The sequence below is a fragment of the Methanosarcina baltica genome (assembly GCF_055394095.1).
On sequence record NZ_AP042463.1, the window covers coordinates 3169683 to 3285025 of the forward strand.

Consider the following 115343-nt stretch of genomic DNA (forward strand, 5'->3'; position numbering starts at 1 on the left):
CCGCATTTACGGGTTTCAGGTATTCCGGAGGGCCTCTTGCAATTTGCATCTGGAGACAGAGTTCTTTGAAGGGAATGTGGTCTGCGGTTTCGTAGAGTTCACTCTTGACTTCTTTTAAAAAAGCCTTGATCAGGGTTATGCTCATATCTTCGATTTCGGCCCTGTGGAAAATCCTGTCATCAAAGGGGACCTTGGCTGCAAGCTGGAAAAGCTGCTGTTCTTCGGCTGAGCCTGCCCTGACAGTTGTAGAAAAATGCCGGACGTAATAAAGCGATTCGGACTTTTTGCCAAGGGTTTTCGGGGCCTTGTAGGGCCGTGTATCCCCTCCGGGACACCATAAAATCAGGATGTGCTTTTCCTGAAAAACGGTCGGGACTGCAATAGGAAAGTAATTTGGAGTAATCAGGTGGCAGAGTTCCAGAAATTTTTTCTGATACGCATCGATCTGGGAAGGTTCAAGGCCGGAGGGAGGAAGAATTGGCCTGCCGTCTTTTTCCTCGATTCCTACAATTATATAGCCACCACCCCAGTTGTTTATATCGTTTGCAAAAGCACAGATGGTGTGTAAAATGGCCTCAGGGTTCCAGGACTTCTTGAATTCTATCCTTTCCCATTCGACCGTAAGCCCATTGATAAGTTCGTTAATGTTGATTGGCAGCGGCATTTTTAGGTAACCTTCCTGAGTGGCTCTTTGAGCTTTAACAAGGATTTCATCGCATAAATACCTTGAATTACAGTCCGAGTCGGATCTTCAAAAAAACGTAAAGGTCTTTCAAGCTTTCCTTTATCCAGGAGTGTTCACTTCCATAAAATGAGGGCCGCCGGTTTTTACCGGAGTAGTTTGCCTCTGCGACTCCTGGATTTCTTATGATCCATCTCCTCTCAGGGTCTTGTATTCTGTGGAGCTGGAAGACCTGCATCTGGGAAATTTTCTGCGAAATCCTGGGGGCTCAGAAGGAACTCGTCAGACAGGCAGCCGCTCTGGTGGGAAGAAGTCCCCCCCATTATTCAAATAAAATAATCGCAGATTAAGCCTAAGTTCCGGATTTTTAGGCACATAAAAGACTTTTGATGCTGAATTATGTGCTTAAACTTAAGCACACTATATTTGAGTCCTAATTCCAAAAACGCAATCAATGGACATAACAAATTTGTGGAAACATGGATCTGCGCGTAAAATTTGGGAACTAAGGATTCAGTGAAATAGACCAAATATTCGCACAACCCCTTTTGCACAATCCTTTAACACTCATAACAACCTTTATACCTGCGATGAATAACAGACAATTGGATTTACAATGAATTTAACTCACTGCAATAGTGATACTGGAGTCATAACTACAGCATTACTATTGGCAGCTGGTAAGGGTAGTCGTTTGTATCCTCTGACTTTACTTTCAAAGATGCATGTTTTTCCGTTATCAAGCGGCTTTGTTTGTGTGGGCCTAAGGAATGAATAATCCTACTGATGACGTTTTTATTGGGGTGGCAGGTAATTACCCAGGTTCAAGAAAGAAAATAATGATGCTTGCTTTGTACTCATCTCTTCCAGAATAATATTACACTTATTTGATTCTTTATCCTGGATAACTGCCAGCCTAATTTCGGACAAATTTTCAATTAGTCTTCTCATAGAAAGACCATATCTCTTTGTCTCCCAGGCTAAATATCTGTAGAAAAGTAAGCCAATTATAGACAGAAATACGTGAACTTTGATATTTTCATCTTTGTGGTGGTACACCGGTCCCACAGGGACAAGCAGGTGATCATTCAATAGCTTAAAATCATCCTCTATAGCGCCTTTATTGTTGTATGTTTGCACAATTTTTTTAGTGTGCCAACGGTGCTTATCTGTAAATAGTATATTTTTTCCTAATGAATTTTCGCGCTTATTTTTATTCTCTTCGTCAATCCAGAACTTTAACTGAGGTTTTTTCTTACCTTCAGGAGCATCAGTAATTTCATATTTCACCATACTTCTGTATTTTTTGATAATAATGTCTGCAACCTCTTTTTCTACACTGCTCCTGTTTCTTGCTTTTCCTCTGTTGCTTTCCAGTCTCCTCTGTAGGTCTTCCAGATTCTCAGTTATTTTTGACATATTTGACTCACAAGTTCTTTTTTGAAGTTTGTGAGTTCCTTCATTGAAAGTAATTACTGTTGTAAATTCTGTCCCGTAAAACTGATGCTTTGTCCGATAGCCATAAATTTTGTGGCCTTCTGAGCTTTCATATAAAAATTGATATTTAGATAATGGCACTTCAAGAAGATCATCTGCCTGATTTGCTTTTACAGCCCCTACAAAATTCATCTTTGAAGTTGCTTTTTCAATGTTGTCCTTTGAATTGTTTCCCTTATCAAAAACAAGAACAAGGTCTTCCGAACAAATATTCAATTCGGTTAGACGGTTTACTATTTTGTCAACCAGACCTGAAAATTCCTCTGAATCATGCACATTTCCTGGATATGTCTCGTGAATAAAAGGTAAGTTGTAATCATTAGCAGCCAGCGCTACAGATACCTGATTTTTGTCTTTACGATGCTTTTTGTTATACCCTTTATGAAGCAATTCACTTTTTTCATCATAATTGGTAGCATAAGTGAACCAGTTTGATTCATCCACAAACAGTACTGAAGGGGTTAGTCCTTTTTCGATGAGAACTCGGCACAAATCGTCTTCAATATTTTTCATTGTGTCGGAATCAATGTAATTCATATGATTCAAAAAATTCTGACAATTTAATTTATGAGGGAATTTCCACTTAAAAGATAAGGCCGATTTTTTGAACCATTCCCCAATACCGTTTTCACTTAAAACTCCATGAGATTTCCCCACTATATCAAGTAAAAGATACTCTCCGACACTTAAACCATCGATTGATTTTTTCATAGTGTGCTTGTTCACTATGTCAACGAATCCAAGCTCTTCATTCACATGAAGAAGTGCGGCAAGTTTGCCGTACTCAAAAGATTTCAGTTTCATGTAGGGCAATGATTCACTCTGTTTTTTCATTTCAAATATTTTTTCGGCATTGCCTAAATATATCTGAAATATAGTTTTCACTTTTCCATCAATTCTGCCAGTTTTAATAATATACCAGTATTTTTTACCGTTGATTATTTTCTGTTTTAAAAAAACCATGATATAAATTTAGGTTCTACGTATATAAAGATATTTCTTCAAAAAACAGATACAATAGGCTTTTTAAATGTAATTTAGAACTTAGGCCTTACAAATATTTTTTTTAACGGATCTTCCTTGCCACTGATTTTTGTGGCAAATCAAGGCAAAAATAGCTCTTCTTTGAAAGCTGAGTCTGACACGCGATACACCGAAATGCCTTACAATGGTTCATAAAGCATCTATGCTCGAACGACTTGTCATCAATTTGAGTAAACAAGGCTTCAAACGTCTTGTTGTAGTCACAGGGTTCCAGGAAAAATGTATTCGCGATTTTTTAGGAACGCGGGCTTGCGGAATGAAAATCGAATATATTTTCAGCCCCCGTTATGGAACCACCAATAACATATATTCACTCTGGATGGCCCGTAAAATTATTAATGAGCCTTTTCTCCTGGTTGAAAGTGATCTTGTTTTTGACGTATCTCTTCTGGATGACATGTGTTTTCCTGACAGAATTGCCGTTGCACACATGCAACCCTGGATGAATGGTTCCACTGTCACAATCGATCAATCCCAGGATGTTCAGAAATTCCAGTGCGGTACTCTCAAGCCTTCTGATGAGATCAGATACAAGACTGTTAACATTTACAGTTTTTCGCTCTCTTCATGGCATAGGATTACAAAAAGACTGGACCAGTACATTTCAGCCGGCAGAGTAAACGATTATTATGAAACCGTATTTGCGGAAATGGTGGCTGATGATAGTCTCTCTCTTAAAACAGTCTCTTTTGACAGCAAGCGATGGTATGAAATAGACACCATTAAGGATCTGGCAGAGGCTGAGAAACTATTTTCGGCAGACAAATCCGAAACAATAATTCCTTACAACATCACGCGGCAAACCCCTGGAATATCAAGGTCGTTTTTTCAACAAACAAAAGGAAGGGAGAAGGAAAAGGTTACTCGTTCTATTTCTGGTTTAAGATCATTCCCTTCGTCCAAGTCTTTAAGTTTAAAGCCAATTCTTAAGGCTAAGGCTCTAAAAATAGAAATGCTACCTAAGGAATGAGTCAAACCTTAGTTCCCTAATTTTAAGCGCATATAAGCATTATATGGTCTCAATTGATACCGATTTTGAAATTCAGTCAAAAAAATCATGTGCTTATATTTTAAGCACATGATTCAATATCTGGAGGCCTTTATGCGCCTAAAAATACGGAATGCAGGGTCAAATGTAATATCAAGTATTTGTGTAATAAAAATGATAATTATGGGAAATGGAACATAATCATTCAGGCTAAAATATGGAATTTTTACATCAAAATGCAAGGCAATAACCCAATATAATTCTGAAAACCAAACTTGTATGAGTATATCAGCATCGTTTGAAGTTCTCGATCCAGAATCACTGGCAAGAGAATTTTTAACCACGGAACACACGAAAGGACATGGAGACCCCCGTTTCGTTCCGCTCAAGCGGACTGAAAAACGCCAGACCAACCTTAATTGGTGTCTTCCGGTATTCTTTTTCCGTGTATTCCATGCCCGAGTTCCGCTTCGGCACCCGAGTTTCGCTTCGGGATCACAGGAAATCGAAGATTTCCTGGGAGTTGCACTGCAAGTGCAACAGCACGAGGTCTGTTTCACTCGTTTCACTCGCTCAAGCAGACTAAAATATTTTCCGTGTGTTCCGTGTGTTCCGTGGTTTGAATGCACACACCAAACACCTTTTCACACAAAAACACAATATGTATGAGTAAGCAATTCCCAAAATAAAATCTGAAGTTATATTTTTACCATTCCTAAAAACAAATAATGAAGGAAAATTCATGATGCAGTATAATTATAAGACTCAAACTGAAAAATACGAATTCGTTTCCGGACAGCATGGTGGTTACTATCATCATCATTTCATAGACCATGCTTATCTTTACAATCTATATTTCCCTCCAGAGGCAGTTTTTACAAGCTTTAAAGATCAAATTCACGACATTGTCCTTAACTACCCGATTGCACAGGATGCTCTTGCCGGTCTTGTAGGAAATCTGATCCATCAACCTGCTGAAAGAATCGTTGTAGGAAACGGCGCTGCCGAACTTATAAAAATTATATCCGGCCATATATCCAGCAAGTTAATCGTTCCAGTGCCCTCTTTTAATGAATATGCGAATGCAGCGCCTGCAGGCCAGGTAGTTGAATTTCCTCTTGAATATCCATCTTTTAAATTGGATGTCGATAAGTTTGCTGCGGAAGCGATCAGGGTTAAAGCAGATGTTGCTGTTGTGGTAACACCTAATAATCCAACATCTATGCTGGTTCCCAAATCCGATTTAATAGCTCTTGCACAAAAACTTGCAAATCATGACTGTATGCTGATCGTCGATGAATCCTTCATGGATTTTGCACATAACCCGGATCAGACAACCCTTGAACATGAAATAGAACATTACCCGAATGTGGCAATCCTTAAAAGCATGAGCAAAGCCTATGGTATCTGCGGTCTCAGGATCGGTTATATGCTAACTGCAAATTCAGCATTTGCCGAAGCTGTAAGAAAAGGCGTACATATCTGGAATATTAATGGATTTGCCGAAGAGTTTCTGCGGATTTTGCCCGATTACAGACAGGAGTTTGTCGAAAGCTGTAAACAGGTACGGACCGACAGGGACAATCTGTATAAAAACCTGTGTGCTATCCAGGGAATGACTGTTTACAAACCTGATGCAAACTTTATTTTCTGCCGCCTCCCGGATTATGCACAAAGTGGCCCTGAAGTTACGAAGAGGTTGTTTATTGAGCATAACATGTACATAAAACACTGTCAGGACAAAACTTTGCCTGATTCTGATCGTTATGTTCGTATTGCCAGCCGTACTGAAACAGAAAATTGCAAATTAGTTGAAGCATTGGCAGATATCATTGGCTTAAAGAAAACGGAAGAATCCTGATGAACGATTTGCAAGGTCAACAATCACATAAGACAGGAATGCTTGCTTTCGCTCGAGATCTTCCAAATATCTGCTCGCTTGCAGGGTTGTTATGTGCGGTTCTTAGTATATACTATGCTATATTAGGCAATTTTCCGGTTGCGATAATTGGAATGATTTGGGCTGTTTTTTTTGACTGGGGAGACGGAATCATTGCCCGCCGGATGAAGGGGCGAACTGATGAATATCGAGCTTTCGGGGGACAGCTTGACTCATTGATAGATATTGTAAGTTTTGGAATTTGCCCCGCTGTTTTTCTTTTGAGCTATGGAGAATTCAGTCCATGGTTCTTACCAGGTGCATTCGTAATTGTCGCTACCGGTGCAATACGCTTGAGTTATTTCAATGTTTTCGGCCTGGTCGATAATTCGACATACATGGGATTGGCACTTGACAACAATGTCATTATTCTTGCTTTTGTCTTTCTGTTTGACGGTTTCTTTGGCCATACAATTTTTTCAGTCATTATATATACAATGTTTATGTTTATGGCTGTCTTTAATTTAGCACCGGTCCGAACGCCCAAGTTTAACGGAAGGTGGTTTTATGCTCTCGGGGTTTATGTCACGGGATTAACAGCCATCTATGGCTGGATACTGTTAACTACCCACTACTGAAGGCGAAGGTTCCAGGGAGGGGTAATTGACTCTCTCCCTACTTATTTCATGATGCCCTCACTATTAACCCCGCTGGAAATGCCTGTAATAGACGGCCTAAATGCCGCGAAATCTCTACGTCGTGCTCAGGGAGCCGTCGCTTCTTGCCGGGATGTTCTATCCGGGAGTGTTCACTCCCTGGGAAAAAATGAAGGCCGCCGGTTTTACTGGGTTTGTCTGTCTCTGCGATTCCTGGGTATCTTATGATCCCTCTCCTCTCAGGGTTCTGTATTCTGTGGAGATGGAAGACCTGCATCTGGAAAATTCTCCGCGAAACCCTGAGGCTCAGGAAGAACTCGTCAGACAGGCGGCTGCTTTTGTGGGAAAAAAGTCAGAGGTAAGGATTAGATACATGTGCCACTTGTAACACTTGTAACACTTGTAACTTTGTGCATTCATGTTATTCAATTGATTTCAAAAAAGAGCTGCCCTTTCCGGTAATTACATATTTTTGGAACTGGCTTCGGGGTTTTTCGGGGATAGTGTAAGTTACAAACCCTTCTTGCATGAGGGGAAGGATATAATTCTTAAAGTTATGGTAAGTATTCTCCAGGCCAACTTCAGCCATAATTTCTGTTCTTGATTGAGCTTCCATGCAGATGCGAAGGATTTCCAGTTTCTTACCTTCTAAAATGATTTGTTCACTCACCTTTTTACTGGCTTCCGGATGAACTTTGAAAATAGTCGGGAAGTAATTCCGGGCCTCATCGGTTTCGAAGATGGGTTCGGGGGAGCCGTTATTTTTCATCGCATAAAAACCTTGAATTACGGGCCGTGCCTGAGAGAAGCCTGAGGCTCTAAGGGCTTGATAGTCCGGGTTTAAGATTTTGGACCGGAGGTTGTTTCAGGCAGGCTAAGGGCCCGGGGGTTAGAGGCTTGCTTGAAAAAAAAACGTCCTCAGATCAGAATTTCGTTAATTTTTTTATAAAAATCAACTATTTGTTTTGTTGCTTCGCTGTCCATGTTTAAGTGAAAGGTGCGGATCTGCTTTCCGAGGGGTTTTTCAATCGCTATTCCAGCTTCGACAAGAGGGGTTATGACTCTTGAGACACTTGAATGGGAAAGGCCCGTATCCTCGGCAATTCCGGATAGGTAGGTGGAATCGTCCTGGTGTTCGATCAGGTTTTTAAGGACCGTCATCTGAGCGGTTTTTCCGAATATTTTTTCCAGTGCATCCATTTCTTTCATCTTACCTCAGCAGGTGGGGGAGGAATGCGTTCAAACATTCACCGCCTGGATTAAAGTTGTAGTTCTCGCACAGAGGCGAGTACAGTTTTTCTTTACATTAACACTGTTTGATATTACATTACCAAATATATCTTGAATGGCAAAGAAGCCGGTGGCTCTTTTTCCTTTCACAAACCCTTCCCCTTTAACTGTTTTTACACGGTCAAATTTTCTAATTCCGTATATTTTACCGGTTGGAATCTTCTTTTCTGATCTAGCACCTGTTGTCTGCTTGTAGTCCCCGGCTGAAACGTGTTTTTTATGGTAAACCGTATTATCCAGCTTTACCGTTTGCCCGTCTTCGCAGCAGATAGCAACAGCATCATTATAGTGGGTTTTAGGGAGCTTTAAAAATTGTTCTCTCTTAAACTTGGTCTCAAAACCAAAATTTTTTTCAAACTCCCAGTCTGACTTTTTAAGCTGGCTTTTGATAATGCCCATCTCGGTTGCATGTTTGGTTTTCGATCTTCTTTTCTTTAGCTCAAACTCTCCTGCGTGGAGGGCCTGATGGCAGGGTTTGCATAAAACAATCAGGTTTTCCGGAGTGTCGGGACCTCTATTTGTCCTGAAAATGATGTGGTGACACTGTAAATGTTTGTCCTTCGATTTGCCTTTACAGTGCTGGCATGTGTACCCGTCCCGATCCAGCACGAAAGCTTTAACATTATAGAAATCCTTTTGTGGACCTTCCTGATACTCAATTCCGGAAACTTCCGGATTCGTTATTTTGTGAATATCAAAGGAAGCCGTTTCGACCTTCCACTTCGTAACCGGTAAGATGGATTCCACAAAGTTCTTTTCTCTGATATGGGACTCCAGCTTACTCCTGATTGAAGGGGCCAGCCTTCCTTCTTTCCTCGAAGCTGCCCTATTATTGAACCTTGCGGGCCTGTGGGTTTTCCGGCCTCTACGGTTTCTTCGGTACATTCTCCTTTGATCCATCTTTTTAGAAACATCCTGCCTTAATTGAATTTCTGACTGATAAACTACCTTTCCGTTAGCAATAGCCGCACAGCCAACAACTTTCGAGCCTGAGTCTATGCCTGCTATCACGGGCTGAGTGTACCCACTACTTCCGAAAAGCATTTTAATTGTAAATGGTATAGTTCTCAAAACCTTTGCCTTACCTTCCCTCAAAAGTTTTCTGGCCTTTGAAGGTTTACAGGGCATTAGTGGTTTTCCGTTCTGGTTTTTTATGTAAACTAACATAGAGTTCACCTCCATTTTTTGGAGTTCTGCGTATTGGGAGTTGTAGAGTCAACCCACCAAATCCGGCTTCCTCTCGATCTGATACTGAAAGGTTTGTATGATGCAAGCACTGTCCCTACCTTTCAGGACTGTTTAACCGGCATCCTTAGAGCCTGAAACTGAGGCGGCATTCCAGGGTAACTATAATATTCTTTCGTATCGGCTGCCAGTATTACAAAGCTCCTTACTGGCGATCTGGTCAACCAGGGACTTGCCAAAACAAGCCCCTTACTCTAAAACCTGAGCCGTTAGGCGAAGGTTTTAGGTGGGGGTAATTGACAATATTTAAAAATGATTAGCCCGTAGATTATAGTGGGTAACTGTAGATGAGGCTCTTATCTCTGTTAAGTAGATAAGGTACAAAATGAATTTAAGACTCTGAGAGCATATTATATTGCTATTAAGAGATTCGGGTATTAAAAAACGGAAGACGAAGGTTGAAACAGTGTAAAACGGCTAAAATTGAAAAAACTTTGGACAATTATTATGACCTCCAATGAATGGTATAGCAAAGGTGTTGCATTTCTCGAACTTAAAATGTACGGTGAAGCTCTGGAGGCTTTTAACAGAGCCCTGGAAGTAAGCCCCGATAATTCAAAAATCTGGTATAATAGGGGTGTGACTCTCAAAGCCCTGTTTAAGTGTGACGAAGCCCTTAATGATTTCAATAAAGCTATCGAGATCAGCCCGGATGATGCAAAACTCTGGTACAGCAAGGGCAGTGTCCTTTTTGACCTGATGCAATATGAAGATGCCCTGAATGCCTTTAACAGGGCCACGGAAATCGATCCGAACGACCCCGAGGTCTGGCATTACCGTGGGGTCGCTTTACGGGAGATGAGGGCCTACGAAGAAGCCATGGATGACTTTGAAAAAGCCATCAGGCTCTTCGAGAGTAACCGTGAACTCAATTCCTTAAATGCAAGTGAATGGTGTAAAAAAGGTATAAATCTCTGCAAGGTCAGAAGCTATAATGAAGCCCTTGAGGCCTTTAACAGAGCGATTGAGCTGAATCCCATGAACGGAAAGGCCCTCTACAACAAAGGGGTAGCTCTCCGCTGGCTCGAAAAACAGGAAGAAGCAAAACAGCACTTTGAACAGGCCGTGCTGGTCTTTGACAAAAAGATTGAATCCAGCCCCGAAAACGCCAGGTTCTGGTATAACAAGGGAGTAGCGCTCCGGGACCTTGAACGATACCCTGATGCCCTGAAAGCTTTTGAAAAAGCGATTGAGATAAACCCGAGCTTCACGAAAGCCTGGATCGGGAAAGGAATCATATATGACAGGGTAAATAAGCACCAGAAAGCCATAGAAGCCTACGAAAAAGCCGTGGAGCTAAATCCGGTATATTCGGACCTGATCTGAAGAATTTGTCGAAACATAGCGAAAAACCGCTGTATAGCGGGGAAATTCATAAGAACGCAGCAGGAAACCCCTGAGTCTTTAGCTCAGGGGAGGGCGTAAACTTCCCGAATTTCCATCATTTGAATTAATGTACTTGACCTAGCCCTCAATCGTTTACAGTTTTTCTTTACATTAACGCTATCTGTAATTTTGTTCCCAAATATATCCATGATTGCAAAAAATCCGCTTGGTCGCTTCCCTTTTACGAATCCACTGCCTTTTGAAGTCTCTATGAAATCAAATTTTCGAATTCCGAATATTTTACCTCTCCCTCCGCAGTTGGTAAGTATTTTGCCTTATTTCTTTAAAGACAAAAAAACCACCGGGTCGGGACGGCTGGAATAATAATATTAAACGGTGGGCTAAAAAAGCCGGGTTTGACCCTCGGGTTTCTCTGCAAAAACTACCGGAAAACTATAGAGTCCTGGATGCTGGCGGCGGGAGTCTCTGAAATACAAATCTGCCTTAGACAAGGGTACACGCAAGCAACCTCGTTACAACAATATTCAAATATAGGATTTACAAGGGAAGAAAAAGAGGAGATAAGAAGACGGCTTAAAGGCTGGATGATTGAGTAAAAATTTTTAAATGATATCTTTTTTTTTCAGAGGGATAGAGGGATCCCAATATTCCAAATTTTTTTCACTATTTTCTTTACTTCGTAAAATTCCCCTTGCTTCCAATTTAGATAGATTACTTGATACATTACCTGGCAACGTATTTTTTAAATAATCCTCGCTTTTTTCATCCTTATATTTCCAGGCCATAGCTTTGAATACATAATTATAAATTAATTTTTCACCATATATTTTCTGTAGGAATCTCACACAATCACAGCATTCTTGTATTTGACTTTTTACCATTTTATCCTTTATATAAGTTCAATAATCATAAATCTGATCTGGAGGTGGGGTTCCATAATACATTACCTTAAACCATTGTTTAGGTGATGTTATAATGAGCTCAAATGCAAATTTCAAAATCAGGTGATTTTTTTAATGAGCCACCAATTACTGGATTTTGGAACCATCTGCAAAAAAAGACTGTAAGAATATATTTTTACGCTGAGGAGGAGATTCGAACTCCTGTAGCGCGTCAGCACTACCGGTTTTCAAGACCGGCGCCGTAGTCCACTTGGCTACCTCAGCATATATGAAGAACCGTATTCAGGAATCTATAGAAACAGATTATAGTATATAAAATTTGTGAAAGGAAAAGGGGGAAAAGCCCCTTTTTCACTTCCACTGTATTAATTTTCTGCGTCTTCAGCTTTTTCTGCGTCTTCAGCTTTTTCTGCTTCTGCTTCAGGAGCTACTGCTTCTGCAAGAGCTGCTTCGATGTCTTCGGGGGTGATTTCGGGTTCAACCTCGACTTTTTCGATGAACTGGACTTCCTTGAGTTCCACGAACTTCATGATCTCGGTTGCGATCTTGTTCTTGGCCATGAGCCAGCGCTGGTTGAAGGTCAGGCCGGTAGGGATGTAGATGTTTGCGGTGCCGTTCTCGATCTCGACTACCAGGTCCCTGATGCCGGTGTAGAGGGAAAGCAGACCCTGGATCTTGTTAAGGTCGCCTTCGATGAGCTCCTCGATGGTGAACTCGTAGGTGACGGTCTTGCCTGCCATGGGGCTGTTGAAGTCAACTGAGACCTTGCGCCCGATAACTCTGGTGACCATACCTCTCTTGCCGTCGATTTCCACACTCATGCCGGGGTAAGCTTTTTTGTCCTTGAACCTGGTGATGGAAAGGGTCTTGATAAGTTTGGTGTTGCTCAGGCCAAAGCCTTTTTCAGGGGGGATCTCAACGCTGCCGGTGGAACCGAGTTCATTGCCTTCAAGAGCCTCATCCAGGCCTGTAATGGTGTGCCCTGCGCCTACAATGACCACGTCTCCGCCATAAAGGCCCTGAGCGTTGTAGATGCCCTCTTCCTTTGCAAGTTCCTCGCTGGTTGTGTCAAAGATCCTGCCGTCGTCAAATCTACCTGTGTAGCTTAATCTTATGAAATCGCCTTTTTGGATTGCCATAATGTTCAACTCTCTTATTATATTTGATGAATATGATAATTACTGAAATTTGATATGAATTCTAATAACTCTGAGCAAATATATCTCTGCCGTGTCCCAGCTTATATATCTCAGCCTTTAATAAGCTTTTTGGGTTTTCCGGCCGGAATCCTCTTCCCCTGGCCAACAGTGTAATTATTATTTTAGAATTATGGGATGGGGCCGGGGACCCTCCGGGTTTTCCCGGAATTTCTTAGAGGGACCGGGGAAGAGATCAATGATATAATAATATAGTTATTTTACAGATAAATTAACATTTAATATTACTTTAGTGGACATATTTGCTTACAAAATATTAAATATCAACCCATTTTATTATAGTATGGGGGCAAAGAGTTCGATTGTAATTATATGTGTAGCTTCCACTGCACTCAGTATTTTGAAAAGTAGTACATTCTTTCCGGCACTTTAAATGAAGCCGGAAGAGCCGGGAAACAAAACCGGGCCTTAAAAACCCATATTTATTTTTTGGAGGAGCCATAATGGAAAAGCAACTTATGAGAATAGGAATATCTCTTCCGAAATCTCTTTTAGACAAATTTGACAACATAATCTTCAACCGGGGGTATTCCTCCCGCTCGGAAGGGATAAGGGACGCTATCAGGGGCTATAACCAGCATTATGAATGGATGCAGGGCATAGAGAAAAAACGGACCGCAACAATTTCGATTGTTTATGACTGTTCAAAAAAAGGAGTCAATAACGCCCTTGAAAACATCCAGCACCAGTACACCGACATGATACACTCAACTGTCCGCATCCACCTCGAACCCCCTTTCTGCTTCGAGGTAATCATCCTGGAAGGAGACGGGAAGCGCATCGTGGAACTTGCGGAAAAGATCCTTAGCCAGAAAGGGGTGCAGTACTCCAAACTCATGACCGTGCCTCCGGACAGAAATGCGGGGCAGGAAACAACAGAGGCACCAATGACCCATCATCACTAAATTAAAAAAAGCAAAAAATGTGAAGGGATGTAAAAAAATAAAAAATGTTGGAGAAAGAGATGTTATTCTTCTCCAATCCATTCCTGTACTTTTTCGGGGTTGTTTTCAACCCACTTTGCAGCGGCCTCTTCAGGAGCTGTTCCGTTTTCGATATCCATCATAACGCTCTGGATATCCTCATGGGTCCACTCGAATCTCTCAAGAATCATATAAAGTCCAGGCATGTCTTCCTGCAGGCCCTTCCTTGCGAGAGTTTCCACATGGTCGGCTTCTCCGAAGATGCCCTTCGGATCTTCCAGATATTTAATGTCCCAGCGGTTGAAGGCCCAGTGGGGAGACCAGAGGGTAACCACAATTGGCTCTCCGGAATTTATGGCTTTTGTCAGAGCTGTGGCCATTCCCGCACCGCTGCTCGATACCAGTTCCAGGTCCAGATCATAGTCTTCAATCGCGGTTTCGGTGATACCCATCATCCCGGCTCCGGGTTCTATCCCTATGATTTCGCCATCGAACAGATCCCTGTTGGCATTGAGCTCCTCAATGGAGGAAATATTCACGTATGAAGGGACAACAAGTCCTATGCTGCAGTTTTCAAGGTTTACCCCAACAACATCAATCCGGTCCCCGTAGGTGTCCCAATAGTTCCTCTGGGTCTGGGGAAGCCACGCCGAGGTCGTGAAGTCAAAATCGCCGTCAGCCACGCTCTTATAGAGGGGACCTGCGTCAACTGCGGTAATCTTCACATTTTCATATCCGGCTTTCTGAAGCACCTGCTGGATAACATTGGTGCTTGCGATTTCGCCGTCCCAGAGGACGTAGCCGATTGTTATCTTTTCAGTAAATTCGGAAGCAGGACCTGCTTCGGAAGTTTCCGCGTCACCATCTGTTTTCTCGGCACAGCCTGCCCCGAAAAGGCAGAGGCCAAGCACCAGACTTACTATTAATATCGATCCAATTTTTTTTGTAATTGATCTTTTCAAAATATCTACAACCTTTCATATTACAAATTTAATATTCATTTACAGTGTTAATCGGGATATGGATAATGCGGAGCTTTAGAGGACATAAGCCCAGGCCCTTTGCTCACACTTCTTCCGGAAAGGGGAGAAGTGACCCCCCTTCTCCTATCTGCCTTTACTCCGGGCTCCAGGCTCAGGCTTTCGGACTCAGGCTCTGGGTGACCCTGTCCAGGACCACGGCGATAATGACAATTCCGAGCCCCGCTTCAAAACCGAGCCCTATGTCAACCCTCTGGATTCCGAAAAGAACCTGGTAGCCAAGCCCGCGGGCTCCTATCATGGAGGCGATTACAACCATTGAAAGGGAAAGCATTATGCACTGGTTAACACCCGCCATGATGGTCGGGAGAGCGACTGGAAGTTCCACTTTCAAAAGCTTCTGCCAGCTGGTTGAGCCAAAGGCCTCCGCAACTTCGTTCAGTTCCTTTGGGACCTGCCGGACCCCCAGGTTTGTCAGGCGGATGGCAGGAGGCATTGCAAAAACAACCGTTGCGATCATACCGGGAACATTTCCGAGCCCGAAAAAGATCAGAGCCGGGATGAGGTAGACAAAGGAGGGCATGGTCTGCATCAGGTCGAGCATGGGCCTTACAAGCCTGTTCAGGAGATCGTTTTTTGCACAGAGGATTCCCACCGGGATGCCGATAAACAGGGTGAGAAACGCCGAAGAAAGAACAAGGGCAAGCGTCTGCATGGACAGTTCCCATAGCTCCATATTAAGGATGAGCAGGAAACCGACCCCTGCCCCAAGCGCCATTTTGATGTTTCGTTTTCCCGCAAAGTAGACAAAAATCGAAAGGGCCAGGATAAAGATTTCCGGAGGCAGGAAAAGCAATAAGTCCTTCAGGGCAGTGATAAGGAAGTCAAGTTTATCACTCAGCAGGTCAAGGCCCGTCCCAAAGTGGGCCTCAATCCATTTTACCAGAAACTCCACAAAGTCCCCTAGGGGGATTTTGGGAATTATTGAGCTTAACATGATTTCAGCTCCGGTTTTTCAAGCTGATTTCCTTCAGGAGAAGCATTTTCTCCCGTTTTTGCTTCGGCATCAATTCCCAGCTCACTTTCAGGAGGCACAGCCAGAACCACTTCAGGGCCTGAACCAGAATCCGGGGGCTGAAAATTTTCTTCCTGGCTTTTTGATTCGGTTTCGGATTCAGCTGCCTCTTTGGTTACCTCCCCGACTTCCTCAGTTTCCCCGGACATTGCAAGGGCGCCCAGCACGCTCCCCTGGGCAATTATTCCCAGAAATTTCTTATTTTCGTTGATAACGGCAAGGGGATACTCGCTGTCCACTATGACATTGATTACCTCGTTCAGAGGCATATCCGGGGCCACTGTGGAGACTTCCCGGTTTATATATTCCTCAAGGCTTTTTTTGGTTTTCAGGGCCTCAAGGGCTGATTTTATTGTCAGGATTCCCATTAAACGCCTGTTTTTCCCTTCCACGACGTAGATAGAGGAAATCCCGTATTCCTTCATCAGCTGGATGGCAACCCCGGGCCCTGAGTTTACAGCAACCATGGGGTTAGGACGTTTCATAACGGCCTCTGCGGTAAGGACTTTGGACCTGTCAACCCCAGCAACAAACTTCGAGACGTAGGCGTCGGCAGGCTCGGTAAGGATTTCTTCCGGCGTCCCGATCTGGACGACTTCTCCGTCTTTCATGAGAGCTATCCGGTCTCCCAGTTTCAGGGCCTCGTCAAGGTCGTGGGAAACGAAGATGATGGTCTTTTGCATCTCGTCTTCAAGAGATAGCAGTTCGTCCTGCATCTCACAGCGGATAAGAGGATCGAGGGCACTGAAAGCCTCGTCCATAAGGAGAATATCGGGGTCATTGGCAAGAGCCCGGGAAAGCCCCACCCTCTGTTTCATCCCCCCGCTGAGCTGGGTGATTTTACTTTGCTCGTAGCCTTTGAGCCCGACGGTATCGATGGCTTTTTCAGCCTTTAAATAACGTTCTTCTTTAGAAACACCCTGGATTTCCAGACCGTAGGCCACGTTGTCGAGCACGTTCCTGTGAGGAAGCAGCGCGAAGTTCTGAAAAACCATTCCGAGTTTGGCCCTGCGGACTTCCCGCAGTTTTTCCCGGTCCAGTTTCGCTATGTCCTGCCCGTCAATCAAAATAGCCCCGCCGGTTGGTTCTATCAGGCGGTTCATACAGCGCAAAAGAGTGGACTTTCCGGAACCTGAAAGCCCCATTATAACAAAAGTTTCCCCCTCATACACTTTGAAACTGACGTCCCTGAGCCCGACGGTCTGTTTCGTTTTTTCATGTATTTCCTCTTTTGAAAATCCTTTTTCAAGAAGAGAAAGTACTTTATGAGGGTTTTTTCCAAAAATCTTAGTAATATTTTTTACTTCTAGTTTTACCTTTCTATCCACAATAAGACCTCGGGTTAACCGAAGATTCTTTTTAAAATCCAGTTATTATTGATAATATTTAGGAGTTACGCAGTTGGTTCTCAACATGCCGTTTTTCAGCAACATCACAAATATCAAAATTAATTTAATGTGTATAGTGAGTTATTTAAATATGCTGCCACTGCAACTCTTGTAATTTTTACCTTAATCTCAAACCAGGATATTCCTGTTTTGATTCTTTGTAATTCCAGTCTAAGGAAAGCTCTTAAGGAAAATATTATATGTGCTCTTTGTGACTCTGCTTTTCTTACCTGGCACTTTTCTACACCACAGAACTGTTTTATCCCTCTGTGATATTCCTCAATTTTCCATGATTTCTTCGCCAAATCCTCGCGTTTTGATTCATCCATATCCAGTACATCTGTAACCCAGTGTCGCGTGTCTCCGTCTGTGGAAACGATCCTAAACACCTTTACAAATCCATATGATTTCAGATGAACCACAAGTCCTTCTGGAGGAATATCTACCGTTTCAAGTGGCACATTTTTCGTGTTGTCAGGATATACCAAACGATTTTTCTTTAACCTTGTGAGAAAATGCCATCCTTTGGCCTTAATGGCTTTAAGGTTTTTCACACTTGCATACCATGTATCACACAAAACAAATCTGGGATTAAAACCACGTTCTTTGGCTTTGTCAAGCATATCGCGGAAATGGTCACTCTTCGTTTTATCGTCTTCATCGATATTATAAATTCGAAAATCAACAGGTATAATGATTGTACCATCTGTCCAAATTAAGGTAACAAGACCTATGCCCATTACAGTGCGATGATGATTTCCACTCCACATACGGCGAACAAACGCTATTTTTTTGCGTATAGTTTATCTAATGTTGAATCGTCTAAAATAAAATAGCCGCCTTTAAGCTTGACATAAGCTTTTACTTTTTCCCATAGCTTTTCTGTGTTTGGAAGTTGCCTTTGAAGGCAACGAGTAAAGGCGTCATGAGAAGGAGCCTTAGCTGTTAATTGATAACATCTAGTGGCTTCAGTACAACTAAAAACCTTAGAAGTCGCAATGAGGAAATTAATGTAATCAATATCGCTACATTTGGGTGGATTTATAACAATAACTCCTTATTTTTTTGGGAATTATTGTTTATTTATTATAATTTAAATAATATCATCTTTTCGGAATCTCAAGTGCGTAAGTCCTAATATTGATAGTTATGAACTACGATGGAAAACACGGGGGTTGCAAGTAGCTGTAATTCCTTACAGGTTGCACGAAAACAACACACAGATATGTGCACAGTTTTTGCCGCTTCAGGCCCAATGAACCTGAAAAGTCCGCACAAAAGAATGTACATCCCGGGTAGTTGCAGGCCTTTATGAAAGATCATAAAAACTTTACAAATCATAAAAACGCAACAAGCCTTTTGAGACCTTTTTTAACCAATTAGAACTTATTTAAAACGTCTCAATCCAACATGCATTTAACTCATGCAGTATAATATATATAGTTTCCTATATAATATTTAGATAATTGCAAACTTATTTTGATAGGAATTGAAAAAATGTTCCTTGATTATTTGATTATTTGATTATTTGATTATTTGATTATTTGATTGTTTTCCCCTCTTCCCGGTCCGGGAAGTTCTTTAAAAAAGTATATAACTAAATCCGTAATTATAGCCTCAATGAGTGCGGGAACAAAACGGGCATACCCTGAGGTTGCAATAGCCTGTACTATTTTCGGGATGACAGGTATTTTTCTGGAACATATCCGGGGGATGGAAATCGGCCCGATTCTGTTTTACAGACTTTTTTTCGGTTTTCTTACGATCGTATTCTATCTCGCATTGACGGGCAGGTATTCCGAAGTCCGGCTCGGAAAGAAAAAGGGTAACCTCCTGGTCCAGGGCAGCTTCATAGCAATAACCATGTTTTCCTTCCTTGTGGCGGTTAAAAACACCTCCGTATCCATTGCCATCCTCCTGCAGTACACGGCCCCGGTCTACGTGACCCTGCTCGCCCCCCTCGTCCTCAAAGAAAAAATCGGGCCCTGGAGTATGTTCGCCCTCCTCCTCGCCGTCTTCGGGGTCGTACAGGTTGTAAGACCCGAGGCCGGGTTTTCCGGAATAGAGTTAAACAGCGCCTACGTAACCGGCGTAGTCTTCGGAATGCTTGCCGGGATTACTTACGGGGCCTCAATAATCAACATCAGATACCTCAAAAACGAATACTCTTCAATCTCCCTGGCCTTCTGGGGGCTTGCGATAAGCACCCTGCTCTCAGCCCCCTGGGCCTTTGAAGTCTCCCTCGAAACCCTCCGGGAAAACTTGCCTATCCTCTTCCTCTTCGGGTTCCTATCCATGGGAATCGCGGAACTGCTCTGCGTGGACGGGCTCTCTCGTCTGGCCGCCCAGACCGGGAGTATTCTGGCTCTGACCGAACCCGTGGCCGGAATTTTCTTCGATTACACCATACTCGACGTCCCCTTCCGGCTGAGCACAGTCCTGGGCTGCGTCCTTATCCTGAGTTCAGCAGTGCTCGTAAGCTTTGATAATACTCCGGTAGTTCCCATCCCCAACATTGTTCCGCGCCGAAAAAAGGAATAAACCGGCAGTAAAAGATATGCTTAAATAAAACCCGGATTCAAAGTTCATCTGTGCTTGTCTTCGACATCGTCCTCTTTGCGTTCGGGCTTTTCCTGCTCGTAAAGGGGGCCGATCTTTTCGTGGCCTCTTCCTCTTCAATCGCAAAAAAACTCGGGATCTCGGAATTCATAATCGGGCTGACTCTGGTCTCCATGGGGACCTCCGTGCCCGAACTTGCCTCCTCCATAGCTGCCTCCTTCCAGCAGGCTAGCGGGCTTGTGATCGGAAACGTGATAGGCTCGAATATAGCAAACATCGGGCTGATCGTGGGCACAGCAGGCGTGCTCTCGGCTGTCAGGACCGACGAAGTGATGCTGAAAAGAGACGGGTACATCATGTTCTTTTCAGCCCTGGTTTTTCTCCTTTTCGTGCTTGATTTCCGGATTTCCCGCCCTGAAGCCCTGGTTTTTCTTCTGCTGTATATAGCCTACATCCTTTTTTTGTTTACCAGGGTGCATCAACAAAAAGAGGTGGTCTATTTCCAGGACTTTCTATATTATTTTTTCAAATTTGAATACCTTTTTGACATCAGGACAAAATTCCGTGAAGGATTTAAGCAGGAAAGTGAAAAACTGGAGGATGCCGGAGAAAAGAGAGCTGGAAAAGAAAGAGCTGAAAAAGAGAGAGCTGAAAAAGAGAGAGCTGAAAAAGAGATAGCTGGAAAAGAGATAGCTGGAAAAGAGATAGCTGGAAAAGAGATAGCTGGAAAAGAGATAGCTGGAAAAGAGATAGCTGGAAAAGAGAGAGGCGAAGAAAAGGGAAACGGAGAAGAGAAAGCAGGAGATAAAAACAGGTCGGAAGAAGGGGACCCGCCCCTTCCTGAAAAAAGCGGGTTTACTCAGGACTTTTTAAAACTCATTGCAAGCGGGGTAGCAATCGTCCTGGGGGCCAGGTATCTTGTTCAGGAATCCATTCTTTTTGCAGAGCTCCTGAACGTGCCGGAAACCGTAATAGGGGCAAGCCTTGTTGCCATTGGGACTTCGCTTCCGGAACTGATGGTCACGGTCACGGCCGCCCGAAGCGGTCGCGGGGGCATTGCCCTCGGAAACGCCATCGGTTCAAACATAACGAATATCTTCCTGGTCCTCGGCTGTGCAGGCCTCCTCTATCCTCTGCCGATAACGGAGCTGAGCGTCTTTTTCGTAACTCCCTTTATGATTTTCATGAGCTTGCTCTTTCTTCTCTTCATCTGGACCGGCTGGAAAATCAAAAGATTCGAGGGCCTCTTCCTGATACTGGTCTATTCGGGTTTCATGATCTGGCTTTTCAGCATCAGTGAAGGGTTTTAAGAATCACTGCCCCGTAGCCTGGAGACCAGAAACCTCACAACGAAAATGGCCGTAAGCGAGGCCAGCAGGCCCATCAGGAGTACAAGGGAAAGCCTTTCGGCTTCCGCGAATCTGAACATTAAACTGAAAAAAAGGACTACCAGAAAAAGTCCCCCGGCAGATATTAAATAGACAGTCGAGTTAGACAAATTTTCAAATATATTTACCTGCATTTTACTCATGATCTCCAGAGGCTTTTGATGCCTGTTATAATTTGCCGTCCAGGGGGGCACTGAGGACCTTATGTCCTCCGTCTGAAAGGGCTTTGACCGCCTTTTCCAGGGTTTCCTCCTTTACCAGAACGTAGTCCGTATCGTAGGTCGAAAGCGCAAAAAGACTTATGCCTTCTTCCGCAAGCAGGGTGGAAAGAGCTGCGAGAATCCCTATCAGGCCAAAGTCCAGAGGCCCCTCGACCTTCAGGCCCCTCCAGCCCGGTTCGCACCGGACCCCTTCCGGAATATTCTTTTCAGGGCAGACTACCGAAAGTTCATCAGCGGTCTTTGTAAGCGAATAAAACCCATCCCGAGTTGCCCAATCCGGGATATTATGGCCTTTTCCCCTGTCTTTTTCCAGGCGACAGACCCCCAGTTTCTCTTTCATTACACTCAGCGTGAGTTCGGCTTTTTTCGGTTTTTTAGTATTCATTTATCCCGGATTCCCTGAAAGTTGAATTTTAGAAAGTATTATTTGAAAAAATATTATAAATATTTAAGAATTTAATATTTATGCATCAATAATTTTTGATTTCAACTCAGTCAGCAGGATTTCCCTGTCCTAAAAAACCTGAGACATCCCGAGAGGGTTTTAGGGGGGGGGAGTTGACATATCCGTACATTATATATATTAAAAATTACCATAGTAATTTTTGTATATATCCTGAGAACATCCCAATCTTTATATAATACAACTACATAAAAAGTATTAAGGGTAAGTTCTAGGTATACGGGTCTTTTTTTAGTAACCAGATTGTACAAATCCCAATGTACAAATCCAAAGTACGTTATCCCAACAAATTCAAGCGTACACAATCCCAACAAATCCCAACGGTTATCCCAACATTCACCCATTCCTACCCTTGCCCTTTTTTTACCCACTTTTTTACCCACTTTTTTACCCGCTTTTTTACCCATTTACCACTTTTTTAAAAATGTCTCTGTTTGGTATCCTTTGAGTACAAGATTATAAGTCAGGTTATTTCACCCAAAACATTTAGAAATTATTTAATTTTAAACCCCAATTAATACACATATCTTTTAAAACTATTTTAAAAATAAAATCAATGCACTTAAGTATCTTTTTAATTTATATCCTTTTACAAAAAACTAAATATAAAAATATTATATGCAGAGTCTTTCATGCAGTATTATCATTCGGATTTGATCCGGATTTATCTCTCCGGCATCCGGGAAAATGGCCTGTATTCAGGACCATACTGTTAGTATTAATTCATAATGCATATTATATATTTATTTTAAGGGTTCGTTACTATGGTAGTTAGCACGATATTCGAAGCGTTAAATTCCGAAGCGGTAGTATCCCTTCTGAACGGAATCGACGGGTTTATCTGGGGCCCTCCTCTCCTTATCCTGCTTGTGGGGACCGGCATATACCTGACTTTACGCCTGAAATTAATTCAGATATTCAAATTACCCATGGCCCTGAAAGATGTGCTCGGGTCTCGCAACGTTGACAGCAGGGCCGAGGGAGATATATCCAGTTTTGCGGCCCTCTGTACGGCGCTTTCGGCCACAATCGGGACCGGAAACATCGTCGGGGTCGCAACAGCCATTGCGAGAGGTGGGCCTGGAGCCCTCTTCTGGATGTGGTTTGCAGCCTTTTTCGGGATGGCGACCAAATACGCGGAAGCTCTCCTTGCCGTCAAGTACAGGACCGTTGACGAAAACGGACAGATGTCCGGCGGGCCCATGTACTACATCAAAAACGGCCTGGCCCATAAGAGCTACAGTGGAGTCCTTGCCAAACTCTTTGCCCTTTTTGGGGTCTGCGCGGCCTGCCTCGGGGTGGGCACCTTTACTCAGGTAAACGCAATCGTGAGTTCCGTGGAAGCCACCTTCGGCATCTCCGGAGTGGACACTTCAATCGCTCTGGCCTTTCTGGTGGCCCTCGTTACCATCGGAGGGATTAAGAGCATCTCCAGGGTTGCCCAGTTAATGGTCCCCTTCATGGCAATCGCCTACGTAATCGGCTGTCTCCTTGTCATAGGCCTCAATATCGATAAGCTGCCCTCGGCCGTTGCCCTGATCATTAAGAGCGCCTTTACCCCGGCTGCAGCTTCCGGCGGTTTTCTCGGGGCGGGCATAATGCTTGCCATACAGATGGGGGTCGCAAGGGGTATTTTCTCAAACGAGTCCGGACTCGGCAGTTCTCCGATTGCAGCCGCAGCCGCAAAAGTCAGGGAACCTGCCAAACAGGGCCTGATTTCCATGACCGGGACCTTCTTTGATACGATCGTCATCTGTACCATGACCGGCCTTACTTTGATCATTTCCGGCACCTGGAAAAACGGGGCCAGTGAAGCCGCCCACATGACCAACGCCGCCTTTACGGGGACACTTTCGGCCGCAGGTTCCTACATCGTGACCATAGGCCTGATCTTCTTTGCCTTTACGACTATTCTCGGCTGGAACTACTATGGGGAACGCTGTATGGAATACCTGACCGGCGTAAAAGGCATTCTCCCCTACAAAGCCGTCTACATCTTTCTGGTGGCCGCCGGAGGTTTCCTTTCAATCGAAGCCGTCTGGATCATCGCCGATATCTTCAACGGGCTAATGGCCTTCCCGAATCTCATCGCCCTCCTGGCACTTTCCGGGGTTGTTGTCGCGGAAACCGATAAGTACTTCAAATCTCTTGAAAAATAATCATGAGGTTCTGGCAGTTCAGCAGGCAGCGCTGTTGAAGCGACTTTAGGTACTGAAAAAGAAGATTGAAGCATCCGAAGGTGGACTGGAAAAACAAGTTGCATTTCCCGAATTGCGTTTCGGGATCACAGGAAATCGAAGATTTCCTGGGAGTTGCGATGAAATCGCAACAGCACGCGGTCCGTTTCGCTCGCGGTGCGAGCTCAAGCGGACTATGAAACCAAGTTATGCTTTTTTCAATCAGACGGGACTGGAAAACCGAGTTCCTTTTTGTTCAATCAGGCGAACTGGAAAACCGAGGTCTGCTTTGCTAACGCATGTGGGACTAAAAAAACGCAAGATTGACCTTAAATGGCGTATCTCCGCCATTCTTTTTTTCGTACCTTCCGTGTCTTCTGTGGTTTGAAATTTGACTGGCGATATTTTCTGTAAGGACTTTTTTAAGCACGGAAACCGGCCTGTGGCCGGGGAGTACGCTGGCCCCGGTTTGAGTCCGAATTCCCGGAACGGGGTGAGTTTTGCCTGAAAATGCGTAAAACATATATGTCGGGTCTTCCAGAGGGGGGAGCAATGACAAAGCCGATACAAGACCGGGACATCCCCCTTTATATGTATCATGCCGGCCAATGTAACCCAAAAAAGTGCACCGGCAAGAAAATGGCCCGCTTCAACCTGGCCCGCCTGTATGAAAAAATCTCGAAACTGCCCAGGTACTCGGTCCTGCTGGACCCCATGGCTGAAAAGGCCCTTTCCCCGGCTGATAATGTCGAAAAGGGCATCACGGTCCTGGATTGTTCCTGGGAAGAGGTCGAGCGTGTTTTTCCGGAACTGGAGAAACTGAATCTGCAACACAGAGCCCTTCCGTATCTCCTTGCGGGAAACCCGATAAACTTCGGGCGGCCTTTCAGGCTCAATTCCGCGGAGGCCTTTGCGGCGGCCCTTTATATCCTGGGGCATAAGGAGCAGGCTGAAAAGGTAATGTCCAAGTTCAACTGGGGACACAGTTTCCTGGAACTGAACCATGAACCGCTTGAGGAATACTCGCAGACGAAAAACAGTACTGAAATTGTGGAAGTCCAGAGTCATTATATGTAATCTGATAGGGTTTGTCTTAGGAATGAGTCAAATATAATATCAAGTATTTTTGTTTACCATTCCTTAACCACCCGAATTCCGCTTCGGGAGCACGGGGTCCTTTTCGGGAGCTACGCCCCTCAAGAGGACGAAAAAATGCCCGAGAAACCGTAATTATCGTCTTCCTGCATTCATTTTCCGTGTGTTCCGTGTGTTCCGTGTGTTCCGTGGTTTGAATGCCCACACACCAAACACCCCCTCACACAAAAACACAACATGTATGAGTATGAAGCAACTCCCAAAATAAATCATGAAGTTATATTTTCACCATTCCTTAAGGGTATGATCTTGAGAGGGGAACGACAGGAGTGCTACAGATAGGGTCATAGGCGTAGGGGCCTGCGACGAAATATCTTGCAAAACCGTGTGGGGAGTGCTTGCAAAAAGTGGACGAGCTCCTGTTTGTGGTCAGTGGGAAATACGGGACTCTTTCGGAAATTGCAGTGGGTCCGAAACCAAGAAAACCGGAGATGGTGCTTGAATATAAGTAAGGTTAAAGGGGTAAGAGAGGTTAAAAGCCCGGAAAAACCATGAAAATGGCTTTTATCCCGGTATAATCTGATCCAAAAACTTATATTCAAAAAAGAAAGAACGAGTAAGCAGTTTAAATTAAGTTAAAAGTTGGATAATACAGGGGCATTTTACAGCCCTTTCATCAAAAAGACAATTTTACCGGAGTTTTAGATGCATCTTATCGTAACCGAAAAGAACATAGCGGCCAGGCGTATAGCCGCTATCCTTGCACCGAAGAAGCCAAAAAAAGTCAGGATAAGTGGTGTGGACAGCTACCAGTATGAACTCGCCCAGGGAGAGGAAACCGTGGTCATTGGGCTTTCCGGCCACATTGTGGGAATTGATTTTCCCAGGGAGTATAACAACTGGCAGAAAGTAGATGCAAGGGCTCTTATCGATGCCGATGTCATAACAACTCCAATCAACCGGAAAATCGTTGCCGCTCTGAAAAAGCTCGGGAAGGATGCCAAACGTGTCACGATTGCCACGGACTACGACCGGGAAGGGGAACTGATAGGAGTTGAGGCCCTGGACATCATAAGGGGGGTAAACCCAGGAATAGCTTTTGACAGAGCCCACTACAGCGCAATCACTCCGAAAGCCATCGATGACGCCTTTACAAACCTGGCAGAGGTTGATTTCAACCTGGCCGATGCGGGCCATTCCAGGCAGGTCATTGACCTGGTCTGGGGTGCGGCCCTTACCCGTTACATTTCCCTTTCGGCAGGGAGGCTGGGAAAGATGTTTCTTTCAGTCGGAAGGGTCCAGTCTCCGACTCTTTCCCTGATAGTGGAACGGGAAAAGGAACGGGAAGCCTTTATCCCTACCCCTTACAGGGAAATTCACGCCGAACTTACGGAGCCCGGAGGGGAAAGCTTCGAGGCCCAGCACTCGACCCGGCGCTTCGAGGACCTGAAAGAAGCCGGGGAAGTGTTTGCAAAACTCGGGGACGAGGCTGAGGTCAAAAGCCTCGAAAAAGGCACAAAGACCGAACAGCCCCCGACTCCCTTCAATACCACGGGCTTTATCAGCGCGGCAAGCGCAATCGGGTTATCCCCGTCAAACGCCATGCGCATAGCCGAGAGCCTCTACACCAACGGGTACATTTCATACCCGAGGACCGACAATACCGTTTATCCCGAAAGCCTGGACCTGAGGGCCCTAATTGAAGCTTTCAAAGACGGGCCCTTTAAGAAGGAAGCCGAAACTCTCCTTAAAAAACCGGAACTTGTCCCCACCCGCGGGAAAAAGGAGACAACGGACCACCCCCCGATCTTTCCGGCTTCCCTTGCGAAAAAAGAAGAGATTAAAGAGGACGAATGGAAGATCTACGAGCTTGTTGTAAGACGCTTTTTAGCAACCTTTGCGGACGCCAGCGAATGGGAAACCATGCGCATAAAGCTCGACATTTCCGGGGAAGAGTTCAGGGCAAACGGGGCCAGACTGATTGAACCGGGCTGGAGATGGTACTACCCCTACAACGCTCCGGCCAACCGGCTGTTCCCGGAACTCCGGGAAGGAGAAGCCCTGAAAGTTACGAAAAAAGAGCTGCTGGACAAGGAAACTCAGCCCCCGGGCCGCTACGGGCAGAGTCGTTTGATCGGTATAATGGAGGAACTCGGACTGGGCACGAAGGCCACCCGGCACGAAATCATCAGCAAGCTCAATTCAAGGGCCTACGTCCACGGCAACCCGATACAGCCTACCAGGACCTCTTTTGCCGTTGTGGATACCCTTGAGAACTACTCTCCGACAATCACCTTGCCGGACATGACCAGCAAGCTTGAGGAGGACATGGACAGGATAGCCGAGGGCGATATCTCGGAGGAAGATGTCCTGACAGAATCAAGGGCCATGCTGGATGCCGTGTTTGGGGGCCTGGAGGAGAACCGGGATAAGATCGTTGAGTCCCTCCAGGCAGGCCTCAGGGAAGACAAGATAATAGGCATCTGCCCCGACTGCGGGGGAGAGCTCATGATCCGCCGCTCGAAGAGGGGGGGCAGGTTTATTGGTTGCAACAACTATCCTGACTGCAGTTTTTCCCTGCCTCTTCCGAGAAGTGGGCAGATCGTGGTCACGGAAAAGACCTGCAAGGACCATGGGTTACACCACATAAAGATTATAACCGGGGGGAAACGTCCCTGGGACCTGGGCTGTCCTCAGTGCAATTTCATAGAATGGAAGAAAACACAGGAGGAAGAAAAGGCCAGGAAACTGGAAACAGACCTTCCGAAATCCCTGCAAGCCATTGAAGGCGTGGGGAAGATAACAGCCGGAAAACTGGAAGATGCCGGGATCTCAAGTGTCAGGGAATTTGTGTTAGCTGATTCTTTTGAACTCTCAAAATTGACCGGTATCAACATAGGTAAGATCAAGAAGCTTCAGGGAGCCTGTGGCGAAAAACCTGCGGAAACAGCGGAAACAGCGGAAACTGTAGAAACTGTAGAAACTGTAGAAACTGTAGAAACTGCGGAAACAGTGGAAACAGCAGAAACTGTAAAAAAACCGATTGAATGATGAGGTTTTAGAGGGAAATATTAAATGGGAGTTTTTAAGGAACGATTCAAATATAACATCAAGGATTTTTGCTAACAATAATGATTATTAGGTAAATGGAACTATTGTATCGACTCCAAAATTTGAAAATAAACCACGGATGAACACAGATGAACACAGATGAACACAGATATTTCCAATCCGTGTCTATCCGTGTCTATCCGTGGTTCTGATAATTTGAAATTATATTTTTACCATTCCTAAGGAGTTTTTTAATGGAACTGAGTTTTAAAGGCGGCTGTGGGGAAGTGGGCCGCTCGGCCTTTCTGGTCAACGGGGAGGTCCTGCTTGATTACGGGATGAAGCCCGGAGAGTTTCCAATATACCCTCTGGACGGCATGGATCCCAGAGCCGTGCTCATTTCTCACGGGCATCTGGACCACTGTGGGGCGGTCCCGAGCCTCATGTACGGCAAACCCGATGTATTCATGACTCCACCGACTGCGGACCTTGCAGCCCTCCTGGCGAAAGATACCCTCAAGCTTGCGAATTACAGTCTTTCGGGAGTTGGCCCCTTCGACCAGGCCGACCTGCAGGAGCTTACCCGAAGGACTCAAAAAATTGATTTTGGCCAGAGCTTTAAAACTCACGGCTACAACGCCTGTTTTTACAGGGCCGGACATATCCCGGGAGCGGCCGGTATATACCTTGAGTCGGAGGAAGGAGAAAACCTCTATTATACGGGAGACCTGAGCCTTCAGCCGACCCGGCTGGTCGAGGGAGCTGAAAAGATTCCTGAGGCCCAGACTCTTGTGATTGAGAGCACCTACTTCGGGGAAGACCATGTCCCCAGGGAGGAAACCGAGGCTGCTTTTATAGAGTCGGTCTGGGAAACCATCGACCGGGGAGGGACCGCCATTGTCCCGGCCTTTGCCATTGGCCGGACACAGGAAGTCCTGATGCTCCTGGAAGCCCATGGAATCCCCACCTACGTGGACGGTATGGGTCGGGAGGTCTCCAAAATTTTCATGAAACACCCTGATTACCTGCGGGACGCGAAAGCTCTCCAGAAGGCCTTCGGGTGGGCAACTTCCGTGAAAAATAAAAAGCGGGCAGCTGTCCTGAAGGAGCCTGCGGTCATTGTCACCACCGCGGGAATGCTAAATGGCGGCCCGGTCCTTTATTACCTGAGAAAACTCCACAAGGACGCAAAATCAAAAGTCCTCCTTACCGGCTACCAGGTCGAGGGCACAAACGGGAGAATGGCCCTGGAAAATCACCTTATAGAGGATAACGGGACCGTCTTCAGCCTCAGAACGAAAGTCGAGCAGTACGATTTATCCGCACACTGCGGCGATAAGGAGCTGAAAGAACTTGTCCGGCAGTGCTGTGATCGGGGCACGGAAAGGGTCTTTGTTATGCACGGGGAAAAGACCGGGGAGTTTGCCGAGTGGATAAGGGAAGAAGTCGGGGTAAAGGCCCATGCGCCCGTAAACGGGGAGACTTTTGTGGTTTAAGGTCAACTACCCCACGCTGAAGCAGTGGGGCTTGTATAAGCCCTAGTTGACCAGCCTAAGTCTTAATTGACTACGTTGGAAATGTCATGATACCTGCGAATGCTTCCTCAGTTTGCAGCTCTATCGTGTAGTATTAAAAGTCCTGAGAGGTAGGGACGGTGTGCTACGCATGACAAGCGTTTCCAACATTGGCGAGGGGAGACAATTTAAAAATTGCGTTACCTGCTATGGAAATTTGTTTCCAGCGCAGAGAGGAGAAATCCAGCATGATATTTATACTTAACAAAAACAAAGAGCCGTTAAGTCCCTGCCATGAAGCAGTTGCAAGAAAACTGCTTAAAGCGGGAAAAGCGGTTATTCACAAAAAATATCCCTTTACAATTCGACTCAAAGAGCTGAAAGAGTCTAAGGACAATTCGGCTTTTAGACTGAAAATAGATTACGGAAGCCGTCACACGGGTCTTGCTATTCTGAAAGGTTCAAATGTTGTCTGGGTTGCACAGTTGCACCACAAAACAAGCATAAAAAAGAATATGGATAGCAGAAGAGCAATGAGGAGAACCCGAAGAAACCGCAAAACCAGATACAGAAAACCGAGGTTTCTGAACCGGAAAAGGCGGGAAGGCTGGCTGCCTCCATCCCTGCAAAGCCGTGTAGATAACATAGGAAATTGGACAGATAGGCTCAGGAAACTATGCCCACTGACACATATTTCCTATGAAAACTGCAAGTTTGATACTCAACTCATGCAAAACCCTGAGATAAGTGGAATTGAGTATCAGCAGGGAGAGCTGCAAGGTTATGAGGTCCGGGAATACCTGCTTGAAAAATTTGGTAGAAAATGTGTGTACTGCGGAGCTGAAAACGTTCCGTTGGAGATTGAACACATTATTCCTAAAATCAGAGGAGGCTCAAACAGAGTCTCCAATTTAACATTGGCTTGTAGAGAATGCAACCAGAAAAAAGGAAGTCAAACTGCAGAAGAGTTTGGACATCCTGAAGTGCAGAACCTGGCCAAAAAGTCGCTTAAAGATGCTGCGATTGTAACAGCTACCAGATGGAAAGTTTTCGAGGCATTGACTAAAACAGGCCTTCCGGTAGAATGCGGCACGGGTGCAAGGACAAAAATGAACCGAATCAGGGCAGAGCTGCCAAAAGATCATCATTTCGATGCTATTTGTGTAGGAGAATCCACTCCAGAAAAAATCAATTTTGCAACAAACAACGTCCTGCATATCAAAGCAAAAGGAAGAGGGCAATATAAAAGAACAAATCTCGATAAGTACGGCTTTCCTCGTTCATACCTTCCCAGGCAAAAAACCTTTTTTGGTTTTCAAACTGGCGATACAGTCAAGGCGGTTGTACCCAAAGGCAAGTACAAAGGGACATGGTTTGGTTCCGTTGCTTGTAGAAAATCGGGTAGTTTCGACATTAAAAACAAAGAGGGGAAAAGGATCTCAATTAATAAAAAATACTTCAAAGTATTACAGAGGACAGATGGTTATGAATATTCAACAGAGAAGTGCGGCATTCCTCCCGGCGCTAAAGCAACCGGGCTCCCTGCCTGAATTTTTGTGGAAATTTTAGAGAATGCGTACTTTTCTGCCGCCTTTCTTTTTTGAAGTGAATGAAGGATTCCGGAAACTGTGGCCGGGTTTTTGTGGATTTTGGATTTTTTGAAACCGGCGGCGACCGTTGAAAATCAGAAAAAATATATTTGGCCGGGAATAGCAGGGACTTTTTTAGAGAAAGCTGGGCCGGGTTTGTGAGATGGATCTTTTGTTTTTCCGGGGTGGTGTTTGTTGTTGTGGTCTGGAAAAACCGGTCTCAACGGTTGAAGAGTGATCTTTTCGTGTGGTGTAAGGAAGCAAACCACGGAACACACGGAACACACGGAAAAAAGAATGACGTAAGACGCCATTTACGGTTTTTCTGGCGTTTTATCCGGAGTGAGTTATGAATCTATTATTTTGGGGATTAGGCAACCTTGAAAAACAGAAAATATATATTTGGTCAGCCATTGCGAAAAGCTTTTAGAGTCACATGGCCCGGATTTGTGAGATGGATCTTTTGTTTTTTCCGGGGTGGGGTTTGTTGTTGTGGTTCAAAAAAACCGCCCCCTCAACGACTTAAAAACGATCTTTTTCAAGTATGATACAAAATAGCTACATACTTTTCCACCACCTTTCTTTTTTGGGATGAAAAAGCATTTTGAAACCCACGCCCGGGTTTCTGTGAACTCGATTTTTTGAAACCGCCGGTGGGGTTAATGGCCGACAGCCTGTGGGAAAACTAGAAAAATATATTTGGCCGGTTATAGCAAAAAAGTTTTCAGAAAAACCCGGGCCGGATTATTGAAATAATCTGGAATCTCTTGGAAGACCCTGGGTTTATGTGATTTTCTTTCTCTGTGTTCTCAAGAAAAAGCCGCTCGCTGATGCGACCGGTGAGTGCTCCGTCTCCCTCTTCCAAAAGTAAAAAACAATGCTCTGGGATTGATTTTAAACCATAAAAAAGGCACTGCCCGGTCAGTCAAACTCAAAGTTGCACCTGATCCCCTTAATATCAAAGCAGAGGTTACACGAGACACACCTGGCCTTCTCGATCTCTCCGCTTTTAATTTTAGGAATAAGGTCAGGCTCGCTGATGAAGGCCCGACTCATGGAAACCATGTCTGCGTAGCCCTCCTCAAGAAGTTCTCGCATAAGTGAAACCGTGCGGATGCCCCCCACAAGGATAACCGGGATGTCCACGGCCTCCTTAATCAGTTTCGAATATTCCTTGAAATAGGCTTCCTTTTTTCGGGAATTGATGGCGGTCTTTATGGTAACGCTGCCTGCCTCGGAGATTCCCCCGCTGACTTCAATAGCACAGATCCCGGCCTTTTCCAGACATTTGGCAAGCTCCGCACATTCCGGGGCATCAAGGGCCAGTTTTGCCTTTGAGGAGCCGGGCCTGAAACCGTCGGTTGCGTTCATTTTGGCCAGGACCGGAAAATCGGCTCCTGCTTTCTCTTTTATTCCCCGAACAATCTCCGTGACAATCCTGACCCGGTTTTCCACGGAGCCACCCCAGCGGTCGGTCCGCCTGTTGGTGTAGGGAGAAATAAAATTGCTGAGCAAAAAGCCGTGGGCACAGTGGAGCTGCACCCCGTCAAACCCCGCCTGCTTTGCCCGGACCCCGGCGGCCACAAAGGCCTCAATCATGTCCAGGATTTCAGCTTCGCTCATCTCCCGGGGAGTTACCGCCGAACGGCTGTCTTTAACGGCGGATGGGGCAAGAGGGACCGGATATTCCTTCGAAACGGTAGCCTGTCTTCCCCCGTGCACGATCTGGAGCACGATTTTTCCCTGCTGGCGGTGGACCCGTTCTGTAATTTTTCGGTAGGGCTCAATAAAACGGTCGGAGTAGATCCCCTGCTGGAGGGAATCGCTCAGGCCTCCCGGAAGGACGTAAGCATAGCCGGTAACGATCAGTCCAACCTCGTTTTCGGCAAGTTCCTCGTAAAGGGCTCCTAGCCTCTCCGTGGGAGTGCCATCCTCTTCGGCCATGAACTCCTGGGTCGCGGACCTGACAAAACGGTTCCGGAGGTCCATCCCGCATACTCGAATCGGATCAAAAATCATGCTAAAGGATAGGAAAAAGGTTTGTATATACTTTTCTGGAAAATTTCAGGAAAAGAGGGTACGAAAAAAGGAATAAGAATGATCCGGGATTCCTTCCTCCTCCTTGCTCTCTGAAAATATAGAATAGACAGAAATATAATTGTTTAAGAATAAATTGACAGGAATATAGGCCAAAAACATGAAAAATATAGAAAATAAGAGATGAAGTAGTACAGTGGGGGAATAAGGAAATGTCTAAAATCAGATATTTTACGTACACAATAGTTCTGGTCCTGCTTGCGGCCTTCTGCCTTGGCTGCGCCGCACCGGAAGAAGAAGCACCTGCCGAAACTGAACCGGTAGAGGAAGAAATGCCTGCAGATGCTGAACCGGTAGAGGATGAAATGGTAGAGGATGAAATGCCTGCAGAAACCGAACCGGTAGAGGAAGAAATGCCTGAAGATACTGAAATGCCTGCAGATCCTGTCCTTACAGGAGAAGAGCTTTACAAATATGTAACCGTGGAGAACGACTACAAAAACTGGCCCCTCCTTCCCGGCAAAGCGGCTCTCTCAAACGGGACCAGCCCTCACGGGGCTCTGGTAACCATTTATGTCTCGAATGAGGCCCTTGCCGCAATTGAGGCAAAAAGCGGGGTGATGCCTGCGGGAAGTACGGTCGTAAAAGAAAACTACAACCGCGAAGCCAGACTGTTGGCCGTGACCCTCATGCATAAGGTAGAGGGCTTTGACCCGGAAAATAACGACTGGTACTGGTTAAAGTTCGGCCCGAACGGGACTGTAGATTCAGAAGGGAAGGTTAATAGCTGCATCGATTGCCACGCTATAAGAGCCGACAATGACTTTATCTTTACCGGCGGTTTGACTTAAAAAAGAAAGAGAGGAAAACCGAAGAAAACTCCCCACCAGATTTACTCTTCAAGCCCTCCGGCGAGTTTTTCGTCAAGCTCTTCCTGCATCCTTTCATTCTGCACCTTCAGCGAAAAAAGAGTCGCAAAGAGCAGGAAATAGGCCAGGAAATTCACAAGCAGGGTAAGCTGAAGAGAGCTCCCTTCAAGCCCGCCGCTGCCACCGGTCCCGCCGGCCCCCTGGCCGAACATGAGGGGGTGGGCCGAGCGCCAGAGCCGGATGGAGAAAAAGCTCAGCGGGACCGAGGCAAAGCCGATTATCCCGAAAACGGCCGCAAAACGGCCCCTTTTTTCAGGCTCATCCACAGCCTGCCTGAGGGCCAGGTAGGCAAGGTAAACCAGGAAAAGCACGAGGGACGTTGTCAGCCTGAGGTCCCATATCCAGTACCAGCCCCAGGCGGCTTTTGCCCAAATCGAGCCCGTAAGCAGCACAAGGAAAGCGAAGAAGGCCCCGACCTCGGCCGCGGAGCGAGCATAAATGTCCCAGCGGGGAGCCTTTTCCCGAAGGAAGAGAACACTGCAAATAAAAAGGACTGCGAAAGCCAGGTAGGAGCTTATGGCTATGGGGAGATGGAAATAAAAGATTTTGAAACTGCTGCTCAGGACCTGCCCGGCCTCGTCTTTCATAGGGGGCAGGTAGAAAAAGATCATGTAGAATGCAAGAAGCATTACGCCTGCCGTTAAGAGGCCTAAGGCCCCGGTTTTTCTGGAACTTGCTGCCATTTTTATTCCCGTGGATTAGTGTGATATTGTATAATCGAAATGAAATATCCGGATTAACATATTTACGGTCTGTTTAAAATTTGTGAATTGCAGGGAAGAACTGTTTCTTTCTGAAACTTTTTGCATAATGATTACACTGAATTATTTAATACTTAGTTTGCGAGCTCAAGCGGACTAAAAAAGGTCATAATAACCTTAATTGTCGTCTCCCTGCATTCTTTTTTCCGTGTATTCCGTGTGTTCCGTGGTTTGAATTCACACACCAAAATATAGGACTATTCCCAAACTGAATATCTGAAGTTATATTTTTACCATTCCTTATTCACTTTTTTTACCTACCTGTTTTATCCAGCTTTTTTAAACCGGACCTTTTCAGTCCTGGATTGCGTACTCAAAGACGAGCTGTGCTATTACGAAAAACACAATATCGTAAACCGCAAGCAGTCTGAGTTCCGAAACCACGTCTCCCAGGCCACCCCCCGAGAGGAGGGCCGAACTTGCCTCCACGGCCGGGATGAGCACGGGCAAAAGCACGGGCAGGAGGAGGACCGGCAGGAGAAGTTCCCGGGTGCGGGTCCCGAGCGTCAGGGCTGAGAGCAGCGTTCCGACCGCGATAAAGCCAAAGGTCCCGAGTAAAAGGACCAGGGAAAACCCGAGGAGGGATGAAAAACCTATGCTGTAGTTGAAAAGGACAACGAAAAGCGGAAAGGTCACGGCTTCCGTGATGAAGACTATCAAAAGGTTTGAAAGCACCTTCCCGTTGTAGATCGCACTCCGGTCAACAGGGCAGAGCCTGAGAGCGTCCAGACAACCGTTTTCACTTTCGAGCACGAAGGTCCGGGAAAGGCCGAGAGTTCCTGCAAAGGTAAAGGCAACCCAGAGCACACCCGGCGCAATTTTTGCGACTTTTGCGGAATCTCCGAGGAAGTCCCCGAAGGAAACGCTGAAGACCACAAGCACGAGCAGGGAAAAAATGACCATTGAATTGAGCATCTGTTTTGTCCGAAATTCGGCTTTAAGATCTTTTACGGCTATGTGAAAACTCCGGATCATTTTTTATACTCCACGGTTTTTTACTTATTCATTTTTTACTTTTTGTTTTATTGAGTTTTCCCGTATCCTTTTCAAATTGAGTGGAAAGCTCTTTGCTTTCAACTCAATGCGCTTTTTTCTCTAATGAGTTGATCCAGAGATAGCATCTCAAATTTATTGCTCACTCGATCAAAGATGTAGTCATATGAACTTACACCCAGTTTCTTTGCTGTCTGAACAATGGACATGAAGGTATCGTTTGCCTTTGTTCCTTCATCTGTCACGGATTGGAGACTCACATCTCTTTTTCTGACTTTTGCTCTTGCTGCTAACTCTGCTGCATTGTTATGCAAAGGGATTTCTGGCAAAGTTAGTACCATCAATAGGTTTTCTTTGTTTTCTTTCGTTTTACTGATCCTGTCGTCAAGCTGTTCATATCCCGTTTTGGTCGAAAACAACTTGTCGAAATCGGTGGATAATTGCTCCGCTACTTCCGAATTTGGATTTTCTCTGAACTTACAGAGTTCTTCATAATAAGCCCAGTATTTCTTCAGAAAAGCTTCCAGCTTTTCCTTGTGATAAGGCACTATGGGGCGTAATTTTTTGTAGTTTCTCCCATCATGGATCCAACAGAGTGCATGATGGTATGTAAGTTGCTTGAATTGACGTGCATCATCACTTAAAATAGTGGTAACCACAGGTATGTTTGTCATCTGATGATATGAAGCAATTGCAGAGGCTTCACGAATCCACTTCTTGGTATTTTTATATCCATCTGGGGAGAGAAGAAGATCCAGCTTTCGACGTAATTCTTCGTCACTGAATATTTTATTTTTGAAAGGAGAGAGCTTATCTTGCCATTTTTTTGCCACATTAAGCGTTTGCATCAAATCAAACGCTTCTTCATTAAAGCAGTAAGTTTTTTTATTTCCACACATGAGTATATCCAAAATTGTTTCTCGATTTTTATGTGGAAATGTGAAATAAGTAGTATAGTAGGGATTGCAGATGATTTGAGTGTACCAGTTACTTCCTTTTACTCTGGCACTTGTGTCATCGATCTGCTGATATCTTGTGGAATTGAGACCCGCCTGAAAAATCGCATCTTTCTCTTTATGGAAGATCTCGTTGTCCTTGGTTAGGATTCGAGAAATTGTTGCTTTGGATATGAAAACATCCATGTTTTTCAGAAACTCGTGAATTTTGGGTTCTGAAACATTGGCAACATGGTAAAGCGTCAGGACGAGAGTCCTGAGCTCAGGTCCAAATTCACCCTTGACACCATCTGGCAATTTACCTGAGTAGGTTTTACCCTCTGAAGGGGAATAAAAAACCTCTTCCAGATAGTAGGTATTCCAGGGTTTTATAATGATATTTCTGATCGTTATGCCACGATAACCTTTAAAGACGGCATCGTCTGGCAAAGTAGCCCTATCCACGTTACAAATTTCAGTTTGATGGATATCTATTTTATTCTTTCTGGAATTTGATTTCTTGGTTTTTTGAGGGTTTCTTTTTTTCCTCTCTTTTTCAGAAGAAATATCCTCATTCTTTTTAGAACCGCGAATTTTAGGTTGGGCCTGTTCACCTTTGAGTAAGTTGATTTCATCTCGAAGCTTTTGGTTCTCTACTTTGAGGGATTCAATCTCTTTATTTTGTTCCTCAAGGGCGGAGAACAGAATACGAAAAGCTATGGCATACCTTTCATCCTCAATTTCATCAGGATTTATGTTAAGAGATGCCAATGATTGTTTGAGGGCTTCAAGATCCATTTTTATCTCCAAAAAGTGAATATGAATAAGTGAAACTAATATTATATTTTAGTTATGATTCAGATTCCATCATTTTTGAAGAGGATACGTTTTCCCGCCTGTCTGGTAGAATGGGTTTACTCTCGGAGGGCCAGTATTTGATTTTTAAGAATGGTGAAAATATAACTTCGTGTTTTATTTATGGAGTTGCTTCATACTCATACATGTTGTGTTTTTGTGTGAGGGGTGTTTGGGGTGTCATTCAAACCACGGAACACACGGAACACACGGAACACACGGAACACACGGAAAAAGACGGCAGGAAGACTATATTTAATTTAGTCCTCTTGAGGGAGCGTAGCTCCCGAAAAGGACCTCGTGCTGTTGCACTTGCAGTGCAACTCCCAGGAAATCTTCGATTTCCTGTGATCCCGAAGCGAAACTCGGGAAGTGAAACTCGGGAAGTGAAACTCGGGGGAGACGACAATTAAGGCTGCCCGAAATAAGAAAATCCGGTATTTCAAAACGTGTCCCGTTTTTCCGGATCAGCTATCACTCAAACAAAGCATGATTACCATCAAAAAAGCAGGCCTGAGCATTTCTCCTTAAATTCCTCAAAGCCTGCAAAGTCCGTTTTCAGGGCGTCATATTCAACCCTGCCTCCCTTAAGGACGAGGGCCCGATCACACAACGCAAAACTCCTTTCAAGGTCATGGGACACCATAACCCTGGTGCTCTTCCCGAATTCAGGGCTTTTCAGGATATTTTCAAAAACGGATGCTGCTTTCGGGTCCAGACCCGTGTAAGGTTCGTCCAGGAGCAGAACCGAGGGAGAATGCACAAGAGCCCTTGCAATGGAGAGCCGCTGTTTCATGCCCCGGGAAAAGGTGCTGACCCTCTCGTCGGCCCGGTCTTCCAGCCCGACTTCCCACAGGAGAGAGCTTATTCTCGCCTCAAGTGCCCCTTTTTCCAGTCCGTACATCTTTCCAAAAAAACGCAGGTTCTCGTATGCAGTAAGCTCCCCGTAGAGGTAGGACTCGTGGGAGATCATGCCGATTTCCCTCCTGACTTTCTCAGGTTCTTCGGCTGCGTCCAGGCCCCTGATAAGGACCGAACCCTCGCTCGGTTCGAGCAGGGTCGCTATAAGCTTCAAAAGTGTGGTCTTTCCGGCCCCGTTATGGCCGAAAATCACCGTAAACCGGCCGTTGGCCAGATCAAGGTCTATGTTTTTCAAAACCCGGGTTTTTCCGAACGTTTTCGAGAGCTTACGTAACGAGACTGCGTATTCCATCCGGGTATAGTTAGGAATACATCTAAATTAATGTTATTATATTGTTTAACCCCTCAGACTCCCTATAACCCTTTATAAGAACTCTTTTTTTCAAAGTATTGCTGGTGGTAGGCCTCCGCAAAATAGAAAACCTCTGCCGGAATAATTTCGGTCACAACCGGATCCTTAAACTTTCCTGATTTATCGAGCTTCTCCTTTGAAGTAAAAGCCGCCTTTTTCTGGACCTCATCATAGTAAAAAATAACCGAACGGTATTGAGACCCCACATCCGGCCCCTGCCTGTTTTTTGTGGTGGGGTCATGGATATGCCAGAAGACCTTCAAGAGTTCTTCATAGGAAACCACCCCCGGATCAAAGACCAGCCGCATGGCTTCCGCATGTCCGGTCCTGTCGGTGCAAACGACCTCATAAGACGGATTTTCGAGGGTCCCACCACTGTATCCGACAGCCGTTGCAACAACTCCCGGCACCTGCCGAAAAGCCGATTCAACTCCCCAGAAACAGCCGGCTGCAAAGGTGGCTTTCTCAAGCCCCTCGCCGGGATTCTCATAAAACTCCTTTCCCTGGCTTTCCAGAGTTTCTATTTTCTTTTCCTTATCCTTTTCCATGCTTTCAACTCCCGGCCCCACTCAGGCCCTACCGTAGCGTCCCATCAGTTCCCCTTCGGAAAGGACGTGCTCGGCCATTGCAGCTTCAAACTCTTTTCTCGAAGCTCCCTCTTCAAGCGCAAGCTCCGTATCAAGGGCATAAAGCCTGAAAAAATACCTGTGAGGAGTCCCGCGCGGAGGACATGGACCCCCGTAACCGACCTTCCCGAAATCGTTCATGCCTTCCGTTCCAAGCCTTTCTGCCTCCGCTATTCCCGAAGCCGGATCAATACCCCAGGCCAGCCAGTGAGTGAACGTGCCTCCAGGTGCGTCTGGGTCGTCCATAATCAGTACAAGGCTTTCGGCCTCCTCCGGCATACCCACAAACCCAAGATCCGGGTTGATGTCTTCCCCATCACATGAATATTTTTTTGGGATTGAAGCGTTTTGTTTGAAAGCCCTGCTTGAAAATTTTATATTTTCAGTAATAAGTCCACCCCCATTTTCGATGTCGGAAACTACATAAGCTCCCCCGGAACATCCGGAAACAGACTTGTGATTATCCGTGCAGCCCGAAAACCCAGGGATCAGGGCTGCAACAACCAGAATAAAGAAAGTAAATGTCTTCATGATTTACCTTATACAGTAAGGGACATAAAATATTAATTGAAGCTCCCGGAAGCCTCGCTACCCGCAGCCAGGCCCCGATAAGAAGCAGTCTCATAGAGAGATGATGCCTTCAAGGAAGGGGACTATATAAAAGGAGTTAAATCCCGTTTCCCAAAAAGGCACCGAAACAAAAAGTCAGTCCTCCACGTCCATGGACTGGATTATATCATGGACGGTCAATTCTCCTTTCCCAACCCTCCGGACAAGAGGATAGATATAAGAACAATCATCAATCGCAGCCCAGCGAGCCTCCCCGACTTTCCTGATAACCTCGTTCATGATCTTCCCGCAGTTATCACAGTACCTAGCATCACTTTCAGCTTCACAGATTTCGCATTTCATGGAATAATACCCCCATGAGATATGGGGCAGGTGAAAATAAATATATATTGGTGTTGTTGAATAAAATTAAATGTGTCTTTCGGATTTAAGAATTTTCAGGAAAGCCAGACCTGCAATTTTCCTGAAAACCCCGGTTAATTTTTCTTCTCGTTGTCAATAAAATCAGGCAGTGTTGGCTATAATCTCTTTGATTTCCGGAACCTCCGAACTCTTTACCTGAACTTCGTCCCTGCTCCCGGCCCCCAGGCCCAGTTCCACAAAAATTCAGGCAGGGAGCCCGGTTGCTTTAGCGCCGGGAGGAATGCCGCACTTCTCTGTTGAATATTCATAACCATCTGTCCTCTGTAATACTTTGAAGTATTTTTTATTAATTGAGATCCTTTTCCCCTCTTTGTTTTTGATGTCGAAACTACCCGATTTTCTACAAGCAACGGAACCAAACCATGTCCCTTTGTACTTGCCTTTGGGTACAACCGCCTTGACTGTATCGCCAGTTTGAAAACCAAAAAAGGTTTTTTGCCTGGGAAGGTATGAACGAGGAAAGCCGTACTTATCGAGATTTGTTCTTTTATACTGCCCTCTTCCTTTTGCTTTGATATGCAGGACGTTGTTTGTTGCAAAATTGATTTTTTCTGGAGTGGATTCTCCTACACAAATAGCATCGAAATGATGATCTTTTGGCAGCTCTGCCCTGATTCTGTTCATTTTTGTCCTTGCACCCGTGCCGCATTCTACCGGAAGGCCCGTTTTAGTCAATGCCTCGAAAACTTTCCATCGGGTAGAGTTTATAATTGCAACTTCTTTAAGCGGCTTTTTAACCAGGTTCTGCACTTCTGGATGCCCAAACTCTTCTGCAGTTTGACTTCCTTTTTTCTGGTTGCATTCTCTACAAGCCAATGTTAAATTGGAGACTCTGCTTGAGCCTCCTCTGATTTTAGGAATAATGTGCTCAATTTGTAAAGGAACGTTTTCAGCTCCACAATAAACACATTTTCTACCGAATTTTTCAAGCAGGTATTCTCTTATCTCATACCCTTGCAGCTCCCCCTGCTGATACTCAATTCCACTTATCTCAGGGTTTTGCATGAGTTGAGTATCAAACTTGCAGTTTTCATAGGAAATATGTGTCAGTGGGCATAGTTTCCTGAGCCTATCTGCCCAATTTCCTATGTTATCTACACGGCTTTGCAGGGATGGAGGCAGCCAGCCTTCCCGCCTTTTCCGGTTCAGAAACCTCGGTTTTCTGTATCTGGTTTTGCGGTTTCTTCGGGTTCTCCTCATTGCTCTTCTGCTATCCATATTCTTTTTTATGCTTGTTTTGTGGTGCAACTGTGCAACCCAGACAACATTTGAACCTTTCAGAATAGCAAGACCCGTGTGACGGCTTCCGTAATCTATTTTCAGTCTAAAAGCCGAATTGTCCTTAGACTCTTTCAGCTCTTTGAGTCGAATTGTAAAGGGATATTTTTTGTGAATAACCGCTTTTCCCGCTTTAAGCAGTTTTCTTGCAACTGCTTCATGGCAGGGACTTAACGGCTCTTTGTTTTTGTTAAGTATAAATATCATGCTGGATTTCTCCTCTCTGCGCTGGAAACAAATTTCCATAGCAGGTAACGCAATTTTTAAATTGTCTCCCCTCGCCAATGTTGGAAACGCTTGTCATGCGTAGCACACCGTCCCTACCTCTCAGGACTTTTAATACTACACGATAGAGCTGCAAACTGAGGAAGCATTCGCAGGTATCATGACATTTCCAACGTAGTCAATTAAGACTTAGGCTGGTCAACTAGGGCTTATACAAGCCCCACTGCTTCAGCGTGGGGTAGTTGACCATATCTTAGTTCTACATAGTTCACTATAATATTGGAGCCCCCGATATATAAAAAACCGGAATGGAATACGTGGAAAAAAGAAGATTCTGGACTCAAAAAGGAAAATCAGACTCAGTAAAAGCTGAAAAGTTTTCAAAAATAAACATAGGGCGGCATTCACTGCCGCAGCTTACACTCACACATATCCAGAAGGGCCCCTTCTCCAATCCTTGAGCCCCTTGCAATCAGTAAATCACCTGCCTGCACCATTGTGTGCCCTTTCGGAGCATAGACCCAGCGTTCTTCCCGCTTGATTGCCATCACATGTAACCCGGTCTCGGTCTCAAGTTTCAGTTCGGAAAAGGTCTTTCCCACAATTGGGGAACACTTCTCCACCTTGAGCCTTGTGATCACTTCCTCGGAGTCCCGGACTGCCAGGGTGATGACCGGGTGGAGTTCAATGTCCCGCAGCACGGTGTCCGCAATCCCGTAAGCGGCATCGGAAATGGCTTCAGAGGCGCTTGCAAGGTGCAGGATTCCCCGGAGCTGGTTTACATCCTGGACGTGCTTTGCGGTTTCAAGTACCCAGTGCTGGAGATCGTATTTCATGGAGTCCATCTCTTCTTCAAGGGCGCTTACCTCATACGCTATGTCCTCATTGTCAAAGAGGATAGCAAAATAGGCAAGTCCTATCGAAAGCTCGGACATGTTTTTCATATCCACGATAATATCTACGGCATGTTCGAGGTCTTTGAGGATCTTATCGTGCTCGATAACTTTTGGGACATACTGCGTGGTGGTTGCCATCTCAAAAAAGTGAGGAACCCCTTCATCATGCCCGCGGGCGATCAGGACGTCTCCCTGCCGGAGCCGGGTTTCCTGGTCGGGATCATAGATCCAGTCCAGTTTCCTGCGAATTGCAATCACCCACATCCCGGCCTCGATATCAAGCTCCAGGTCCCCGAGCGTACGCCCGGTCATTGGGGATTCATCGGCCACAGTGACCCTGACAATGGTCTCTTCCGCCTCGCGGAGTGCCACTTTCAGTTCCATGGGAATACCCATATTCATAAGGACGATCTTGGCTATGTCCCCTGCTGCATTAGCGATGTTTTCCGAGGAGGACGCGACCTTTAAAACTCCAAGCAACTCCTCAGCTTCGTTAACCCGCCGTGTGCTAAGCATTGCGGTCATTTTCATGTGATAATCCAGCGTGTCCATTTTTTCTTCGAGGTGGAGCACTTCCTCTGCAATATCCTCATCGTCAAAGATCATTGCAGAATAAGCGAGGTCCACCATAAGTTCGGACGTGTCCTTCATCTCAGTCAACAAATCTTTGAGATTCCTTGGACTGTACCTGAATTCTTTTGGGAACATGGTCTTTTGATCAACTCTATATATTATTGATATGTTGCATTATATAGCTCATACTAATTATTTATTCTCAAATTCGAGTATGAATATTTAAATTTGAACTTGAATATTTAAATAAGGAATAAATATAAAGAACCCGAAAATATTTGGAATAAAATATAAATTTCAATTATATTAATAGTTAGATTATATTTAAAATCTCCAGCGCTATAAATATCCCGGCAACTCCCACAAGGTCCCCAAGCGTCGCAATGAAAGGGATCACTGTGTCATCAGGGTCTATCCCGAACCTGTGGGACGCAAAAGCGATACCAATTGTCGCGGAATAAACAACAACGAGCTCTATGCAAACCGCGATCAGGCTTATCTCCAGCAGGGTCAAATAAGCCATCCCATACCCCAGCATCCTGCTCGCGGCCCAGACAAGCACGCTGACCGAGACCGAGGAAATCAGGCCTACGATAGCCGCCGCAATAAGGCTGTTGTGGACAACTGGGTTCCTGTAAATATGATCTCCAAGCCCCATGTGAAAAGCGGAAGAAAGGCGAGCCCCCAGCATACTTCCCGTATCCCCCCCGATCTTTATCAGGGCCGGGATAAGGACCAGAAGAGACGGCATTGAAAGCAGGCTGCTTTCTTTTAAGCTCAGAACCTGCCCCACAATGATCGCAAGCACGCAGGAAAGCGAAAGGACCGGAAGCCCTCTTTTTACGATTCCATTCACCGTATAGTAGCACCTGGGCTTTTCAGCCATTCTACTCAGAACATCACCACCAGTTTTGCCGATAAGAAAAGCATAAACATGGAAACAATGTCCCCGATTGTTGCAATGGAAGGAGTGACCACATTATCGGGGTCAAAACCGAACCTGAACATGCCGATTGCAAGGAGCACAGCCACAAAAGAAAGGATGATGCCGGAAGTCAAAGCGGCGATAACGCATATAAGGACAAGTTTAAAGGGGCCCGCACTTTCAAAACCCAGGGCAAGGGTCGCCAGATGCCCGAGGAGTCCCAGCAAGACAGCCATAATAAAACTCAGGAGCATGGACCCGGATATATTATTCGTAAGTTCAGGGTTACTCCAGTCAATATCGGTAATCAGCCCCATGTGGATTGCACTGCCCAGGCGAGAGCCGAGAGTCGAGGAGATATTTCCACGAAGCCCGAGCACCCCTGGATAAATCACAATCAAACCGGGAATCATTGCGAGTTCTTCCGTCATCCCGGACAAAATAATTCCTGCAATGACCCCTCCGACAGTTGCTATAAGTTCAAAAGGCAACGCCTCACGTACGATAGAGGAAACGCTTGCGTACTCACTCAGGTATTTATCAATAAATCGGGACTCTGAAGCGTCCTCTTCCCTGCGTGACTCATGAGACATGAGCCTGTATTATACATTGATATTATTAAAGTAATTGGTGATTTCAGAAAGAAGTGGAAACCACAATAGGAAGCCGATTTTCCACGAAGCTGGTATTCATTTATCTTCTAATCTAACAAAAAGGGCTCTTCGCCATTTCTCGTGGGTAAGATTAATTTCAATCCAAGAGCGTATCTGTTTTTGTGAGGTTTAACCACACAAAAAGACGAGGAGCCACAAAAAGTAAATAACTTGCAGCCGTTATCTGAAAATTAAGATCTGATAATTAAAAGGCATGAGTAAAAGGAAACTGGAAACTGGTGAAAAAGATGGTAATAGGAGTTACGATGGTAAACGTCCTTCCGGGAGCTGAAAGGACAGCATACGAGGAAATAAAGAGAATCAAAGGGATCAAGGACATCTACCACGTCTTTGGAGAATACGACTTCGTTGTAATCATAGAAGTCCGGGACCTCACCACCTTAAACTCGATTGTGGACCGGATTCGGGAAAGTGAAGACGTCACCGCAACCCAGACGATTGTAGGGGCCGAGATATAAGAACTAGACTGGCCTTTAAGCCCTGAGGAAAAAATGCATGGAAAAACGAGCATATCTTTTGATTGCGATAGGCGCAGCCCTCTGGGGTACTATCGGATTTTTTGTTAAGGGCTTCTATGAACTTGGTTTCAGCCCCCTGCAGGTCGTGGCCCTGCGAGTTGTATGTGCGGCAGTTATCATGGTCTTGTACCTGTTTATTACGAGAAGAGAACTTCTAAAAATCAGGCTGCAAGATTCCCTTTATTTCGTAGGAACAGGCATCTTCAGCCTTGCTTTTTTTAACATATGTTATTTCATAACCATACAGGAGACCTCTCTTTCGGTGGCCGTAATCCTGCTCTACACAGCCCCGGCCTTCGTTGCGGTCCTCTCCCGCATCTTTTTCAAAGAAAGCCTGGGCCTCAGGAAACTTCTTTCCCTCGGTTTTACCTTAGCAGGCTGCGCCTTTGTAACAGGCTACCTCCCGGGGATAGGAGGAGAAGCCATTACAATTTCAAGGCTCGGACTGCTGGCAGGAATTGGCTCGGGCTTCGGCTATGCGCTCTACAGCATCTTTGGAAAAGCAGCTCTTGAAAAGTACCACACCATGACCATTGCGACCTACACCTTCGTGTTTGCAGCCCTCGCCCTCCTCCCTCTTAGCTGTTTTAATTTTATCTCTTCTTCTTTTTCCCCGATTTCTTCCCCGTTCTCTTCCCCGTTCTCTTCCCCAATTTCTTCCTCTCTGGTCGTAACATTTTCCGGTCTGGATTTCTGGCTCTACCTTCTCGGACTCGGCCTTTTTCCGACGGTGCTTGCCTACCTCCTCTATACAAAAGGCCTTAAATCCGTGGAATCAAGCCGCGCATCCATCGTAGCCACGGTCGAGCCCGTTGTCGCAAGCCTCATGGGGGTCCTGCTTTTCGGGGAGGTGCTCTCAGGCTGGCAGCTTGTAGGGATCTGTCTCGTGCTCTCTGCGGTCGTACTGATCCAGGCCGAAAGTTAATTAAAATAATATGAGTGTTATAGGATTTCAAAGAATTATTTTTACTTTTATTACTCCCGGTTAATTTTTTCAAAACCTCAAAAGATTAAAAACTTGAAGAGCATAAGCTAAGGAATGAGTCAAATATAATATCAAGTATTCTTTTTCCGTGTATTCCGTGTGTTCCGTGGTTTGAATGCACACACCAAACACCTCCTCACACAAAAACACAATATGTATGAGTATGAAGCAACTCCTGAAATAAAACATGAAGTTATATTTTCACCATTCCTAAGGTAGAGCACAAACAGGAAAAGTGGGTATCCATGCAGTTAAAACTACAGCATTTTGACATAAAAATCGGGCAGCACAAAGTGCTGTTCAATATCGCGGACGCAAAAGAACTGGGGATTAACCCGGGAGACAGGGTGCGAATCCGGGACCATGAAAGTGTTTCTGCCATTGTGGACACCACAATGGATATGGTAGAAGTCGGAACTCTGGGCGTTTTTACCGAGGTCTACGAACACCTCAAATCCGCAGGAGACAAACCCGTGGAAGTCGTCCCTGCGCTTCGTAGCAAGTCCGGGAAGATAATTAAAAAGATGATGGACAAAGAGCACCTGAGCCGGGAAGAAATCAACATAGTCATAAAAGATGTCGTGGACGAAAACCTCAGTGACATTGAACTTTCCGCCTTCATGACGGCCTCCTACATCCACGGCATGAGTGACGATGAAATCGAGTGGTTGACCCGGGCCATGATTGACACCGGGGAAAAAATCGAGTTCGATACCCACCCCATAATGGACAAACACTCCATCGGGGGGGTGCCCGGAAACAAGATATCTCTCCTTGTTGTCCCCATTGTGGCCGCAAACGGGCTTTTGATCCCGAAGACCAGTTCCAGGGCAATAACCGGGGCCGGGGGGACAGCCGACCTCATGGAAGTGCTCTGCAATGTTGAGTTCAGCGCCCAGGAAGTAAAGGAAATGACCGAGAAGGTCGGAGGGGTACTTGTCTGGGGAGGGGCCACCAACATCGCCCCCGCAGATGACAAGCTCATCAGGGCGGAATACCCGCTTTCCATTGACCCCTACTGCCAGATGCTTGCCTCCATCATGGCAAAGAAAGGGGCCATCGGAGCGGACAACGTGGTCATCGACATCCCCACAGGGGCCGGCACAAAGGTTGCGAACATCCAGGAAGGGCAGAAACTGGCCAGGGTCCTTGTTAACCTCGGGCACAGGCTCGGCATGAACGTGGAATGCGCCCTTACCTACGGCTCTTCCCCTATAGGCAGGACTGTAGGCCCGGCCCTTGAGGTAAGAGAAGCCCTGAAGGCGCTTGAAAACCTCGAAAGCCCGAATAGCCTTATAGAAAAGAGTACCGCCCTTGCCGGAATCCTGCTCGAAATGGGAGGGGCAGCTCCGAGAGACCATGGGAAAGCCCTTGCCCTGGAGACCCTGAGGAACGGAAAAGCCCTTGCGAAGATGAAGGAGATCATAGAAATCCAGGGAGGGGACCCGAATGTTTCCCCGGACGACATCCCGGTCGGCGAGTACACCGCGGAGATCTGTGCCTCCACAGACGGGTATGTCATTGAATTTGATAACAAGTGGCTCATTGAAGTCGCAAGGCTTGCCGGAGCCCCAAACGACAAGGGCGCAGGAATCACTCTTCACAAGAAAATGGGAGAAGCCGTGAAGAAAGGAGACCCAATCATGACCGTCTATGCGGAAAAAGAGTTCAAGCTCGAAATTGCCATAACAACTGCCCAGCGGACAAATCCTATAATTGTAGAGGGTATGCTGCTCCGGAGGATCCCGGGGACCACATACGGCTTTCAGTGAGTATACTACCCCTCCTTTCCATTTCCGGCTTTGCCGGAACTGTCGAAGCCCCCCTTCTGCTGCCGGAGGTAAAGAGGCAGGAAATAACCGGAAGTCCGGCAAAACACTTTAAATACTTTGTCCCGACTTTAGCCCATTTATGAAGCGGATTGTATTACTTCGCCTTGGGCACAGACCTGAAAGAGACAAAAGGATCACGACCCACGTGGGACTCACAGCCCGCCTGCTGGGAGCCGAGGGCATGTTGCTTGCCTCAAACGACCCCGGGATAATCGGGACCCTCGAAGATGTTGTCGAGCGCTGGGGCGGGGACTTTTACGTCAAAAACAATGTGAGTTTCAAGGAAGAAATCAGGAAATGGAAAGCCGAGGGCGGCAAAGTCTGCCACCTTTCCATGTACGGGGTAAACCTGCCCGATGCCACCCCCGAACTCAGGGCCTGCGACAAACTCATGGTCGTCGTAGGGGCGGAAAAAGTTCCCCCCGAAATCTATCAACTCGCGGACTGGAACGTGGCCGTGGGCAGCCAGCCCCACTCCGAGGTCGCGGCCGTGGCCCTGACTCTCGACAGGATCGCGGAAGGCGAACCCCTGAAAAGGGAGTTCCCACATGCGAAACTGACGATTGTCCCGATGGAACGTGGGAAAAAGGTGCTCGAAAATAACCCGGATTAAACGGGCTTTTTTCCTGCATCCTTCTTTTTTCATCTTCTTTTTTCATCTTCTTTTTTCATCTTCTTTTTTCATCTTCTTTTTTCATCTTCTTTTTTCATCTTCTCTTTTCATCATCTCATTTCATTTTCTTATTTCATCTTCTCTTTTCATTTTTGCCTAAACTGCTTCCCGGGAAGTGGGGATTCCGAAGAATAGTGAGTAACACATAAAAAATAGATAGTTTGTAATTGGTATTACGAATTAAAAGAAAAGTCTTAAATATGGGTTCGACATATTACACCTTGTCCACCGTGACAGATCAATGCCACCTTAATTTATCTGCAATATATGAGTTTTCCAGAGTTCATTTTCTGTGCAGGGAATGAACCGGAAAGGGTGCATAGCGTATCCTGATAATGCAGATATAAGGGTACAAACAGACCAGCTACAATTGTGCAGGAAAATGGGGGAAAGGGCCTTTGTGCAGGGGCCCTTCATCCTTATTCTTGCAGTTCATATTAAACTTTTTTTAATAAAGTTCTTTTTCCATAAGGTTTCCTTCCGGCAATAATCCCGGGGCCCGGGCAATGGCTGACAGGGGACACGGAGAATAACTTATAAGGATTCCGGGAGAATTTATGAAATATGAAACTCCTGAACCCGGTTACTGAACCCCCGTCCCCGGAACTATTCCTGGACATGTTTGGAGGGTTTTGCTGATGCCTGCCTCTGACATAAGCTTTTTTTTTAACCCCCGGTCAATTGCAATCGTCGGGGCCTCCCCGAGACCTGACAGTCTTTCCCGGATAATCCTTGAAAGCCTTAAAGAGATGGGCTTTCCCGGAAAGATCTATCCTGTGAATCCGAAATACGAAGAAATCATGGGCCTCAGGTGCTACGCTTCCCTGAAGGATATTGAAGACACTATCGACATCGCCATTCTGGCCCTTCCTGCCCCAAAGATCCCGGACGCTCTTCGGGAAGGGCTGGGAAAGGTAAAAGGAGCTGTTGTCGTGAGTTCCGGTTTCAAGGAAATAGGCGGGAAGGGAAAGGAGCTTGAAGCCGAACTGAAAACCCTGGCAGATACCGAAGGGATCAGGATAATGGGGCCGAACTGCCTCGGAATCTACGATACCGTTTCAAAAGTTGACACATTTTTCATCTCTCCCGAACGCGTCAAAAAACCTGAAGCAGGAGGACTCTCAATCCTTACGCAGAGCGGGTCTTTCGCCTCCCTTATAGTGGACGAGATCGCAGCCGAGGGAATAGGGGTTGCAAGGATAGTGAGCTACGGGAATAGGGTGGACGTGGACGAGAGCGAGTGCCTATCCTTCCTTGCGGAAGACGAGGCCACGAAGGTCGTGCTGCTTTACGTGGAGTCCATAAACGATGGCCGCAGTTTTCTGGAAGCGGCTTCCCGCTGCGCGGAGAAAAAACCGGTTGTCGCGGTAAAAGTCGGGAAAAAGGAGAGCGGAGCCAGGGCCGCAGCCTCGCACACCGGAGCCGTTGCGGGAAGCTACGAGGCCTACGAGGCGGCCTTCCGAAAATGCGGCATCATCGAGGTTGAAGGCTACGAGGAACTCAAGGACGCCTGCAAGGCCCTGAATGCCTACAATCCCGGCTCCGGAAACCGGGTCCTTATAATTACAAATGGGGGCGGGATGGGGATCAACATCGCTGATGCCTGCGAAAGCCGGGGCCTGGTCGTCCCCCCCCTTTCCGAGGCCAGAAAAGTGCGCCTCATGGAAAAAATTCCCCCCTTTGCGGCCGCCGGAAACCCCATCGACCTGACCGGGCATGTGCTGGACGAACACTACGCGGAGGCCCTGAAGGAGGCTTTCGGAGGAGATGAATACGATATAGCAATCGTGACCGTGCTCTGGGGGCCCCCCCTGATTACTGAAAAGCTCGTTGACCGGGTAAAGGAAGCTGTGGAAGCTCTGGAAACCCTGGAAGAGGGCGGGCACAAAAAACCTGTCCTTATTTGCAGTCCGGGAGGGGCGTTTACGAAAAAACTGGCGAAAAAGTTTGAGGAAAAGGGTCTGCCGGTCTTTGCAACGCCTGAAAGCGCGGCCCGGGCGGCGGCGATTTTGAGCGTAAAAACTCCCCAAGCCCGGCACCGACAAAATGGAAATTCCTGATCTGGAAAAAACAGATATAAAAATGTTGTAACAGCCCGCCGGATTTTGAGGAACCACCCATCTTTCAAATCATCTTTTTTTTTATTTTTTAGGGGTTCCCGCTAATGGACGAAAAAAGTATATAGTACTCAAAAGTATCCACTAATTATAAATAGCATCAATATTATATTACACATTATATACTATGAAAGCGAAAGAGGTACTCCAGCTATTGAAAGTATCGAGAAATACTTTAAGCATCTACGTTAAGCAAGGAAAAATAAGAGTTACCAAACTGCACAACGGTTACTATGATTACAATGAGGACGATGTTTACAAATTATTCAACAAAAACGTAATGAGGAAAACCGTTATATATGGACGAGTTTCAACCTCTAAACAAAAAAAAGACCTGGAAAACCAGATAGAAATGCTGAAGAGTTGGGCTTTCAATTCAGGCCATCGAATTGACGAAGTGTACTCTGATGTTGCATCTGGAATCTCTTTCGAGAAAAGGAATGATTTTTTCAAGATGCTTGATAAGATCCTGAATCACGAAGTTGAATTTTTGATAATTGCCTATAAAGACAGGTTAAGCAGAGTCGGGTTTGAACTGTTCTCTCACCTGTTTTCAAGGTTTGGTACTCGAATAATAGTGGTGTCTGAAATAGGCAATAAGAAGCTTGATTCTGAAGAAATATTTGATGAAATTATTTCAATGCTCCATTGCTATTCCATGAAACATTACAGTAAAAGAAGAGATAAACGCCTGGAGATAGAGGTCGAATCAAAGTGATGGTTAAGCGTGTTGAGCAAATACAATTTCGTTCCGATGAAATTGGTGATTTGTGCCATAAATCCAAAAACCTGTATAACTTTGCAAGCTACATAGTTAGACAGGAGTTTTTCAAAAACAAGAAATGGATAAGGTACAGGGAACTCTATAAACTCGTAAAGGATTCGGAGCCTTACAAAGAGCTTCCGGCCCAAACTGCTCAACAGACTCTAAAAGTGCTTGACAGTAACTGGAAATCTTTTTTTGAAGCTATGAAAGCTTTCAAAAAGAATCCCGAACTTTTCACAGGAAAGCCGAAACCCCCTTATTACAAAGAAAAAGATGGAGAGTTCCTGTTAGTTTTTACCAATCAGCAGGTCAGGATTAAAGACGGAAAACTCAAGTTCCCCAAAGTAGTTCCATTGTCCATCCGGACAAGACTTTCTGATGATATAAATTTAAGAGAAGTCAGGATCATTCCAAAACACGTAGGGTACACCTGTGAAATCGTTTTTGAAACCGAAATAGAAGAACCTGAACCCATTAATTCTGGAAGAGTCCTGGGAATTGACCTGGGAGTTGTCAACCTCGTAACCATTGGAAACAATTTTGGTGAAGTTCCAATTATTGTTAAGGGCGGAGTTGCCAAGTCCGTAAACCAGTTTTACAACAAAGAAAGAGCAAAGCTCCAGAGCATTTATGAGTCCCACGGGCTCAAAACCGGTAAGAAAATAGAAGTCCTTACCCACAAACGAAACTCAAGGATTAAAGACACACTTCACAAACTGAGCAGGGCAATAATAGACTATGCTCAGGAGATGAAAGTGGAGAAAATTGTCATAGGAAGTAACCCGTTCTGGAAACAAAAATCCAACATGGGCAAAAAAAATAACCAGAAGTTTGCTCAGATTCCCCACAGTACTCTTATTTCAATGGTCGAGTACAAGGCCGAGGAAGTTGGAATTTCAGTTGAAAGGATCGAAGAGTCCTATACAAGCAAATGCTCTTTCCTTGATAATGAACCAATGGAGCACCGGGACAAATATATTGGAAAACGGGTAAAAAGAGGACTTTTCCGGAGTGCTACCGGAGTTCTCCTTAATGCTGATGTAAATGCAGCATACAACATGATTAGAAAAGCAGTCCCTAATGCCTTTGCAGAGGGGATAGAGGGTGTTGTGCTTCACCCTGTTAGTGTTAACCCCCTATACAAAGAACAGTTTATATCATAAATTCATGATTGTTTGTGATACTAATTAGAACTTTTCATAGCATAATCATCCCTCAAAGAGGCAAAAATGCCTCATAACTTTTCTGAGAAGAAGGCAAGGTTAAAATAATGTAGTTTCTGTTTTTCTCCTTAAGCAGATACAGGGCAGCAGACCTGCTCAGGAGAACGCAAGCATGATGATCGTAGGAATAGATGAAGCAGGAAAAGGCCCCGTCATAGGCCCCATGTGCATAGGAGGCGTCAAAATAGATGAATCGAAAGCCCACGTCCTTAAAGTCCTGGGAGTTGCGGATTCCAAAAAATTGACCCCGAAAAAAAGAGAGCAGCTCGCATCCCTGATAAAAAAGCACGCAGATTCCTATTTTGTCCAGGAGGTTAGCCCTTCCCAGATTGACGACCTCCGGAAAATCATGACAATGAACGAGATCATGGTGATCTGTTTCTCAAAGGTAGTTGAAAAGCTCCAGCCGGATACCGTATACGTGGATGCTGCCGACGTCAAAGCCGAGCGTTTTGGGGAAAACCTGCGCAAACAGTATGCAAAAAGCAATCCGGACCAGGCCGAAAAAATCAAAATTATCTCAATGCACCAGGCCGATACCATTTATCCCGTGGTCTCCGCAGCCTCGATCCTTGCGAAGGTACGCCGGGACGAATTGATCGAGGAACTCAAAAAGGAATGGGGCCAGGATTTCGGGAGCGGATACCCCGCAGACCCTAAAACGAAGGCTTTTTTGCTGAAATGGGGAAAGGAACACGGAGGCGAATTTCCGGAAATCGTCAGGCAGTCCTGGAAGACCGTGGATAATATCAGAAAGGAGCTTGATGCGGAAGCTGAAAAATAATGATACAGGTCAACTACCCCACGCTGAAGCAGTGGGGCTTGTATAAGCCCTAGTTGACCAGCCTAAGTCTTAATTGACTACGTTAGAAATGTCATGATACCTGCAAATGCTTCCTCAGTTTGCAGCTCTATCGTGTAGTATTAAAAGTCCTGAGAGGTAGGGACGGTGTGCTACGCATGACAAGCGTTTCCAACATTGGCGAGGGGAGACAGTTTCAAAAACTGCGTTACCTGCAGCGGAAATTCGTTTCCAAAGCAGAGAGGAGAAATCCAGTATGATATTTGTACTGAACAGAAATAAAGAACCGTTAAGTCCCTGCCATGAAGCAGTTGCAAGAAAACTGCTTAAAGCGGGAAAAGCGGTTATTCACAAAAAATATCCCTTTACAATCCGACTCAAAGAGCTGAAAGAGTCTAAGGACAATTCGGCTTTTAGACTAAAAATAGATTACGGAAGCCGTCACACGGGTCTTGCTATCCTGAAAGGCTCAAATGTTGTCTGGGTTGCACAGTTGCACCACAAAACAAGCATAAAAAAGAATATGGATAGCAGAAGAGCAATGAGGAGAACCCGAAGAAACCGCAAAACCAGATACAGAAAACCGAGGTTTCTGAACCGGAAAAGACGGGAAGGCTGGCTGCCTCCGTCTCTGCAAAACCGTGTAGATAACATTGAAAATTGGGTCGAAAGGCTCAGGAAACTCTGCCCATTGACACACATTTCCTATGAAAACTGCAAGTTTGATACTCAACTCATGCAAAACCCTGAGATCAGTGGAATCGAATACCAGCAGGGAGAGCTGCAAGGGTATGAAATCAGGGAGTATCTGCTTGAAAAATTCGGTAGAAAATGTGTTTACTGTGGAGCTGAAAACGTTCCTTTACAAATTGAGCACATTATTCCTAAAATCAGAGGGGGCTCAAACAGAGTCTCCAATTTAACATTGGCTTGTAGAGAATGCAACCAGAAAAAAGGAAGTCAAACTGCAGAAGAGTTTGGACATCCTGAAGTGCAGAACCTGGTTAAAAAGTCGCTTAAAGATGCTGCGATTGTAACAGCTACCAGATGGAAAGTTTTCGAAGTCTTGACGAGAACGGGCCTTCCTGTAGAATGCGGAACAGGTGCAAGGACAAAAATGAACAGAATCAGGGCAGAGCTGCCAAAAGATCATCATTTCGATGCTATTTGTGTAGGAGAATCCACACCAAAAACAATCAATTATGCCATAAACAACGTCCTGCATATCAAAGCAAAAGGAAGAGGGCAGTATAAAAGAACAAATCTCGATAAGTACGGCTTTCCTCGTTCATACCTTCCCAGGCAAAAAACCTTTTTTGGTTTTCAAACTGGCGATACAGTCAAGGCGGTTGTACCCAAAGGCAAGTACAGAGGGACATGGTTTGGTTCCGTTGCTTGTAGAAAATCGGGTAGTTTCGACATCAAAAACAAAGAGGGGAAAAGGATCTCAATTAATAAAAAATACTTCAAAGTATTACAGAGGACAGATGGTTATGAATATTCAACAGAGAAGTGCGGCATTCCTCCCGGCGCTAAAGCAACCGGGCTCCCTGCCTGAATTTTTGTGGCCGGAACAAAAAATTGAACCCCGGCCCCGTATAACTCAGGGCCCGGAAGGTCAGATTTCAAAAAATTTTCCGTTCACATCCATGCAGCAGCCAGGCTCCCGTTTCCCAGGGCGTACACCCAGCCCTCAGGCAGGGCTTCGTCAAGGATAAGGCCAGTAAAAAAGTGAAATTGTGAAAAGAGAAAACTCAGTCGTATTCTAACCGCAGCCCGACTCCGACTTCTTTAAGATCGATGGCTTTTGCAAGTTCTATTTTTGAAAAAAGGTCCGTGCAGTGGCAGGCGTGGATGCATTCAGGTCCCAGCTTTTTCAGGTATTCAACGGTTCCCCGCATCTGGGCTTCCGAAGGGCCCAGGAGATGAAAGCCGCCTATGATGTCAAGTACCTTCTCCTCCCCACAGACTTTCCGGGCATATTCCGTGATATTGCAGATCCCTGCATGGGAACAGCCTGTTATTATCACGAGCCCTTCCCTCGCGATGTACACAAGGGCCGTATCGTCAAAGAGGTAATCAGCTTCCTGCTCTCCCCCTTCTTTCACGACATAACCTATAGCTTCCCTGTTTTCAAAATCAAAGCTCCGGGGAATTTCTCCCAGAAAGACGAGGTTTTCGCTCAGCCAGAGGGGGCCATCGGATAGCCTGAGTTCGAAGTGTTCCGCAAGTTTTTCGGAGGAAAGCAGGCTTCCAATTTCCCCGACCCCTTCCAGCCGCTTGCTCTGGAACGCAAGGGGATGAGCCACCAGTTTCGGAGAGGAATAGGACAGCCCTTCGATTTTTGCTTCCGTAAGGAGCCGGATAAATGGGTCCAGGCCCCAGGTATGGTCAAGGTGTCCATGGGAAAGGGCCAGGAAATCGAGATCCAGCAGGGAGACTCCCATTTTCCGGGCGTTTGTCAGGAAGATGTCAGAATAGCCTGTGTCAAAAAGGATTTTTGTGCTGGCGGTTTCGATGAGGAAGGAGAGGCCAGGTTCTGCGAGGAAGTACCTGTCGATCAGGGTGTTGTTGTCAACAAGGACCGTGAGTTTCATACCTTAGAATTTAAGAGAGATATATATAAGCTGATCTGAAAAAAGTAAAATCTGAGAAAAGGAAAACTGGATAGGGCAAAGAAAGCAGAACCGGATGATCTGAAAAAATGAAATGAAAAAAAGTAAGTATGTTTTAGGTTTGATACTGTTTACTATTTTTATGTCCGGAAAAGCACTGCTCAAGAGGAGTTGTTCGTCGAATTGTTTTCAGGAGCCTCAGGCGAAAGTGGGAAAAGTCCCATTAGGGGCATGTAATCGATACTGTCCGTGCTTTCGTTGATGATATAGGGTGTGTCTCCAATACCGTCCTTGTCGGCATCTTCTCCGCTGTAATCGCTCCAGTGGTTGCCCAAGCTACCGTTCCAGACATTTGTCCCATAATCTTCGGCATTGACCAGGTTGTCAAAGTGGTTGCTGTAGATCAGGTTGTTTTCGGAGTACTCAAGGAAGATTCCTTCATTATTCCTTTTGAGCCTATTATCGGTCAGTGAATTGTTTTCGGAGTCATTCATATAGATTCCGAGTTCATTGCCGCATACCCTGTTGCCTTCCAGGAAACAGTCCGTGCACCCCAGAAGACTTATGCCCTCATAACTGCTGGCAGACACTGTATTATTTAAGAGAGTGTTGTCTGTGGAGTTATCTAAAAGGATTCCCCAGTCGTTTCTTACCACATGGTTGTCGTAGAGCAGACATCCGCTGGAGTTTAGCAGGTCAATTCCGTCCCAGTAATTCAGGGCCGCTACGTTGTTGTACAGGACACAATTGTCGGCCTCCAGAAGGAATATGCCGACATCATTCATTACGAAAGAATTGTTTGCAATCTCACAGCCTCCGGCCCCGTTCAGGAAAATCCCCGCCAGGCCATCAGGCCATTCATTTTCGGAAATACTGCCCGTTTCGGTCAGAAGGCCCAGAACCGAAAAACCGTCAATGCTTACGTTATCGGCCGTTACATAAAGCACATCGGCTTCCGGATCATTGGATATGATGAAAGTGCTTTTCGGCCCGGATTCCGAGACAATGCTCAGTTCTCTATACACTTCAATGTTTTCCGAATATATTCCCGGATAGACGAAAACTACATCACCATCCTCTGCGCTGTCCACCGCTTCCTGAATGCTGGCAAAATCCGCGTCTCCGTTGTCATCCACGGTAATCGTTGTCCCGTCTCCTAGGGCCACAGCAGCCCCGATGATAAGCAGGGCCGGGATAAGGATTACAACAAAACTTATAATAGATTTTTTAACTCTCATGTATCAATCCCCCGAATATAAGTGTTAAAAAATAAAATATATTTTTATAATAATAATAATTGATAATTATATAGGTTTTGAAACAAAGTTTCGAAAAAAAGGTTCTGAAAAGAGAAACAGGGGGACAATCGGGAAAAAGCAGAGAAAAATCGGGAAAAAGTAAGAGAAAAAACAGGGAAAAAAGGAAAAAAACAGAGAACTCAGAAGTTCTCTGTGATGTAATCTGCCATTGACTCGAACATCTTGCGACCGGTGTCGGAACCGAGGATTGCTTCAGAAGCCCTTTCCGGGTGCGGCATGAGCCCGATGACGTTTCTGCCTTCGTTTACGATTCCTGCAATGTTTTCGATAGAGCCGTTGGGGTTGGCTTCGTCCGTAATCTTTCCGTTTTCGTCCACGTAGCGGAAGGCTACCCTTTCGTTTTCGTTAAGTTCGGCGAGGGCCTCTTCTTCGGCGTAGAACTTGCCTTCCATGTGGGCAATGGGGAGCCTGATTACTTCGCCTTTCCTGAATTTGGATGTGAAAGGCGTATCAACGGCTTCCACTCTCAGGCTGGTCCAGTGGCACCTGAATTTTGGGTATGCGTTGGTTGTCAGGGCCCCTTTAAGCATTCCGGCCTCGGTAAGTACCTGGAAGCCGTTGCAGATGCCTATGACAGGTTTTCCTTCGGCTGCAAGCTTTTTCACGGAATCCATGATGGGAGTACGGGCCGCGATTGCTCCGGCTCTCAGGTAGTCCCCGTAGGAAAAACCGCCCGGGACCACGACCCCGTCAAAACCGCTCAGGTCTTCCTGCTTGTACCAGACAGTCTCGGCGTCTAGGCCCATGACCTCTTTTAAGACGTGCAGAACGTCGAGGTCACAGTTGGTGCCTCCAAACTGAATGATGGCAATTTTCATAATCCTTCCCTCAGTATTTTTCTTTCCGATTTTGCCTTTATTTTTTCTCTTCGATTTCGATGGTGTAGTTGTCAACGATCGGGTTTGCGATCAACTTCTGGCACATCTCATCGATTTTCTGCTCCGCAACTCCGACAGATTCGGCTTCAAGCACGATTGTGAAGAGTTTTGCGGTCTTCACACTTTCGGTTGCGTAGCCGAGGTGTTCAAGGGCTCTTTTAACGGTCGTGCCTTCGGGGTCAAGCATTCCCGGCTTCTGTTCAATGGTTACTGTTGCCTGGTACTGCATTTTCGTCAATCCTCAGTGTTTCGGATTATTATTGATTGGGTGATCGGGTATTCCGCGGTTTTTGCGGAAATAAGATTTTGATAATTGTAATGGACATGCAAAAGGTGGTCCGTACCTGTACTCAATCTAATCCATACAAATTGTATGTTACTTAAAAACGTTGCGTATATTGGGGGTTTTGAATAAAAAGCTTGCTTGTTAACTACCTCTCTGCCAGCCTTCGGCTGTCGTGTTAAACCATAGGTTTAACAAGAGTTTCTAATATTCAATTAGAAACATCGAGGAAGGGGACTTTTTGCCTATTTGTTAAAGTTCAAAACCCCTTACTGGCGTACCAGGTTGGAATTGTCCCCTCAAAGGACGCAGCTTTTTTTGAAAATTTTATATCCTGAAAACCTGCGGCCAGGATCGCAAACTAAAAATACATTCATAGAACTGTATTTCCAGAACCTGATTTTGTGAAAGTTTTTTTCAGCAGGATCTGACTCGATTCTTATTTTAGGGCATTTTCGGGCCTGTGCCTGAAAAGCCGGAATATACAAAAAAAGGTGTAATTAATGTGCGGAATCGCCGGAGCTTCGGGGAGTGTCCCTTCCCCTGACATAGAGGCAAAAATTAAAAAAATGCTTGAAATCCTGAGACACAGGGGTCCTGATGCCTGTGGAGTCCATAGCGAAGGGAAAGTAAGCATAGGGAACACCCTCCTTAAAATCACGGGCGACATGCCCCAGCCTCTGAAGGGAGAAAAAGGGGTCCTTGTACTTAACGGGGAAATCTTCAATTTCAGGGAAATCGCAGCGGACCTCGGACTCAGGACCACTTCCGACACAGAAACCCTCCTCCACATGATTGAAACCGGAATAAAGGACAGGATCGGCATAGGGAACAGGACAGACAATTCCGGGGAAAAAAACGGGCCTGAGGCAGGAAAAGACCCCAAAACCCCGGCCCTGGAAGCTGTTTCAGCCGCCCTTTCCCGCGTGAACGGAGACTATGCACTTGCCTATCTCTCGGGGGACGAGCTTGTCTTGGCCCGGGACCCACTGGGAGTAAAACCCCTTTTCTACAGCCTCAGAGAAGGAGGTGAAAGAGACCGGAAGCCGGAACTTTTCTTTGCCTCCGAAAAGAAGGCCCTCCTGCCTTACAAAATTGAGGCATCCCCCTTAGCTCCGGGAAGCGTCCTGAGTTTCAACGTGAAAACCGGAAAAACCCGGGAAATGTCCCTGAAAATCCGACCCCCTGAACTCCGGATCTCGGACGAGGAGAAGGCTGCTGCCGCTTTAAGGGCGGCCCTTGAAAAGGCGGTATCTCTCCGGCTTTCCCCTGGCTGCGGAATTGCTTTTTCCGGAGGCATTGACAGCGCGGTGGTAGCTGCCCTTGCAGGAAAAAAAACCAGAGATTTCCGGCTCTATGCCGTGGGCCTGCCGGACTCTCACGACCTCGTACAGGCCGAATTTGCAGCCCGGGCCCTCGGGATGGAGAACTTACTTGTAACTCACATCCTCTCGCCTGAAGAAATCGAGGCCGCGGTCCCCGAGGTGATCCGGGCGGTGGAGTCCGTTAACCCCATGAAGGTCTCAATAGGGCTTCCCCTCTACATTATCGCAAAACACGCCCGGAAAGACGGGGTCCGGGTGCTTCTAACAGGCCAGGGCTCGGACGAGCTGCTGGCAGGGTACAGGAGGCACGAAGCTTTCCTGGAGGCCGGGGGAGAGGTGCTTGATCGGGAAGTTTTCGGAGACATCTGCAAAATCTCGGAGGTCAACCTTGAGCGGGACGATATGGTCACCATGGCCAACAGTGTGGAGCTTCGGGTGCCCTTTCTTGACCCTGAAGTGGTCAGAGTCGGGCTTGCGATCAGCCCGGAGCTAAAGGTCCAAAAAATGGACGGGGTTTACAGCCGAAAATATATCTTGAGGAAGATGGCCCTGGATTTGCTTTCCCCCGAGCTTGCCCGGAAAGAGAAAAAAGCCATGCAGTACGGGACAGGGGTCCAGAAGGTGCTCGATAAACTGGCCCGAGACGTGGGCTTTTCCAGAAAAGAAGGAAAACATATTGAAAAGTACCTGGACCAGGTTGCTGAGGAAAAGGGAATTTTACTTTAAAGTATATATATTGAATATTATATTTTGAATGATATAATATGCGAAAATAAAAAAGCCTGGACTTCTCAATTTTTTAGAATAATATTGAAAAAACCAAAAACAAATAAATAACTATAAAACAGTTGACTTATAATATTCCTGCAAAGATAATTATACCCTAATATTTATAATCAGAAACCTGACCGGGGGACTCAATATAAAAATAGCAATAACAGGTAAAGGCGGCGTTGGAAAAACAACATTTTCAGGAACTCTTGCAAGGTTGCTTGCAAGGGACGGATACGAGGTACTTGCAATTGACGCAGATCCGGATATGAACCTGGCCTCATCTCTTGGGGTCGAAAACCCCCCAAGGCCTTTGACCGAGTACAAAGATCTTATCGAAGAAAGGGCCGGAGAAGAGGGAGGCGCTTTTATCTATAACCCGAAAGTCGATGACATCGCAGAGGGTTATGGGATCAAGGGCCCTGACGGGGTCCGGATGCTTGTCATGGGTACAGTGGACCGCGGGGGCAGCGGGTGCATGTGCCCGGCTTCGGCTTTCCTGCGGGCCCTCCTCCGCCATCTCATGATCAGGGACAAGAGTGCCGTAATCTTGGACATGGAAGCCGGAATCGAACACCTGGGAAGGGGCACGACCCGGGGCATGGACCTTATGATTGTAGTTGTTGAACCCGGGGCCAGGTCCCTTGAGACCGCGGAACGGATAAAGAAACTGTCTTCCGAAATCGGGGTCAAGAACATCCTTGCCGTGGTCAACAAAGGTGGGGGTGGAAAAGTCAACGGGAGACTTGAGGAGCTCGGAATCCCGGTCCTCGGGGAAATCCCCTACGACACCCAGCTTATTGAAGCCGACCTGCAAAAAATAGCCCCCATCGACATGGGAGGCGAGGCTATCGAAGCTATCCGGGGAATCAAAGACAGACTGCTTGAAATCGTCGAAGAGATCCGGAAAGAGAAAGAAAAAGAGAAAGAAAAGCAGGAAAAGTCTGAGAAATGAGCTAAAAGCAGCTCATCTTACCTCAGCAGGGGGGTCCCCATCCTCGACAGTTCCGGCTTTGGCGGAACTGGCAGGTGGGGGAGGAATGCGTTCAAACATTCGCCGCCTGGATTAAAGTTGTAGTTCTCGCACAGAGGCGAATACAGTTTTTCTTTACGTTGACACTGTTTGATATCACATTGCCAAATATATCTTGAATGGCAAAGAAGCCGGTGGCTCTTTTTCCCTTCACAAACCCTTCCCCTTTAACTGTTTTTACACGGTCAAATTTTCTAATTCCATATATTTTACCGGTTGGAATCTTCTTTTCTGATCTAGCACCTGTTGTCTGCTTGTAGTCCCCGGCTGAAACGTGTTTTTTATGGTAAACCGTATTATCCAGCTTTACCGTTTGCCCGTCCTCGCAGCAGATGGCAACAGCATCATTATAGTGGGTTTTTGAAAGTTTTAAAAATTGTTCTCTCTTAAACTTGGTCTCAAAACCAAAATTTTCTTCAAACTCCCAGTCTGACTTTTTAAGCTGGCTTTTGATAATTCCCATGTTGGTTGCATGTTTGGTTTTTGATTGCTTTTTCTTTAACTCAAACTCTCCGGCATGGAGGGCTTGGTGGCAGGTTTTGCATAAGGTAATAAGGTTTTCCGGAGTGTCGGGGCCTCCATCAGACCTGAAAACGATGTGATGACACTGCAAATGCTTATCCTTTGATTTACCTTTGCAGTGCTGGCATGTGTACCCGTCCCGGTCCAGTACGAAAGCCCTGGCGTTGTAGAAATCCTTCAGTGAACCTTCCTGATACTCAATACCTGAAACTTCCGGATTCGTTATTTTGTGAATGTCAAAGGAAGCCGTTTCGACCTTCCACTTCGTAACCGGTAAGATGGATTCCACAAAGTTTTTTTCTCTGATATGGGACTCCAGCTTACTCCTGATTGAAGGGGCTAGCCTTCCTTCTTTCCTCGAAGCTGCCCTATTATTGAACCTTGCGGGCCTGTACCTTGTTTTCCGGCCTCTCCGGTTTCTTCGGTACATCCTCCGTTGATCCATCTTTTTAAAAACATCCTGTCTTAACTGAATCTCCGACTGGTACACAACTTTTCCGTTAACAATAGCAGCACATCCAACAACTTTCGAGCCTGAGTCTATGCCTGCTATCACGGGCTGAGTGTACCCACTACTTCCGAAAAGCATTTTAATTGTAAATGGTGTGGTTCTCAAAACCTTTGCCTTACCTTCCCTCAAAAGTTTTCTGGCCTTTGAAGGTTTACAGGGCATTAGTGGTTTTCCGTTCTGGTTTTTAATGTAAACTAACATAGAGTTCACCTCCATTTTTTGGAGTTATGCGTATTGGGGTCTATGGAGTCAACCCACCAAATCCGGCTTCCTCTCGATCTGATACTGAAAGGTTTGTATGATGCAAGCACTGTCCCTACCTCTCAGGACTGTTTAACCAGCATCCTTAGAGCCTGAAACTGAGGCGGCATTCCAGGGTAACTATAATATTCTTTCGTATCGGCTGCCAGTATTACAAAGCTCCTTACTGGCGATCTGGTCAACCAGGGACTTGCCGAAACAAGCCCCGTCCTCAAAAACCTGAGCCTGAAGGCTAAGATTTTAGGGAGGGGTAGTTGACTTAACGTTTTTCCTGATGTTACTTTGGATTTAATCTTTGGATTTAATTTTCGAATTTAATTTCTAACTTTTTTTGGACTTTGCTTCAGTTTAGAGAGTCCATGACTTTACTTACAAAGTCATCCGTTTTACTGAGCCTCTGAAGCAGCTTTATTTTTCTCTCGTTTATGTAAGCATCAGCGGGGTCAATTTCCAGAGCCCTGTCGTAGCACTCGGCCGCGTCCTCATATTTACTGAGGTTTTCGAAAATTGTGCCCTTCTGGCACCAGCTAAAAATATCACCAGGTTCAATTTTCAGGGCCTCGTCATAGCATTCGATCGCTTTTTCGAACTTTTGCATGTTGTTGAAGGCAAAGCCCTTGAGACACCAGATCCCCTGGTTTTCAGGATCGATTTTCAGGGCCTCGTCATAGCAGGCCAGGGCCTCATCGGACTTTCCCTTGCGGTCAAGAGCAAAACCCTTCTGGTACCAAGCCTCCATAAAGTTTCTGTCAAGTTCCAGAGCCTCGTCATACAGCTTTATTTTCTCATCGTAATCTGAAGTCTCTTTTGCACGTTTCAGGAGGGAAAATGTATTTTTTTCCCCATTTCCAGGTAATTCCTCTATCATGAGATCCTCGGGCTTGACGCTGTCCTCAGGTCTTATGTTATCCTTTGCTATTGTACCACTCTCCTTTTAGAAAGGTTCCCGCTCCTGTTCCAAAAACAAATTTTCCGGCATTCTGTTTGCACTTTTTTCCGGTTGTTCTTAATTTGAATTAGTATTATTATAATTCTTATCAATTTTTGCTTTTGAAAGTATATATTTTTTCTGTTCCCGGATACGGAAATCGTGAATATTCACTCTTCCGCCAGCTTTTTTTCCCGGCTTATTTCAGAAAGCACCTTTACCTTGTTTTCAAGAGCCGGCCCAAAACCAGGCCTCAGCTCCAAAGTCCGGTTGTAGCTTTTCAGGGCTTCTCCATACTCTTTAAGCTCCTGTAAAATAAGTCCCCTGTTATACCAGAGTTTCAGGTCCTCAGGGAAGAGTTCAATAGCCCTGTCATACATGTCCCTGGCTTCCTCAAACCTTCCAAGTACGACAAGCAGTTCCCCTTTTGCGGCGAGGGCTTCTTGATATTCAGGCCTGTGGACCAGAGCGGTCCCGTAAGCTTCGAGGGCCTCTTCTTTTCGGTCGAGCGCCGAAAGAACTGCCCCTTTTCCGGCCCAGGCTTCGGCGTAGTCCGGGTTTTCTCCGAGGACGGTTTCGTAGAGTTCCAGGGCTTCCTCATGGCGACCGAGTCTTGCGAGGACCACCCCTTTATTATCCCGGGCGGCCGCAAAGGCGGGTTCCAGTTCGTTTGTCCTGACATAGGCTTCAAGGGCCTCCTCAAGCCTCCCGAGTTCGGAGAGGACCACGCCTCTGTTAAACCAGATTTTATAGTCGGAAGGGTCAGTTTCCAGCACTTGATCAAGAAGCCCCAAAGCTTCCAAATGCCTGCCTGTTTTGTAGAGGAGCACGCTTTTCTGGAAAAGGACGGAAACGTTTTCAGGGTCTTTACTGAGAATTTCAAAACAGTTACCGAAATCTTCATAGTAGGAAAGGGACGCATAAATCCCCCGGACTGCCTGGAACTGACCCAGGAGTCCGTATTCTTCGGCCCCGCCTTTCGTAAAGAAAGGAGAGTCCTCGGTAAGAAGGGTTTCCCGGATTTCTTTCCTGTATTCCCTGTTGTTCCTGTTCCAGAACATCCCTTCAATATTTTTAATTTCCTTTGAGAACTCCTGAATACATAAATTTTTGCTTTCGGAGAGAGAAGAGGGAGACTCCCCCGCCTGGCAGCTGTTAATTCCGGAAAAGGCAGTAATTGCAGCCTTGCAGTGGTTGCTCAGTTCATCCAGATGGTTGCTGATTTTTTTTGAGTGTACTATGCTATTCATGTTTCCATCCTTTTTTTTATGCGGATTTTTTTATGCAGTTTGGTATTTACTATCCGGTTTTTTCCCTATTGCTTAGAAATGAGTCAAATATAGTATCAAGTATTTTTGTTTACCATTTCTTAACCACGGAAAAACACGGAAGGACACGGAAACCGGCCTGATGGCCGGTGAGTAAGCCGAGACTTTAAATACCCGAGTTTCGCTTCGGGAGCACGAGGTCCGTTTCGCTCGCTTCGCTCACTCAAGCGGACTAAAAAACGCCAGAACAACCTTAATTGGTGCCTTCCGGGATTCTTTTTCCGTGTGTTCCGTGTGTTCCGTGGTTTAAATGCACACACAAGACATTTCTATTAACAAAAATATAACCTGTGTGGGTATAAAGTGATTCCCTACCTGAAAATATGAAGTTATTTTTCAGCCATTCCTTAACGGTTACAGAAGTTGCCAAGCTTGGAATTTAGGCTCAGATCGGGCTCGAACTTCCCCTTTGTAGCCAGCACAAGGTCAACGGTCTTCCCGAGGCCGACCTTTTTTCCCGGATTCGGGTTCTGCTTGATCACGTATCCGAAATTAATCCCCGCCACAAAAATGGGTTGTTTGCTGATTTCCCCTACCTGCAGCCCTGCGTCTTCCAATGTTTTTTTGGCCTTGTCGAGAGGTAGTCTGACCACTTTCGGGACTTCAACCTCTTCTTCATCTTTAAAAGCCGGGGCCTCATTTCTTTCCTCGGCCCCACCCGCTGTCTCGCCCACCCCACTCGCGGATTCCGGCCTGTCCAGCAGCTCTTCAAGCAGCTCAATTGCGCCGCTTATCCTGAGCAGGGTTTCTTCCAGGTTTTCTTTCCGGTTCTGGAGCCCTTTCAGGGTGTTTTCAATATCAATCAGGATCTTCTGGCCGGATTTATATTCAGCCTCAAGTTCTTCCAGGCGTTGTTCAAGCTTTACCTTCATGGTACACTGTCCTTTTTTATTTTAACGGACATCCAGAGATAACTTCCATTTTTATTCCAGATGTCATTTATTAAATATAATTTTTTAATACACCTAGTTCCCTTAATACTTTTTAAATTATACATTTTAATCTCCCTTTCTGGCTCAACTTTCTAAGTTTTATGACATTTTTGTGAAAAATACTGAAAATCTTCATAGAGATTGTCGAAGCCAAAAAAGAAGCCTTGCTTCTGATTTTTATATATTCTTTAAAATCAAAAGTCAAATCAAAAATCTGAATCGCATTCAAAAATCAGAGGTTATACTTATGGAGTCCATAAGTCCTGAACAGATAGAAAAAATAAACGGGTATGGTAGAGAACTAATTGAGTTACTGAAACTGGAAACTTCTCCTGTTGGAGTTGCCCTTATCCGGAAAGAGGAGGAAATCCCGAAAGGAATAAAAAAAATCGAAGAAGGGATGAAGCACTGCCAGATGGTGGACCGCGTGCGGAGCACGAAAGAAGAGTTCGTTGCTTACCTGGCCGACCAGGCCTGTAAAGGCGGGGCTGCGGCCCTGGGTCTCGGGCACATGCCCCCGAAACTTGCAAGCGGGGAGTTTTACCACAAGAATCTCAAACATTTCAAGACGCTGGAGGCTTCCAGAAAGACTCTTGAAAAAGTCCCCATGTTGGAGGCTGAGAGCATGAAGGCCGTCCTCTACGGCCCCCTGGAAAAGGTGAGCTTCATGCCGGATGTAGTGGTTATTATCTGCTCTCCTATACAGATAATGCTCCTGACCCAGGCCCTCCTCTACAACGAGGGAGGTCGGGTGGAGGCCGAATTCGCAGGCAAGCAAAGCATCTGTTCCGATGCCGTGGCCGAGCCCTACCTGAGCGGCAAGGTCGGGATCACGGTCGGCTGCTCTGGGAGCCGGAAGTTTACCGGAATCAAAGACTCGGAACTGACCATGGGGCTGCCTGTGGGAAAGCTTAAGGAGCTTATGGAAGGTTTGAGGGCGATTACTGCTTAAAAATGATTATTCCGGCCCCGGCGGCATAATCGCTAAAACTTCGAACAGAAGCGGGTTTTTTGAGTTTGGATTTTTCGGAAACATGGACTCTCAACCCGCTGCAGGAGGCAATCCTACCCGGCCGAAATGAACATATCTCGAACCATTCAGAAAAACGGGCCAGGCTACTCAAAAAGCTTTTTGCCATGTCCGGCCAAATATATTTACCTGTTTTTCAAGGTTGCCGGGTTTTCAACGCCGCAGGTCGGTTTTGATAAGTACACTTCTACACTTCGGCCAGAGCTTCATTTTTACGAATCAAACCCAATTTCCAGAAATAGTTAATGATTTCGAGATGGGGAGACGGGGCTCTCCCCGGTCGCGCAAGCGAGCGGCCTTTTCGTGATAACACACATAAAAAATTTGATTTCACAAAAACCCTGTGGTAGATGCTGAAATTTCGATTCATCTCAAAAAACAGTGGTGTAAAAGTGTGCATCCGTTTTCCATCATTCTTGAAAAGCCCGGCCTCCTTCGTCGGCCGTTGAGGGCCCGTTTTTCCTACTCTCGGTAATCAATCCTACCCGGTCCGAATAATAATTTTTCGAATCATCTCAGAAATCCGGGCCATGCGACTCAAAAGGCGTTTCATCACCACAGATCGAATATATGTCATCTGTTCTGGTATCCCTTCCCTTTTTCACAAAAAGTAGATGATCACGGGCAGGAGAATAACCCCCATGGCATGAGATTTCCTGACCTTCATAAAACCGGCCATCATCCCTATGGGAGTCGAGATTATGAAAATAAAGAGCCCGAAAAGTCCGGTGAAGAGAAGAACCATGGCCGCAAGTCCGATTAGCACGGAAAAACAGAGTTTATGGTAATCAATTTTCATCAGGAAGCGGTGGATGTTGTTTCCTATGAAAACCGTAGAAAAATAGGAGAGCAGGGAACTGAGCAGTATAGCCGCAAAAAAGAGGATGATCGTAACGTTTCCGATAACCTCCGGCCCCAGGACCTCGTTTACTGCGGCCATCGCCCCGCTCCGGGTTTTTCCTATAACCATCAGGGCCACAAGCCCGAAAATCGCGTTGGAGGTGTTCACACCCGAGACCGATACGATAAACTCTTTTGCACTTTCGAGCCCGGAGTCGGAATCGTCTGCGTCCCATGAAACTGAAAGCGGAGCGGGAGATACTGATGCCGGCGAGCCTCTTTCCTGATTTTCAGCCTCCGGGTAAGTTTTCGGGGAACTTTCTGTAATCAGACCTGAGTCCTGGCCTGAATCTTCTTTTTTCCGACTTTTTAGGATTGCGCTTTCCGTGTCAAAATTCCCTCCCATAAGGAGCCGGGCCAGAAGCGCCGCAATTGCGGAGGAGACTCCCGGAAGCCAGGCGACAAGGGAGCCTGCAGCACTTCCGGTAAGCACGCCCCTCACGATCCGTTTACGGGAAAGTTCCATCCTGGTCTCGGAACTTGTCGGGATGCTTGAACCTGTCATGAGGCTTATGACGAGCTGGGAGGCCCCGAAAAGCCCGCTCAAGAGGGGGAGCAGGATCGAAGCCGTTCCGAAATTAATGATGGGGTCCATAAGACCCTCCATGCGGAAGGCAAAAAGCCCGAGAATTCCCGTTATCAGGAAAAGGAAGAGGGCAAGGGCCCGGTATCTGTAAACCGCAAGCGAGCCCTGGCCGGGCAGCTTTTCCCCCTTTTCACTCGCAAGCATGAGAAACACTATGAAGATCAGGACCCAGGCCATGTACTCTTCCAGGTAGGGATACATGGCCCCGAAAAAGAGGGAGAAGGGAATAACAAAGAGCAGGGACGCCACAACCGAGGCGGCACTCCCGAGCGCCGAGAGCCGGACCGCCTCGGCCCCGAAACCCTCAAGCAAAAGCCTGTGTCCGGGCAGGACTGCGAGGGCCGTGTCTCCATCGGGAGCCCCCAGAAAAACGGAAGGGATGATATCATGGAAGGTGTGGGCGATAGCGTTAGAGAGGATAATAAGGGCAACATAGAAAGGAGGCAGGCCCTGCTCGGTCAGCACAGGGGAAAAGGCCACAAGCATCAGGGCGAAGTTGTTCGTGTGGATGCCCGGCACGAGGCCTGAAAAAACGCCCAGCAGGTACCCTGCGAAAATGGACGCCAGTACCAGTGGCAGCGATAACGAAAGAGCCGTTTCAAGGCCAGGATTCAATAAGATGCCCCCAAAATTCCCATTTTTCGATTAACCCCCGATTTCCGATAACTAAAATTCCCGGGAATCCGGGAACTGTAAAAGATTGAATAAATTTTTACGAACTCATCCTTTGTAAATTTTTGCATGAATTACCGGAAGAGATGTTTAGTTGAGGAAGGAAGTTTTTTATTATTTTCAGAATATTTGAGGGCCGGGCTGCCAGGTGAAAAGGAATGAGCAAAAGGGACATCTTCCTGAAATGAAGTGTTTTTCCTAAGGAAATGGCCAATCCTTCAGAAGGGTCTGATGAAAAACCAGGGGCTGTTCAAGGACGAAACAGGGAGTTGGCCCATGAAAAAACAGGGCAGATGGTATGAAAATGGGGGGAATTCCTGTTTCCCTTCAAACAATCCGGGAAGGGGGGTTTGTAAATAAAGCAAACTTGATCTGGGTGGGGGAACTTCAAAATATTTCATATGTCTCTGGAACTTAACCTTTTTCCCAAGGGTCTCTATACATTCGTTGTCCTGCGGACAGACCTACACATGGCACAAATAATTGAATTGTAGGCATGAACAATTTTACTTTCGTTATCTGATAAGTCCGCCAAAAAATTTCGATGCAATGTATCGCATCAAAGTAAAGAAAAAATCAATTCCACTTATGTTTTATAGATAAGAGACAATGTATAAATTGCAGTTTAAAGATGCTAATCTTGAAGGGGTTCATGAGTTAGCATTTCACAGGTATCATAGGGAAAACATGAGGTTATTGCCATTTCCTCAGCCCTACCTCCAAACATAACTGCAAAATATCTCTCCAGAAAGGTGTGGACTCTTCCCCCAGCCTCCTGAAGGCCCGGAGGAAGAGGATCCCTCATATGAGACTATTTTCACATCCCGGTCAATTTTTGGGAAAGCTATTACCCGGAAAATTATTCCTGGAAAATTATTCCCGAAAAATTATTCCCGGAAAATCATTCATAAATGATACAGAGGCCCCAGCTGTCCAGGGTCCCCACATCTCTTTTTGCAAGATCCTCAACCTTCAGGATCCAGATCCCGTTTATATCTTTGCTCACGGCAGCCTGCATTTCATCCCCGGATCTGGTGCTGTAAACCTTTCGGAGATCTCTCCTGCCGTACCCGGTCCTGTTATGCAGGACCAGTTCCTCTCCCGAAGGCATAAGGAGAGAAACCCTGAGATCCCCTATCCGGCTGTGGCTGATGTCCAGGGAAACGTCCAGGTTTACGATTTTTCCCGACTTTTCGATTTCGATCCGGCTTTCTATGCCTGCGGGGTCATTGTCAGGAATTTCCTTAAAGGGGAAGAGTTCCCTTTTAAGTTCCTTCTTTTCGGCTTTCCGGGCCAGAAACTTAAGCTCCCAGCGGACCAGGTAGCCGCTGTGTTCCCTTGCGTGGTCCGAAACCCTCAGGGTCCATTTCCCCTGTACCCGGTCTCCCAGATAGGCCCGAAGCCCGGGGACCGAGCCCAGGTTGTACGTCCTGACAAGGTTTTTTTTCGAATCCTTCTGTCGGTCATGCAGGACCACACTTTCTCCGATCGGAGAGAACAGGGTAACCCTCAGATCCCTAAGGTAGGGGTGCATGATAGTCACACTCACCCGGATATCCTCAACCAGCCCCTCTTCCGGAATATAAATGGAACTCTGTATCCCTTCCGGACAATTGTCGGGGACATAGGCCTTCGGGAAAAGCTCTTTTTCAATCAGGTGCAGGTCCGCTTTGGGTTCTCCTATCCCCACCGCGGCCCAGGCGTCCTTTATCGTGGCATATTCTGGGCCTTTTCGGCCGTATAATTGCCAGCAGGCATTTAGCAGAGCGTACCTTGCCTGCCTGAAGGTCCAGCGGCTCAGAGTCGAGCTGGCAAGGTAGGCGGTAAGAGCAAGGAAATAGATCTGCTCGGCCTTTTCCCTTCCGATCCCCTCAACCGAAATTCCGTAATGGGTCCCGCCCTCGATAATCAGGTAGGCGACCTTGTTGGGAATTCCACTGTTGTAATGGACGTATCCCCTGTCGTTTTTGTAAGGGTCCGACCGTTCCCCCGGGACCAGGTAGTGGCAGTTGTCCGCATGGTCCGGCTGCCCGTATTTTTCAGGAGAGGAAAGGTCCCTCAGGGCGTCTCCTTCGTGGTAGGGGGTATAGACCCCTTCCCCCATCTGCCAGTCCGTAATCGTCTCTCTGTTCGAGATAAAAACCGCAAAGACGTCTGCGAAAGACTCGTCCAGGGCCCCTGCTTCTTCAGTGTACACAAAGCGGGCCGTGAGGGAGCAAAGGGCATGGGTCATTTCATGGGCCACCAGGTCAAGGGCAAAAGCCAGAGGTTTCCAGCGGTACCCGTCTCCGTCTCCGAAAACAAGCTGCTTGTAGTAGTCGCTCCAGAAGGCGTTGTTGTAGTTCCGCCCAAAATGGACGGTGGAGACAAGGGCTGCCCCCCGGTCGTCATAGCTGTCCCTGCCAAACCTGTCTTTGAAATACCTGTACACAACTGCCATGTGCTCATGAGCGGCCAGGGCCACCTCATCGGGAACGGTCTCCTCGTCTTCAAGGATAAGCTCTCCCGGGACCTCGGTTTCGTTGTGGGCGGTATAGGTCCGCCTTGATAGAGCATCCCGGATCTGGGAAAAACTGTAGAGCACCTTCCCTGTGCGGGCATCTACAAAATAAAAGCTCCCCGCAAGGCCCTCCGCAGAGAGGGTTTCGATCTGCCAGGTCAGATGGGGCCGTTTTTCCCGGTCCCTGTAAATCATTTGCCAGGCCCCGGGCAGCCTGAGCTTTTTTTTCGGCCCGAGGTCTTCAAGCACGGTTTCTATTGCGGATATGACAGTTACCTCTGGCTCGAGAGATAGCCTGAGCTCTGCAAGCCGGTAGTCCTTGCAGGCAAAGACCACTCCTTCCGGGTTTATATGGACCTGAAGGGACCCCTCAAAAACAGGCAGCTCTGAGAGAAACTGGCGAAAAAGAACGTGGTGAGCTCCATGTATATCGGACACGACATCCGCCAGTTCCAGATATTCCACCAGGCCTTCCTGCATGTCCACAAGGTCCCGGTTTTCTTCCAGATATTTTCGGGCTATGACTTCCGGGTTTTTGGAAGAAGGACTTGAGAGCTTTCCCCGCATAAACCTGGGAATTTTCATATTTTTATCCCAGAAGATTTCCAATTTTGGGTCAAACTTTTTCAACTTCGTCAGGGCTTTTGACTGCTTTTCGTTCAGCTTTGCCATGTTTTCCCTTTAAATCTATTTAGGCACCCGAGTTTCGCTTCCCGAGTTTCGCTTCCCGAGTTTCGCTTCGGGATCACAGGAAATCAAAGATTTCCTGGGAGTTGCGATGAAATCGCAACAGCAAGAGGTCCGTTTCGCTCGCTTCGCTCACTCAAGCGGACTGAAAAACGCCAGAACAACCTTAAAATCGTCTTCCTGCATCCTTTTTCCGTGTGTTCCGTGTGTTCCGTGGTTTGAATGCACACACCAAACGTCTCCACCAACAAAAACACAACCTGTATGAGTATAGAGCAATTCCCGAACGGAAAATCTGAACTTATATTTTTACAATTCCTTAGTAACTTTCAGGCCGAAGCCCCACACAAAACCGGGATTCTAAGCCTGATTCGATGTCGAGATCAGAAAGGTATTCCCCAGAGGGGATACCACCTTTCCACATCCTTTTCAATCGGAAGTTCCCGCTCCATCCCGGCCCTGAGCCTGAATTCGAAGGAGCTGTCCCTTTTGTTTCCCGGAAGAGGCACGAAGGGATAATAAGTCCCCTGCTTGAAGTTAAAGATCCAGTAAACCGCTTTCCTGCCTGCATATCTCCCGCTCTCCGAACTATCCTTATCCTTTTCGGCCTCCCTTTCAAAGCGGTAGATGGCACAGAGAAGCTGTTTTCCAAAACCGTGTCCCATAAGGGTCTCACTGACCAGGTGGACGTTTGCGACCAGGTCCTCAAAATCGGGGTCTTTAAAGACTGCCCAGAGAAAGCTGTACTCATCTTTTTCAAGCCTGAATTCCGTCCCGGTTTCCTTTGCGCTGAACTCCAGCAGCTCCTCGATTTCCTGTCTTGCAGCTGCATACCCGGAGGCTTCGACCGGTTTGAAGCAAAGCCCGGCCATCTCCGAGGGGGTCAGGCCCAGGTTGCTTTCCAGCGTGATGCTCGCCGTGGACATGGCAAAGAGTCTATCAGGTTTTGCTTTCGGGAGCCTGCTCCGGCCGAGGACGGCGTCCATGAAGTCCCGGAAACCCATCAGGCTCTCCCCCTGCCTGCCTTTCCTACGATCAACTCATCTCCTCCTGAATTTTTTCAAGGGCCTTAAGCCGCTTTTCCACAGGCGGGTGAGTGGAAATAAGGTTCATGAGGGAGGAGCCAGAAAGGGCCGGGATTATGAAGAAAGCACTCATTCCCTCGACCTTCCGGAGGTCTTCTGTAGGCATTCTCTCAATCGTCCCGCTGATTTTCATGAGGGCCGAGGCAAGGTTTGAGGGCTGTCCCGTAATGACTGCTGACCCCCGGTCCGCGGAAAATTCCCGGTAGCGGGAAAGGGCCCGGATAAGTAAAAAGCTCAGGAGCCAGACGAGAGCCGAGATTATCCAGATGGCTACAATTCCCCCTGAGCCTTTCCTCCGCTGCCCGTATCCGAAGTAGAGGCTGTAGCGCATGATGTAAAAGGCGACCGTGGAGAGGAAACTCGCAATCGTCATAACCATTACGTCCCGGTTCTTGACATGGCTCAGTTCGTGAGCCAGGACGGCTTCAAGTTCGGGCCCGGAAAGCCTGCTCATAATCCCGGTTGTGACCGCGACAACAGCCTTTTTGGGACTCCGGCCGGTGGCAAAGGCGTTAGGTACCGGAGACTGCATAACAGCTACCTCAGGTTTCGGGAGGTCGGCAAGGACGCAGAGCCTTGTGATCATCCCGTGCAGTTCCGGCTCTTCACTCTCGGAGACTATCCGGGCCCCGGTTGTCCAGAGCACCATTTTGTCCGAGTAAAAGTACTGGACGCCCAGAAAAAGGCCCACGAAAATAAGCATGATTAAGGGTTGAGTCCCGCTGTAGGAGAGGAAGGCTAAAAAGAAGAGGTAAACTGCCGCAAGCAAAAACATTGTCAAAAGCATCCGGCCTTGCAGGCCCCGGTCCTGTTCCCATTTCCGTTTAATGGATTTCCCCCCGCTGTTTATCCCATAAAAGTATTTCCTCCATACTTAAATCCCTTCTCTCGAATAAATGTTAAAACCCCGCAGGCCTTTGATCCGGATTCACTTTGAGTATTCCGGCCTTTTGTCAAAAAATCGAAAAAGGAACTCAAAAAAGAAACACTGCAAAGTTTCAGCAGGAATTAATACCAGAAACAATAAAAAAATGAGAGATAAAGAGAAGACCGCGGAAAAAAACAGGACCGGATAACTACGGATTGCCTTGAAGTCAAAGGAAGGCATATATTCCCGGGAGGATACGTAGGAGGTAGAACGGTGATGCGATGAAAACAAAAATAATGGCAAAACTACTTACCCTCTCCCTTATCCTGCTGTTGCTCCCTCTCAGTGGTTGTATTGACAGCAGTGGGGAAGATGGAGCAATTAATCGTGAAAACGGAGACTCCATGAGCACAGCTTTCGTATACGGAACCGCCTCCGTCGAAGAGGCGCGGATCGATATGAAAAATACGGTAATCCCTCCTGAAATAAGCGTTTTCGTAAAAGGTAACCTGCCTGACGGCTGTACCCGGATTGACAGGGCCAACATCACGGTAGAAAGAGACAATTTTGACATCGTTATGAATGTTCCCACGCTAAGGCCTGCAGAGGCCGCCTGCACCGAGGCCCTCGTGCCTTTCGAGGAGAACATCCCCCTTGATCTGGAAGGGTTTGAGGTCGGCAGTTATACGGTTCTGGTCAACGGAATCGAAGCAGGCTTTGAACTGACCCCCTACGACATTCTGACTCCCGGTGAGACCTATGCCCCCGGAAAGGCGGCCGTCGATAACGTTATGATAATAATGACGAGATCCATCCCCCCGCAGGTAACTGCCATTGTCTCGGGCATGCTTGCAGGAAACTGTGAAAGACTTGATTCCGGAAACATAACAGTTGAGAGGCAGGAAGGTGGACTAATCCTCGTGGACCTGCCAACCCTGACCAGGGAAAACGCCCCCTGCACAATGAACCTGGTCCCCTTTACGGAGCACGTCCCGATCAACATCGAAGGCCTTGAAGCCGGAGAGTACACGGTCCGGGTCAACGGGGTAGACGGCACCCTTGTCCTGGGAGCCTATGATATGCCTGCCGGCGAGGGAGAACAAGAGGAAAGCTACGGGCTTATCAAGGGCAGCATCCTCTTTGAGGAAATGCCCACAGCTTTTGACGGGGCTTCCGCTTACGTCCGGCTTGAGGATGTCAGTCTCATGGACGTTTCCTCAATCCTTATCTCCGAAGCTATAATTGAAAACGTGGCAGCGGATTCGAAAGAAAGCGAAATCCCCTTCAGCCTGGGTTTCCCGGAACTTGAGGCCCGCAGGACTTATGCCCTCTCTGTCCATATCGATGTTGACGGGGACGGAAAAATCTCAAAAGGCGACTACCTGACCATGACCCATCACGGCGTGCCTGCCGGACAGAAAAAAGTAAATATGGATGTTACGGTTGAACTCGTGTAAACCGGCGGAAAACTTTTTATTCTCTTTTTCTTTACCTTTTCATTCTCTTCCCCAGTCTCTTTTTTTATAAAGTTGGCAAAAATCATCTGGAATTCTTTAAAGAACTCTTAATTTTCAATTTCGATATAGTTGAAGGCCGCCCTATACCGATACCTTTTTATCAGACAGGCCATCAACAAATTCAGGAAACTAATTAAGGATTCTTTTTCATCACAATTAGCAAAAAATGACAATCAGGTCCACCAGCTTATGCAAAACATCCTTTCAGTCCAGTCCCTTACAAAAAAATATGGAGACTTTAGCGCCGTAGACGGGATCAGCTTTGACGTAAAAGCCGGTTCGGTCTTTGCCTTCATCGGCCCTAACGGGGCTGGCAAGTCAACCACGATCAAGATGCTCACGACCGTCCTGCGTCCCACTGCCGGGAAAATCCGGATCAACGGTCATGATGCTCTGAGAGAAAAAGACAAAGCCCGGGCTTCCTTCGGGATCGTTTTCCAGGACCAGAGCCTCGACGATGAACTTACGGCCTACGAAAACATGGTCTACCATGCCGTGATCTACAAGGTGCCTAAAAAAGAACGGGAAGCTCGGATCCAGGACGCCCTGAAAATCGTCGGGCTCTCTGACCGGCAGAAGGAGTTCGTGAAGAACTACTCAGGAGGGATGAAGCGCAGGCTTGAGATTGCAAGGGCTCTTGTCCACTACCCGAAAATCCTCTTCCTGGACGAGCCCACGGTGGGGCTTGACCCCCAGACCCGCTACTCGATCTGGGAGCACATCAGGCAGCTGAACGAGGAGAAGGGCATGACGATTTTCCTGACCACACACTACATGGAAGAGGCCGAGGCCATAGCGGATGAAATTGCAATAATCGACCACGGGAAAATCATCGAGTCCGGCAGCCTTGAACAGATAAACGAAAGAAACGGGACAGAATCCTTAGAAGAGGCCTTCCTGAAACTAACCGGACGGGACATAAGGGACGAAAACAGCGGCGGCGGTGGAGGAATGATGAGGTTCATGAGAGGAAGAGGGAAACGATGATAGAAGTAATCTACATCCTCTGGCTCAGGCAGCTCAAGCACTACTGGCGTTCGAAAGCCAGGCTGGTGGGCTCCCTTGGGCAGCCTTTGCTCTTCCTGATAGCCTTCGGTTTCGGCTTCGGGCCCATGTACAGCAGGGCCAGCGGAGGCGCGAATTACATGGACTTCCTGGCCCCCGGCATCATCTCGATGTCTATCCTCTTCACAGCCGTCTTTTCAGGCCTCGAAGTCATCTGGGACCGGAAATTCGGTTTCCTCAAAGAGACCCTTGTGGCCCCGATCTCAAGGACGGAGATCATGTTCGGAAAGACCCTCGGTGGGGCCACGATTGCCATGGTCCAGGGCCTGGTCGTCTTTTGCCTTACTTACCTGCTCGGGTTCAGAGCCGGGAGCCTTGCGGGTTTTTGCCTGGGGCTGGTTTTCATGTTCCTGATAGCCCTCCTTTTCACAGGGATGGGCCTGACAATTGCCTCGAAAATGAAGGACATGCAGGGTTTTCAGGTCATAATGAACTTCCTGATAATGCCCATTTTCTTCCTCTCGGGAGCCCTTTTCCCTGTGGATAACCTGCCTCCTGCAATTTACTTTATCAGCCGGATAGACCCCCTGACCTACGGGGTGGACGGCCTACGGGGAGCGCTTATTGGGGGGAGCATTTTTGGGGTGTACTATGACCTTCTGGTAATTACCGGGCTGGCGGTCTTTATCTGCGGGCTCGGAACTGTCCTTTTTTCAAAAATCGAGGCCTGAAGGCCCGGTTCCCCCTTTTGTTTTCTTTCAGGTTTTAGAAGTCAGAAGGAATGGTTTCCCGGAAATCCAGTTCGAGCCCCACGGGACAGTGGTCTGAGCCCATAATTTCCGAAAGAATCGATGCGGATTTCACGTTTTCTCTGAGATTATCACTTACGAAAAAGTAGTCGATCCTCCAGCCTACATTCCTTTCTCTTGCCCGGGTGCGCATGGACCACCAGGAGTAGTTTTCTCCTTGATCGTTGAAAATTCGGAAAGTGTCTATGTAGCCTGCGGCCAGGAATCTGTCCAGCCAGGCTCTTTCTTCAGGGAGGAAGCCTGAGATTTTTTCGTTGGCTTTGGGGCGGGCCAGGTCTATTTCTTTGTGAGCGGTGTTTACGTCTCCACAGATGACGAGCTTTTTGCCTTCTGCTCCCAGCCGGGTTGCGTAGGCGAGGAAGGCTTCGTAAAAAGCCATTTTGTAGGCCAGGCGTTCTGGGGAGGCTTTGCCGTTGGGGAAGTAGATGTTCAGGAGAATGAAATTTTCATAATCGGCCCGGAGGACGCGGCCTTCACGATCGAATTCTTCAATTCCCATGCCTGTTTCGATGTTCAGGGGTTTTTCTTTTGAGAAGAGAGCTACCCCGCTGTAGCCTTTGCGCTCGGCCGAGACGAAGTACCTGTGGTAGCCGGGGATGTTCTTTACTTCCCGGGGGAGTTTGTCGGGGGAGGCTTTGATCTCCTGGACGCAGACTATGTCGAATTTTTGCTCCAACAGGAGGTCCAGGAAGCCTTTTTTGATCACGGCCCGGATTCCGTTTACGTTCCAGGAGATGATCCTGTAGTGGCCTGGCATTTTGAGATACCTCTTTTTGTCTTTTCCGTATGTTTCTTATTTGTCTTTTCCGTATGTCCCTTTTTTGTGTCTCTTATTTGGATATGGGGCTATTTAGGCCTTGAGGGAGATGCAAAATAGAAAAATTAAAAGAGTAAATCAGAAAGGATTTAAATTTTATGGAATCCTTTGAACTAGAATTGTCTCTTGAGAAAGTTTAGCTGTTAAAGCCAAAAAATAAGCCGAAAAAATGGAAAATCGTATGAATCTGATCAAAATTCTTTGCTGCACGCTTGCCCTTGCTCTGGTAGTGGGGATTTTTACCGGTGGAGACCTGAATAGTGCAGGCCCTGAAGAACCTGAACTTGAACCTAAACCTGCTTCCGGAATGGAAAATGGGGAAGAGGGAGCAGCTGTAAGTAATAATTCTCTGACTGAAATACCCGAGCCGGGAACGGAAGAAACCGCGGGGACACAAACCCTGGAAGAGGCAGAGAAAAGTGGAGAGATAAATTCTTCATCCCGGAATGTTTCGGAAAATATAAACACCGTAATTCCGAAACCTCCTGCCTCCTCACTGCTGAAGAACGGGACCGGTGAAATAGCAGTCAGAAAAAGGATTCTTGAGTCCCGGATCAGGACTGCGGCCGGCCTGATTGAAAAGAACGGCGAAGAGGGCTTATCGGAGTTTCGGGAAGAAGGTTCGTCCTGGTTCTACGGTGACTTTTATATATTTGTCGGGAGCATGGACGGGACAGTGCTGGTTTATCCCCCGAATGGCAGCAAGGAAGGCATAAACCTGAAAGAGCTTCGGGACTCCGAGGGCAAACCCATAGGAGAACTTTTTCTGGAAACCGCCCTGAGTGATGCGGGAGAAGGCTGGGTGGAGTACAGCTGGCCCGGGCCGGAGAGTGCCGAACCTTCAAGAAAGTACACATTCATCAAAAGGGCCTCCGGAAAAGAGCAGACCTACCTTATAGGGACGGGCTTTTATCCGGAGGAATATATAATATCCAGGAACCTCGAGGAATGTGAAGTCCTTGAAAATGAAGGTAATATAAGCGTCTCCGAACTCTTTAACCCTGAAGATTTTGACCGGAAACCTGGCCTGGAATGCAGCATCAGCTATTCGGCGCTGGAGGCCGGAGGAAGCATTACTTCTCATCTGGTGGAAACTCCGAGAGCCCATTATGTCCTTGAAGGAGAAGGGGTTCTCTATCTGGACGACGTTCCGGTGAAACTCCGGCCCGGCCAGCTCGTTTACATTCCTGAAGGCTCATTTGAGACAGTATACAACACGGGAAATACAGGCCTTTTGTTCCTTTCCGTAAACCAGTCGGCTCCGGATGAGGAATTTGAAGAGAGTTTCGAGTAAGGGAAGTGTCAACTACCCGGGGCTCTGGTTGTTTGGTAGTTGACTTAAAATAAGAGAACCTATTCTTAAAGAAGATTAATTCTGGAATTTTCCATTCATCGGGGGGATGGGATTGTACTGCACTCTCTTTTTACAGAAAAGAAAAGAGGGAGAGGCCCCCCCAAACAAAATAATACGGATCGATACCATGAGAAATTATTCTAAAAAGGAAAATTATAGTGCATCTGATCGCCTGAAAATGGCCCTTGCAGTCCATGAAAAAGTCCTTGCGAAAAACCCCAAAGATGCCGGGGCCTGGGCAGGCAAAGGAGCGGTGCTGATGAGAAACCGGCAGTACAAAGGTTCCCTGCAGGCATTTAACATGGCTCTTGAGCTTGAACCCAATAACCCCAGCTATCTCTTTGAAAAGGGGTTTTTGCTCCTGCAACTGAACCGGGAAGAAGAAGCCTTGCAGGCTTTTGAAAAGTCGCTTGACATAAAGCCGGAGAGCGACAAGACCTGGAACCTCATGACCTCGGTGCTCTGCAGGCTTGGACAGCATGATAAAGCCATTAATACCTGTAAAAAAGCTCTTGCTGCCAATCCGGGACTTGCCGGGGCCTGGCATGGGAAAGGCAATGTGCTCGCTGATCTTGGCAAATATGACGAGGCTCTGGATGCTTATGATAAAGCTCTGAAGCTCAACCAGAAGCTTGCAAGGACCTGGGAAGCAAAAGCTTCTGTTCTCTACAAGCTGGACAGGTTTGTGGAGTCCTTAAAAGCGTATGACGAAGCCCTCAAGCTAAACCCGAACAACGCAAAGATCTGGGTCGGAAAAAGCCCTGCTCTTATAAGGCTCAACAAAGATAGGCAGGCCCTTGAAGCCTGTAAAAAAGCCATCTTGATAAAACCTGATTTTGCCGAGGCCTGGTTTTATAAGGGCCAGGCTCTCTCAAAGTTAGAAAAATATGACGAGGCCCTGGGTTCCTATGAAAGGGCTTTCAGGATCAAGCCGGACTATGCCGAGGCCTGGCAGGCCATACTTACCGTAAGTGCCAAACTCGGAATCGAAATGGATGAAGAAGAAGAAGAAAAAGAAGAAACAGAAAAAATAGAAAAAGGAAGGAGAAAAGGAAAGGAAGCTCCGAAAGAAATGAGGAGCCAATGGACAAGGAAAGAACCAAAAACAGAGGGTAGTGATAAAAAGGAGAGAGGGAGAGGGCAAAAAACAGAGGGAGCTAAAAAAGAAGGAGCTATAAAAGAGGGGAGAGGAAGAGAGGAAAAGAAAGAGGAAACAAGAAAGAACGTGTGGACAAGGAAAGTTGAAAAAAAGTAAAGGTCAACCTGTCAACTACCCCCACCTGAAACCTTTGCCTGAAGGCCCGGGTTTTTGAGGACGGAGAATGGGCCCCCCTCCGTCCCTCTTTCTGTTAAAAAGAACGCTGGAAAAGTTGTGTCTATTTTATATCATTTTCGAAAAGCCCGGTTTGATGGGAGTTAAGGGGCCGGTTTTCTGAGATGCAGTAATCAATCCTGCCCCGGTAAAACAAAAAGTTCGTTTCACTCCAAAACCCGGCCCAGTTATCTCTAAACAAATTCCCACTGTTTCCTGGCCATTTTTGAAATGTGCCCTTTCCCATTTCAGCCAGTGCCTTTTTTTATGGCTTAAAATCAATCCCAGAGCATCGTTTTTTATTTATGGAGAGGAGACAGAGCTCTCACCGGTCAGCTTGCTGACCGGCCTTTTCTTGAAAACACAAAGAAAAAAAAACGATAAAGAACAAAAACCAGTGCCGTCTAAGAGAATCAAAATTATTCCACTAATCCGGCCCTTCGTCCCTGCCGACGGTTTTAAAAAATTGAGAATTTCACAGAAACCCGGACTTGAATACTGAAATCTCTTATTCTCTCAAAAAACGGTGGTGGAAAAGTATGCATCCGTTTCGCATCATTCTTGAAAAAGGCCGCCCTGATGGGCGTTGAAGGCCCATTTTTTTTAAACCACAAAAACCAACCCAGCCCCGGTAAAATAAAAAAATCCGGCTCACAAATCCAGACCATGCGACTCAAAAAGCTTTTCGCCAAGACCTGCTAAATATATGTTTTCGGTTTTTCAAAGGTTGCCGGCCCTTCAACACCGCAGGCTGGTTTTTATCAGTTAGCTTCTCCGCTTCGGCTAGAGCAACCTTAAATGGGTATCCTTTTCAAATTGAGTGGAAAGCTCTTTGCTTTCAACTCAATGCGCTTTTTTCTCTAATGAGTTGATCCAGAGATAGCATCTCAAATTTATTGCTCACTCGATCAAAGATGTAGTCATATGAACTTACACCCAGTTTCTTTGCTGTCTGAACAATGGACATGAAGGTATCGTTTGCCTTTGTTCCTTCATCTGTCACGGATTGGAGACTCACATCTCTTTTTCTGACTTTTGCTCTTGCTGCTAACTCTGCTGCATTGTTATGCAAAGGGATTTCTGGCAAAGTTAGTACCATCAATAGGTTTTCTTTGTTTTCTTTCGTTTTACTGATCCTGTCGTCAAGCTGTTCATATCCTGTTTTGGTCGAAAACAACTTGTCGAAATCGGTGGATAATTGCTCCGCTACTTCCGAATTTGGATTTTCTCTGAACTTACAGAGTTCTTCATAATAAGCCCAGTATTTCTTCAGAAAAGCTTCCAGCTTTTCCTTGTGATAAGGCACTATGGGGCGTAATTTTTTGTAGTTTCTCCCATCATGGATCCAACAGAGTGCATGATGGTATGTAAGTTGCTTGAATTGACGTGCATCATCACTTAAAATAGTGGTAACCACAGGTATGTTTGTCATCTGATGATATGAAGCAATTGCAGAGGCTTCACGAATCCACTTCTTGGTATTTTTATATCCATCTGGGGAGAGAAGAAGATCCAGCTTTCGACGTAATTCTTCGTCACTGAATATTTTATTTTTGAAAGGAGAGAGCTTATCTTGCCATTTTTTTGCCACATTAAGCGTTTGCATCAAATCAAACGCTTCTTCATTAAAGCAGTAAGTTTTTTTATTTCCACACATGAGTATATCCAAAATTGTTTCTCGATTTTTATGTGGAAATGTGAAATAAGTAGTATAGTAGGGATTGCAGATGATTTGAGTGTACCAGTTACTTCCTTTTACTCTGGCACTTGTGTCATCGATCTGCTGATATCTTGTGGAATTGAGACCCGCCTGAAAAATCGCATCTTTCTCTTTATGGAAGATCTCGTTGTCCTTGGTTAGGATTCGAGAAATTGTTGCTTTGGATATGAAAACATCCATGTTTTTCAGAAACTCGTGAATTTTGGGTTCTGAAACATTGGCAACATGGTAAAGCGTCAGGACGAGAGTCCTGAGCTCAGGTCCAAATTCACCCTTGACACCATCTGGCAATTTACCTGAGTAGGTTTTACCCTCTGAAGGGGAATAAAAAACCTCTTCCAGATAGTAGGTATTCCAGGGTTTTATAATGATATTTCTGATCGTTATGCCACGATAACCTTTAAAGACGGCATCGTCTGGCAAAGTAGCCCTATCCACGTTACAAATTTCAGTTTGATGGATATCTATTTTATTCTTTCTGGAATTTGATTTCTTGGTTTTTTGAGGGTTTCTTTTTTTCCTCTCTTTTTCAGAAGAAATATCCTCATTCTTTTTAGAACCGCGAATTTTAGGTTGGGCCTGTTCACCTTTGAGTAAGTTGATTTCATCTCGAAGCTTTTGGTTCTCTACTTTGAGGGATTCAATCTCTTTATTTTGTTCCTCAAGGGCGGAGAACAGAATACGAAAAGCTATGGCATACCTTTCATCCTCAATTTCATCAGGATTTATGTTAAGAGATGCCAATGATTGTTTGAGGGCTTCAAGATCCATTTTTATCTCCAAAAAGTGAATATGAATAAGTGAAACTAATATTATATTTTAGTTATGATTCAGATTCCATCATTTTTGAAGAGGATACTTAAATGGCGTCTTCCATCATTCTTTTTTCCGTGTATTCCATGCCCGAGTTCCGCTTCGGGAGCACGGGTCTGTTTCACTCGTTTCACTCGCTCAAGCAGACAAAATATTTTCCGTGTATTCCATGCCCGAGTTCCGTGGTTTGAATTCGTTTTGCATCAGACTCAAAAAAGATCGCTCTTCAGTCGTTGAGGGTCCGGTTTTTTTGAACCACAAAAACCAACCCTGCCCCGTTAAAACAAAAAGATCCGGCTCACAAATCCAGGCCATACGACTCAAAAAGCTTTTCACCAAGACCAGCCAAATATATTTTTTCTGTTTTTTAAAGGTTGCCGGCCCTTCGTCCCCGCCACCGGTTTTGAAAAATTTCGAATACACAGAAATCCGGACTTGAATACTGAAATCTCCGTTTCCTCTCAAAAACCAGCGGCGTAAAAGTATGCATCCTATTTTGTATCATTCTCGAAAAAGGCCGCCCTGATGGGCGTTGAGGGCCCGGTTTTCTGAACCACAAAAAACAGACCTGCATCGGTAAAACAAAATTTTGAAGAGGATACGATTTTTTAATAGAAATTAAAGTTACTTCGGCAAAGTTCATGCAATATCCCATCCTCACAGGCAAAAATAAGATTTGCAAACCCTGCTTCTGGCACTTTTGAAACACCCACAAGATATTTTAATAATGTTGACTTAATTCAGTTAAAATACTTTGATACAGCTTTATCCATTTCTCCGCTAAAAAGAAGGATGTAAAATGCACACAATTGCAGAAGAAATACGTGAATGTGACAAAAAATGCTTCGTGAACTTATATCAGGACACAGTATACGCCAATCAAAAATGGCTAAAGAATGAAATCGATTGCATAAAACCATTAGTTTACGGCCCCGAAAATCCCAGAGTACTTCTTATCAGCCAATCACCTTCGTTACAAGCCTGGTTAAACGGCAAAGCAAGCAATTCTCCTGATGGGGGACTCGTAAGTGTGGAAAACAATTTCTTGATTAATGATGTACTGCCTGCTTTCGGTCTATCGGGAAAAGACCTGGATATTTTCAGGGAGAATGTTTTTTGGGTCCATGCCTGCAATTGTTACCCCTGGTACAGTGAACCGAAAAACAAAAAATCTGGTAAAATAACCAGGCAGAACAGATTGCCAAGTAAAAAACAAATTGAGAATTGCCTGGGTCAGTGGATAGGCAGGTTGACCCAAATAGATTCCTTAAACGCAATTGTTTTGATGGGAGAGCCTGCAACACGTTTATTCCCACAACTGAAAGAAGGCTCGGAAACATTTACGGACATGGTCCGAAAAATGGAGATCAGAAACGACATTATAGAGGGAATCGATATACTGTCGATATATAACCAATCCAAAAAGAATCGCACATTTAATGATACAGTTGACAGGTCAATAAACAATGAATTGAAGCTGCTTTTGAAAAATAAATTCATCAAGTGGATTGAGTAAGTTCAACACTCATTTGAAGAAATCTTCGCACTCAATGAAAACCAGTGGTAAGCTTCAATCTCCTTTAACCCTTAGCTTTCCTTCAATAAAGGACAAGTCGAACTCTATCAGCCTTGATTTCGAAGGGTTTCGGATGGGAATAACAGGTGGTCATGTTCTATTCCTGTAAGAATTTAGCTTGGCTTTGGTAAGGGCTTGTCACAGAACACCTTTCACTACAGCCGCCCCAAAACTTCCGAAAAATAAAACTATACTGAAATCGCCGTTTCCTCTCAAAAAAGGTGGTGGAAAAGTATGCATCTGTTTCGCATCATTCTTGAAAAAGGCCGCCCTGATGGGCGTAGAGGGCCCGTTTTTTTGAACCACAGCAACCAATCATGTCCCGCCAAAACAAAAAAATCCGGCTCACAAATCCGGGCCATGCGATTCAAAAAGCTTTTCGCCAAGTCCGGCTATATATATTTTTTCTGTTTTTCCGAGATTGCCCGCCCTTCGTCCCCGCCGCCGGTTTTGAAAAATTTCGAATACACAGAAACCCTGCGTTGGATGCAGAAATCCCTTTCCCTCTCAAAAATCAGCGGCGTAAAAGTATGCATCCTATTTTGTATCATTCTCGAAAAAGGCCGCCCTGATGGGCGTTGAGGGCCCGGTTTTCTGAACCACAAAAACCAGCCCATCCCCACCAAAACAAAAATATCCAGCTCACAAATCCGGGCCATGCGATTCAAAAAGCTTTTCGCCAAGACCTGCTAAATATATTTTTTCTGTTTTCCAAAGGTTGCCGGCCATCTAACTCCAATGTCGGTTTCAAAAATTATGAATCCACCGAAACCCTGCAACTGCCTGCTAAAATTCTCAAAACTAATTAATCAAACTTTCCGAGCCTGACCTTAATAAAATCATAAATCAGGCCCGCAATATCCTCATCGCAGCACTTTTCGATTCCCTCAAAGCCCGGTGAGGAATTTGCCTCACATACCTTGAAATGCTCTCCGTCAAAAAGCAGGTCGATTCCGGCTATATCCAGCCCGAAGATCTGAGCTGTCTCAGTTGCCAGCCATTCGATTTCAGAGGTCATATCAAACTTGCGGACTTCCCCACCCCGGGAAAAATTGGCCTTGAAGCTCTCATCCGTCGAGACCCGCTCCATGCAGGCCACAGCCCGACCGCCGATGATCAGGACACGAAGGTCCCGGCCCCGGCTGGACTCAATGAACTCCTGGAGGATTATATTAACATTGCTCTTCGTGGCCTGGATCAGTTCCAGAAGGTCGCGGAAACTGGAAGAGTTCTCCGAGAGGAAGACCCCGCTGCCCTGGGAACCGGAAAGGGTCTTCAGTATAACCGGAAAACCGAGCTGCTTTTCCACAAGGTCCACATCAACCGGGTACTTGACGAGCATGGTCTTCGGGAAGGGAACATTTCGCTCGGCCAGGATCTGCTGGGAATAGAGTTTGTCCTTTACGGTCTCGATACTCTCGGAAGAGTTAAAGACGTAAACCCCCAGGCGTTCCATATGGCGGATGACGGCAAGAGCAAAATAGGTCGTGCCCGCCCCCATCCTGGGGAGAAGAAAGTCCGGAAGGGCGACGACCTCTCCGTCCAGTAAAATACTCTTCCGGTCGTCCCTTGTCACGATCAGATCAAACTGCTCGGGCCTGACAACCCTGATCTCAATATTCTTCTCTTTCGCCGCTTCGACAAAGCGGTGCATCTCATAAGCTTCGGGCCGCAGTCCGGAAGCCGAGTCCTTGTATAAAATCCAGCCTTTCATCATCTGTTCCTTTTAAAAGTAAATCAAATTCTTACCTACAAACCCTTTCAGGTATTTAGAACTTCCCGAGTTGCTCAAGAATCAGGCCTTTCAGGCCCGGAAAATAGTTCGGGTGGGCGCAGTTCCAGCTCCTGAAGTTCTTCAAGCTGTGACTCCACTACATCGATTTCCTCATAGCAGGCGATATGAAAAAGGGCGTCTCCTTCGTTTACCAGGGGGAGGTTATTTCTCCCGATGATGATTCCGTCTCTTTCGGCAACGATTGGCTCTTCCCCGGAGGCGGGGACGGGGACCCCCCCACCCACATCCGCCGCAGCCACCGCAGCCACCGCAACCGGACTTCCGAACGGATCGGCGATGAAACCCAGGCTGTCTCCTTCCCTGACCCTGTCCCCGAGGGCTTTAGTGGGGTGGATGATGCCGCTTTTAGGGGCCCGGACCCAGTGGCTGGAGCGGGCGATAAGGGGTACGATGCTCCTGATCCTTCTGGAAGAGGTGGTATGCAGCATCCCGATGGTTTCCATGACTCTCAGGATTCCCCGGACCCCGACTCTTACCGAAAGCTCGTCAAAGCGCAGGGCTTCTCCTCCTTCGAAGACCAGGATGGGGATTCCAAATTCGCTTGCGGCTTCCCGGAGTGAGCCGTCGCGGAGTTTGGAGTCCAGGATGACAGGGACATTGAAGGCTTTTGCCAGGGGCTCGGCTCCTTCCGTGTCCAGGTTCACCCGGATCTGGGGGAGGTTGGGACGATGAATGGCCCCGGTGTGGAGGTCGATTCCATACTCGCACTTGCTTATGATCTCCTTCATGAGCAGGTTCGCAAGACGGGAGGCAAGAGAGCCCCGCTGGCTGCCCGGAAAGGAGCGGTTTAAGTCCCTCCGGTCCGGAAGGTAGCGGGAAAGTGAAATAAAACCGTAAACGTTTACGACCGGGACCACGATCAGTGTCCCATGCATGTGTTTCAGGCGGGAGGATGCGAGCAGGCGCCTGATAATCTCCACGCCGTTAAGCTCGTCCCCGTGGATCGCGGCCGTGATAAAAAGGCGAGGGGCGGGGAGGGAAGGATCACTCCTTTTTTTTCCCCGAAGTACATGAACAGGCAGGTTCATGGGTGTCTGGGTATAGAGGCTTGCGGCAGGCAGTTCGATGCACTTTCGCTCTCCGGGTTTGATCTCGATTCCGGCAATTTCCAGCGGCGTGTCCCTGTTATCCTTTTTTTGTCTATTTTTAGGACTCATGCTTTTCCCCTAAAGCACCTACCGGAATTTACGTTTTTTTCGATAAATTCAATAATCGTGCTGGCAATGTCCTTTCCTGTCACCGTTTCAACTCCTTCGAGCCCGGGGGAAGAGTTAACCTCCATTACAAGGGGGCCCCGGTCGGAGCGCAGGATGTCAACCCCGGCCACGCAGAGTCCCATGATATGAGCCGCCTTTACAGCCATCCTGCGTTCTTCGGGTGTGATTTTTTCAGGAGTGGCTTTCCCGCCCCTGTGCAGGTTCGAGCGAAATTCCCCTTCCTTTGCCTTGCGTTTGATCGCCGCAACGACCCGATTTCCGACAACAAAACAGCGGATATCTTCTCCCCCTGATTCCTTTATATATTCCTGGACCATGATGTTCACGTTCAGGCCCAGGAAGGCTTCAATAACGCTTTCTGCTTCGTTTCTGGTCTCCGCCAGGACCACGCCTATTCCCTGGGTCCCTTCCAGCAACTTGATCACAAGGGGAGCCCCGCCCACCATTTTAATCACGTCCTCGATATCGTCCGGGGAGCGGGCATAGCCGGTGATAGGAAGCCCGACTCCTTTTTTCGAGAGCAGTTGCAGGGCCCTCAGTTTGTCTCTGGAACGGGTGATTGCAAGTGAGCCGTTGACAGGAAAGACCCCCATCATCTCAAATTGCCTCACAACCGCAGTCCCGTAAAAGGTGATGGACGCCCCGATTCTCGGGATTACAGCGTCATAATCTGAAAGAGGATCTCCCCTGTAGTGAATCCTTGGCTTTGAGGAGGTGATATTCATATAGCAGCGCAGGGTGTCGATTACCTGCATTTCATGGCCCTGCTCAGCTCCGGCTTCGAGCAGCCGCCGGGTAGAATAGGTCTCAGGCTCCTGAGACAGTATACCGATTATCATACTTTCCCTCCCCACGGATATCAGGCCTGATGAATTTTAAAGAGAAAAGTGTACAGGCCATATTACCTTTAATATCGCCTATGTTTTATATATTACTCCGGGGCCCCCAACCTCATAAAAAAGATCCCCCAGAGCACGGGTAAAAATCCCGGGGTAAAAGCCCCGGGGTTTTCTGCTAAAGTCTTATGAAAATCTGTTCAGGATTTACTATTCTTACTGTCCTTTCCCGAGCATTTCCCCGTACTGTGGGTTGAGCTCCACAGCTTTCTTAAGGGCCGCTTCCGCTTCCCTGGCCCGGGCGAGGTGGCTCAGGCAGACGGCTTTTCCGAACCAGGCGTCGGCTGTTTCGGGGTCGATTTCAAGGGCCTTTTCGTAGTAGCCGAGGGCTTCTTCGAAACGCTGGAGCTGGGCCAGGATGAAGCCGAGGCTTGTGCAGGCTTCAAGGTAGTAGGGGTCGAGTTCCACTGCCTTTTTGTAGGCTTCCACGGCTTCTTCTAATTTTTGCATCTTTGTCAGGGTGAAGCCTTTGTTGTACCAGACATCGGGGTTTTTTGAGTTGAGTTTAATTGCCTTTTTAAAGGCTTCGAGGGCCTTTTCGTATCTTTCAAGGATTTCAAGGTTGATACCCAGGTTATTCCAGGCGTCATCGTTTTCAGGGTCAAGTTCGAGGGCTTTTTCATAGGCTTTCAGGGCCAGTGTGGAATTGCCGAGCTTGTCCATGTCCACACCCTTGTAGTACCAGGCCTCGGAAAATTTAGGATCGAGTTCGATTGCCCGGTCGTAGGCGATGACGGCCTCGTCAAAGCGCATGAGCTGCCCGAAGACTATCCCTTTCCCAACCCAGGCTTCCTTGTAATCGGGATCTTTTGAGAGGACCTTTTCGTAGGCTTCAAGGGCTTCTTCATACCTTTCAAGCTGGTTAAGGTTCAGAGCTTTCCCGTACCAGGCGTTGGGGTACTCAGGATTGATTTCAAGGGCTTTTGCGTAAGCTTTGACAGCCTTTTCGCAGTCTCCCACCTGAGAGTAGGAATAAGCCATGTTGTTCCAGAGGTCAGAGTCCTGTGAGTCTATAGTAACGGCCTTTTCATAAAACTTCAGGGCTTCTTCATAGTTCCCCAGTCCTTCAAGGGCTGCGGCCTTGTTGTTCAGGAGGTAGATGTTTTCGGGTTCCGGTTCCAGAGCGTTATCAAAAGCAATGGAAGCCTCCCTGTATTTCCCCATCTTGATCAGGTCGAGCCCGTATCCGTTCCACTCGGCAGCCAGCTCTTCTGGGGTTACTTCTTTTTCGTCTTTTACTTCTTCTCCATCTATTTCTTCAGCCAGTGTTTTGGGAGCCTCTGTTTTTTCGTTTGAATTTTCAACTGTTGTATTATTCACTTCTGATGCTGCGGCATTTGCTTCACTTTCAAGACCAGTTTCTTTCTTTTCATCAGAACTCATGTTAGTGTTTCCTATAGATTTTCTATAAATAATTGGTACTAATATTGGATATGGTAAATCTGTCTTGAAGTTGACTTGCGTAATACATTTAAGTTTGTCGTTGTTTATATCCTGTGTACATGAATTAATATAGTCAATAACCCCTCCCTGCCTCCTCACGGAGTCATGTTAAACCGTAGGTTTAACAGGAGTTTCTAATCTTCGATTAGAAACATCGAGGAAGGGGCTTGCTTGTAAAAGCAAGTCCCGATTGACCAGATCACTGAATAGGAGTTTAATATAGTCAGTAGCCGATAGGAAAGAATATTATAGTTACCCTGGAATGCCGTCTCAGTTCCAGGCTCTAAGGGTGTAAGTTAAACAGTTCTGAGAGGTAGGAACAGTGCTTGCATCATACAAAACCTTTCCATATCAGATCGAGAGGAAGACGAATTCCGAACTTGGCTCCACAAGTTCAGATACGCATAACCCTATTTAATTGGGAGTAATTACAAATGTTTGTATACGTATTAAACAAGAACGGAAAGCCGCTCATGCCAACGAATCCTGCGAAAGCCAGGATTTTGTTAAAAACTAATAGGGCAAAAGTGATGAAAACCACTCCGTTCACAATCAAATTGCTTTACGATAGTGAAGAATATACCCAGCCAATTATTGCAGGAATGGACACGGGCTCGAAACATATTGGTTGTGCTGCTGTTTCCAATAATCAAGTAGTGTACCAGTCGAAAATCGAGATTAGAGATGACATCTCTAAAAAGATGAAAACTCGGTCCAGTTATAGACGTACACGAAGATGCAGAAAAACCAGGTATCGACCAGCAAGATTCAACAACCGTCATAACTCTAAAAAATCTGGTAGAATAGCTCCATCAATCCGTAGCAAGATCGAATCTCATCGAAGAGAAGAACACTTCGTTGAGTCCATTTTACCGATAACAAAATGGGTAGTCGAGCTTGCATCATTTGATATTCACAAAATAACAAATCCTAATGTATCTGGAGCTGAATATCAAAACGGTCCTATGAAAAACCTGTATAATGCAAAAGCATACGTCCTGAGTCGAGACGGATATACGTGTCAGCATTGTAAAGGCAAATCAAAAGATCGTAAACTGGATTGTCATCATATTATATTCAGATCAAATCGTGGTACAGATACACCCGATAATCTTATCACATTGTGTCGCACCTGCCACGACGAATTACATGCAGGTAAATTTGAAATCAATGGATCTCTCTCCAAAACAAAACACGCGACTGAAATTGGGATTGTTAAATCTCAACTTAAAAAATCATCCTGGGAATTCGACGAAACGTTTGGTTACGAGTCAAAAGTCAAACGAGAACAAATACTAAAACTGCCGAAAACTCACTATAACGATGCAATTGCGATATGCTGCACTGACAATCAACATGTTCAACTGGATGATACAGTATATTTCAAAAGACATGTTAGTGTGGGAGATTACCAGCAAACCAAAGGCAAACGATCCGAAAAATCAATACCAACTGGTAAAATATTCGGAATTAGAAAAATCGACAAAATACGAACTAAAAAAGGAGAAGGATTCGTACGGGGTCGAATGTCCAAAGGATACGGAGTATTGTGTGACATCAACTGGAACACGACAATTACAAGTGTCACTACCAAAAAGAACTGTGCCCGACTAACTGCAAGATCGACAACACTTATTCAAATAATTAAAATTTAAACCAATTTGTTGCATTCATCTCCCACCTGCCCGCCTACGGCGGTCGTGTTAAACCGCAGGTTTAACAGGAGTTTCTAATCTTCGATTAGAAACATCGAGGAAGGAGTTTTCTGCGACACAAGATAAAGGATAGAGGGATATACCGCAGACCGGGAATAACAGGAAGGATTAAAGAAATCATGGATAATAGCTTTTATGGGCCGCTTGAGGCCGTGGTCTTTGATATGGACAACACTTTTTTTGATTTTGTAGGGGTAAAGCTGGAAGCCTGCCGGCAGATTCTGGCTTACCTTGAAAGGGAAGGAAGGCCCGTTTCGGGAAATGAAGATACTCTTTTCAGGTATTTTTTGAGAGGGACGCACGGATTTGAAGCCCACGAAAACATCAGGGACTTCATGCAGGACAACGCGGTTTTCACGGCCAGACACTACGAAACCTGCCGGGTAATTTATGAGAGGGAAAAACTTGAAAACCTTGAGCTCTACCCCGGAGTTAAAGCTACCTTTGAGGAACTAAAAAAACTTGACCTGAAACTGGCTGTCCTGACCGACGCCGATGGCCCCCACACCTCTGCGCGGCTTGGAAAAGTGGGGCTTGAGGGCTATTTTGATAAGGTGGTCTCCTTTGATATGACAGGCCGTAAAAAACCCGACCCCTGCCCTTTTCATTTTGTCCTGAGGGAACTTGGGGTAAAAGCGGAAGCGGCCCTCTTTGTGGGAGACAGCCTCCGGCGGGACATAACCCCTGCGAGAGAACTTGGCCTAAAAACAGCTTATGCAGCTTACGGGGACAGAAACTTTCAGGAAGAAAAAGAGCACGAGGGCGATTTCAAGCTCAGGGCCTTTTCCGAAGTCCTGGACTGCATTGCAGCGGTCAATTACCCTTCTCTGCCAGGTCCGTTAAAGCCGGAACGTTCAGTGAAGGAGAATCCTGCTAAAAAAGTTGAAAAAAGTTGAAAAAAATTAAAGTCAACTACCCCTGAGCTAAAGACTCAGGGGTTTCCTGCTGCGTTTTTATGAAAGTGCATTCAACCTGCATTCCACATTTTTAGGTGCATAAATGTCTCTTGATGTTGAATTATGCGCTTATGTTTAAACACATCATTCTGTTGGCTGTATTTTAAAATCGACATCTATTGAGGCCATAGATTTGTAAAAATGCTTATATGCGCTTAAAATTTGGGAACTAAGGTACCAAGAGCGCAGGATCTGACCGCTTAACCTCCTTCTTAGGAGCCGGGGCCGGGCTTCTTTAAGGCTTCAATTACCATAAAACAATAACATAATCTCATCTGCAAAAATAAAAATAAGATAAAGGAATCATAAAGATTTATCGCTTATCAATCTACACATTGCAGCAAATCCCACACAAACCAAAAAAGGGAAAGTATGAATTATATTAAAAAGATGAGTTCCACTACGAAGTGATAATATGAACCTAGATCAAATATTAAACCTATTTATTGTTATAATCAACTTAATTTTGATTTACTTCATTTTTATTCAAATAAGAGATACGAGAAAACCTTTAATTCTTACCGGAATTATTTCAAAAAATAAAGAACCTATTGATACACCTAGCGTTTTAGAATCTGGAACACTATATGTCGTAGTTACTAATAATTCAAAAAATGTTGCAAAATCAATAAATATTAATTATATATTCAAATTTGATAACAAAGTTATTGATGCAAACAAAGATCAAAACAAGTTAAAATACTTAAATCCTGGAGAGGCAGTGAAAATATTATTGAAAACCAAACCCATACGGGAAAGATACCCAGATCTTTTTGAATCAGTAACCGTTGGAAATACTACCATAGAAATTCCAAAAAAAACACTAAATATGAATTTGTCTTTAAATGTGAAATATAATCCAATTATTGCAAATATAGGAAAATACAAAATTGAAGATACGTATTCTATAAAATGGTTTTCTCAAGAGAATGTCCCCAATTTTGAGGATCATCCACGATTTGACAGCCATAATAAGAGAGACACAATCTACGTGTATAAGACAAAACAATAATGTTTTTTCGTGGCCTAAATTCTGGAAAAACCCAGAGGTTTGTAAACGCTTCTGTATAAAAATCCTATGCTATTGAATACCTTTAGGTTTTTGCATAAACGAGGCACTAATACAGGATATAACAAGCAACTCGGGAAGGCCTGCAACTTGGAAGCCTGCAAGGATCATAGGAAAAGAGAGGAAAGCCTGGGAAACACCTGGGAACCTGGAAGCCTGCAAGGATCACAGGAGAAGAGAGAGGAAGTCTGGGAACCACTTGGGAACCGGGAAGGACTGCAACATATAATCCAAAAAAAAAATTGTAAATATTTAACCATTGTCTTTTGCTATCTACAAATATTCACAAACAAGCTGACCAAAAAACTAATTGAAAATGAAGGAATTCAATGAAAAGCAACTTCTGAATAAATTAGGAACAACTTTAAAATTATGTCGTTTCGAAAATATCTTGACAAATTGTTATGACATCCGATTGAAATGAATGATTATAAATGCGATATCTACTTTCAAATTGGTCATCAACTCCTATTAAATTTACAAGTCGATTATATTCGATCCAACCATCATTAATAGATTTTTGAAAATCATCGTATAAACTAGCAAAAGAAACTTCTTTTTTTTCACAAATACAACAACTTATTATGTGCCGAACAAATTCATTTTTTTTAAACTGATCGAATCTCTTATAATCAAGTACTAAATTTTTCCACTCATTAATCAATTGATTCCATTCTCGGGATTTGAAATATCGATCTATAGAAGAATCGAGATCAAATTCTGGCATATAAGAACCAACTACACCCCTCTCTAGAATACCGTCATCAATAACGCCCCTTTCTCTAAAAATTAAAATCGGCATATCTATTTGAAAAGCCATAGAGGGCTCAATTTGACAGTAAGAACTTGTAATCCATTTTCCAGAAATATCGTACTCTTCTTGGTCTGTAAGGTTGGTACCGAGTTTTCCAGTGCCTTTTTCTATGTGAGCTCGTCTAAATGCAATTGACAGAAGGCCATAACATTCATCCATGATCTCTTTTATTTTCATCAACGGCGCTGAAAGGCTGTAGTCAGTAATTCCCAGAGTTCTTGGATTGAAACCATTTTCCGATAAATGTGCCTCCACTTTAGATATAAACTTAGCTTGTTTTCGATTAAATGGTTTTGCATAACTGAGAAATACTGGTATTTCCATAAGATCACATTCGAAAATTATTTTTGAATAAAATGGATGAATTTCAAAAACTTGGTAGTCCCGTGTTATATAAATGTTCTAAATATGATTTATATAAACCGTGCTTGCAAATTAATTAAAATAACGTTTTATTGTGGACTTTTGTTTCATTTTTTATTTTTTGGGTGAGGGTCGAAATGTAAGATAATAAGTGGGTTTTGCACCTTTCCACTTACAGTTTTATCTACGCTTTGGTTCATTTCGTAGAAGTAATTCCCTGATCTTACGTACAATAGGAGCGCATTTTTTCCAGGTTGCTCCTGTATTTGCCCACTGATCCAATTTAGATACAAAATAAATACGGTCACCTGGTTTATGTTTTAATAAATTATCTTGGTAAAAACGATTACTTGTTACCCCATGCCGACATTTCGGTAATTCCACTTGTACAAGATGATTGTATTCCTTAATATCTTCATTCAAATTTTCGTTTATCATCCTTATAACTCTTTTAATTTGATTTTTAGTTATACCTCTTCATCATAAATATATTCTGGACCATACATTTGAATAATTTATAATTCTTTATGTTATATCTCATTTTTGATTTTATCGGATGAAAAAAAGAGTCAATATGTGAGCATCACAAAAGATACCTTTTGTTATATAATTCTCCAAAAGGGTTTACCCATGTATAAACAATTCAGTAGCCCGCCGGAAATCTGTCGGAAGCGCAAGGATTTGACCGCTTAACCTTCTTCTTAAAAGCTGGGGCGAGCCTTTTTACGCTTTAATTTTCAGGAATAAACTAGGGAGTAAGCCCGAATTTTTTCAAAACAGCTTCTCAAAAAGGCCGACCAGAAAAGGAGCGAGCCCGACAGTAATCAGCCCGGCAAGTCCAATCGCAAGCCCGCTCATTGCCCCTTCGGTTTCCCCAAGTTCGACGGCTTTCGTGGTCCCGAGGGCGTGGGAGGATGTACCTATGGCAACCCCGAGGGCCACTTTATCCCTGATCCCGAAACGGCGGCAGATAAAAGGCCCGAAAACCGCCCCGATAATTCCTGTAATAATGATCGCGACCACGGTCACAGCGGGAAGGCCTCCTATCTGCTTTGAAACCTCCAGGCCTATGGGCATGGTAACGGACTTCGGGACAAGAGACCTGCTTATAACTTCATCGAGCCCAAAGGCCCGGGCCATAAGGAGGATGCTTGAAATTCCCGCAAAGGTGCCTGCACTTATCCCGGTCAGGATCGGGAGGGCACTGGACTTTAAAAGGCCGATTTTCTTATAAAGGGGAACCGCAAGCACCACGGTTGCAGGCCCCAGGAAAAAGGAGATGTAGTCTCCTCCTCTGTTATAAGTTTCAAAATCGATTCCCGTGTACAGCAGAAAAAGGATTACAAGTACCATTCCCACAAGCACGGGGTTAAAGGCCGAATTTCGGGTCTTTTTATACAGGACGACCCCGATCTGGAAAGCCAGGAGGGAAATTAAAATCCCGAAAAGGGGAGTTGAAAAAAGTTCTTCCAGATTTGCCTGCATCTCAATTCACCTGCTCTTCTATCAATTTTCCTGCCGCAAACCCTTCATTTTTACCGCAGGCTGGAGTCTCACTTTTTTCCGGAAGCAGGCCCTGTACAAACTGGATGGTAAGCCCCGTGACTATCAGGATTACAAAAGTTGACAGCAGCGAAATAATAAGGATTTCCGTATCTATTCAGCTACCTCTGTTTCTAACTTATATTTCGTATAAACTCAACAATTACTTTTTTCATATAGATTAATATAAAAATCATCGGATTTTGGAATGAGGTTTATGAAATGTGAAGAGATTCTTACTCAATGCCGTTCAGACCCTGAATCCATTGTTTCATATATTGAGGATCTTGAGTCTCGGTATGAAGATCTTGGATCTCGGTATGAAGATCTTGGATCTCGACACGAAGAGCTTGAATCTCGGTATGAAGATCTTGGATCTCGACACGAAGAGCTTGAATCTCGATATGAAAATCTTGAATCCGAAAACACCGAACTTCGAGAAAGACTTAATGAGTTAGAATCTCGCCTAAAAAAGAATAACCAAAACCAAAAAAGAAATCGACTTCCCTCTACTAACAATTCTACTGATAAAATACCTCAATCAAAAGGTTCACAAAAAGGAAGTTTTAGACGTCCTGGCGGCCAAAAAGGGCATCCTGGTTCTACATTAAGGATGATTAAAAATCCTGATAAAACAATCATTTATAAGCTACATAAATGTGAACATTGTGGTTGTAACATTGAGAAGATTGAAGTTATAAATTACGAGAAGAGACAAGAATTTGAAATAATTGTAAGGCGTAAAGTGACCGAACATCGTGCTGAGATCAAAAAATGTCCTTATTGTAACCGCAAAAACAAAGCTGCTTTTCCGAAATCAATTACAAAACCTGTCCAATATGGCAATATGGTTTTAACAATTGCAATTTACCTCCGAAACTACCAATTGATTCCCTATGACCGAATCAAGAAATTATTTAAAGATGCCTTTGGATTTGATATAAGCGTTGGTACAATAATTAGGGCAGAAAATAAGTTATTTCACAAGTTGAAAGGTGCTACAAACCACATCAAGAAGCAACTGATAAAAGAAAATGTCATCCATGGTGATGAAACTGGAATCGACGTTGGTGGTCAAGGGGAATACTGCCATTTAATCTCTACAAAAAAATATACATACTATTTCCATAATAGGAGTCGAGGATCAAAAGCAATGAATAAAATGGGAGTGTTGCCTAAATATAGAGGAATTATAGTCCACGATTTCTGGAAACCCTATTTTAAATACAAATGTGAACATGCGGCATGTAATGTCCACATTCAAAGAGAACTTAAAGACATTTATAACATATTCAAGCAAGTGTGGGCTGAGGAGATGTCTGATCTCCTATATGAAATTAAAAAATGCGCAGACTTTGCCAGAAAACAGGGCATACAAATAGATGAAGATACGCTCAAGACCTTTAAAGAAAAGTATCAGTCAATACTAATGAAAGGATTTGAGGACAATCCTCCACCTGAAATCTCGAAAGACAATGGGGTTAAAAGAGGAAGAAAAGCGCAGAGCGATGCAAAAAATCTCCTTGATAGACTTTCAAAGTATGAAAAAGAAATCTTGAGGTTTGCTACGGATCTAAGAGTTCCTTTCAGTAACAACCAAGCAGAAAGAGATCTCAGAATGATAACAGTTCAGCAAAAAATATCGGGAGATTTTAGGAAACCCCATGGAGCAGATGTTTTCTTTAGAATTAGGGGATACATATCTACACTAATAAAGAATAATATACCTACTATAAGTTCACTTCATGCGGCGATTGAAAATGTGCCACCCTTACCCTGAATAGATACGGATTTCCGTCAATTTTCCCTCAAGGAGGGTAAAGCAGGTTATCAGGCTGACACCTGCGGGCAGGAAAAAGAAAGCCAGATTATCAAGCAGAAAATCGCTTGCCCTGTCAATCATTTCTAGTTTTACAACGCCCGCATAGAGGCCGAAAAAGAGTATAAGCATTCCAAGGACGTTTCCCGGGACCGGCAGGTTGAAGGCTTTCTGAAGCCCCTCTCCCAGGAAATATATGCTCAGAATAATTGAAAACTGTTTTAGCACGATTAGAACTTCCTCTTCTGAATAGGGGTCAAAAGTTAGGGGCTATATATATACTTTTTTCAGGAAGCAAAAATATCAGGAGAACAGTTCTCAGAAAAACATTTTTTAGGAAAACAATTTTCAGGAAAAACAATATTCAGGAAAAACGATCAGGACCAAAAATTACAGAAAAAACATATCGGGAACGGGCCTATTTTCACGGGGGATTTTGATGGGAGAAAACCGATTAGTTTACATGGACCATGCAGCCACGACCTTTACAAAACCCGAGGTGTTCGAGGCAATGCTTCCATTTCTTCAAGAAAACTTTGGAAATCCGTCTTCCTTACACACACCCGGAAGGGAAGCAAAGGAAGCCGTGGAAAACGCAAGGGCACAGGTGGCAAAGGCCCTTGGGGCCTCACCTGATGAAATCTATTTTACATCCGGGGGGACGGAGTCCGACAACTGGGCGGTCCTCGGAACAGCTTACGCAAGGCGAAAAAAGAGCAGGCACATCATCACGTCCTCAATCGAGCACCACGCGGTCCTGCACCCCTGCAAGTATCTGGAAAAACAGGGCTTTGAGCTCACATACCTTCCCGTGGACAGGCAAGGAGTCGTGTACCCGGCTGAAGTTGAAGCCGCCCTCAGGCCTCCGGGGACCTCGCTGATCTCAGTCATGTACGCCAACAACGAAATAGGGACAATCGAGCCAATTTTCGAAATTGGGAAAATTGCCCGCGAGCATGGGATTCCCTTCCATACGGACGCCGTGCAGATAATCGGAAAAATCCCGCTGGACATGAAAGGAAAGCATTCTGACATCGACATGCTCTCCCTTTCCTCGCACAAGCTTTACGGCCCCAAAGGGATCGGGGCCCTCTACATCCGGGAAGGGACGGAACCTGACAATTACATGCACGGCGGCCGCCAGGAAAAAGGCAGGCGTGCCGGCACGGAAAACGTTGCAGGAATTGTGGGCCTGGGAAAAGCGATTGAACTTGCGACCCAAAACATCGAGGCCCATTCCGCAAAAATCCGGAAAATGCGGGACAGGCTCCTTGCCGGAATCCTGGAAATTCCTCACACCAGCCTGAACGGCCACCCGGAAAAGAGGCTGCCCGGAAACCTGAACTTCAGCTTCAAGTATATCGAAGGAGAAGCCCTGCTGCTCCTGCTCGACCGGGCCGGGATCTGTGGCTCCACAGGAAGCGCCTGCTCCTCCGGCTCCCACGGCCCCTCGCATGTGCTCCTGGCAACAGGTCTTGTCCCGGAGATTGCACAGAGCTCCCTCCGCCTGACCCTCGGGGACGCAAACACAGACGAAGACGTGGACTACGTGCTTGAAGTCCTGCCAGGCATTGTTAAGAAACTGAGGCTCATGTCTCCGCACTACAGCCCGACAGGAATTTGAACCGGCATTCGGGATAAAGAGGAATAGTACAGTGTACAATGAAAAAGTGATGGATCACTTCACAAACCCGCGTAACGTAGGAGAAATCGAAGCCGCCGACGGAGTGGGAGAAGCCGGAAATCCGCATGGAGATTTCATGAAGCTCTTCCTGAAGATCAAGGAAAACCGCATAGAAGACGCCAGATTCAAGACCTTTGGCTGCGCGGCAGCAATTGCCTCAAGCAGCATGTCCACAGAAATGATAAAAGGCAAGACCCTCGAAGAAGCCTGGGAACTCAAGAACGAAGAAGTGGCCGAGGCTCTCGGAGGCCTACCTCCGGGGAAACTGGAATGCTCGGTTGTGGCCAAAGAAAGTATCCACAGGGCGATCAACGACTACCGCAAAAAACAGGGACTTGAACCTTGGGAAGATTAAATAGAAGTTTTCAGAAGGAAAAGGACGGGCGGGATACAAAGGGACCCAAAACCTCTGTAGACATTCCCTGCCCACCGTATCTTCAGGAAGAAAATACACATCATTTTTTTGTATGATTTACCTCCCACTCTTTTTTCGCTATGCAAGTTGTATAACACGATTAAAAGATATAACCTGTACGATTTGACTAATGATTTATAATCAAAAAACTAACAACTTGACTATATTTAGAAAATTTCCCGGCTGGGCATCAGATACTTTTGTTTTCCAATTTTCATTTTTCCTGCCCCGGATTATCAAAAAAACATAACCTGAAATAGTCCTGCTCCGGATCAAAAAAAACATAAACCGAAATAGTCCTCTTGAGTGAGCGAAGCGAGCGAAAAGGACACCGTGCTGTTGCACTTGCAGTGCAACTCCCAGGAAATCTTTGATTTCCTGTGATCCCGAAGCGGAACTCGGGGTTAACTTAATCAGGTAGATTTTCGATCATACCTTATGAAAAAAGTCGGTATCGTAGTCACTGACATCGAAGACTGGACTGCAAAAGCCCTTTTTAGAGCTGCAAAAGAAAAAGATCTCTCCCCCCTTTTCATTGATCTCCGGGCCGCAGAGGTCAGCATTGCCCCTGATCCTCTTCCTGAAGTCAGAGGGACCTGCCTATCGGAGCTTGACGCCGTCCTTGTAAGGGACGTCGGGGCCGGGACCCTGGAGGGGGTCTCTTTTAGGTTTGACATCCTGCGGGAACTTGAAGCCGAAGGCATCCCGGTCGTCAATTCTCCGGCCGCAATCCAGAACGCGGCCAACAAATACCATGCCTCCTACCTGCTCGCAAAAGCCGGGCTCCCGACCCCGAAAACAAAAGCCGTCCAGAGCGTTGATGCCGGGCTTAAGGCTATTTTGGAATTTGGAGATGCTATTATAAAACCGGTTTTTGGGTACAAGGGAAAAGGAATCGTAAGAGTGAACGCGGGAAAAATCTTTTTTTCAGACCGAAAAGTCGGGGCCTTTTCAGTTTCTGTCGAGGAAACCCTTGAGGATCTGCTCGGGGCAGGGGGAATGCTCTACATCCAGGAGTTTATTGAAAACCCCGGCAGGGACATAAGGGCCTTTGTGGTAAACGGGCAGGCGGTCGGAGCTATCTACCGTCGGGCTCCTCCGGGGGCCTGGATTAACAACCTGAGCCAGGGAGGGACAGCAGACAGGTGCGTGCTGAGCGAAGAAGAAAAAACAATTGCGGAAAAGGCCGCTCTTGCCCTCGGGGCCGATTTTGCCGGAGTTGACCTCATAGAAGGAAAAGAAGAAGGGAGTGAAAAGGGAGAGGAGGAAACCCTGCCGAAAATTCTTGAAGTTAACGGGACCCCATCCGGAAAAGGGATTTACGATACCTGGGGAATAAACCCCGCAGAAGAAATTATAAAATATTTAAAAGTAAAATTGTTTTGATATGAGGTCTAAATTATATATTATAACTGATAATTGCAGGTGTCAGATAAGTTGCAGGAAAAATTTAACTCACAGGCGGACTTTGAATAGGCCCGAGGCAAACGATGAGCGAATATAAACAATGCATAGTTACAAGAGAAGACCTGAAACTTTCCAAAGGAAAGTTTGCAGTACAGGTAGCTCACGCGGCCGTTTCGGCTTCGGAATGGGCCAGTAAGGGCGATTATGAAAAGTGGAAAGAAAGCGGGCAGAAAAAAATAGTTCTTAAAGTACCCACCCTCAAGGACCTTTACGAACTCAAGGAAAAGGCAAGAAGAGAAGGCATTTCTACCGCTTTAATCCAGGACGCGGGCCTGACCCAAATTCCTCCCGGGACCATAACCGTGCTCGGGATCGGGCCCGCAAAAGAAGAACTCATAGACAAGGTTACCAGAGATCTGAAACTTTTGTAATAAATTTATACAAACCGGTGTAACAGAAAAAGAAAACATAAGGAAAAAAGCCAGAAAGAAGCCGGAAAAAAAGGGTTCCGAACAGAATACTTCTCGGACCAAATATCAAGAGGAATTTCATGAAAAAGGGCAGGAAATCAATCAAAATCGCAGTTCCACTGCTTACACTTTTGTGTGTCAACTACCCCACGCTGAAGCAGTGGGGCTTGTATAAGCCCTAGTTGACCAGCCTAAGTCTTAATTGACTACGTTGGAAATGTCATGATACCTGCGAATGCTTCCTCAGTTTGCAGCTCTATCGTGTAGTATTAAAAGTCCTGAGAGGTAGGGACGGTGTGCTACGCATGACAAGCGTTTCCAACATTGGCGAGGGGAGACAATTTAAAAATTGCGTTACCTGCTATGGAAATTTGTTTCCAGCGCAGAGAGGAGAAATCCAGCATGATATTTATACTTAACAAAAACAAAGAGCCTTTAAGTCCCTGCCATGAAGCAGTTGCAAGAAAACTGCTTAAAGCGGGAAAAGCGGTTATTCACAAAAAATATCCCTTTACAATTCGACTCAAAGAGCTGAAAGAGTCTAAGGACAATTCGGCTTTTAGACTGAAAATAGATTACGGAAGCCGTCACACGGGTCTTGCTATTCTGAAAGGTTCAAATGTTGTCTGGGTTGCACAGTTGCACCACAAAACAAGCATAAAAAAGAATATGGATAGCAGAAGAGCAATGAGGAGATCCCGAAGAAACCGCAAAACCAGATACAGAAAACCGAGGTTTCTGAACCGGAAAAGGCGGGAAGGCTGGCTGCCTCCGTCCCTGCAAAGCCGTGTAGATAACATAGGAAATTGGGCAGATAGACTCAGGAAACTCTGCCCATTGACACACATTTCCTATGAAAACTGCAAGTTTGACACCCAACTTATACAAAACCCCGAGATAAGTGGAATTGAGTATCAGCAGGGAGAGCTGCAAGGTTATGAGGTCCGGGAATACCTGCTTGAAAAATTTGGTAGAAAATGTGTGTACTGCGGAGCTGAAAACGTTCCGTTGGAGATTGAACACATTATTCCTAAAATCAGAGGAGGCTCAAACAGAGTCTCCAATTTAACATTGGCTTGTAGAGAATGCAACCAGAAAAAAGGAAGTCAAACTGCAGAAGAGTTTGGACATCCTGAAGTGCAGAACCTGGCCAAAAAGTCGCTTAAAGATGCTGCGATTGTAACAGCTACCAGATGGAAAGTTTTCGAGGCATTGACTAAAACAGGCCTTCCGGTAGAATGCGGCACGGGTGCAAGGACAAAAATGAACCGAATCAGGGCAGAGCTGCCAAAAGATCATCATTTCGATGCTATTTGTGTAGGAGAATCCACTCCAGAAAAAATCAATTTTGCAACAAACAACGTCCTGCATATCAAAGCAAAAGGAAGAGGGCAGTATAAAAGAACAAATCTCGATAAGTACGGCTTTCCTCGTTCATACCTTCCCAGGCAAAAAACCTTTTTTGGTTTTCAAACTGGCGATACAGTCAAGGCGGTTGTACCCAAAGGCAAGTACAAAGGGACATGGTTTGGTTCCGTTGCTTGTAGAAAATCGGGTAGTTTCGACATCAAAAACAAAGAGGGGAAAAGGATATCAATTAATAAAAAATACTTCAAAGTATTACAGAGGACAGATGGTTATGAATATTCAACAGAGAAGTGCGGCATTCCTCCCGGCGCTAAAGCAACCGGACTTCCTGCCTGTTGATCCGTGATCGACATCAGCTCAAACCCGGCTTTTTCCTAAATTTTGCCTTAATTTTTCCTGAAAAAAATTAGAAAAATTGTTAATGCTAAATGCTAAAGGAGTCAGTTTTACTTATGGACGTTCCAGATACAGAAAAACAGACAGGAATTTACCTTTACTCTACGGATACCGCAGGTCTTGGGGGAAAGCTCCGCCAGGAAGTGGAAGATTTTGTGGTAAAGGAGATTACGAACCGCGAGGAAGAAGAGACAGGCAAGTACCTTATCCTCGAACTTACCAAACTGAACTGGGATACCCACCACATGATCCGTTCCCTTTCAAAGGTCCTGAGGATCAGCCAGAAACGGATAGGGGTAGCCGGGACAAAGGACAAGAGGGCACTTACCACCCAGAAGATAAGCATTTCGGACCTGGAGGCCTCCGAGCTTGAGAAGGTCCATCTGAAGGATGTTGAACTGAGAGTCCTCGGCCGCTCAAAAAAGGCCGTGGAACTCGGGGATCTGACCGGAAACGGTTTCGAGATCACGCTCCGGAACATTGACCTCTCCCCGGAGGAAACGGAAGCCCTGCTCGAAAAGACCACGGAAGAGATCCGAACCGCAGGCGGGGTCCCTAACTTTTTCGGAATCCAGCGTTTCGGGGCGGTCCGGCCTGTAACCCACGTTGTGGGAAAGATGATTGCGGAAGGCGATTTTGAGAAAGCCTCCATGTGCTATATTGCGGATTCCTTCCCGGCCGAGCCCGAGGATACAAAGGCTGCCCGCAATTACGTAAAAGAGACCAGGGACTTCAAAACCGGTCTGGATAAGTACCCCCTCAGGCTCGGGCACGAGCGGGCCATGATGAATCACCTGATCGCAAATCCGGAAGACTATGCCGGGTCCTTTCTGGTGCTTCCGAAAAACCTTTACAGGATGTTCGTGCACGGCTACCAGTCCTTTATTTATAACCGGATAATCTCTCTGCGGATCGAAAGGGGTCTTCCTCTGAACGAGGCCGTGGAAGGGGATATAGTCTGCTTCAAAAACGCGGCCGGGCTTCCTGACAATTCCCGGACCGAAGCTATTACGGCTGAAAAGGTAAAGGCCATAAACCGCCTCATCAAAAGAGGAAGGGCCTTTGTAACAGCCCCGCTTCCGGGATATTCCAGCGAATTTGCCTCAGGCGTTCCGGGAGAAATTGAAAAAGAGGTTCTTGAGGAACTGAATGTCCAGCTTGAAGGTTTCAGAGTCGAGGAAGTCCAGGAGATGGGTTCCAGAGGGATCAGAAGGGAAATTCTCCTTAAGGTTGACCCCGCCTTCAGGGTTTCGGAAGACGAACTGAACCCGGGAAAAACAAAGGCTGTGCTTGAATTTACTCTCCCTAAGGGAAGTTATGCTACAACTGTCCTCAGGGAATACATGAAGGCCGAACCCCTTCAGATGAGCTAAAAATAGTTATGGCAGGGGAAATGTGGGGTTTCCGGAAAAAGTGGAGGTGGGTGGGGGTCCCCGTTCCGTTTTACCTTTCCTCTTTTTTTTCCGCAAACACAATCCGGGCCCTGTCTTTCATATCAATGGATTTTTTTACCTCAAGCCCGTAATCCCCGAGCATTTCCACATAGTCATCAAAAGGCACACTATTTTCGAAAGTGAAACCTGAACCACCCTTTTTCGTGTCCGCAAAGGTCCAGAGGTTCCAGGCCAGGTTTTCGAGGGGGTCTGCCTTCACCTTTTCGTCCGGGATCTGCCTTGTTACAAAAATTCCGCCTACTTTCAGAGCCCTGGCAATTTTAGGGATCAGTTCGGGAACCTTGCCTCCGGGGTTAAAGGAAGAAAAGATAATGTCGTAACCTGTCCCCAGCTCGTCCTTAAAAAAATCGCCAGGAATTAGCCGGACCCGGTCTGCGGAATATTTTTCGATATAAACTTTTGTCTGCTCCGTTACCGGGGCTAGGTCAAAGACGAAAGCTTCCAGTTTCTTGTAAAGTTCGGCAAAGGCGATAGCGTAAAGCCCGTGCCCTCCTCCGAGGTCCAGGAGTTTTCGAGCCTCTGAAAAGTCCACGTTTTCGGTAACAACTCTGACAGTCTCCTGAAGCGATCCGCAATGGGAACTTTCGGCCATGGAGTGGACGACCTGCTTGAAGAAACCTGCTTTTGGGAAAACAACAGGTCCCTCTTTCATGATCTCGGGCAGGCGGGCCCAGATTTTGCAGTCCCTTTCCTTTTCAGAAAGGTAGTGCTCCTGGGTAAAGAGAGAATTCTTCAGAAGGTAGGTGCTGGCAAGGCCGGTGTTTGCGTAAACCGGTCCTTCTCCTTTATTATACTCTTCCTTTTCAGACCTGCTCTTCTTTTTAGACTCTTCAGACTCCTCATATCCGCTTACCTCCTCAAGTCTGCAAAGGAGCCCGAGTCCGCAAAGAGCTTCACAGAAATAGGGCATAAGGGAAGGGTCACAGTCGAGCATTTCCGCAAGGGGTTCTGCCCGCTCCGGGGTTTCAAGAGCTTCAAAAACCCCGAGTTCGAGGGCCGTGCTAATAAGCCGGTACTCTCTCAGACCCCGGACAGAGTTATCCATGAGTTTAAAAAACTGGTCCGCATCGACCTCGGGCCTTTCCATTATATCAACAGTCTTTTTCAAGTGCTAGATCCCCTTAGATTTTACTCTATTATAGTTTTTGACTTGTTTTTATATAAAACTATTTTAATTTTTCCAGCTTTTTTAGACCGGAACCCTCAGAAATTCAGAAACGCTCAGCGGAATTCAACAAGTTTTCCCTTCTCCATTACCGCAACCTCATCGCTCATCCACTCCACAACGGCCGGGTCATGCGAGATGAAAAGAAAACTTATTCCGCAGTCTCGCTGCAGTTTTTTCAGAAGGGTCAGGACCTGAGCCTGCACAAGGGGGTCAAGCATGGACGTGGGCTCATCCGCAACAATAAATTTGGGGCTAAGGCCCAGGATTCTGGCTATTGCCACCCTCTGAAGCTGGCCCCCGCTCAGTTCCCGGGGGTAGCGGAAAAGCAGTTCCTCGTCCAGAGCCACGGTCCCGATAAGTTCACGAACCCGGTTTTGTTCGGCTTTTTTTCCACATAGCTCGTGTATCCTTAAGGGCTCGGCAATGCAGTCATAAATCCTCATCTTCGGGTTCAGAGAAGCCTCTGGGTGCTGGAAAATAATCTGCATTTCGGTCCCGAGCTTTTTAAGCTCCCGGCCCCTCAGCCCGGAAATGTCCCTGCCCTCGAAAAATACCTTTCCCGCCGTAGGCTCAAGGAGTCTCAGGACTGTCCGGCCGAGAGTGGATTTACCGCAGCCGCTTTTCCCTACAAGTCCCAGAGTCTTGCCTTTTTCAAGCTCAAAACTGACCCCGTCCACGGCTCGATTAATCTGCCTTTTGAAGAGCCCCGAAGAGTAGTACTTTTTAAGATTTTCAACTTTAAGCAATGTCATTTTGTTTCCCCTCCAGCGGCATTCCCTCAGGCTTCCCTAAATTTTCATAGAGCAGGCACCTGACCTTTCTTCCCCCCTCAAGCTCAAGGAGCCCGGGCCGGATTTTGGAACAGCTTTCCGTCCGGAAGGCACAGCGGGGATGGAACCTGCACCCTGAAGGGGGAGTTACAAAACTTGGGCCCTGACCCGGCAAAGCCCTGAGCCCGTTTACAGGCAGGGATTCCAGGAGGGCCCGGGTGTAGGGGTGTTTGGGGTTTGAAAATATTTCCTCCACTTTTCCACTTTCCACGATTTCTCCGGCATACATGACCGCTGCCCTGTCCGCAAGCTGCTCCGCGACCTCAAGGTCATGGGTAATCAGAAGCAAAGATGAGGCTTCCTGTTTGACCAGGCCTAAAATCAAGTCCGCAATCTGCTGCTTCGTTTGCGGGTCAAGTCCCCTGGTAGGTTCATCGGCAATCAGGAGAGCGGGCCGCAGGGCAAGCCCCAGAGCCACCATAACTCGCTGGAGCATTCCTCCACTGAACTGGTGAGGGTACCCGGTCATTCTGGAAGGGTCTATTCCTACAAGTTCAAGCATTTCCCCGGCTTTTTTTCCTGCTTCTTTTTTTCCGCAGCCTTCATGGCAGCTGTAGACTTCGGCAAGCTGTTCCCCTATTGAAAGTACGGGGTTCAGGGCCAGGGAAGGGTTCTGGAGCATGATCCCGATTTCCTTTCCCCGCAGTTGCCTCATCTCCTTTTCCGAAAGGGCCAGAAGGTCCCGACCCCGGAAGAGGATTCTGCCTTCAATTTTCACGTTTTTCGAAAGCAGCCTCAGGAGAGTTTTTCCAAACGTGGTTTTTCCGCAGCCGGTTTCCCCGATAAGAGCAAGGACTTCCCCTTCCTCAAGCTCCAGAAAAATGGCCTCGTTGGCTTTCACGGGACCTCTTCGGGTCCTGAAAGAAACGGTCAGGTTTTTTACAGAGAGCAGGCTCATCCTGTCATCACCTCTGTCCCCGTATCCAGGCAGTCCCGGAGTCCGTCCCCGGCAAAATTGAAGGCCAGAACCGTGAACATGATCATGAACCCCGGGAAAAAGGTCAGGTTGGGAGCACTGCGGAGATAGGGTATACCTGCCTTGAGCATGGAACCCCATTCCGGGGTGGGGGACTGGATTCCGAGCCCCAGAAAGCTGAGGGCTGCCGCAAAGATGATTACATGGGCGATTTCAAGGGTCCCGAGCACTATCACGCTTTCCATACAGTTGGGTAGGATGTGTCTGCGCATGATATAGAAGTCCGGGGCCCGAAGCGCCCTTGCAGCTTCCACGAAGGCCCGTTTTTTCAGGGACAGGACCTGTCCCCGGACCAGTCTTGTGTAAACCGGCCACTGGGTCAGGGAAAGGGCAAGCACAACACTGAAAAAACCGGAGCCGAGCAGGCCCGCAATAACCAGGGCAAGAATTATGTTCGGAAACGCAAGGACAATGTCCACTCCTCTCATGATTATTTCGTCAAACAGGCCGCCTCTGTACCCGGAAAGGAGCCCCAGCAGCGTACCCACAAGAGAACTTATGGCAACTACCAGGATCCCAATTCCGAGGGAGACCTGCGTGCCGTAGACCACCCTTGAGAAAATACAGCGCCCCAGATTATCCGTCCCGAAAGGATATTCGAAAGAGGGGGTCTCAAGCTTCCGGTCGAGTTTCTGTTCGAGAGGGTCGTGAGGGGAAATAAAGGGAGCAAAGAGGGCAAGAAAAGCCAGAAAAGTGATAAACAGGATTCCGAATACTGCAAGCCTGTTTTTCCTGAATTTTTGCAGGGCCTGCTGATTAAGAGTCATATTTCCTGTTCCTGCTACTTTTTCTGCCACTTTTTCTGCCATTTTTTTTCTCACGTTTATGCGCCCATGCTGGCTTTCAGTCACTTTTATCATACCTTATCCTCGGGTCAAGCACTGCATAGAGGATATCTACTGCCAGGCTGGAAAACGAAAACAGGACGGCAATAAAGAGCACACAGCCCTGGACCAAGGCAAAGTCCCGTGCAAAGATGGAGTCCACAAGCAGCTTTCCGAGCCCTGGCCAGGCGAATATGGTTTCCACGATCACGGTTCCTCCCAGAAGATAGCCGAGCTGCATCCCGGCAAAGGTGAGGACCGGGAGAAGGGCGTTTTTGAGGGCGTGCCTGAAAAGGATCGACCGTTCATCAAGCCCCCTGGCTCTGGCCGCAAGGATGTATTCCTGTTTTAGCACCTCCAGCATACTGGAGCGGGTGAGCCTGGTCGTTACCGCGGCCATGGAAGTGCCCAGGGTTAGAGTGGGCAGGACCAGGTGTTCCAGGTTCCCGTAGCCAAAACTTGGGAACATACGAAGCTTCAGGGCAAAAAGCCAGATCAAAAGCAGCCCGAGCCAGAAGTTAGGAATAGAAACCCCGAGGAGGGACGTGAAAACGCAGGTATTGTCGAGCAGGGTATTTTGCTTAAGCGCGCTCAGGACCCCTGCGGGAATGGCAATCAGGAGGGAGAGTAAAAGGCTTGCCAGGGCAAGTTCGGCAGTTGCTGGCAGGCGGAGCAGGATTTCTTCAAGGATATCGTCCGAGCTTATGACGGACTTTCCAAAGTCCAGGTGCAGCACATGCCCGAGCCAGTTCAGGTACTGGGTATGGAAAGGGGCATCAAGGCCTTCCGCTACCCTGACGGCTTCGATCTGTTCGGCGTTCAGGTCCTGCCCATACCTGGCAAGAGCAATGACCTCGGCAGGGTCTCCAGGAGCAAGGTACATTGCGGAAAAAGTGACGAGTGTAACCCCGAAGATCACCACTGAAATAAGGAGCAGGCGTTTTGCTATGTAGTTCCACATTTTTTTCGGTCCGGGTTTTTTTAAGAAATTTTTTCAGATGCCAATGAAAGTAAAAACACACTTCCTAAATTATTCCCTTTCCAGATAAACGTCCTCAAGGTTCAGCCAGGGGTCCTCGGAGCTGATTGTATACCCTTTCACATAGGAGTTTGCAGCCACAACTTTTTCTTCGTGGACCAGATAGAAGGCCGGGACTTCTTCGATAACGAAGTCTTGCAGAGCATAGTAAAGTTCCCGCTGTTTTTCCTCATCCGCGGTCATGTCAGCTGCGTTTACGAGCTCATCGTAAGTCGTGTTATTGTAGTGCGAATAGGGAGCCATGGAATGGTGTACGAAGAAATGTTTCGGATAGGGGCCCCAGACGAAGTAGCCGGAGCGAAGTATCATGTCAAAGTCTCCGGAGTTTTCGAGCCGGGTAATGGCCCCTCCTTCCAGGAGCTGGATTTCAACATCAATTCCCAGCTCTGCGAGTTCAGCCTGAATTGCCTGGGCCATGGGGGAGTGTCGGCTCGCCCAGACTCCTTTGCTGATGAGGAGGGTTACTTTCAGGGGTTCTCCATCCTTTTCCACTATTCCATCCCTGTCCGAATCTTTCCAGCCGGCTTCCGAAAGCAGGGTTTTTGCTTTCTCAGGATCCGGGGAATATGTTTCAAGCTCAGGGTTTGAGTACATCATAACAGGAGAATAGGGTCTTCCATTTGCGGCTTTTCCGATGCCTTCCAGCACCTCATCGGTAATTATTTCAGTATCTATTGTATATGCAATGCTCTGCCTTACCGATTTATCGTTGAAAGGAGTTTTTTCGCAGTTAAACTGCAGGAAGTCCGTAAAGGTCGTGAGTTTCCTGTATACCTCTATCCCTTCTTCACTTTCAAGTCTTGAAACGTCATATTCGGGTACCTTGAGGATCATGTCCACTTCCCCGGTCTCAAGGGCCATTACCCTGGTGGAAGCTTCGGGAATCACTTTGAAAATGACCTTTTCAAGCTCCGGTTTTGCTCCCCGGTACTCTTCGTTGCGAGAAAGTACGATTTCCTGGTCCTTAGCCCGGCTTTCAAATTTGAATGGCCCGGTCCCGATAGGGTTTACAAATTTTCCATCGGAATCAACACAGCTCGGGCTCATTATCGGCCAGGCAACGTGGGTCAGGTAAAAGGGCAGAGGCATGGGTTTTGCCAGCACGAATTTAACGGTGTTGGCGTCAATGGCTTCGACACTCTCGATGGGCTTCAGGACAGCCTGGGTGACATAGGATTGTTCGGTGTAGGAAAAAACAACCGCATCCGCATCAAATGGAGTCCCGTCATGGAAACTTACCCCCTCCCTCAGGTGAAAAATCCAGGTCTTGCCATCATCGGGCGTTTCCCAGGACTCGGCAAGCCCGGGGACAATGTTCAGGTCGGGGTCAAGCCTCACAAGGGTTTCATAGACCTGAGACCAGACAAAACGCCCGTCTCCATCCGGAAATTTGTCAAGGTACCAGTTGTTGACATCCGTACTGATTCCCACAGTCAGTTCCCGGGAAAAAACGTTGATATCCGCACCTTTGGCGATTCCGTCCTCATCTCCGTTTATGCAGGCACTGGTACTGATTACGGCCAGCAGCAGAAAAAACATCAGATTGAACTTGAGTTTTTTATTCGTAGAAATCCCCCCTTTTTAAATCAGGGCTTTATTATTTTATCGTCTTTTTTATATTTATACTTCCAATACATGTGACCCATATTTATTAAAAATTTTGTGAATTATTGTAACACTTTATGTGATAAAACATTTTTGATATATTTATTAATAAACAACGTTAACACAAAAACTAGCATCGCTTATTTAAGCTGTATTCTTTGGAAATCGGGAAGGCAAAAATTAAAAAGCAGAAGCTAAGGGATGGTTAAAATAGAATTTCAGATTTTACCCACAAGAAATGGTGAAGAGCCACAAAAATACTTGAAATTATATTAGACTCATTCCTTAAGGAATAAAGAAAGTAAGGTTAAAACAGGTTTGGAACTCAATTAAAAGAAATAATCTATATCACAATATTTTTAGAATGCTGTGTCAACACAATCAACAGGTCGCTTGAAAACAGCCCTTATTAAACCATTTTCATCCATTTCATCCGCAAACTTGATCAGTTCCCAGCCATCAACTCCCAGATTATTAAGATCTTCTTTTGTGTTCGACAGATCACTGAATCTAAGCGCTTTTATATCATATTCCCAGACATTCATGCACAGCATCTCCAGTAAAGTTGGATTATAATAGTATCTATATTAACAGGGAATACATGCTATATGTAGCTTTTTAAAAAAATAAATTGCAATCAAATCAAGTAAACCTGATTATGTCTCAAAGTCTAAATAATGAGCATATGACCGTAGTTAAAAAGTACTTCTTGCTGCAAACAGGCCATGCACATTTGAGTTCCAATTTTTTAGAATCAGTCACGAATACCCCGGCCTGTTAAAAAGTGCTATCTGGCTCCACCTTCCAGCCGTTTTTGTATCCGTTTTCAGATTTTGGCACTTTCAACAGCCGATGGAGGAGGCCGGTCTTTTTTTGGAAATCCTGCAAAATCATATTTAGAAAACCCGTCAAAAGTATTATAATATTTATTATGTTATTTTCGGAACTGTGATTTCCAGGTTCAGGTTTGAATGAGAGAGGTGCAGAGCAATAACCAGATATATCTCAAAATTATAAAACATTCTAAATATTATAATTCTGAATTATATATGACAAAATGGCTATAAAATAAGGATTATAGTTACTTATGGAGTTATTGATATGAAAAAAATAATTGTAATTGCGATGGTAGTTTTGTTTTTAATCACAATGTCTTCCGGTAATGTTATGGCAAATGGTGATGAACACTATAATGACCACAGCAGCGATGATTCACAGCCCGGTGCCGGAGACCTCGGACCAGGTGAACCATCTGACAATGAGGATGACAATCCATCAGAAGACCGGACAAGAAACAAAGATACCTGAGGTGAACTACCGCTCGGCTAAAGACCGACCGGCTTCCTGCTTCATACCCTGGAGCAACCTCCACGAGTCCACAGGCCCTTCCCGCCGTTCCAGCGGTGTTAACTAATTTAAAGTGTACTTTTGCTTGGTTATTTTCCAGTTACACTGGAAATCCCACAAATTTTCAATTTGTGCGATCGCAAAAGTGATTGAAATTAAAATATATTATTAATATATTAACGTTATGGTATTAAACCTTATATTGGAAAGTGGACGCTTATATCCCCTGAGCTAAAGACTTGGGAGTTTTACGCTGCTTTCTATAAATAATCAATTTTTTTTTTTAAATTTGAAATTCAACTATATAAGCTGGAGTCCCCTTCCTCGATGTTTCTAATTGAAAATTAGAAACTCCTGTTAAACCTATGGTTTAACACGACAGCCGAAGGCTGGCAGGTGGGGGTAGTTGACTCTTCAAAGCTCAAGCGGAACTTTTTTCCTGTAAACCATCCCCTGAAATATCGCCACGAGGTCTCCTTTGTCATCTGTGATATTTACGGTATATGTTGCGAGTTTGGGGTTTATTGAAGTTTCCTTTGCTTCGGCTGTGAGAGTTCCTTTTGTTCCGGCTTTTACATAGGAGATGTTTGCATTGATCCCGACCGCAGCATTCCCGTATGCGTTTGAAGCTGCGGCAAAAGTGAGGTCCGCGAGAGTGAATAATGCTCCTCCCTGTACGGCTCCTAAAGCATTGAGGTGCTTTTCTTCGATTTCC

General features: G+C 46.0%; 100 protein-coding genes, 1 tRNA gene and 1 pseudogene (2 of these 102 cut by a window edge). 44 read left to right on the forward strand and 58 right to left on the reverse strand.

From position 1 onward, the window contains the following. The 3 genes from ACZ5QV_RS13830 to ACZ5QV_RS13840 form a co-directional block, all read right to left on the reverse strand. Nucleotides 1-664, reverse strand: the 5' portion of a protein-coding gene (locus ACZ5QV_RS13830) for an RNA-binding domain-containing protein (protein WP_464600356.1). 836 nt of this gene lie to the left of the window's left edge; only the first 664 of its 1500 coding nucleotides appear in the window; its start codon is at nt 662-664; its stop codon lies off the left edge, out of view. A gap of 67 nt (nt 665-731) precedes the next feature. Continuing rightward, on the reverse strand, nt 732-920 hold the full coding sequence (locus tag ACZ5QV_RS13835) for a hypothetical protein (RefSeq protein WP_464600357.1): 189 nt from the start codon (nt 918-920) through the stop codon (nt 732-734). Nucleotides 921-1477: 557 nt separating this feature from the next. After that, nucleotides 1478-3142 (reverse strand): IS1634 family transposase, encoded by a 1665-nt coding sequence (locus ACZ5QV_RS13840; RefSeq protein ID WP_464599431.1) that lies wholly within the window; start codon nt 3140-3142, stop codon nt 1478-1480. Nucleotides 3143-3479: 337 nt separating this feature from the next. Here ACZ5QV_RS13840 and ACZ5QV_RS13845 point away from each other — a divergent pair, with 337 nt between their 5' ends. The 4 genes from ACZ5QV_RS13845 (at nt 3480) to ACZ5QV_RS13860 (ending at nt 7134) form a co-directional block, all read left to right on the forward strand. Then, nucleotides 3480-4193, forward strand: coding sequence for a glycosyltransferase family protein (locus tag ACZ5QV_RS13845; protein WP_464600358.1), 714 nt, complete (start codon nt 3480-3482; stop codon nt 4191-4193). Nucleotides 4194-4953: 760 nt separating this feature from the next. Next, a complete protein-coding gene (locus ACZ5QV_RS13850) occupies nt 4954-6072 on the forward strand; it encodes a pyridoxal phosphate-dependent aminotransferase (RefSeq protein ID WP_464600359.1) in 1119 nt (372 codons plus the stop codon). Continuing rightward, entirely contained in the window at nt 6072-6728 is a 657-nt protein-coding gene (locus tag ACZ5QV_RS13855) for a CDP-alcohol phosphatidyltransferase family protein (RefSeq protein ID WP_464600360.1), read from the forward strand. The genes ACZ5QV_RS13850 and ACZ5QV_RS13855 overlap by 1 nt, the downstream gene beginning before the upstream one ends. A gap of 100 nt (nt 6729-6828) precedes the next feature. Continuing rightward, nucleotides 6829-7134, forward strand: coding sequence for a hypothetical protein (locus ACZ5QV_RS13860; protein ID WP_464600361.1), 306 nt, complete (start codon nt 6829-6831; stop codon nt 7132-7134). Nucleotides 7135-7167: 33 nt separating this feature from the next. Here ACZ5QV_RS13860 and ACZ5QV_RS13865 read toward each other — a convergent pair whose 3' ends face one another. The 3 genes from ACZ5QV_RS13865 to iscB (ACZ5QV_RS13875) all read right to left on the reverse strand — a co-directional run bounded on the left by ACZ5QV_RS13865 (nt 7168) and on the right by iscB (ACZ5QV_RS13875) (nt 9203). Then, the gene (locus ACZ5QV_RS13865; RefSeq protein ID WP_464600362.1) at nt 7168-7515 is read right to left on the reverse strand and encodes a Fic family protein; all 348 of its coding nucleotides are present in this window, start codon (nt 7513-7515) and stop codon (nt 7168-7170) included. 149 nt (nt 7516-7664) lie between these two features. After that, on the reverse strand, nt 7665-7946 hold the full coding sequence (locus ACZ5QV_RS13870) for a MarR family transcriptional regulator (protein WP_464602111.1): 282 nt from the start codon (nt 7944-7946) through the stop codon (nt 7665-7667). Between the two features lie 39 nt (nt 7947-7985). Continuing rightward, a complete protein-coding gene (gene iscB, locus ACZ5QV_RS13875; protein WP_464600363.1) occupies nt 7986-9203 on the reverse strand; it encodes an RNA-guided endonuclease IscB in 1218 nt (405 codons plus the stop codon). Nucleotides 9204-9728: 525 nt separating this feature from the next. Here iscB (ACZ5QV_RS13875) and ACZ5QV_RS13880 point away from each other — a divergent pair. Then, nucleotides 9729-10607 (forward strand): tetratricopeptide repeat protein, encoded by an 879-nt coding sequence (locus tag ACZ5QV_RS13880; RefSeq protein WP_464600364.1) that lies wholly within the window; start codon nt 9729-9731, stop codon nt 10605-10607. Nucleotides 10608-11230: 623 nt separating this feature from the next. Here ACZ5QV_RS13880 and ACZ5QV_RS13885 read toward each other — a convergent pair. From ACZ5QV_RS13885 to ACZ5QV_RS13895, 3 genes are all read right to left on the reverse strand, one after another. Beyond that, nucleotides 11231-11509, reverse strand: coding sequence for a hypothetical protein (locus tag ACZ5QV_RS13885; protein WP_464600365.1), 279 nt, complete (start codon nt 11507-11509; stop codon nt 11231-11233). 199 nt (nt 11510-11708) lie between these two features. Further along, a tRNA-Ser gene (locus ACZ5QV_RS13890) sits at nt 11709-11794 on the reverse strand. A gap of 101 nt (nt 11795-11895) precedes the next feature. Beyond that, on the reverse strand, nt 11896-12669 hold the full coding sequence (locus tag ACZ5QV_RS13895) for an FKBP-type peptidyl-prolyl cis-trans isomerase (protein WP_464600366.1): 774 nt from the start codon (nt 12667-12669) through the stop codon (nt 11896-11898). 521 nt (nt 12670-13190) lie between these two features. Between ACZ5QV_RS13895 and nikR the strand changes: the two genes are divergently transcribed. Then, nucleotides 13191-13652: a nickel-responsive transcriptional regulator NikR gene (gene nikR, locus ACZ5QV_RS13900; RefSeq protein ID WP_464600367.1), complete on the forward strand. Its 462-nt coding sequence runs from the start codon at nt 13191-13193 to the stop codon at nt 13650-13652. A 62-nt stretch (nt 13653-13714) separates the two neighbouring features. Here nikR and ACZ5QV_RS13905 read toward each other — a convergent pair whose 3' ends face one another. The 4 genes and pseudogenes from ACZ5QV_RS13905 to ACZ5QV_RS13920 form a co-directional block, all read right to left on the reverse strand. Beyond that, entirely contained in the window at nt 13715-14635 is a 921-nt protein-coding gene (locus ACZ5QV_RS13905; protein WP_464602112.1) for a glycine betaine ABC transporter substrate-binding protein, read from the reverse strand. A 169-nt stretch (nt 14636-14804) separates the two neighbouring features. Next, nucleotides 14805-15647 (reverse strand): ABC transporter permease, encoded by an 843-nt coding sequence (locus ACZ5QV_RS13910; RefSeq protein WP_464600368.1) that lies wholly within the window; start codon nt 15645-15647, stop codon nt 14805-14807. Continuing rightward, on the reverse strand, nt 15641-17053 hold the full coding sequence (locus ACZ5QV_RS13915; protein WP_464600369.1) for a quaternary amine ABC transporter ATP-binding protein: 1413 nt from the start codon (nt 17051-17053) through the stop codon (nt 15641-15643). The genes ACZ5QV_RS13910 and ACZ5QV_RS13915 overlap by 7 nt, the downstream gene beginning before the upstream one ends. 119 nt (nt 17054-17172) lie before the next feature. Beyond that, nucleotides 17173-18164, reverse strand: a pseudogene (locus ACZ5QV_RS13920) (IS701 family transposase). 569 nt (nt 18165-18733) lie between these two features. On the opposite strand from ACZ5QV_RS13920, the gene ACZ5QV_RS13925 reads away from it, so the two are divergent. Further along, complete coding sequence (locus ACZ5QV_RS13925; protein WP_464600370.1) at nt 18734-19654, forward strand: DMT family transporter; 921 nt, start codon at nt 18734-18736, stop codon at nt 19652-19654. 50 nt (nt 19655-19704) lie between these two features. Further along, nucleotides 19705-20982: a calcium/sodium antiporter gene (locus tag ACZ5QV_RS13930; protein WP_464600371.1), complete on the forward strand. Its 1278-nt coding sequence runs from the start codon at nt 19705-19707 to the stop codon at nt 20980-20982. Here the strand turns inward: ACZ5QV_RS13930 and ACZ5QV_RS13935 are convergent. From ACZ5QV_RS13935 to ACZ5QV_RS13945, 3 genes are all read right to left on the reverse strand, one after another. Further along, on the reverse strand, nt 20979-21101 hold the full coding sequence (locus ACZ5QV_RS13935; RefSeq protein ID WP_464600373.1) for a hypothetical protein: 123 nt from the start codon (nt 21099-21101) through the stop codon (nt 20979-20981). The genes ACZ5QV_RS13930 and ACZ5QV_RS13935 overlap by 4 nt on opposite strands. 127 nt (nt 21102-21228) lie before the next feature. Then, nucleotides 21229-21666 (reverse strand): ACT domain-containing protein, encoded by a 438-nt coding sequence (locus ACZ5QV_RS13940; protein WP_464600374.1) that lies wholly within the window; start codon nt 21664-21666, stop codon nt 21229-21231. A gap of 110 nt (nt 21667-21776) precedes the next feature. Next, on the reverse strand, nt 21777-22151 hold the full coding sequence (locus tag ACZ5QV_RS13945; protein WP_464600375.1) for a hypothetical protein: 375 nt from the start codon (nt 22149-22151) through the stop codon (nt 21777-21779). Between the two features lie 357 nt (nt 22152-22508). Here ACZ5QV_RS13945 and ACZ5QV_RS13950 point away from each other — a divergent pair, with 357 nt between their 5' ends. The 5 genes from ACZ5QV_RS13950 to iscB (ACZ5QV_RS13970) all read left to right on the forward strand — a co-directional run bounded on the left by ACZ5QV_RS13950 (nt 22509) and on the right by iscB (ACZ5QV_RS13970) (nt 31131). Then, a complete protein-coding gene (locus ACZ5QV_RS13950; protein WP_464600376.1) occupies nt 22509-23903 on the forward strand; it encodes an alanine/glycine:cation symporter family protein in 1395 nt (464 codons plus the stop codon). A 570-nt stretch (nt 23904-24473) separates the two neighbouring features. Then, the gene (locus tag ACZ5QV_RS13955; RefSeq protein ID WP_464600377.1) at nt 24474-24998 is read left to right on the forward strand and encodes a DUF367 family protein; all 525 of its coding nucleotides are present in this window, start codon (nt 24474-24476) and stop codon (nt 24996-24998) included. A gap of 723 nt (nt 24999-25721) precedes the next feature. Next, complete coding sequence (locus tag ACZ5QV_RS13960) at nt 25722-28067, forward strand: DNA topoisomerase I (RefSeq protein WP_464600378.1); 2346 nt, start codon at nt 25722-25724, stop codon at nt 28065-28067. A gap of 254 nt (nt 28068-28321) precedes the next feature. Continuing rightward, complete coding sequence (locus ACZ5QV_RS13965; protein WP_464600379.1) at nt 28322-29563, forward strand: MBL fold metallo-hydrolase; 1242 nt, start codon at nt 28322-28324, stop codon at nt 29561-29563. 266 nt (nt 29564-29829) lie between these two features. After that, on the forward strand, nt 29830-31131 hold the full coding sequence (gene iscB, locus ACZ5QV_RS13970; RefSeq protein WP_464600380.1) for an RNA-guided endonuclease IscB: 1302 nt from the start codon (nt 29830-29832) through the stop codon (nt 31129-31131). Nucleotides 31132-32091: 960 nt separating this feature from the next. On the opposite strand, the gene ACZ5QV_RS13975 is transcribed toward iscB (ACZ5QV_RS13970), so the two are convergent. Next, nucleotides 32092-33189: an NADH:flavin oxidoreductase gene (locus ACZ5QV_RS13975; protein WP_464600381.1), complete on the reverse strand. Its 1098-nt coding sequence runs from the start codon at nt 33187-33189 to the stop codon at nt 32092-32094. A gap of 230 nt (nt 33190-33419) precedes the next feature. Between ACZ5QV_RS13975 and ACZ5QV_RS13980 the strand changes: the two genes are divergently transcribed. Further along, nucleotides 33420-34058, forward strand: a complete 639-nt coding sequence (locus ACZ5QV_RS13980; RefSeq protein WP_464600382.1) for a cytochrome P460 family protein — start codon at nt 33420-33422, stop codon at nt 34056-34058. 41 nt (nt 34059-34099) lie between these two features. Here ACZ5QV_RS13980 and ACZ5QV_RS13985 read toward each other — a convergent pair whose 3' ends face one another. From ACZ5QV_RS13985 to ACZ5QV_RS14035, 11 genes are all read right to left on the reverse strand, one after another. After that, the gene (locus ACZ5QV_RS13985; protein WP_464600383.1) at nt 34100-34819 is read right to left on the reverse strand and encodes a cytochrome c biogenesis protein; all 720 of its coding nucleotides are present in this window, start codon (nt 34817-34819) and stop codon (nt 34100-34102) included. Nucleotides 34820-35191: 372 nt separating this feature from the next. Beyond that, on the reverse strand, nt 35192-35872 hold the full coding sequence (locus ACZ5QV_RS13990; protein ID WP_464600384.1) for a heme exporter protein CcmB: 681 nt from the start codon (nt 35870-35872) through the stop codon (nt 35192-35194). A gap of 98 nt (nt 35873-35970) precedes the next feature. Continuing rightward, nucleotides 35971-37623: an IS66 family transposase gene (locus ACZ5QV_RS13995; RefSeq protein WP_464600385.1), complete on the reverse strand. Its 1653-nt coding sequence runs from the start codon at nt 37621-37623 to the stop codon at nt 35971-35973. Nucleotides 37624-38179: 556 nt separating this feature from the next. Continuing rightward, the gene (locus ACZ5QV_RS14000; RefSeq protein ID WP_464600386.1) at nt 38180-38836 is read right to left on the reverse strand and encodes an ABC transporter ATP-binding protein; all 657 of its coding nucleotides are present in this window, start codon (nt 38834-38836) and stop codon (nt 38180-38182) included. A gap of 119 nt (nt 38837-38955) precedes the next feature. Continuing rightward, nucleotides 38956-39501, reverse strand: a complete 546-nt coding sequence (gene msrA / locus ACZ5QV_RS14005) for a peptide-methionine (S)-S-oxide reductase MsrA (RefSeq protein ID WP_464600387.1) — start codon at nt 39499-39501, stop codon at nt 38956-38958. A gap of 21 nt (nt 39502-39522) precedes the next feature. Next, nucleotides 39523-40110, reverse strand: coding sequence for a YbhB/YbcL family Raf kinase inhibitor-like protein (locus tag ACZ5QV_RS14010; protein WP_464600388.1), 588 nt, complete (start codon nt 40108-40110; stop codon nt 39523-39525). Nucleotides 40111-40284: 174 nt separating this feature from the next. Continuing rightward, a complete protein-coding gene (locus ACZ5QV_RS14015; protein ID WP_464600389.1) occupies nt 40285-40491 on the reverse strand; it encodes a hypothetical protein in 207 nt (68 codons plus the stop codon). A gap of 264 nt (nt 40492-40755) precedes the next feature. Then, nucleotides 40756-42057: an RNA-guided endonuclease IscB gene (gene iscB / locus ACZ5QV_RS14020; protein ID WP_464600390.1), complete on the reverse strand. Its 1302-nt coding sequence runs from the start codon at nt 42055-42057 to the stop codon at nt 40756-40758. Between the two features lie 422 nt (nt 42058-42479). Next, on the reverse strand, nt 42480-43679 hold the full coding sequence (locus ACZ5QV_RS14025) for a potassium channel family protein (protein ID WP_464600391.1): 1200 nt from the start codon (nt 43677-43679) through the stop codon (nt 42480-42482). A gap of 178 nt (nt 43680-43857) precedes the next feature. Further along, entirely contained in the window at nt 43858-44430 is a 573-nt protein-coding gene (locus ACZ5QV_RS14030; protein WP_464600392.1) for a magnesium transporter, read from the reverse strand. A 5-nt stretch (nt 44431-44435) separates the two neighbouring features. Further along, a complete protein-coding gene (locus tag ACZ5QV_RS14035) occupies nt 44436-45062 on the reverse strand; it encodes a magnesium transporter (protein ID WP_464600393.1) in 627 nt (208 codons plus the stop codon). Between the two features lie 308 nt (nt 45063-45370). On the opposite strand from ACZ5QV_RS14035, the gene ACZ5QV_RS14040 reads away from it, so the two are divergent. From ACZ5QV_RS14040 to iscB (ACZ5QV_RS14080), 9 genes are all read left to right on the forward strand, one after another. Next, complete coding sequence (locus ACZ5QV_RS14040; protein ID WP_464602113.1) at nt 45371-45601, forward strand: Lrp/AsnC ligand binding domain-containing protein; 231 nt, start codon at nt 45371-45373, stop codon at nt 45599-45601. A 37-nt stretch (nt 45602-45638) separates the two neighbouring features. After that, nucleotides 45639-46586 (forward strand): DMT family transporter, encoded by a 948-nt coding sequence (locus ACZ5QV_RS14045; protein ID WP_464600394.1) that lies wholly within the window; start codon nt 45639-45641, stop codon nt 46584-46586. A gap of 305 nt (nt 46587-46891) precedes the next feature. Next, nucleotides 46892-48418, forward strand: coding sequence for an AMP phosphorylase (locus ACZ5QV_RS14050; RefSeq protein ID WP_464600395.1), 1527 nt, complete (start codon nt 46892-46894; stop codon nt 48416-48418). Nucleotides 48419-48557: 139 nt separating this feature from the next. Beyond that, nucleotides 48558-49091 (forward strand): tRNA (cytidine(56)-2'-O)-methyltransferase, encoded by a 534-nt coding sequence (locus ACZ5QV_RS14055; protein WP_464600396.1) that lies wholly within the window; start codon nt 48558-48560, stop codon nt 49089-49091. A gap of 698 nt (nt 49092-49789) precedes the next feature. After that, the gene (locus ACZ5QV_RS14060; RefSeq protein ID WP_464600397.1) at nt 49790-51211 is read left to right on the forward strand and encodes an acetate--CoA ligase family protein; all 1422 of its coding nucleotides are present in this window, start codon (nt 49790-49792) and stop codon (nt 51209-51211) included. 184 nt (nt 51212-51395) lie between these two features. Continuing rightward, complete coding sequence (locus ACZ5QV_RS14065) at nt 51396-51986, forward strand: IS607 family transposase (RefSeq protein WP_464600398.1); 591 nt, start codon at nt 51396-51398, stop codon at nt 51984-51986. Continuing rightward, entirely contained in the window at nt 51986-53197 is a 1212-nt protein-coding gene (locus tag ACZ5QV_RS14070; RefSeq protein WP_464600399.1) for an RNA-guided endonuclease InsQ/TnpB family protein, read from the forward strand. Before ACZ5QV_RS14065 ends, ACZ5QV_RS14070 begins: the two co-directional genes overlap by 1 nt. A gap of 172 nt (nt 53198-53369) precedes the next feature. Next, on the forward strand, nt 53370-54041 hold the full coding sequence (rnhB, locus tag ACZ5QV_RS14075; RefSeq protein ID WP_464600400.1) for a ribonuclease HII: 672 nt from the start codon (nt 53370-53372) through the stop codon (nt 54039-54041). Nucleotides 54042-54315: 274 nt separating this feature from the next. Next, the gene (iscB, locus tag ACZ5QV_RS14080) at nt 54316-55617 is read left to right on the forward strand and encodes an RNA-guided endonuclease IscB (RefSeq protein WP_464600401.1); all 1302 of its coding nucleotides are present in this window, start codon (nt 54316-54318) and stop codon (nt 55615-55617) included. A gap of 196 nt (nt 55618-55813) precedes the next feature. Here iscB (ACZ5QV_RS14080) and ACZ5QV_RS14085 read toward each other — a convergent pair whose 3' ends face one another. The 4 genes from ACZ5QV_RS14085 to purS all read right to left on the reverse strand — a co-directional run bounded on the left by ACZ5QV_RS14085 (nt 55814) and on the right by purS (nt 59100). Then, nucleotides 55814-56656: an MBL fold metallo-hydrolase gene (locus tag ACZ5QV_RS14085; RefSeq protein ID WP_464600402.1), complete on the reverse strand. Its 843-nt coding sequence runs from the start codon at nt 56654-56656 to the stop codon at nt 55814-55816. 179 nt (nt 56657-56835) lie between these two features. After that, the gene (locus tag ACZ5QV_RS14090; protein ID WP_464600403.1) at nt 56836-57912 is read right to left on the reverse strand and encodes a right-handed parallel beta-helix repeat-containing protein; all 1077 of its coding nucleotides are present in this window, start codon (nt 57910-57912) and stop codon (nt 56836-56838) included. 200 nt (nt 57913-58112) lie between these two features. Further along, on the reverse strand, nt 58113-58811 hold the full coding sequence (purQ, locus tag ACZ5QV_RS14095) for a phosphoribosylformylglycinamidine synthase I (protein WP_464600404.1): 699 nt from the start codon (nt 58809-58811) through the stop codon (nt 58113-58115). A 37-nt stretch (nt 58812-58848) separates the two neighbouring features. Then, nucleotides 58849-59100 carry a phosphoribosylformylglycinamidine synthase subunit PurS gene (purS, locus tag ACZ5QV_RS14100; RefSeq protein ID WP_464600405.1) on the reverse strand — a complete coding sequence of 84 codons (252 nt, stop codon included), beginning with the start codon at nt 59098-59100 and terminating at the stop codon, nt 58849-58851. Nucleotides 59101-59657: 557 nt separating this feature from the next. Here purS and ACZ5QV_RS14105 point away from each other — a divergent pair. Beyond that, the gene (locus ACZ5QV_RS14105) at nt 59658-61205 is read left to right on the forward strand and encodes an asparagine synthetase B family protein (protein WP_464600406.1); all 1548 of its coding nucleotides are present in this window, start codon (nt 59658-59660) and stop codon (nt 61203-61205) included. Between the two features lie 178 nt (nt 61206-61383). Continuing rightward, entirely contained in the window at nt 61384-62205 is an 822-nt protein-coding gene (locus ACZ5QV_RS14110; RefSeq protein WP_464602114.1) for an ATP-binding protein, read from the forward strand. 91 nt (nt 62206-62296) lie between these two features. Here ACZ5QV_RS14110 and iscB (ACZ5QV_RS14115) read toward each other — a convergent pair whose 3' ends face one another. The 4 genes from iscB (ACZ5QV_RS14115) to ACZ5QV_RS14130 form a co-directional block, all read right to left on the reverse strand. After that, a complete protein-coding gene (gene iscB, locus ACZ5QV_RS14115; RefSeq protein ID WP_464600407.1) occupies nt 62297-63517 on the reverse strand; it encodes an RNA-guided endonuclease IscB in 1221 nt (406 codons plus the stop codon). A gap of 403 nt (nt 63518-63920) precedes the next feature. Then, nucleotides 63921-64445 (reverse strand): tetratricopeptide repeat protein, encoded by a 525-nt coding sequence (locus tag ACZ5QV_RS14120; RefSeq protein WP_464600408.1) that lies wholly within the window; start codon nt 64443-64445, stop codon nt 63921-63923. Between the two features lie 230 nt (nt 64446-64675). Further along, on the reverse strand, nt 64676-65755 hold the full coding sequence (locus tag ACZ5QV_RS14125; RefSeq protein ID WP_464600409.1) for a tetratricopeptide repeat protein: 1080 nt from the start codon (nt 65753-65755) through the stop codon (nt 64676-64678). A gap of 425 nt (nt 65756-66180) precedes the next feature. Then, entirely contained in the window at nt 66181-66705 is a 525-nt protein-coding gene (locus ACZ5QV_RS14130; protein ID WP_464600410.1) for a PASTA domain-containing protein, read from the reverse strand. Nucleotides 66706-67012: 307 nt separating this feature from the next. Between ACZ5QV_RS14130 and ACZ5QV_RS14135 the strand changes: the two genes are divergently transcribed. Then, nucleotides 67013-67717: a DUF169 domain-containing protein gene (locus tag ACZ5QV_RS14135; protein WP_464600411.1), complete on the forward strand. Its 705-nt coding sequence runs from the start codon at nt 67013-67015 to the stop codon at nt 67715-67717. A gap of 679 nt (nt 67718-68396) precedes the next feature. Here the strand turns inward: ACZ5QV_RS14135 and ACZ5QV_RS14140 are convergent. From ACZ5QV_RS14140 to htpX, 4 genes are all read right to left on the reverse strand, one after another. Then, nucleotides 68397-69896, reverse strand: a complete 1500-nt coding sequence (locus ACZ5QV_RS14140; protein ID WP_464600412.1) for a tripartite tricarboxylate transporter permease — start codon at nt 69894-69896, stop codon at nt 68397-68399. A gap of 958 nt (nt 69897-70854) precedes the next feature. Then, nucleotides 70855-73125 carry a M4 family metallopeptidase gene (locus ACZ5QV_RS14145; protein ID WP_464600413.1) on the reverse strand — a complete coding sequence of 757 codons (2271 nt, stop codon included), beginning with the start codon at nt 73123-73125 and terminating at the stop codon, nt 70855-70857. A gap of 398 nt (nt 73126-73523) precedes the next feature. Beyond that, nucleotides 73524-74144, reverse strand: a complete 621-nt coding sequence (pspAB, locus tag ACZ5QV_RS14150) for a PspA-associated protein PspAB (RefSeq protein WP_464600414.1) — start codon at nt 74142-74144, stop codon at nt 73524-73526. A 31-nt stretch (nt 74145-74175) separates the two neighbouring features. Beyond that, nucleotides 74176-75054: a zinc metalloprotease HtpX gene (gene htpX / locus ACZ5QV_RS14155; protein ID WP_464602115.1), complete on the reverse strand. Its 879-nt coding sequence runs from the start codon at nt 75052-75054 to the stop codon at nt 74176-74178. 320 nt (nt 75055-75374) lie between these two features. On the opposite strand from htpX, the gene ACZ5QV_RS14160 reads away from it, so the two are divergent. From ACZ5QV_RS14160 to ACZ5QV_RS14170, 3 genes are all read left to right on the forward strand, one after another. Further along, the gene (locus tag ACZ5QV_RS14160; RefSeq protein ID WP_464600415.1) at nt 75375-76550 is read left to right on the forward strand and encodes a hypothetical protein; all 1176 of its coding nucleotides are present in this window, start codon (nt 75375-75377) and stop codon (nt 76548-76550) included. 249 nt (nt 76551-76799) lie between these two features. Continuing rightward, nucleotides 76800-77597 carry an ABC transporter ATP-binding protein gene (locus ACZ5QV_RS14165; protein WP_464600416.1) on the forward strand — a complete coding sequence of 266 codons (798 nt, stop codon included), beginning with the start codon at nt 76800-76802 and terminating at the stop codon, nt 77595-77597. After that, on the forward strand, nt 77594-78346 hold the full coding sequence (locus ACZ5QV_RS14170) for an ABC transporter permease (RefSeq protein ID WP_464600417.1): 753 nt from the start codon (nt 77594-77596) through the stop codon (nt 78344-78346). Before ACZ5QV_RS14165 ends, ACZ5QV_RS14170 begins: the two co-directional genes overlap by 4 nt. Before the next feature lie 34 nt (nt 78347-78380). Here ACZ5QV_RS14170 and ACZ5QV_RS14175 read toward each other — a convergent pair whose 3' ends face one another. After that, complete coding sequence (locus ACZ5QV_RS14175) at nt 78381-79181, reverse strand: exodeoxyribonuclease III (protein ID WP_464600418.1); 801 nt, start codon at nt 79179-79181, stop codon at nt 78381-78383. 241 nt (nt 79182-79422) lie between these two features. Here ACZ5QV_RS14175 and ACZ5QV_RS14180 point away from each other — a divergent pair, with 241 nt between their 5' ends. The 3 genes from ACZ5QV_RS14180 to ACZ5QV_RS14190 all read left to right on the forward strand — a co-directional run bounded on the left by ACZ5QV_RS14180 (nt 79423) and on the right by ACZ5QV_RS14190 (nt 82409). Then, complete coding sequence (locus ACZ5QV_RS14180) at nt 79423-80535, forward strand: cache domain-containing protein (RefSeq protein ID WP_464600419.1); 1113 nt, start codon at nt 79423-79425, stop codon at nt 80533-80535. Between the two features lie 112 nt (nt 80536-80647). After that, entirely contained in the window at nt 80648-81850 is a 1203-nt protein-coding gene (locus ACZ5QV_RS14185) for a tetratricopeptide repeat protein (protein ID WP_464600420.1), read from the forward strand. Between the two features lie 283 nt (nt 81851-82133). Beyond that, nucleotides 82134-82409: a hypothetical protein gene (locus tag ACZ5QV_RS14190; RefSeq protein WP_464600421.1), complete on the forward strand. Its 276-nt coding sequence runs from the start codon at nt 82134-82136 to the stop codon at nt 82407-82409. A 336-nt stretch (nt 82410-82745) separates the two neighbouring features. On the opposite strand, the gene ACZ5QV_RS14195 is transcribed toward ACZ5QV_RS14190, so the two are convergent. Then, nucleotides 82746-84398 carry an IS66 family transposase gene (locus ACZ5QV_RS14195; protein WP_464600385.1) on the reverse strand — a complete coding sequence of 551 codons (1653 nt, stop codon included), beginning with the start codon at nt 84396-84398 and terminating at the stop codon, nt 82746-82748. A 180-nt stretch (nt 84399-84578) separates the two neighbouring features. Continuing rightward, on the reverse strand, nt 84579-84905 hold the full coding sequence (locus tag ACZ5QV_RS14200) for a hypothetical protein (RefSeq protein WP_464600422.1): 327 nt from the start codon (nt 84903-84905) through the stop codon (nt 84579-84581). Between the two features lie 334 nt (nt 84906-85239). Here ACZ5QV_RS14200 and ACZ5QV_RS14205 point away from each other — a divergent pair, with 334 nt between their 5' ends. Further along, nucleotides 85240-85956: a uracil-DNA glycosylase family protein gene (locus ACZ5QV_RS14205; RefSeq protein ID WP_464600423.1), complete on the forward strand. Its 717-nt coding sequence runs from the start codon at nt 85240-85242 to the stop codon at nt 85954-85956. Between the two features lie 865 nt (nt 85957-86821). On the opposite strand, the gene ACZ5QV_RS14210 is transcribed toward ACZ5QV_RS14205, so the two are convergent. The 4 genes from ACZ5QV_RS14210 to ACZ5QV_RS14225 form a co-directional block, all read right to left on the reverse strand. Then, complete coding sequence (locus tag ACZ5QV_RS14210; RefSeq protein WP_464600424.1) at nt 86822-87733, reverse strand: ATP-grasp domain-containing protein; 912 nt, start codon at nt 87731-87733, stop codon at nt 86822-86824. A gap of 71 nt (nt 87734-87804) precedes the next feature. Beyond that, on the reverse strand, nt 87805-88968 hold the full coding sequence (locus ACZ5QV_RS14215; protein ID WP_464600425.1) for a succinylglutamate desuccinylase/aspartoacylase family protein: 1164 nt from the start codon (nt 88966-88968) through the stop codon (nt 87805-87807). Next, nucleotides 88965-89867 (reverse strand): 30S ribosomal protein S6--L-glutamate ligase, encoded by a 903-nt coding sequence (gene rimK, locus ACZ5QV_RS14220; protein WP_464600426.1) that lies wholly within the window; start codon nt 89865-89867, stop codon nt 88965-88967. Before rimK ends, ACZ5QV_RS14215 begins: the two co-directional genes overlap by 4 nt. Before the next feature lie 213 nt (nt 89868-90080). After that, nucleotides 90081-91307: a tetratricopeptide repeat protein gene (locus ACZ5QV_RS14225; protein ID WP_464600427.1), complete on the reverse strand. Its 1227-nt coding sequence runs from the start codon at nt 91305-91307 to the stop codon at nt 90081-90083. Between the two features lie 494 nt (nt 91308-91801). On the opposite strand from ACZ5QV_RS14225, the gene iscB (ACZ5QV_RS14230) reads away from it, so the two are divergent. The 3 genes from iscB (ACZ5QV_RS14230) (at nt 91802) to ACZ5QV_RS14240 (ending at nt 95050) form a co-directional block, all read left to right on the forward strand. Continuing rightward, nucleotides 91802-93022: an RNA-guided endonuclease IscB gene (iscB, locus tag ACZ5QV_RS14230; RefSeq protein WP_464600428.1), complete on the forward strand. Its 1221-nt coding sequence runs from the start codon at nt 91802-91804 to the stop codon at nt 93020-93022. A 179-nt stretch (nt 93023-93201) separates the two neighbouring features. Further along, nucleotides 93202-93978, forward strand: coding sequence for an HAD family hydrolase (locus ACZ5QV_RS14235; RefSeq protein ID WP_464600429.1), 777 nt, complete (start codon nt 93202-93204; stop codon nt 93976-93978). 475 nt (nt 93979-94453) lie between these two features. Continuing rightward, entirely contained in the window at nt 94454-95050 is a 597-nt protein-coding gene (locus ACZ5QV_RS14240; RefSeq protein ID WP_464600430.1) for a hypothetical protein, read from the forward strand. A gap of 427 nt (nt 95051-95477) precedes the next feature. Here the strand turns inward: ACZ5QV_RS14240 and ACZ5QV_RS14245 are convergent, their stop codons facing one another. Further along, nucleotides 95478-96245 (reverse strand): hypothetical protein, encoded by a 768-nt coding sequence (locus tag ACZ5QV_RS14245; RefSeq protein WP_464600431.1) that lies wholly within the window; start codon nt 96243-96245, stop codon nt 95478-95480. A gap of 810 nt (nt 96246-97055) precedes the next feature. Next, nucleotides 97056-97769, reverse strand: coding sequence for an LrgB family protein (locus ACZ5QV_RS14250; protein ID WP_464600432.1), 714 nt, complete (start codon nt 97767-97769; stop codon nt 97056-97058). A 274-nt stretch (nt 97770-98043) separates the two neighbouring features. Here ACZ5QV_RS14250 and tnpC point away from each other — a divergent pair, with 274 nt between their 5' ends. Continuing rightward, the gene (gene tnpC, locus ACZ5QV_RS14255) at nt 98044-99606 is read left to right on the forward strand and encodes an IS66 family transposase (RefSeq protein ID WP_464599444.1); all 1563 of its coding nucleotides are present in this window, start codon (nt 98044-98046) and stop codon (nt 99604-99606) included. Here tnpC and ACZ5QV_RS14260 read toward each other — a convergent pair. Further along, nucleotides 99598-99873 carry a CidA/LrgA family protein gene (locus ACZ5QV_RS14260; protein ID WP_464600433.1) on the reverse strand — a complete coding sequence of 92 codons (276 nt, stop codon included), beginning with the start codon at nt 99871-99873 and terminating at the stop codon, nt 99598-99600. The two genes, tnpC and ACZ5QV_RS14260, sit on opposite strands and share 9 nt — an antisense overlap. A 211-nt stretch (nt 99874-100084) precedes the next feature. Between ACZ5QV_RS14260 and nifS the strand changes: the two genes are divergently transcribed. From nifS to truD, 6 genes are all read left to right on the forward strand, one after another. After that, complete coding sequence (gene nifS / locus ACZ5QV_RS14265) at nt 100085-101269, forward strand: cysteine desulfurase NifS (protein WP_464600434.1); 1185 nt, start codon at nt 100085-100087, stop codon at nt 101267-101269. A gap of 31 nt (nt 101270-101300) precedes the next feature. Then, nucleotides 101301-101684: a Fe-S cluster assembly scaffold protein NifU gene (gene nifU / locus ACZ5QV_RS14270; protein WP_464600435.1), complete on the forward strand. Its 384-nt coding sequence runs from the start codon at nt 101301-101303 to the stop codon at nt 101682-101684. Nucleotides 101685-102182: 498 nt separating this feature from the next. Next, nucleotides 102183-103130, forward strand: a complete 948-nt coding sequence (gene mptN, locus ACZ5QV_RS14275; RefSeq protein WP_464600436.1) for a tetrahydromethanopterin:alpha-L-glutamate ligase — start codon at nt 102183-102185, stop codon at nt 103128-103130. Between the two features lie 104 nt (nt 103131-103234). After that, nucleotides 103235-103582, forward strand: coding sequence for a peptidyl-tRNA hydrolase Pth2 (pth2, locus tag ACZ5QV_RS14280; protein ID WP_464600437.1), 348 nt, complete (start codon nt 103235-103237; stop codon nt 103580-103582). A gap of 441 nt (nt 103583-104023) precedes the next feature. Continuing rightward, on the forward strand, nt 104024-105328 hold the full coding sequence (iscB, locus tag ACZ5QV_RS14285; protein ID WP_464600438.1) for an RNA-guided endonuclease IscB: 1305 nt from the start codon (nt 104024-104026) through the stop codon (nt 105326-105328). 113 nt (nt 105329-105441) lie between these two features. After that, the gene (truD, locus tag ACZ5QV_RS14290) at nt 105442-106758 is read left to right on the forward strand and encodes a tRNA pseudouridine(13) synthase TruD (protein WP_464600439.1); all 1317 of its coding nucleotides are present in this window, start codon (nt 105442-105444) and stop codon (nt 106756-106758) included. A gap of 70 nt (nt 106759-106828) precedes the next feature. Here truD and ACZ5QV_RS14295 read toward each other — a convergent pair whose 3' ends face one another. From ACZ5QV_RS14295 to ACZ5QV_RS14325, 7 genes are all read right to left on the reverse strand, one after another. Then, nucleotides 106829-107947 carry a methyltransferase gene (locus tag ACZ5QV_RS14295; protein WP_464600440.1) on the reverse strand — a complete coding sequence of 373 codons (1119 nt, stop codon included), beginning with the start codon at nt 107945-107947 and terminating at the stop codon, nt 106829-106831. A 113-nt stretch (nt 107948-108060) separates the two neighbouring features. Continuing rightward, entirely contained in the window at nt 108061-108759 is a 699-nt protein-coding gene (locus ACZ5QV_RS14300) for an ATP-binding cassette domain-containing protein (protein WP_464600441.1), read from the reverse strand. Beyond that, nucleotides 108746-109735 (reverse strand): ABC transporter ATP-binding protein, encoded by a 990-nt coding sequence (locus ACZ5QV_RS14305; protein WP_464600442.1) that lies wholly within the window; start codon nt 109733-109735, stop codon nt 108746-108748. The genes ACZ5QV_RS14300 and ACZ5QV_RS14305 overlap by 14 nt, the downstream gene beginning before the upstream one ends. Further along, on the reverse strand, nt 109732-110673 hold the full coding sequence (gene nikC, locus ACZ5QV_RS14310) for a nickel ABC transporter permease subunit NikC (RefSeq protein WP_464600443.1): 942 nt from the start codon (nt 110671-110673) through the stop codon (nt 109732-109734). Before nikC ends, ACZ5QV_RS14305 begins: the two co-directional genes overlap by 4 nt. Beyond that, nucleotides 110657-111598 carry a nickel ABC transporter permease gene (gene nikB, locus ACZ5QV_RS14315; protein ID WP_464600444.1) on the reverse strand — a complete coding sequence of 314 codons (942 nt, stop codon included), beginning with the start codon at nt 111596-111598 and terminating at the stop codon, nt 110657-110659. Before nikB ends, nikC begins: the two co-directional genes overlap by 17 nt. 69 nt (nt 111599-111667) lie before the next feature. Further along, nucleotides 111668-113215, reverse strand: coding sequence for an ABC transporter substrate-binding protein (locus ACZ5QV_RS14320; protein WP_464600445.1), 1548 nt, complete (start codon nt 113213-113215; stop codon nt 111668-111670). Nucleotides 113216-113640: 425 nt separating this feature from the next. Next, nucleotides 113641-113826: a hypothetical protein gene (locus tag ACZ5QV_RS14325; protein ID WP_464600446.1), complete on the reverse strand. Its 186-nt coding sequence runs from the start codon at nt 113824-113826 to the stop codon at nt 113641-113643. A gap of 556 nt (nt 113827-114382) precedes the next feature. On the opposite strand from ACZ5QV_RS14325, the gene ACZ5QV_RS14330 reads away from it, so the two are divergent. After that, nucleotides 114383-114589, forward strand: a complete 207-nt coding sequence (locus tag ACZ5QV_RS14330) for a hypothetical protein (protein WP_464600447.1) — start codon at nt 114383-114385, stop codon at nt 114587-114589. Between the two features lie 453 nt (nt 114590-115042). Here the strand turns inward: ACZ5QV_RS14330 and ACZ5QV_RS14335 are convergent, their stop codons facing one another. Then, nucleotides 115043-115343 carry the 3' portion of a PaaI family thioesterase gene (locus ACZ5QV_RS14335; RefSeq protein WP_464600448.1) on the reverse strand. Its footprint extends 98 nt past the window's final position, so only the last 301 of its 399 coding nucleotides appear in the window; its start codon lies off the right edge, out of view; it ends in the stop codon at nt 115043-115045.

Excerpts from the sequence above, each read along its gene's own strand:
- ACZ5QV_RS13835 (WP_464600357.1), bottom strand. The coding sequence starts at position 920 with ATGCAGGTCTTCCAGCTCCACAGAATACAAGACCCTGAGAGGAGATGG.
- ACZ5QV_RS13840 (WP_464599431.1), bottom strand. The coding sequence starts at position 3,142 with ATGGTTTTTTTAAAACAGAAAATAATCAACGGTAAAAAATACTGGTAT.
- ACZ5QV_RS13845 (WP_464600358.1), top strand. The coding sequence starts at position 3,480 with ATGAAAATCGAATATATTTTCAGCCCCCGTTATGGAACCACCAATAAC.
- ACZ5QV_RS13850 (WP_464600359.1), top strand. The coding sequence starts at position 4,954 with ATGATGCAGTATAATTATAAGACTCAAACTGAAAAATACGAATTCGTT.
- ACZ5QV_RS13855 (WP_464600360.1), top strand. The coding sequence starts at position 6,072 with ATGAACGATTTGCAAGGTCAACAATCACATAAGACAGGAATGCTTGCT.
- ACZ5QV_RS13860 (WP_464600361.1), top strand. The coding sequence starts at position 6,829 with ATGCCGCGAAATCTCTACGTCGTGCTCAGGGAGCCGTCGCTTCTTGCC.
- ACZ5QV_RS13865 (WP_464600362.1), bottom strand. The coding sequence starts at position 7,515 with ATGAAAAATAACGGCTCCCCCGAACCCATCTTCGAAACCGATGAGGCC.
- ACZ5QV_RS13870 (WP_464602111.1), bottom strand. The coding sequence starts at position 7,946 with ATGGATGCACTGGAAAAAATATTCGGAAAAACCGCTCAGATGACGGTC.
- iscB (WP_464600363.1), bottom strand. The coding sequence starts at position 9,203 with ATGTTAGTTTACATAAAAAACCAGAACGGAAAACCACTAATGCCCTGT.
- ACZ5QV_RS13880 (WP_464600364.1), top strand. The coding sequence starts at position 9,729 with ATGACCTCCAATGAATGGTATAGCAAAGGTGTTGCATTTCTCGAACTT.
- ACZ5QV_RS13885 (WP_464600365.1), bottom strand. The coding sequence starts at position 11,509 with ATGGTAAAAAGTCAAATACAAGAATGCTGTGATTGTGTGAGATTCCTA.
- ACZ5QV_RS13895 (WP_464600366.1), bottom strand. The coding sequence starts at position 12,669 with ATGGCAATCCAAAAAGGCGATTTCATAAGATTAAGCTACACAGGTAGA.
- nikR (WP_464600367.1), top strand. The coding sequence starts at position 13,191 with ATGGAAAAGCAACTTATGAGAATAGGAATATCTCTTCCGAAATCTCTT.
- ACZ5QV_RS13910 (WP_464600368.1), bottom strand. The coding sequence starts at position 15,647 with ATGTTAAGCTCAATAATTCCCAAAATCCCCCTAGGGGACTTTGTGGAG.
- ACZ5QV_RS13925 (WP_464600370.1), top strand. The coding sequence starts at position 18,734 with ATGAGTGCGGGAACAAAACGGGCATACCCTGAGGTTGCAATAGCCTGT.
- ACZ5QV_RS13935 (WP_464600373.1), bottom strand. The coding sequence starts at position 21,101 with ATGTTCAGATTCGCGGAAGCCGAAAGGCTTTCCCTTGTACTCCTGATG.
- ACZ5QV_RS13940 (WP_464600374.1), bottom strand. The coding sequence starts at position 21,666 with ATGAATACTAAAAAACCGAAAAAAGCCGAACTCACGCTGAGTGTAATG.
- ACZ5QV_RS13945 (WP_464600375.1), bottom strand. The coding sequence starts at position 22,151 with ATGGGTAAAAAAGCGGGTAAAAAAGTGGGTAAAAAAGTGGGTAAAAAA.
- ACZ5QV_RS13950 (WP_464600376.1), top strand. The coding sequence starts at position 22,509 with ATGGTAGTTAGCACGATATTCGAAGCGTTAAATTCCGAAGCGGTAGTA.
- ACZ5QV_RS13955 (WP_464600377.1), top strand. The coding sequence starts at position 24,474 with ATGACAAAGCCGATACAAGACCGGGACATCCCCCTTTATATGTATCAT.
- ACZ5QV_RS13960 (WP_464600378.1), top strand. The coding sequence starts at position 25,722 with ATGCATCTTATCGTAACCGAAAAGAACATAGCGGCCAGGCGTATAGCC.
- ACZ5QV_RS13965 (WP_464600379.1), top strand. The coding sequence starts at position 28,322 with ATGGAACTGAGTTTTAAAGGCGGCTGTGGGGAAGTGGGCCGCTCGGCC.
- iscB (WP_464600380.1), top strand. The coding sequence starts at position 29,830 with ATGATATTTATACTTAACAAAAACAAAGAGCCGTTAAGTCCCTGCCAT.
- ACZ5QV_RS13975 (WP_464600381.1), bottom strand. The coding sequence starts at position 33,189 with ATGATTTTTGATCCGATTCGAGTATGCGGGATGGACCTCCGGAACCGT.
- ACZ5QV_RS13980 (WP_464600382.1), top strand. The coding sequence starts at position 33,420 with ATGTCTAAAATCAGATATTTTACGTACACAATAGTTCTGGTCCTGCTT.
- ACZ5QV_RS13985 (WP_464600383.1), bottom strand. The coding sequence starts at position 34,819 with ATGGCAGCAAGTTCCAGAAAAACCGGGGCCTTAGGCCTCTTAACGGCA.
- ACZ5QV_RS13990 (WP_464600384.1), bottom strand. The coding sequence starts at position 35,872 with ATGATCCGGAGTTTTCACATAGCCGTAAAAGATCTTAAAGCCGAATTT.
- ACZ5QV_RS13995 (WP_464600385.1), bottom strand. The coding sequence starts at position 37,623 with ATGGATCTTGAAGCCCTCAAACAATCATTGGCATCTCTTAACATAAAT.
- msrA (WP_464600387.1), bottom strand. The coding sequence starts at position 39,501 with ATGGAAAAGGATAAGGAAAAGAAAATAGAAACTCTGGAAAGCCAGGGA.
- ACZ5QV_RS14010 (WP_464600388.1), bottom strand. The coding sequence starts at position 40,110 with ATGAAGACATTTACTTTCTTTATTCTGGTTGTTGCAGCCCTGATCCCT.
- ACZ5QV_RS14015 (WP_464600389.1), bottom strand. The coding sequence starts at position 40,491 with ATGAAATGCGAAATCTGTGAAGCTGAAAGTGATGCTAGGTACTGTGAT.
- iscB (WP_464600390.1), bottom strand. The coding sequence starts at position 42,057 with ATGATATTTATACTTAACAAAAACAAAGAGCCGTTAAGTCCCTGCCAT.
- ACZ5QV_RS14025 (WP_464600391.1), bottom strand. The coding sequence starts at position 43,679 with ATGTTCCCAAAAGAATTCAGGTACAGTCCAAGGAATCTCAAAGATTTG.
- ACZ5QV_RS14030 (WP_464600392.1), bottom strand. The coding sequence starts at position 44,430 with ATGGCTGAAAAGCCCAGGTGCTACTATACGGTGAATGGAATCGTAAAA.
- ACZ5QV_RS14035 (WP_464600393.1), bottom strand. The coding sequence starts at position 45,062 with ATGTCTCATGAGTCACGCAGGGAAGAGGACGCTTCAGAGTCCCGATTT.
- ACZ5QV_RS14040 (WP_464602113.1), top strand. The coding sequence starts at position 45,371 with ATGGTAATAGGAGTTACGATGGTAAACGTCCTTCCGGGAGCTGAAAGG.
- ACZ5QV_RS14045 (WP_464600394.1), top strand. The coding sequence starts at position 45,639 with ATGGAAAAACGAGCATATCTTTTGATTGCGATAGGCGCAGCCCTCTGG.
- ACZ5QV_RS14050 (WP_464600395.1), top strand. The coding sequence starts at position 46,892 with ATGCAGTTAAAACTACAGCATTTTGACATAAAAATCGGGCAGCACAAA.
- ACZ5QV_RS14055 (WP_464600396.1), top strand. The coding sequence starts at position 48,558 with ATGAAGCGGATTGTATTACTTCGCCTTGGGCACAGACCTGAAAGAGAC.
- ACZ5QV_RS14060 (WP_464600397.1), top strand. The coding sequence starts at position 49,790 with ATGCCTGCCTCTGACATAAGCTTTTTTTTTAACCCCCGGTCAATTGCA.
- ACZ5QV_RS14065 (WP_464600398.1), top strand. The coding sequence starts at position 51,396 with ATGAAAGCGAAAGAGGTACTCCAGCTATTGAAAGTATCGAGAAATACT.
- ACZ5QV_RS14070 (WP_464600399.1), top strand. The coding sequence starts at position 51,986 with ATGGTTAAGCGTGTTGAGCAAATACAATTTCGTTCCGATGAAATTGGT.
- rnhB (WP_464600400.1), top strand. The coding sequence starts at position 53,370 with ATGATGATCGTAGGAATAGATGAAGCAGGAAAAGGCCCCGTCATAGGC.
- iscB (WP_464600401.1), top strand. The coding sequence starts at position 54,316 with ATGATATTTGTACTGAACAGAAATAAAGAACCGTTAAGTCCCTGCCAT.
- ACZ5QV_RS14085 (WP_464600402.1), bottom strand. The coding sequence starts at position 56,656 with ATGAAACTCACGGTCCTTGTTGACAACAACACCCTGATCGACAGGTAC.
- ACZ5QV_RS14090 (WP_464600403.1), bottom strand. The coding sequence starts at position 57,912 with ATGAGAGTTAAAAAATCTATTATAAGTTTTGTTGTAATCCTTATCCCG.
- purQ (WP_464600404.1), bottom strand. The coding sequence starts at position 58,811 with ATGAAAATTGCCATCATTCAGTTTGGAGGCACCAACTGTGACCTCGAC.
- purS (WP_464600405.1), bottom strand. The coding sequence starts at position 59,100 with ATGCAGTACCAGGCAACAGTAACCATTGAACAGAAGCCGGGAATGCTT.
- ACZ5QV_RS14105 (WP_464600406.1), top strand. The coding sequence starts at position 59,658 with ATGTGCGGAATCGCCGGAGCTTCGGGGAGTGTCCCTTCCCCTGACATA.
- iscB (WP_464600407.1), bottom strand. The coding sequence starts at position 63,517 with ATGTTAGTTTACATTAAAAACCAGAACGGAAAACCACTAATGCCCTGT.
- ACZ5QV_RS14120 (WP_464600408.1), bottom strand. The coding sequence starts at position 64,445 with ATGATAGAGGAATTACCTGGAAATGGGGAAAAAAATACATTTTCCCTC.
- ACZ5QV_RS14125 (WP_464600409.1), bottom strand. The coding sequence starts at position 65,755 with ATGAATAGCATAGTACACTCAAAAAAAATCAGCAACCATCTGGATGAA.
- ACZ5QV_RS14130 (WP_464600410.1), bottom strand. The coding sequence starts at position 66,705 with ATGAAGGTAAAGCTTGAACAACGCCTGGAAGAACTTGAGGCTGAATAT.
- ACZ5QV_RS14135 (WP_464600411.1), top strand. The coding sequence starts at position 67,013 with ATGGAGTCCATAAGTCCTGAACAGATAGAAAAAATAAACGGGTATGGT.
- ACZ5QV_RS14145 (WP_464600413.1), bottom strand. The coding sequence starts at position 73,125 with ATGGCAAAGCTGAACGAAAAGCAGTCAAAAGCCCTGACGAAGTTGAAA.
- pspAB (WP_464600414.1), bottom strand. The coding sequence starts at position 74,144 with ATGGGTTTCCGGGACTTCATGGACGCCGTCCTCGGCCGGAGCAGGCTC.
- ACZ5QV_RS14160 (WP_464600415.1), top strand. The coding sequence starts at position 75,375 with ATGAAAACAAAAATAATGGCAAAACTACTTACCCTCTCCCTTATCCTG.
- ACZ5QV_RS14165 (WP_464600416.1), top strand. The coding sequence starts at position 76,800 with ATGCAAAACATCCTTTCAGTCCAGTCCCTTACAAAAAAATATGGAGAC.
- ACZ5QV_RS14170 (WP_464600417.1), top strand. The coding sequence starts at position 77,594 with ATGATAGAAGTAATCTACATCCTCTGGCTCAGGCAGCTCAAGCACTAC.
- ACZ5QV_RS14175 (WP_464600418.1), bottom strand. The coding sequence starts at position 79,181 with ATGCCAGGCCACTACAGGATCATCTCCTGGAACGTAAACGGAATCCGG.
- ACZ5QV_RS14180 (WP_464600419.1), top strand. The coding sequence starts at position 79,423 with ATGAATCTGATCAAAATTCTTTGCTGCACGCTTGCCCTTGCTCTGGTA.
- ACZ5QV_RS14195 (WP_464600385.1), bottom strand. The coding sequence starts at position 84,398 with ATGGATCTTGAAGCCCTCAAACAATCATTGGCATCTCTTAACATAAAT.
- ACZ5QV_RS14205 (WP_464600423.1), top strand. The coding sequence starts at position 85,240 with ATGCACACAATTGCAGAAGAAATACGTGAATGTGACAAAAAATGCTTC.
- ACZ5QV_RS14210 (WP_464600424.1), bottom strand. The coding sequence starts at position 87,733 with ATGATGAAAGGCTGGATTTTATACAAGGACTCGGCTTCCGGACTGCGG.
- ACZ5QV_RS14215 (WP_464600425.1), bottom strand. The coding sequence starts at position 88,968 with ATGAGTCCTAAAAATAGACAAAAAAAGGATAACAGGGACACGCCGCTG.
- rimK (WP_464600426.1), bottom strand. The coding sequence starts at position 89,867 with ATGATAATCGGTATACTGTCTCAGGAGCCTGAGACCTATTCTACCCGG.
- ACZ5QV_RS14225 (WP_464600427.1), bottom strand. The coding sequence starts at position 91,307 with ATGAGTTCTGATGAAAAGAAAGAAACTGGTCTTGAAAGTGAAGCAAAT.
- iscB (WP_464600428.1), top strand. The coding sequence starts at position 91,802 with ATGTTTGTATACGTATTAAACAAGAACGGAAAGCCGCTCATGCCAACG.
- ACZ5QV_RS14235 (WP_464600429.1), top strand. The coding sequence starts at position 93,202 with ATGGATAATAGCTTTTATGGGCCGCTTGAGGCCGTGGTCTTTGATATG.
- ACZ5QV_RS14240 (WP_464600430.1), top strand. The coding sequence starts at position 94,454 with ATGAACCTAGATCAAATATTAAACCTATTTATTGTTATAATCAACTTA.
- ACZ5QV_RS14245 (WP_464600431.1), bottom strand. The coding sequence starts at position 96,245 with ATGGAAATACCAGTATTTCTCAGTTATGCAAAACCATTTAATCGAAAA.
- ACZ5QV_RS14250 (WP_464600432.1), bottom strand. The coding sequence starts at position 97,769 with ATGCAGGCAAATCTGGAAGAACTTTTTTCAACTCCCCTTTTCGGGATT.
- tnpC (WP_464599444.1), top strand. The coding sequence starts at position 98,044 with ATGAAATGTGAAGAGATTCTTACTCAATGCCGTTCAGACCCTGAATCC.
- nifS (WP_464600434.1), top strand. The coding sequence starts at position 100,085 with ATGGGAGAAAACCGATTAGTTTACATGGACCATGCAGCCACGACCTTT.
- mptN (WP_464600436.1), top strand. The coding sequence starts at position 102,183 with ATGAAAAAAGTCGGTATCGTAGTCACTGACATCGAAGACTGGACTGCA.
- pth2 (WP_464600437.1), top strand. The coding sequence starts at position 103,235 with ATGAGCGAATATAAACAATGCATAGTTACAAGAGAAGACCTGAAACTT.
- iscB (WP_464600438.1), top strand. The coding sequence starts at position 104,024 with ATGATATTTATACTTAACAAAAACAAAGAGCCTTTAAGTCCCTGCCAT.
- truD (WP_464600439.1), top strand. The coding sequence starts at position 105,442 with ATGGACGTTCCAGATACAGAAAAACAGACAGGAATTTACCTTTACTCT.
- ACZ5QV_RS14300 (WP_464600441.1), bottom strand. The coding sequence starts at position 108,759 with ATGACATTGCTTAAAGTTGAAAATCTTAAAAAGTACTACTCTTCGGGG.
- ACZ5QV_RS14305 (WP_464600442.1), bottom strand. The coding sequence starts at position 109,735 with ATGAGCCTGCTCTCTGTAAAAAACCTGACCGTTTCTTTCAGGACCCGA.
- nikC (WP_464600443.1), bottom strand. The coding sequence starts at position 110,673 with ATGATAAAAGTGACTGAAAGCCAGCATGGGCGCATAAACGTGAGAAAA.
- nikB (WP_464600444.1), bottom strand. The coding sequence starts at position 111,598 with ATGTGGAACTACATAGCAAAACGCCTGCTCCTTATTTCAGTGGTGATC.
- ACZ5QV_RS14320 (WP_464600445.1), bottom strand. The coding sequence starts at position 113,215 with ATGTTTTTTCTGCTGCTGGCCGTAATCAGTACCAGTGCCTGCATAAAC.
- ACZ5QV_RS14325 (WP_464600446.1), bottom strand. The coding sequence starts at position 113,826 with ATGAATGTCTGGGAATATGATATAAAAGCGCTTAGATTCAGTGATCTG.
- ACZ5QV_RS14330 (WP_464600447.1), top strand. The coding sequence starts at position 114,383 with ATGAAAAAAATAATTGTAATTGCGATGGTAGTTTTGTTTTTAATCACA.